96 protein-coding genes and 16 pseudogenes are annotated in these 98,553 nt (G+C 68.9%); 49 read left to right on the forward strand and 63 right to left on the reverse strand.

Annotated features, from left to right (window positions below):
- Nucleotides 1-647: 647 nt before the first annotated feature.
- The gene (locus ACZ4XJ_RS33610; RefSeq protein WP_468498376.1) at nt 648-1,178 is read left to right on the forward strand and encodes an EF-hand domain-containing protein; all 531 of its coding nucleotides are present in this window, start codon (nt 648-650) and stop codon (nt 1,176-1,178) included.
- A gap of 257 nt (nt 1,179-1,435) precedes the next feature.
- On the opposite strand, the gene ACZ4XJ_RS33615 is transcribed toward ACZ4XJ_RS33610, so the two are convergent.
- From ACZ4XJ_RS33615 to ACZ4XJ_RS33630, 4 genes are all read right to left on the reverse strand, one after another.
- The gene (locus tag ACZ4XJ_RS33615) at nt 1,436-2,341 is read right to left on the reverse strand and encodes a class I SAM-dependent methyltransferase (RefSeq protein WP_468498377.1); all 906 of its coding nucleotides are present in this window, start codon (nt 2,339-2,341) and stop codon (nt 1,436-1,438) included.
- A 79-nt stretch (nt 2,342-2,420) separates the two neighbouring features.
- The gene (locus ACZ4XJ_RS33620; RefSeq protein ID WP_468498378.1) at nt 2,421-3,527 is read right to left on the reverse strand and encodes an NAD(P)-dependent alcohol dehydrogenase; all 1,107 of its coding nucleotides are present in this window, start codon (nt 3,525-3,527) and stop codon (nt 2,421-2,423) included.
- A 2-nt stretch (nt 3,528-3,529) separates the two neighbouring features.
- Nucleotides 3,530-4,933: an aldehyde dehydrogenase family protein gene (locus tag ACZ4XJ_RS33625; RefSeq protein WP_468498379.1), complete on the reverse strand. Its 1,404-nt coding sequence runs from the start codon at nt 4,931-4,933 to the stop codon at nt 3,530-3,532.
- 8 nt (nt 4,934-4,941) lie between these two features.
- Nucleotides 4,942-5,697, reverse strand: coding sequence for a (5-formylfuran-3-yl)methyl phosphate synthase (locus tag ACZ4XJ_RS33630; RefSeq protein ID WP_468498380.1), 756 nt, complete (start codon nt 5,695-5,697; stop codon nt 4,942-4,944).
- Between the two features lie 307 nt (nt 5,698-6,004).
- Between ACZ4XJ_RS33630 and ACZ4XJ_RS33635 the strand changes: the two genes are divergently transcribed.
- A complete protein-coding gene (locus tag ACZ4XJ_RS33635; protein WP_468498381.1) occupies nt 6,005-6,934 on the forward strand; it encodes a helicase associated domain-containing protein in 930 nt (309 codons plus the stop codon).
- A gap of 119 nt (nt 6,935-7,053) precedes the next feature.
- Here the strand turns inward: ACZ4XJ_RS33635 and ACZ4XJ_RS33640 are convergent, their stop codons facing one another.
- Entirely contained in the window at nt 7,054-7,791 is a 738-nt protein-coding gene (locus ACZ4XJ_RS33640; protein WP_468498382.1) for a nucleoside/nucleotide kinase family protein, read from the reverse strand.
- A gap of 402 nt (nt 7,792-8,193) precedes the next feature.
- On the opposite strand from ACZ4XJ_RS33640, the gene ACZ4XJ_RS33645 reads away from it, so the two are divergent.
- The 4 genes from ACZ4XJ_RS33645 (at nt 8,194) to ACZ4XJ_RS33660 (ending at nt 10,686) form a co-directional block, all read left to right on the forward strand.
- A complete protein-coding gene (locus tag ACZ4XJ_RS33645; RefSeq protein ID WP_468498383.1) occupies nt 8,194-8,742 on the forward strand; it encodes a transposase in 549 nt (182 codons plus the stop codon).
- Between the two features lie 246 nt (nt 8,743-8,988).
- Nucleotides 8,989-9,219: a hypothetical protein gene (locus ACZ4XJ_RS33650; protein WP_468498384.1), complete on the forward strand. Its 231-nt coding sequence runs from the start codon at nt 8,989-8,991 to the stop codon at nt 9,217-9,219.
- A 10-nt stretch (nt 9,220-9,229) separates the two neighbouring features.
- Nucleotides 9,230-10,117, forward strand: coding sequence for a hypothetical protein (locus ACZ4XJ_RS33655; RefSeq protein WP_468498385.1), 888 nt, complete (start codon nt 9,230-9,232; stop codon nt 10,115-10,117).
- A gap of 224 nt (nt 10,118-10,341) precedes the next feature.
- Nucleotides 10,342-10,686 (forward strand): hypothetical protein, encoded by a 345-nt coding sequence (locus ACZ4XJ_RS33660; protein ID WP_468498386.1) that lies wholly within the window; start codon nt 10,342-10,344, stop codon nt 10,684-10,686.
- Nucleotides 10,687-10,757: 71 nt separating this feature from the next.
- On the opposite strand, the gene ACZ4XJ_RS33665 is transcribed toward ACZ4XJ_RS33660, so the two are convergent.
- On the reverse strand, nt 10,758-12,392 hold the full coding sequence (locus ACZ4XJ_RS33665; RefSeq protein ID WP_468498387.1) for a hypothetical protein: 1,635 nt from the start codon (nt 12,390-12,392) through the stop codon (nt 10,758-10,760).
- Between the two features lie 25 nt (nt 12,393-12,417).
- Entirely contained in the window at nt 12,418-12,807 is a 390-nt protein-coding gene (locus tag ACZ4XJ_RS33670) for a hypothetical protein (protein WP_468498388.1), read from the reverse strand.
- A gap of 129 nt (nt 12,808-12,936) precedes the next feature.
- Here ACZ4XJ_RS33670 and ACZ4XJ_RS33675 point away from each other — a divergent pair.
- The 3 genes and pseudogenes from ACZ4XJ_RS33675 (at nt 12,937) to ACZ4XJ_RS33685 (ending at nt 15,906) form a co-directional block, all read left to right on the forward strand.
- Nucleotides 12,937-14,137, forward strand: a pseudogene (locus tag ACZ4XJ_RS33675) (IS3 family transposase).
- A 248-nt stretch (nt 14,138-14,385) separates the two neighbouring features.
- Nucleotides 14,386-15,540, forward strand: coding sequence for a hypothetical protein (locus tag ACZ4XJ_RS33680; protein WP_468498389.1), 1,155 nt, complete (start codon nt 14,386-14,388; stop codon nt 15,538-15,540).
- Between the two features lie 126 nt (nt 15,541-15,666).
- Nucleotides 15,667-15,906 (forward strand): FAD-dependent oxidoreductase, encoded by a 240-nt coding sequence (locus ACZ4XJ_RS33685; RefSeq protein WP_468498390.1) that lies wholly within the window; start codon nt 15,667-15,669, stop codon nt 15,904-15,906.
- Nucleotides 15,907-16,446: 540 nt separating this feature from the next.
- Here ACZ4XJ_RS33685 and ACZ4XJ_RS33690 read toward each other — a convergent pair.
- Nucleotides 16,447-16,848, reverse strand: coding sequence for a hypothetical protein (locus ACZ4XJ_RS33690; RefSeq protein ID WP_468498391.1), 402 nt, complete (start codon nt 16,846-16,848; stop codon nt 16,447-16,449).
- A gap of 129 nt (nt 16,849-16,977) precedes the next feature.
- On the opposite strand from ACZ4XJ_RS33690, the pseudogene ACZ4XJ_RS33695 reads away from it, so the two are divergent.
- Nucleotides 16,978-17,938: pseudogene (locus ACZ4XJ_RS33695) on the forward strand (IS5 family transposase).
- Here the strand turns inward: ACZ4XJ_RS33695 and ACZ4XJ_RS33700 are convergent.
- Nucleotides 17,910-18,221, reverse strand: a complete 312-nt coding sequence (locus ACZ4XJ_RS33700) for a hypothetical protein (RefSeq protein WP_468498392.1) — start codon at nt 18,219-18,221, stop codon at nt 17,910-17,912. The pseudogene ACZ4XJ_RS33695 and the gene ACZ4XJ_RS33700 sit on opposite strands and share 29 nt — an antisense overlap.
- Nucleotides 18,222-18,285: 64 nt before the next feature.
- Between ACZ4XJ_RS33700 and ACZ4XJ_RS33705 the strand changes: the two genes are divergently transcribed.
- Nucleotides 18,286-18,414: a hypothetical protein gene (locus ACZ4XJ_RS33705; RefSeq protein WP_468498393.1), complete on the forward strand. Its 129-nt coding sequence runs from the start codon at nt 18,286-18,288 to the stop codon at nt 18,412-18,414.
- Between the two features lie 233 nt (nt 18,415-18,647).
- On the opposite strand, the gene ACZ4XJ_RS33710 is transcribed toward ACZ4XJ_RS33705, so the two are convergent.
- Both ACZ4XJ_RS33710 and ACZ4XJ_RS33715 read right to left on the reverse strand, forming a co-directional pair.
- Nucleotides 18,648-19,055, reverse strand: a complete 408-nt coding sequence (locus ACZ4XJ_RS33710) for a hypothetical protein (RefSeq protein ID WP_468498394.1) — start codon at nt 19,053-19,055, stop codon at nt 18,648-18,650.
- Nucleotides 19,056-19,290: 235 nt separating this feature from the next.
- Entirely contained in the window at nt 19,291-19,767 is a 477-nt protein-coding gene (locus ACZ4XJ_RS33715) for a hypothetical protein (protein WP_468498395.1), read from the reverse strand.
- Nucleotides 19,768-19,993: 226 nt separating this feature from the next.
- Between ACZ4XJ_RS33715 and ACZ4XJ_RS33720 the strand changes: the two are divergent.
- The 4 genes and pseudogenes from ACZ4XJ_RS33720 to ACZ4XJ_RS33735 form a co-directional block, all read left to right on the forward strand.
- Nucleotides 19,994-20,101 (forward strand): annotated as a pseudogene (locus ACZ4XJ_RS33720) (IS5/IS1182 family transposase); the annotation flags it as partial.
- Nucleotides 20,102-20,108: 7 nt separating this feature from the next.
- A pseudogene (locus ACZ4XJ_RS33725) lies at nt 20,109-20,336 on the forward strand (IS630 family transposase); the annotation flags it as partial.
- A gap of 212 nt (nt 20,337-20,548) precedes the next feature.
- Nucleotides 20,549-21,730: a HEAT repeat domain-containing protein gene (locus ACZ4XJ_RS33730; protein ID WP_468498396.1), complete on the forward strand. Its 1,182-nt coding sequence runs from the start codon at nt 20,549-20,551 to the stop codon at nt 21,728-21,730.
- A 402-nt stretch (nt 21,731-22,132) separates the two neighbouring features.
- Nucleotides 22,133-22,444, forward strand: coding sequence for a hypothetical protein (locus ACZ4XJ_RS33735; protein WP_468498397.1), 312 nt, complete (start codon nt 22,133-22,135; stop codon nt 22,442-22,444).
- Nucleotides 22,445-22,480: 36 nt separating this feature from the next.
- Here the strand turns inward: ACZ4XJ_RS33735 and ACZ4XJ_RS33740 are convergent.
- A pseudogene (locus ACZ4XJ_RS33740) lies at nt 22,481-22,888 on the reverse strand (transposase); the annotation flags it as partial.
- A gap of 5 nt (nt 22,889-22,893) precedes the next feature.
- On the opposite strand from ACZ4XJ_RS33740, the gene ACZ4XJ_RS33745 reads away from it, so the two are divergent.
- From ACZ4XJ_RS33745 to ACZ4XJ_RS33775, 7 genes are all read left to right on the forward strand, one after another.
- A complete protein-coding gene (locus ACZ4XJ_RS33745) occupies nt 22,894-23,175 on the forward strand; it encodes an HAD hydrolase-like protein (RefSeq protein ID WP_468498456.1) in 282 nt (93 codons plus the stop codon).
- Between the two features lie 64 nt (nt 23,176-23,239).
- Nucleotides 23,240-24,199, forward strand: coding sequence for a PLP-dependent aminotransferase family protein (locus ACZ4XJ_RS33750; protein WP_468498398.1), 960 nt, complete (start codon nt 23,240-23,242; stop codon nt 24,197-24,199).
- A 5-nt stretch (nt 24,200-24,204) separates the two neighbouring features.
- Nucleotides 24,205-24,564 (forward strand): hypothetical protein, encoded by a 360-nt coding sequence (locus ACZ4XJ_RS33755; RefSeq protein WP_468498399.1) that lies wholly within the window; start codon nt 24,205-24,207, stop codon nt 24,562-24,564.
- Nucleotides 24,565-24,891: 327 nt separating this feature from the next.
- The gene (locus ACZ4XJ_RS33760; protein ID WP_468498400.1) at nt 24,892-25,287 is read left to right on the forward strand and encodes a hypothetical protein; all 396 of its coding nucleotides are present in this window, start codon (nt 24,892-24,894) and stop codon (nt 25,285-25,287) included.
- Between the two features lie 113 nt (nt 25,288-25,400).
- Nucleotides 25,401-26,888, forward strand: a complete 1,488-nt coding sequence (locus ACZ4XJ_RS33765; RefSeq protein WP_468498401.1) for an NUDIX domain-containing protein — start codon at nt 25,401-25,403, stop codon at nt 26,886-26,888.
- Nucleotides 26,885-28,141 carry a protein-L-isoaspartate O-methyltransferase family protein gene (locus tag ACZ4XJ_RS33770; protein WP_468498402.1) on the forward strand — a complete coding sequence of 419 codons (1,257 nt, stop codon included), beginning with the start codon at nt 26,885-26,887 and terminating at the stop codon, nt 28,139-28,141. The genes ACZ4XJ_RS33765 and ACZ4XJ_RS33770 overlap by 4 nt, the downstream gene beginning before the upstream one ends.
- Before the next feature lie 226 nt (nt 28,142-28,367).
- Nucleotides 28,368-28,610 carry a class I SAM-dependent methyltransferase gene (locus ACZ4XJ_RS33775; RefSeq protein WP_468498403.1) on the forward strand — a complete coding sequence of 81 codons (243 nt, stop codon included), beginning with the start codon at nt 28,368-28,370 and terminating at the stop codon, nt 28,608-28,610.
- Between the two features lie 1,187 nt (nt 28,611-29,797).
- Here the strand turns inward: ACZ4XJ_RS33775 and ACZ4XJ_RS33780 are convergent.
- From ACZ4XJ_RS33780 to ACZ4XJ_RS33805, 6 genes and pseudogenes are all read right to left on the reverse strand, one after another.
- A complete protein-coding gene (locus ACZ4XJ_RS33780; RefSeq protein ID WP_468498404.1) occupies nt 29,798-31,492 on the reverse strand; it encodes an alpha-amylase family protein in 1,695 nt (564 codons plus the stop codon).
- The gene (locus ACZ4XJ_RS33785; RefSeq protein WP_468498405.1) at nt 31,489-32,487 is read right to left on the reverse strand and encodes a TIGR03885 family FMN-dependent LLM class oxidoreductase; all 999 of its coding nucleotides are present in this window, start codon (nt 32,485-32,487) and stop codon (nt 31,489-31,491) included. The genes ACZ4XJ_RS33780 and ACZ4XJ_RS33785 overlap by 4 nt, the downstream gene beginning before the upstream one ends.
- A 57-nt stretch (nt 32,488-32,544) precedes the next feature.
- Entirely contained in the window at nt 32,545-34,245 is a 1,701-nt protein-coding gene (locus ACZ4XJ_RS33790) for a glycoside hydrolase family 13 protein (RefSeq protein ID WP_468498406.1), read from the reverse strand.
- Between the two features lie 176 nt (nt 34,246-34,421).
- Nucleotides 34,422-35,230, reverse strand: a protein-coding gene (locus tag ACZ4XJ_RS33795) for an IS5 family transposase (RefSeq protein WP_468498407.1) whose coding sequence is annotated in 2 segments (ribosomal slippage) — nt 34,422-34,882 and nt 34,882-35,230 — 810 coding nt in all. Because the reading frame shifts where the segments join, the coding sequence is not laid out codon by codon here.
- 44 nt (nt 35,231-35,274) lie between these two features.
- Nucleotides 35,275-35,546 (reverse strand): annotated as a pseudogene (locus ACZ4XJ_RS33800) (IS5 family transposase); the annotation flags it as partial.
- Between the two features lie 258 nt (nt 35,547-35,804).
- Nucleotides 35,805-35,996, reverse strand: coding sequence for an antitoxin (locus ACZ4XJ_RS33805; RefSeq protein WP_362875996.1), 192 nt, complete (start codon nt 35,994-35,996; stop codon nt 35,805-35,807).
- Between the two features lie 576 nt (nt 35,997-36,572).
- On the opposite strand from ACZ4XJ_RS33805, the gene ACZ4XJ_RS33810 reads away from it, so the two are divergent.
- Together ACZ4XJ_RS33810 and ACZ4XJ_RS33815 are read left to right on the forward strand one after the other, a co-directional pair.
- Complete coding sequence (locus ACZ4XJ_RS33810; RefSeq protein WP_468498408.1) at nt 36,573-37,031, forward strand: LIC_13387 family protein; 459 nt, start codon at nt 36,573-36,575, stop codon at nt 37,029-37,031.
- A gap of 117 nt (nt 37,032-37,148) precedes the next feature.
- Nucleotides 37,149-37,628 (forward strand): annotated as a pseudogene (locus ACZ4XJ_RS33815) (NF041680 family putative transposase); the annotation flags it as partial.
- Between the two features lie 98 nt (nt 37,629-37,726).
- On the opposite strand, the gene ACZ4XJ_RS33820 reads toward ACZ4XJ_RS33815, so the two are convergent.
- The 3 genes from ACZ4XJ_RS33820 to ACZ4XJ_RS33830 form a co-directional block, all read right to left on the reverse strand.
- Nucleotides 37,727-38,071 (reverse strand): hypothetical protein, encoded by a 345-nt coding sequence (locus ACZ4XJ_RS33820; protein WP_468498409.1) that lies wholly within the window; start codon nt 38,069-38,071, stop codon nt 37,727-37,729.
- A gap of 1,825 nt (nt 38,072-39,896) precedes the next feature.
- Nucleotides 39,897-40,859, reverse strand: a complete 963-nt coding sequence (locus ACZ4XJ_RS33825; protein WP_468498410.1) for a helix-turn-helix domain-containing protein — start codon at nt 40,857-40,859, stop codon at nt 39,897-39,899.
- A 10-nt stretch (nt 40,860-40,869) separates the two neighbouring features.
- Nucleotides 40,870-41,145, reverse strand: a complete 276-nt coding sequence (locus ACZ4XJ_RS33830; protein ID WP_468498411.1) for a hypothetical protein — start codon at nt 41,143-41,145, stop codon at nt 40,870-40,872.
- Between the two features lie 346 nt (nt 41,146-41,491).
- On the opposite strand from ACZ4XJ_RS33830, the gene ACZ4XJ_RS33835 reads away from it, so the two are divergent.
- From ACZ4XJ_RS33835 to ACZ4XJ_RS33850, 4 genes and pseudogenes are all read left to right on the forward strand, one after another.
- Nucleotides 41,492-42,106: a hypothetical protein gene (locus ACZ4XJ_RS33835; RefSeq protein ID WP_468498412.1), complete on the forward strand. Its 615-nt coding sequence runs from the start codon at nt 41,492-41,494 to the stop codon at nt 42,104-42,106.
- Entirely contained in the window at nt 42,103-43,098 is a 996-nt protein-coding gene (locus tag ACZ4XJ_RS33840; RefSeq protein WP_468498413.1) for an MvdC/MvdD family ATP grasp protein, read from the forward strand. The genes ACZ4XJ_RS33835 and ACZ4XJ_RS33840 overlap by 4 nt, the downstream gene beginning before the upstream one ends.
- 179 nt (nt 43,099-43,277) lie before the next feature.
- Nucleotides 43,278-43,514: pseudogene (locus ACZ4XJ_RS33845) on the forward strand (inositol monophosphatase family protein); the annotation flags it as partial.
- A gap of 178 nt (nt 43,515-43,692) precedes the next feature.
- The gene (locus ACZ4XJ_RS33850) at nt 43,693-44,055 is read left to right on the forward strand and encodes a hypothetical protein (protein WP_468498414.1); all 363 of its coding nucleotides are present in this window, start codon (nt 43,693-43,695) and stop codon (nt 44,053-44,055) included.
- 136 nt (nt 44,056-44,191) lie between these two features.
- Here the strand turns inward: ACZ4XJ_RS33850 and ACZ4XJ_RS33855 are convergent, their stop codons facing one another.
- The 9 genes and pseudogenes from ACZ4XJ_RS33855 to ACZ4XJ_RS33895 form a co-directional block, all read right to left on the reverse strand.
- On the reverse strand, nt 44,192-44,929 hold the full coding sequence (locus tag ACZ4XJ_RS33855; protein ID WP_468498457.1) for an ATP-grasp domain-containing protein: 738 nt from the start codon (nt 44,927-44,929) through the stop codon (nt 44,192-44,194).
- A gap of 411 nt (nt 44,930-45,340) precedes the next feature.
- Nucleotides 45,341-45,787: a DUF6228 family protein gene (locus ACZ4XJ_RS33860; RefSeq protein ID WP_468498415.1), complete on the reverse strand. Its 447-nt coding sequence runs from the start codon at nt 45,785-45,787 to the stop codon at nt 45,341-45,343.
- A 273-nt stretch (nt 45,788-46,060) separates the two neighbouring features.
- Nucleotides 46,061-46,537, reverse strand: coding sequence for a DUF4265 domain-containing protein (locus ACZ4XJ_RS33865; RefSeq protein WP_468498416.1), 477 nt, complete (start codon nt 46,535-46,537; stop codon nt 46,061-46,063).
- Nucleotides 46,538-46,613: 76 nt separating this feature from the next.
- Nucleotides 46,614-46,820, reverse strand: coding sequence for a recombinase family protein (locus ACZ4XJ_RS33870; RefSeq protein ID WP_468498417.1), 207 nt, complete (start codon nt 46,818-46,820; stop codon nt 46,614-46,616).
- 157 nt (nt 46,821-46,977) lie between these two features.
- Complete coding sequence (locus ACZ4XJ_RS33875; protein WP_468498458.1) at nt 46,978-48,195, reverse strand: CoA transferase; 1,218 nt, start codon at nt 48,193-48,195, stop codon at nt 46,978-46,980.
- Nucleotides 48,196-48,523: 328 nt separating this feature from the next.
- Nucleotides 48,524-48,682: a hypothetical protein gene (locus ACZ4XJ_RS33880; RefSeq protein ID WP_468498418.1), complete on the reverse strand. Its 159-nt coding sequence runs from the start codon at nt 48,680-48,682 to the stop codon at nt 48,524-48,526.
- Entirely contained in the window at nt 48,652-51,018 is a 2,367-nt protein-coding gene (locus ACZ4XJ_RS33885; RefSeq protein WP_468498419.1) for a Tn3 family transposase, read from the reverse strand. The genes ACZ4XJ_RS33880 and ACZ4XJ_RS33885 overlap by 31 nt, the downstream gene beginning before the upstream one ends.
- Nucleotides 51,019-51,353: 335 nt before the next feature.
- Nucleotides 51,354-51,710, reverse strand: coding sequence for a transglycosylase family protein (locus ACZ4XJ_RS33890; RefSeq protein ID WP_468498420.1), 357 nt, complete (start codon nt 51,708-51,710; stop codon nt 51,354-51,356).
- A gap of 555 nt (nt 51,711-52,265) precedes the next feature.
- A pseudogene (locus ACZ4XJ_RS33895) lies at nt 52,266-52,502 on the reverse strand (hypothetical protein); the annotation flags it as partial.
- A gap of 121 nt (nt 52,503-52,623) precedes the next feature.
- Between ACZ4XJ_RS33895 and ACZ4XJ_RS33900 the strand changes: the two are divergent.
- Nucleotides 52,624-53,016: a cold shock domain-containing protein gene (locus tag ACZ4XJ_RS33900; RefSeq protein WP_362877960.1), complete on the forward strand. Its 393-nt coding sequence runs from the start codon at nt 52,624-52,626 to the stop codon at nt 53,014-53,016.
- Nucleotides 53,017-53,477: 461 nt separating this feature from the next.
- Here the strand turns inward: ACZ4XJ_RS33900 and ACZ4XJ_RS33905 are convergent, their stop codons facing one another.
- Nucleotides 53,478-53,783, reverse strand: coding sequence for an STAS domain-containing protein (locus ACZ4XJ_RS33905; protein WP_468498421.1), 306 nt, complete (start codon nt 53,781-53,783; stop codon nt 53,478-53,480).
- Between the two features lie 417 nt (nt 53,784-54,200).
- Nucleotides 54,201-54,635, reverse strand: coding sequence for a hypothetical protein (locus tag ACZ4XJ_RS33910; protein WP_362877911.1), 435 nt, complete (start codon nt 54,633-54,635; stop codon nt 54,201-54,203).
- Between the two features lie 208 nt (nt 54,636-54,843).
- Here ACZ4XJ_RS33910 and ACZ4XJ_RS33915 point away from each other — a divergent pair, with 208 nt between their 5' ends.
- The 4 genes and pseudogenes from ACZ4XJ_RS33915 (at nt 54,844) to ACZ4XJ_RS33930 (ending at nt 57,518) form a co-directional block, all read left to right on the forward strand.
- Nucleotides 54,844-55,071 (forward strand): hypothetical protein, encoded by a 228-nt coding sequence (locus ACZ4XJ_RS33915; RefSeq protein ID WP_468498422.1) that lies wholly within the window; start codon nt 54,844-54,846, stop codon nt 55,069-55,071.
- An 830-nt stretch (nt 55,072-55,901) separates the two neighbouring features.
- Nucleotides 55,902-56,477: pseudogene (locus ACZ4XJ_RS33920) on the forward strand (GNAT family N-acetyltransferase).
- Between the two features lie 377 nt (nt 56,478-56,854).
- A complete protein-coding gene (locus tag ACZ4XJ_RS33925; RefSeq protein ID WP_468498423.1) occupies nt 56,855-57,139 on the forward strand; it encodes a hypothetical protein in 285 nt (94 codons plus the stop codon).
- A 43-nt stretch (nt 57,140-57,182) separates the two neighbouring features.
- The gene (locus ACZ4XJ_RS33930) at nt 57,183-57,518 is read left to right on the forward strand and encodes a TfoX/Sxy family protein (protein ID WP_468498424.1); all 336 of its coding nucleotides are present in this window, start codon (nt 57,183-57,185) and stop codon (nt 57,516-57,518) included.
- 324 nt (nt 57,519-57,842) lie between these two features.
- On the opposite strand, the gene ACZ4XJ_RS33935 is transcribed toward ACZ4XJ_RS33930, so the two are convergent.
- The 4 genes from ACZ4XJ_RS33935 to ACZ4XJ_RS33950 all read right to left on the reverse strand — a co-directional run bounded on the left by ACZ4XJ_RS33935 (nt 57,843) and on the right by ACZ4XJ_RS33950 (nt 59,922).
- A complete protein-coding gene (locus ACZ4XJ_RS33935; protein WP_362877915.1) occupies nt 57,843-58,151 on the reverse strand; it encodes a hypothetical protein in 309 nt (102 codons plus the stop codon).
- A 9-nt stretch (nt 58,152-58,160) separates the two neighbouring features.
- Nucleotides 58,161-58,310, reverse strand: coding sequence for a hypothetical protein (locus ACZ4XJ_RS33940; protein ID WP_468498425.1), 150 nt, complete (start codon nt 58,308-58,310; stop codon nt 58,161-58,163).
- Nucleotides 58,311-58,826: 516 nt separating this feature from the next.
- Nucleotides 58,827-58,961 (reverse strand): hypothetical protein, encoded by a 135-nt coding sequence (locus ACZ4XJ_RS33945; RefSeq protein ID WP_362877917.1) that lies wholly within the window; start codon nt 58,959-58,961, stop codon nt 58,827-58,829.
- Nucleotides 58,962-59,430: 469 nt separating this feature from the next.
- The gene (locus ACZ4XJ_RS33950; RefSeq protein WP_468498426.1) at nt 59,431-59,922 is read right to left on the reverse strand and encodes a lamin tail domain-containing protein; all 492 of its coding nucleotides are present in this window, start codon (nt 59,920-59,922) and stop codon (nt 59,431-59,433) included.
- A gap of 590 nt (nt 59,923-60,512) precedes the next feature.
- On the opposite strand from ACZ4XJ_RS33950, the gene ACZ4XJ_RS33955 reads away from it, so the two are divergent.
- The 3 genes and pseudogenes from ACZ4XJ_RS33955 to ACZ4XJ_RS33965 all read left to right on the forward strand — a co-directional run bounded on the left by ACZ4XJ_RS33955 (nt 60,513) and on the right by ACZ4XJ_RS33965 (nt 61,707).
- On the forward strand, nt 60,513-61,043 hold the full coding sequence (locus ACZ4XJ_RS33955) for a GNAT family N-acetyltransferase (RefSeq protein ID WP_468498427.1): 531 nt from the start codon (nt 60,513-60,515) through the stop codon (nt 61,041-61,043).
- Nucleotides 61,044-61,230: 187 nt separating this feature from the next.
- Nucleotides 61,231-61,287 (forward strand): annotated as a pseudogene (locus ACZ4XJ_RS33960) (hypothetical protein); the annotation flags it as partial.
- Between the two features lie 51 nt (nt 61,288-61,338).
- Complete coding sequence (locus tag ACZ4XJ_RS33965; protein WP_468498428.1) at nt 61,339-61,707, forward strand: transposase family protein; 369 nt, start codon at nt 61,339-61,341, stop codon at nt 61,705-61,707.
- 171 nt (nt 61,708-61,878) lie between these two features.
- On the opposite strand, the pseudogene ACZ4XJ_RS33970 reads toward ACZ4XJ_RS33965, so the two are convergent.
- Nucleotides 61,879-62,601: pseudogene (locus tag ACZ4XJ_RS33970) on the reverse strand (helix-turn-helix domain-containing protein); the annotation flags it as partial.
- 420 nt (nt 62,602-63,021) lie between these two features.
- Nucleotides 63,022-64,089 (reverse strand): ABC-2 transporter permease, encoded by a 1,068-nt coding sequence (locus ACZ4XJ_RS33975; protein ID WP_468498429.1) that lies wholly within the window; start codon nt 64,087-64,089, stop codon nt 63,022-63,024.
- Between the two features lie 79 nt (nt 64,090-64,168).
- Between ACZ4XJ_RS33975 and ACZ4XJ_RS33980 the strand changes: the two genes are divergently transcribed.
- Complete coding sequence (locus ACZ4XJ_RS33980) at nt 64,169-64,639, forward strand: MarR family winged helix-turn-helix transcriptional regulator (protein WP_468498430.1); 471 nt, start codon at nt 64,169-64,171, stop codon at nt 64,637-64,639.
- Nucleotides 64,640-64,882: 243 nt separating this feature from the next.
- Nucleotides 64,883-65,797 (forward strand): transposase, encoded by a 915-nt coding sequence (locus tag ACZ4XJ_RS33985; RefSeq protein ID WP_468498459.1) that lies wholly within the window; start codon nt 64,883-64,885, stop codon nt 65,795-65,797.
- A 147-nt stretch (nt 65,798-65,944) separates the two neighbouring features.
- Here the strand turns inward: ACZ4XJ_RS33985 and ACZ4XJ_RS33990 are convergent, their stop codons facing one another.
- Both ACZ4XJ_RS33990 and ACZ4XJ_RS33995 read right to left on the reverse strand, forming a co-directional pair.
- Nucleotides 65,945-66,589 (reverse strand): zinc-binding dehydrogenase, encoded by a 645-nt coding sequence (locus tag ACZ4XJ_RS33990; protein WP_468498431.1) that lies wholly within the window; start codon nt 66,587-66,589, stop codon nt 65,945-65,947.
- Nucleotides 66,586-66,735: a hypothetical protein gene (locus ACZ4XJ_RS33995; protein WP_468498432.1), complete on the reverse strand. Its 150-nt coding sequence runs from the start codon at nt 66,733-66,735 to the stop codon at nt 66,586-66,588. Before ACZ4XJ_RS33995 ends, ACZ4XJ_RS33990 begins: the two co-directional genes overlap by 4 nt.
- Nucleotides 66,736-67,140: 405 nt before the next feature.
- Between ACZ4XJ_RS33995 and ACZ4XJ_RS34000 the strand changes: the two genes are divergently transcribed.
- Nucleotides 67,141-67,728 (forward strand): hypothetical protein, encoded by a 588-nt coding sequence (locus tag ACZ4XJ_RS34000; protein ID WP_468498433.1) that lies wholly within the window; start codon nt 67,141-67,143, stop codon nt 67,726-67,728.
- A gap of 235 nt (nt 67,729-67,963) precedes the next feature.
- Here ACZ4XJ_RS34000 and ACZ4XJ_RS34005 read toward each other — a convergent pair whose 3' ends face one another.
- The 3 genes from ACZ4XJ_RS34005 to ACZ4XJ_RS34015 are packed head-to-tail and all read right to left on the reverse strand — an operon-like array spanning nt 67,964 to nt 69,623.
- On the reverse strand, nt 67,964-68,689 hold the full coding sequence (locus ACZ4XJ_RS34005) for a restriction endonuclease (protein ID WP_468498434.1): 726 nt from the start codon (nt 68,687-68,689) through the stop codon (nt 67,964-67,966).
- 38 nt (nt 68,690-68,727) lie between these two features.
- Nucleotides 68,728-69,408: a restriction endonuclease gene (locus tag ACZ4XJ_RS34010; protein ID WP_468498435.1), complete on the reverse strand. Its 681-nt coding sequence runs from the start codon at nt 69,406-69,408 to the stop codon at nt 68,728-68,730.
- Nucleotides 69,408-69,623, reverse strand: coding sequence for a hypothetical protein (locus ACZ4XJ_RS34015; RefSeq protein WP_468498436.1), 216 nt, complete (start codon nt 69,621-69,623; stop codon nt 69,408-69,410). Before ACZ4XJ_RS34015 ends, ACZ4XJ_RS34010 begins: the two co-directional genes overlap by 1 nt.
- 526 nt (nt 69,624-70,149) lie before the next feature.
- On the opposite strand from ACZ4XJ_RS34015, the gene ACZ4XJ_RS34020 reads away from it, so the two are divergent.
- Complete coding sequence (locus ACZ4XJ_RS34020) at nt 70,150-70,716, forward strand: zinc metalloprotease (protein ID WP_468498437.1); 567 nt, start codon at nt 70,150-70,152, stop codon at nt 70,714-70,716.
- Nucleotides 70,717-70,733: 17 nt separating this feature from the next.
- On the forward strand, nt 70,734-71,270 hold the full coding sequence (locus ACZ4XJ_RS34025) for a hypothetical protein (protein WP_468498438.1): 537 nt from the start codon (nt 70,734-70,736) through the stop codon (nt 71,268-71,270).
- A gap of 162 nt (nt 71,271-71,432) precedes the next feature.
- On the opposite strand, the gene ACZ4XJ_RS34030 is transcribed toward ACZ4XJ_RS34025, so the two are convergent.
- Complete coding sequence (locus ACZ4XJ_RS34030) at nt 71,433-71,903, reverse strand: hypothetical protein (protein WP_468498439.1); 471 nt, start codon at nt 71,901-71,903, stop codon at nt 71,433-71,435.
- Between ACZ4XJ_RS34030 and ACZ4XJ_RS34035 the strand changes: the two genes are divergently transcribed.
- From ACZ4XJ_RS34035 to ACZ4XJ_RS34045, 3 genes are all read left to right on the forward strand, one after another.
- Entirely contained in the window at nt 71,886-72,407 is a 522-nt protein-coding gene (locus tag ACZ4XJ_RS34035) for a ricin-type beta-trefoil lectin domain protein (protein WP_468498440.1), read from the forward strand. The two genes, ACZ4XJ_RS34030 and ACZ4XJ_RS34035, sit on opposite strands and share 18 nt — an antisense overlap.
- Nucleotides 72,408-72,623: 216 nt before the next feature.
- Nucleotides 72,624-73,697, forward strand: a complete 1,074-nt coding sequence (locus ACZ4XJ_RS34040) for a DUF4034 domain-containing protein (protein WP_468498441.1) — start codon at nt 72,624-72,626, stop codon at nt 73,695-73,697.
- Nucleotides 73,698-73,953: 256 nt separating this feature from the next.
- Nucleotides 73,954-74,559 carry a signal protein gene (locus tag ACZ4XJ_RS34045; RefSeq protein WP_468498442.1) on the forward strand — a complete coding sequence of 202 codons (606 nt, stop codon included), beginning with the start codon at nt 73,954-73,956 and terminating at the stop codon, nt 74,557-74,559.
- Nucleotides 74,560-74,995: 436 nt separating this feature from the next.
- Here ACZ4XJ_RS34045 and ACZ4XJ_RS34050 read toward each other — a convergent pair whose 3' ends face one another.
- The gene (locus ACZ4XJ_RS34050; protein ID WP_281207236.1) at nt 74,996-75,226 is read right to left on the reverse strand and encodes a DUF5133 domain-containing protein; all 231 of its coding nucleotides are present in this window, start codon (nt 75,224-75,226) and stop codon (nt 74,996-74,998) included.
- A gap of 269 nt (nt 75,227-75,495) precedes the next feature.
- Between ACZ4XJ_RS34050 and ACZ4XJ_RS34055 the strand changes: the two are divergent.
- Nucleotides 75,496-75,708, forward strand: a pseudogene (locus tag ACZ4XJ_RS34055) (DUF6193 family natural product biosynthesis protein); the annotation flags it as partial.
- A gap of 270 nt (nt 75,709-75,978) precedes the next feature.
- Here ACZ4XJ_RS34055 and ACZ4XJ_RS34060 read toward each other — a convergent pair.
- Both ACZ4XJ_RS34060 and ACZ4XJ_RS34065 read right to left on the reverse strand, forming a co-directional pair.
- Complete coding sequence (locus ACZ4XJ_RS34060; RefSeq protein ID WP_468498443.1) at nt 75,979-76,419, reverse strand: hypothetical protein; 441 nt, start codon at nt 76,417-76,419, stop codon at nt 75,979-75,981.
- Nucleotides 76,420-76,532: 113 nt separating this feature from the next.
- Entirely contained in the window at nt 76,533-76,694 is a 162-nt protein-coding gene (locus ACZ4XJ_RS34065) for a hypothetical protein (RefSeq protein ID WP_468498444.1), read from the reverse strand.
- A 756-nt stretch (nt 76,695-77,450) separates the two neighbouring features.
- Between ACZ4XJ_RS34065 and ACZ4XJ_RS34070 the strand changes: the two genes are divergently transcribed.
- Nucleotides 77,451-78,146 carry a phosphotransferase gene (locus ACZ4XJ_RS34070; RefSeq protein WP_468498445.1) on the forward strand — a complete coding sequence of 232 codons (696 nt, stop codon included), beginning with the start codon at nt 77,451-77,453 and terminating at the stop codon, nt 78,144-78,146.
- Here ACZ4XJ_RS34070 and ACZ4XJ_RS34075 read toward each other — a convergent pair.
- Nucleotides 78,136-78,444 (reverse strand): annotated as a pseudogene (locus ACZ4XJ_RS34075) (transposase); the annotation flags it as partial. The gene ACZ4XJ_RS34070 and the pseudogene ACZ4XJ_RS34075 overlap by 11 nt on opposite strands.
- Nucleotides 78,445-78,672: 228 nt before the next feature.
- Here ACZ4XJ_RS34075 and ACZ4XJ_RS34080 point away from each other — a divergent pair.
- Nucleotides 78,673-79,878 (forward strand): annotated as a pseudogene (locus ACZ4XJ_RS34080) (IS110 family RNA-guided transposase).
- A 225-nt stretch (nt 79,879-80,103) separates the two neighbouring features.
- On the opposite strand, the gene ACZ4XJ_RS34085 reads toward ACZ4XJ_RS34080, so the two are convergent.
- The 4 genes from ACZ4XJ_RS34085 to ACZ4XJ_RS34100 form a co-directional block, all read right to left on the reverse strand.
- Nucleotides 80,104-80,820: a DUF6585 family protein gene (locus ACZ4XJ_RS34085; protein ID WP_362877933.1), complete on the reverse strand. Its 717-nt coding sequence runs from the start codon at nt 80,818-80,820 to the stop codon at nt 80,104-80,106.
- Nucleotides 80,821-80,862: 42 nt separating this feature from the next.
- A complete protein-coding gene (locus tag ACZ4XJ_RS34090; protein WP_468498446.1) occupies nt 80,863-81,807 on the reverse strand; it encodes a hypothetical protein in 945 nt (314 codons plus the stop codon).
- Nucleotides 81,808-81,972: 165 nt separating this feature from the next.
- Entirely contained in the window at nt 81,973-83,091 is a 1,119-nt protein-coding gene (locus tag ACZ4XJ_RS34095) for an alpha/beta hydrolase (RefSeq protein WP_468498447.1), read from the reverse strand.
- 177 nt (nt 83,092-83,268) lie between these two features.
- Nucleotides 83,269-85,689 (reverse strand): helix-turn-helix transcriptional regulator, encoded by a 2,421-nt coding sequence (locus tag ACZ4XJ_RS34100; RefSeq protein ID WP_468498448.1) that lies wholly within the window; start codon nt 85,687-85,689, stop codon nt 83,269-83,271.
- 155 nt (nt 85,690-85,844) lie between these two features.
- On the opposite strand from ACZ4XJ_RS34100, the gene ACZ4XJ_RS34105 reads away from it, so the two are divergent.
- Nucleotides 85,845-86,072 carry a hypothetical protein gene (locus ACZ4XJ_RS34105; protein ID WP_362877937.1) on the forward strand — a complete coding sequence of 76 codons (228 nt, stop codon included), beginning with the start codon at nt 85,845-85,847 and terminating at the stop codon, nt 86,070-86,072.
- A gap of 439 nt (nt 86,073-86,511) precedes the next feature.
- Complete coding sequence (locus tag ACZ4XJ_RS34110; RefSeq protein WP_362877938.1) at nt 86,512-86,793, forward strand: hypothetical protein; 282 nt, start codon at nt 86,512-86,514, stop codon at nt 86,791-86,793.
- 15 nt (nt 86,794-86,808) lie between these two features.
- Here ACZ4XJ_RS34110 and ACZ4XJ_RS34115 read toward each other — a convergent pair.
- The 11 genes and pseudogenes from ACZ4XJ_RS34115 to ACZ4XJ_RS34165 form a co-directional block, all read right to left on the reverse strand.
- Nucleotides 86,809-86,949: pseudogene (locus tag ACZ4XJ_RS34115) on the reverse strand (IS5-like element ISMt1 family transposase); the annotation flags it as partial.
- Between the two features lie 20 nt (nt 86,950-86,969).
- Nucleotides 86,970-87,923, reverse strand: a complete 954-nt coding sequence (locus tag ACZ4XJ_RS34120; protein ID WP_468498449.1) for a GlxA family transcriptional regulator — start codon at nt 87,921-87,923, stop codon at nt 86,970-86,972.
- Between the two features lie 32 nt (nt 87,924-87,955).
- A complete protein-coding gene (locus ACZ4XJ_RS34125) occupies nt 87,956-88,603 on the reverse strand; it encodes an HD domain-containing protein (RefSeq protein WP_468498460.1) in 648 nt (215 codons plus the stop codon).
- 527 nt (nt 88,604-89,130) lie between these two features.
- The gene (locus tag ACZ4XJ_RS34130; RefSeq protein ID WP_468498450.1) at nt 89,131-89,946 is read right to left on the reverse strand and encodes an ABC transporter ATP-binding protein; all 816 of its coding nucleotides are present in this window, start codon (nt 89,944-89,946) and stop codon (nt 89,131-89,133) included.
- Complete coding sequence (locus ACZ4XJ_RS34135; RefSeq protein WP_362877942.1) at nt 89,946-91,043, reverse strand: FecCD family ABC transporter permease; 1,098 nt, start codon at nt 91,041-91,043, stop codon at nt 89,946-89,948. Before ACZ4XJ_RS34135 ends, ACZ4XJ_RS34130 begins: the two co-directional genes overlap by 1 nt.
- A 13-nt stretch (nt 91,044-91,056) precedes the next feature.
- Nucleotides 91,057-92,061: an ABC transporter substrate-binding protein gene (locus ACZ4XJ_RS34140; RefSeq protein ID WP_362877943.1), complete on the reverse strand. Its 1,005-nt coding sequence runs from the start codon at nt 92,059-92,061 to the stop codon at nt 91,057-91,059.
- A gap of 219 nt (nt 92,062-92,280) precedes the next feature.
- A complete protein-coding gene (locus ACZ4XJ_RS34145; protein WP_468498451.1) occupies nt 92,281-93,264 on the reverse strand; it encodes a PLP-dependent cysteine synthase family protein in 984 nt (327 codons plus the stop codon).
- Entirely contained in the window at nt 93,261-94,403 is a 1,143-nt protein-coding gene (hisC, locus tag ACZ4XJ_RS34150) for a histidinol-phosphate transaminase (protein WP_468498452.1), read from the reverse strand. The genes ACZ4XJ_RS34145 and hisC overlap by 4 nt, the downstream gene beginning before the upstream one ends.
- Entirely contained in the window at nt 94,400-95,842 is a 1,443-nt protein-coding gene (locus ACZ4XJ_RS34155) for an MATE family efflux transporter (RefSeq protein ID WP_468498453.1), read from the reverse strand. Before ACZ4XJ_RS34155 ends, hisC begins: the two co-directional genes overlap by 4 nt.
- Nucleotides 95,839-96,819: an ornithine cyclodeaminase gene (locus ACZ4XJ_RS34160; RefSeq protein ID WP_468498454.1), complete on the reverse strand. Its 981-nt coding sequence runs from the start codon at nt 96,817-96,819 to the stop codon at nt 95,839-95,841. Before ACZ4XJ_RS34160 ends, ACZ4XJ_RS34155 begins: the two co-directional genes overlap by 4 nt.
- 47 nt (nt 96,820-96,866) lie before the next feature.
- Nucleotides 96,867-98,264, reverse strand: coding sequence for an alanine racemase (locus ACZ4XJ_RS34165; RefSeq protein WP_468498455.1), 1,398 nt, complete (start codon nt 98,262-98,264; stop codon nt 96,867-96,869).
- Nucleotides 98,265-98,553 lie beyond the last annotated feature (289 nt).

Below are 98,553 nucleotides of genomic sequence, written 5' to 3' on the forward strand. Positions count from 1 at the left end.
TCCACCTGCGGCAACAAGGGCTCCATCCGCTCCCACGCCGCCTCCGTCAACTCACCTCGACCTGTCACAAGATCAATTATCAGACAGGCTCTAGGGGCCGCGTCGTGTTGGTCACGGTGGACACCGCCGATGGGAAAGGGAGGGGCCCCCGGGGGTTCCACATCGATGCCTGCGTCCCGCAGGGCCTGGGTGGGGGCTGCCGGAGGGTCCGACGACGGTGAGCAGTTGGCCGGGGAGGTTGATGCGCAGGCCGCAGATGATGACCAAGCCCATGTGGCTTGCTCCGATGCCGACGACGCGGGTCATTCAAGAACTCCCCGTCCCCCCTGGGCGGGTGGTGCGACGCGGGGTGCGCGCCGGTGGTGGTAGGGCGGGCAGGAGCAGGGGTGACGGATGTCGCGGTGGCCAGCGCTGCGGTCCGGGCGGGGCGGGCCGCCCGTCGAGCCGGAGAACCGCCGGCTGGAGGTAAGCAGCCTCGCCCGGATCGCACGTGTCCTGCCCGACCCGCCCGAACTGATTAACGGCGGACTCACTCCTTCCGGTAACGGAGACCGTCTCACCGTCACGCCTCTCTCGCGGCACGGTTACGTAGGAGCACTCATTGAGCCAGGCCGGGATCGACAGGCCGCAGAAGACAGGTGACACACATGCGAACCGAGGCCGCCAAGCGAGTTGAACTGGTCTTCTCCCTCTTCGACGCCAATGGCAACGGCGTCATCGACTCCAACGACTTCGACCTCATGACGGGCCGTGTTCTGGAGGCGGCGGCCGCATCGGATGACGGCGCCAAGGCCGCTATCCGGGCCGCGTTCCGCCGCTACTGGACGGTGCTGGCCACGGAACTGGACGCCAACGGCGACGGTGTGATCACCGTCGAGGAGTTCCGTCCGTTCGTGCTGGATCCCAAGCGCTTCGGTCCCACGATCGCCGAGTTCGCCCAGGCGCTCGCCGCACTCGGCGACCCCGACAAGGACGGCCTGATCGAGCGCCCGCTTTTCGAATCGCTGATGACGGCGATCGGCTTCGAGAAGGCGAACATCCACGCGCTGTTCGACGCCTTCGGCCCGGATGCCGAGGACCGCATCACTGTGGCTACGTGGGCCTCCGGCATCGAGGACTACTACGCTCCGGACATGGCCGGGATCCCGGGCGACAAGCTGGTGGCTGCCCGGGTCTGAGACCGCGCGTGAGCGACTGTCCCGGGACGCTGTCGCTCGTGATCATGGAACGCCGCTCGGCGTCCCGGGCGCGGGCGGCGACCGCTACGACGCGCCCCAGCTCGTGCCTGTGCCAGGGTGTGTCCTACTGGGCGGGGCCTGCGGCAGGCCCCGCCCTCGAATCCTGTGCTCGGGCGGTCGTTCCTGTCCCGGTGAAGCCCCCGGCCAGGTACGGGGTGCCCGGCCTTGTTCGGACGTCGTCGTGAGCGCTGGGGACGTCATGGCCGGGGCTTGTGCGCGAGTACCCACCGGTTTCCCTCCAGCGCGTCGTTCGCCTCAGGGACGGGGCCCCGTCCGTGCCGGCGGGTGAAGTCGAAGGGCGTGTGCATCGAGGTGAACCAGCCCTTGGCCGTCAGGTCGCCCACGGAGTCGGGTCGTGGTCCGGTGTCGAAGAGGTGGAGCAGGTCGATGCCGATCTGTTCGCGCGTCGCCGTGTAGATCGGGCTGTCGCGGTACGCCAGCAGGTCCGGCTCCAGCTTGGCTTCGAAGGCCAGAGCGCTGCCTCCGGTGGTCAGCCTGTCCACCGTGTTGATGAGGTATGTCTCGGCGGGGCCCGGCAGGTAGAAGAGGAGTCCTTCGGCCAGCCAGACGCTCGGCACGGTCGGGTCGAAGCCGGCGGTGGTCAGCGCGGTGACCCAGTCCGCGCGCAGGTCGACCGGTACGGGGACGCGCTTCACCTTCGGGGCGGCCGACAGACCGGTGAGCACCTGCTGCTTGAAGGCCAGCACGCCCGCCCGGTCGATCTCGAAGACCACCAGGTCGGACGGCCAGTCCAGCCGGAAGGCACGCGTGTCCAACCCGGCTCCCAGCAAGACTACTTGGCGGGCGTCCGTCCGGGCCCACTGGAGGAGGAAGTCGTCGAGGACCCTGGTCCGCAGGCCGAAGTAGCGGGCGAAGCGCCCCCACAGCGGGTTGTCGTCCCCGTCCGGGACCTGCTCGATGCGTACCGGCCAATGGGTGCATGCCGGGGCGGCGCGTACAAAGTGTTCCGCGTAGGCGTCCTGGGCCAGGCTGTCGTGGCGGTGGGTCTCGATCGCCCGTGCCGCGGCGACCAGGAGGGCGGTCAGGCCCACACCTCCGTCCACGCCGTCCAGGTCTGTTTGCTGCGGCGCCGGGCCGGTCATGTGTCCTCCGTTGGCGGAAGTGGGAGTGCGGGGTGTCTGCTCGTGGGACGGAGTAGGTCTGCGGTGTGGGATGCCGCATTCATCGGCTTGTTCGCTCTGGGAGCAGGACGGGTTTGACCACGCGGCCCGCGTCGCAGTCGCGTTCGGCCTCGTTGATGTCGGCCAGCGGGTAGGTGCGGATCAGCTGGTCGAAGGGAAAGCGACCGGCCTGCCACAGCCCGGTCAGCCGGGGTATCAGCAGCCCGGGGACGGCGTCCCCTTCGCAGATGTGGCGGATGTTGCGGCCTCGGTCGAGCGTGCCCGGTTCGAGCGACAGTGGGGTGTGCAGGCGTGCCACCAGGCCGAGGGTGCCGGTAGGGCGCAGCGCTTGGAGCGCGTTGTTGATGAGCGGGGCCGAGGCCGTGGTGTCCAGGGCGTACTGCGCGCCGCCGTCGGTCAGCCGTCGGATCCGTTGGGGCAGTCCGGCCGTTGCGGCGGGCAGTGGGATCGCTCCGAACCGTTCGGCCAGGGCGAGCCGTTGGGGATGGCGGTCGACGGCCACGGTCAGTGCGCCGGCGGCGGTGGCCGCCATCACCGCGGCCAGGCCCACGGCTCCGGCGCCGAGGACCGTCAGGGTGTCGCCGGGGCCGGCGCCGAAGGTGTTCAGTACGGCTCCGGCACCGGTGAGGAATCCGCAGCCGAGCGGCCCGAGCAGTTCGAGCGGCAGCGCGGGGTCGACCCGGACGGCGTTACGGACCGGGACGAGCGCGTACTGGGCGAACGAGGACTGGCCGAACCAACGAGGGGCCAGCGCCTTCCCGGTCGAGTCGGTGAGCCGCGGCGGTTCCTCCTCGCGTCCTCCAAAGAGGTTGAGGGAGGCGAAGGAGTCGCAGTGGGCGGGGGCCGCGCCAAGGCAGTTCCGACAGTGTCCGCAGGAGTCGAAGCTCAGCACGACGTGGTCACCCACGTTGACCGTGGTGTCAGGGCCGCTGCCCGCCCGCACCACGACCCCGGCGCCCTCGTGGCCGAGGACGGCCGGCAGCGGGCTGCGGCCGGCGGATCGCCGGACCGCGAGATCGGTCCGGCACATCCCGGAGCCTGCGATCTCGACCAGGATCTCGCCGGGGGCGGGTTCCGTCCGCAGGGTCACCTCCTCGACCCTGAAAGGGTCCTCGTACGAGCGCAGTACGGCCGCCTGGAACCTCATCGTCACGCCTCCCGCGGGCGGTGGACGACGAACGGCCGGAGGTTGCCGTAGAGCCCCCACGGTCCGCCCGCGACGCCGACGCCGCTGTCCTTGACGCCTGCGAAGGGCTGGGCGAGGGACAGTTCGGCATGATGGTTGATCCAGGCCGTGCCGCATTCGAGCCGGTCGGCCACCGCCTCGGCCCGGTCGAGATCGGTGCCCCATACGGAGCCGCCCAGTCCGAAGCCGGTGCCGTTGGCCGCGTCGACGGCTTCGTCGAGGCTCCGGTACGGCAGCACCGGCAGGACCGGTCCGAACTGTTCCTCGGTCACCACCGGACTGCCGGGCGGGACGTCGGTGAGGATCGTGGGAGCGAAGAAGTATCCCGGCCCGTCCAGCCGGTGGCCGCCGGACGCCGCCCGGGCGCCGTCCGCCAGGGCCCGCTCCGTGAGCTGTTCGACCCGGGCCAGCTGCTGGGCGTTGTTGACCGGTCCCAACCGGGTTTCGGGGTCGAGTCCGGGCCCGACGGCGACGGTCTTCGCGCGCTGGGCGAGAGCTTCGACGACCTCGGCGTGGAGCCGGGCCGGGACGTAGACGCGTTTGACCGCCATGCAGACCTGCCCGCAGTTGCGGAACGCCGCCCAGAACAGCCGGTCCCCGATCCGGTCCACGTCGACGTCGTCCAGCAGGACGGCGGCATCGTTGCCGCCCAGCTCCAGGGTGACCCGGGCGAGCGAGCCCGCCACCGCCGCGGCGACGGCCCGCCCGGTGGGCACCGAACCGGTGAAGGTGACGTGGCGGATGCCCGGGTGCGACGCGAGGCGGGCACCGAGGGGTTCGCGGCCGGTGACGACGGTCAGTACGTCCTCGGGCAAGGCGGTGGCGAGGACGGAGCCGAGCAGCCGGGTGGCGAGCGGAGTGAACGGCGACGGTTTGAGGACCATCGTGTTGCCCGCCGCGAGCGCGGGCGCGAACTTCGCCGCCGCGAGCTGGAGGGGAAAGTTCCACGGCACGATCGCGGCGACGGGCCCGAGCGGGCGCCAGCGGACCTCGCTACGCACAGGCCGGCCGTCGTCGATCCGGCGGGTCCGGGGAGCCAGATCCGCGAAGTGGCGCAGACGGGCCGCAGTACGAGCGACCTCCGCGTACGACTCGGCCAGGGGCTTGCCCTGTTCCCGGGTGAGCAACCGGGCGAGGTCGTCGCCAGCCGTCTCGACGGCGTCGGCCGCGCCGCGCAACGCCGCGGTGCGGGCCGCGGGGTCGGCGCGCCAGCCGGACCAGGCTTGCTCGGCGCGGGCGACCACGCCGTCCAACGCGCCCGGCTGCTGGTCGGGGGCCTCGTCGAAGGTCTCCCCGGTGGCCGGGTCGACGACGGAGAAACGTACGGCCCGGCCTCCGGGGAGGCTGCCGGCCTCAGGCGTCGGCATGCCGGCGGTCAGTTCCCGGCGGGGACGCTGACGGCGTGCTCCCGGGCCTGCCGGTCCATCTCCGCCCGGAAAGCGGCCACCAGATGCGGCTGAATCCGTCCGGCGTTGCGGTCACCGCCCTCGCAGACCGCTCCCCGCACGCCCACGATGTCCGTGCCCATGCGGGTCAGCGCACCGAGGTCGGCCTGCGTGACACTGCCCGCGAGGGCCGCGAGCAGACCGGCGGTGTGGGCCCGCCGTACGAACTCGGCACAGACGTCCGGAGGAACGTGGTCGAACAGCCGGGTCCCGTCCTTGATGGCGGTGTCGAGCATGGCCGCGTCGGCACCTGAGCGGGCGGCGATGTCGGGCACGGCGAGCGGGTTGACGCAGCCGATGCGGTGGGCGTCGGCGTAGCCGGAGGCGACGACGAGCGCGTCGGAGCGATGGTCCTTCACCGCCCGGACGACCGCGCGCATGACCTCGATGCCTTGATCGGGCGTCGTGCATCCGTAGAGGCCGACCTTGATGTACGTGGCACCGGAGACGACCGCGCCGAGCGCGGCCTGCGCCACCGTGCCGGGCTTGTACGGGACGTCACCCACGGTGGCGGACACCGGCTTGTCCGCCGGTACCGCGTCGCGGATCTCCCTGATGACCCACGGGAAGTTCGCGCCGAGCGATCCCTCGTTGGGCTTCTTCACGTCGACGATGTCGAGGTGCTCCGCCGCTTTCGCACAATCGAGGGCTTCCTCGACACTGTCCGGGGAGATGAGAAGCAACACCACTGAGCTCCTTCCGCCGCATGTCCCCCTGGCCGAGGGACAGGGGTGCGGATCGCCTGGTTCATGTGCGGTGCGCCCATCATGTCCGTCACCCGTGACCACAGGCAGGGCGCACAGGGTTACCTGGGATGCTCACCCACACCCACAGTGCGCCGTGCATACCGGGATGAACCGGTCCCGCCGGCAACGTGGTCACGCGGAGTCGAGGACCAGTACGTGCCCGAGTAGTGCCTCTGTTCTTGTGTCAGAGGAAGGTCCGTCACGGCCGTGCCGTCCGTGTTTCGCGTCGGCATCGAGGCGGTCTCAGGTGGCCCCGAACTCACCGACATGCCAGCAGGACATCGCCACGCGAAAGAGGACACGAGATTCGGGACCCTACACGTGCGGGCTGCCGGAGTGGTTCGGCCGGACCCTGGACGCGTGGTCGGACACGATCGAGACCCGGGGCATCTCCGAGGTGATCGACAGCTACGACAATCTGATCGTGCACGTCGACCAGCAAGGTCTCTTCGGTGGGGACCGGCGGGAGGCCGATGTCCTGGCCGGCATCTTCGACGGCGAACAGAACCGGCTCGTGGGCGCCGCGCGCGCCTACTACGAACTGCACGGGACGCTCGCCGCGCCGCGGCACGCGACCGCCCTGGACGTCGCGGTCGGGCAGTGGCTGACCAACGTCCGCCGGCCCGGGGGACTCGGCAAGGACCCCGAACGCGCCGAACGCCGAGCCGCGGCGCTGGCCGCGATCGACGAGGACTGGAACCCCGCCGAACGCGGCTGGACCGTCGACTCGCAACGCCACCACGCCTACCTCGCCCAACTCCTCGCCGAGGGCGCCCGCCTGTCCGCGATCGTCCCGGGAGTGACCCGACACGGCGAGGACGTCGGCCGCTGGCTCACCACCCAACGCCGCGACTTCGACCGGCTCACCGAAGGACAACGGGCCCGACTCGCCGAGCTCGGCGTGAAGAAGGCCCCACGCGCCCGCGAAGACGGCCGGGGCCCTCCCCAGCCGAGCGCGGCGCGGCAGAGTTCCAGACGGGAATTCGTTGCGCAGTACCGGAAACGCGAGGGCGGGGGCGTTCCGGGGCGTGGTCACGTCGAGGAGCTCCCCGACGGGACCTCGCACCGGGCCGGGGTCTGGGTCGTGAACCAGAAGCAGCGGCGGGAGCGGCTGGCCCCGGAGCAGCTGGCCGCGCTCGCCGAGCTCGGCGTCGACTGGGCGGCGACCGCCCCCTGACGTCGGGGTGGGCAAGCCTGCCGGCGCGGGGGGCTTGCCCAGGCAGGTCTAAGAAGCCGTTGTCTTTCCGATCACGGGGACATCGGTTCGAGGATCAGTTGGCTGGACGCCCGCGCAGGCTACTCGGGCTGTCGGAGGTCGCCGATGCGGCGTAGTTCAGGGTGGTCGACGTCGTCGTTGCCGATGACGATGCTTGCTCGCGTGGCCGGGTCGGCCTCGGCCAGGTACTGCCGACAGGCTGCGTGATAGCGGTTGTCGAAGGCGTTCTCGGCCTGCTCAAGTCCGCCGAAGAGCGCGGCGTCCCGCGTAGTGCCGCGCCGCCGGGCGACGAGGAAGCTGGTGTCCGCGAACACGACCTCATCCCACAGGTGGGCCAGTTCGCTGCGCTGGAGGAAGCTGCCGTCCACGATCAGCACCGCTTCGGCCGGCGCGGTGACTGGCGGTTCGTCGATCTGCTGGTCGCTGGCCAGGTCGATGATGCGACCGCAGTAGCGGCGGTCGCCGCCGGGGCCCATCGGTGTGAGTACTGTCCGTGCGAACGCTGGAAGGTCGTAGGCGTCCTGGTAGTAGCCGACTGCTGAGTCGCGGCCCTGCCGGTGGCGGTGGGCGCGCGGGTGGTGGAACCCGTCCATGGACAGGTGAATCGCGGGTCGGCCGCGACCGGCGACCGCAGATGCCAGCGCGCGGGCCAGGGTCGTCTTCCCTGCGGCGGTGATACCGTCCACCGCGACCCGAAGCGGATGCCCGGGGTCCCGGGCCGTAAGGTGATCAGCGATCCGGCCAATGACCTGGTGGCGGGTGGGCTGGCCCGAGCGATCGTCAGGCTGGGTCGCACGGGTCTTGATCAGTTTTGCCACCCTGTGGATCCTACAATGTGCCGGCGTCAGCAAGCTGATCGGATGGCCCCGCTGCGGTTGAGAGGGATTTCGTCTCCCTCGCACACCGCAGCCCTGGCCGTGATGACCGTGGTTGTCTTTGCTGGCCTGAAGCAGGCACGGTCGTACTGATCTTGGTGATCGTGGGTTCGAGTGTGGCGGCTCGGTCGGGTGATGTTGGGTCCGGGTGCGCATAAAGACAGGGCCTCCGGTACAGCTCGGGTTGTCGAGGACCATCGAGCACGCCAGGAGGCCCTGATGTCGCAGTTGTACGCCCTTGCCGCGGTCGGCTCCAACTCGGTTGCTCTGGAGTGTGATTGCCTCGCTCACCGGTTCGGGAACGCCGGGGACCGGCCGCACAGGAGGCCGAGGTATCCCTCCGACATGAGCGACGGGGAGTGGGCGGTGGTCCGTGACGCGATACCCGTGCCGTCGTGGCTTGAGGGGCGGGGCGGTCAGCCGGAGGGATACTGCCACCGGCAGATGCTCAACGCGGTCCGTTACCTGGTCGCGGGCGGCATCACCTGGCGGGCGATGCCGGTGGACTTCCCCGCCTGGGACCGGGTCTACGCCTTCGCCCGGCGTTGGCGCATCTCGGGACTGCTGTCCGAGTTGCACGACCGGTTGCGCGGCCTGGTCCGCGAGGACGCCGGGCGGGATCCGGACCCCACCGCCGGCATCGTCGACTCGCAGACCGTCCGCGCGTCTGCGGCCGTGCCGCGGGCCACGTCTGGATGGGACGGCGGGAAGCGGACGCCGGGCCGCAAACGGCACGTGGTCGTCGACGCGCTCGGCCTGCCGCTGGCCGTGATGGTCACCGCCGCCAGTGTGCAGGGCCGCGACGCGCCCGGCCGCTACTCGAGCGCCTGCGCTCCCGATTCGCGAGGATCACTCTCGTGTGGGCCGATGGCGGCTACGCGGGCCGACTGGTGACCTGGGCCAGCGAGAAGCTCCAACTGAGCCTGCAGATTGTGAAGCGAAGCGACGAAGGGCGGGCCGGCTCTTCCTGACGTGCCCATGTCAGCTCGCTCTCTATGGCAAAGGTCGGATCGCGCCTCCCGATCGGAGACGCGACTGCCGAGCAGACCGGCGGCCGCGGCCCGCGCCCTTCTCCCACAGTCGGCCGTTCGTCCGTCTCGGCGGCGCACGCGGGCGCTTCGGCTCGACGACCCAGGCCTGATGCTCACCCAGAAGGCTTCGTGCGAGGCCCGGTTGTCGGTCTGGGCCGCCAACGCCGGCGCCGACGCTCTCGCCGGCGCTCTCACCACCCTGACAGACGGTGCGCTCGGCGCGGCACTGTCCCAACTGACCGTGGCGGGCACGGGCCGGTTGGCCGTGCCGGGTGAGGTGCCGGCCGCCGCACTGAGGCGGGCGACCTATCCTGGTCACCTCGCGTTTGAGGTGGGGTAGGGGGAGCCGCATGGCCGACGGGTGGATCCGCACCGACTGGGTGGAGACGGTGTCTGGGGATGGCATGTATCTGATGCAGACGCGTCTGGGGGTGAGGGTTTCTACGTCTGAGGGTCGCAAGTTCGTTACCTGCGCGCTGACCCGGAGGACGTACGTGGTGAGGGACGGTGTTGCCTGTCGGTATTCCGCCTACGCCCTCGGTCGAGACTGGAGCGGCGGTCTGGACGACTACGACGTCGACATTGTTTCCGCTACCGGGGGTCCTCCGATCCGGAACTTCTTCGAGCGGAACGGCGTGCCGACCGAGAATCTCGACGGCGCTGTGTTCCGTGGGAGTCAGGGGCTTGACGATGGCGAGTACACCGTCCGGATCGCTGCCGGAATGACGACCAGCTGGGTGAGTGGGACGGGACAGACCATCAAGCTGCCCGTCCCGGGCCATCAACTGGCTTTCGTCGTGGCGGGTTCCGCGCGGCAGGAGGTGCGCGCAACGACTGTCGGCCCGTCGGCCGCGCGGCCTTTCATGGAGATCCCCGTGGTCGACTGGTGCGACCAGCCCACAGCGGAGGCGGCGTGGGAGGCCTACCTGCACGGGAACGAAATCCGCCGGGATCATTTCGGAATCTTCTCCCCACGGCACCTGATGGGGCATCAACGCGGTACCGCTCTGGGGATTCTCCGGAGCAAGGGCTACCACATCCCCTCAAGCCCGCAACCGGCCAAGACGGGGCAGACCGGGCTGGGCGACTGGGGCGGAACATGGATGCAGGCCGATGTGCTCACCGCCCTGCGCACCGTCCCGGACGACACCGCGCAACGCGCGTGGCATCAGGGAGTAAAGGAAGCCCTTGACATAGCAGAGGAAATGTACGTCCTGTGGACTACCGACGTGTTCTGACCGGGCTCGCTTTCCCTCCACGACCGCCCCTGGCGGGCACCGTATAGAGCCCGGCCGCCACGACGGAGTGGTCGTGCCCGCCCGCCGGCAGCAGGCGGCCTGGTGGGCGCTACCCGGCCGGTACCGGATCGCGGCCCGGGGCCTGCTGCCGGCCGGCGCTTTGCTCGCGGTGGGCGGACCGTCTTGGTCTGGGGCAGACGGACTCCGTCTGCATATGTGGTGGCGTGCCGGTCCACGACGTCGGGCGGTCCATCGACCGGGAGCAGGGCGCCGAAGGGCGGTGCCGGTCTTGCCTCAACGCATGCTGCGTGCTGGACGCGGGCCCAGCTCCCGAAGAGATCGTGCAGGCGCTGCCGGCCGAGCGCGGGCCCGCACGGTTTCGCCTGGCGACCGAGGAGACCAGCCTCGTCCCCGTGCTGCGAGCCTTGCGCGAGATACACCAGCTGTCACTGGCCGATACCCAGCTGGCGGCCGTCGGCCTGGTCGGCACGTCTGCGGAAATGGCGCACCTGGCAGAAGGACTCCGCATGCGGTCGGTCGCCACGACCATCGCTCCGTCGCCCATCTGACCGCCCATGAAGCCGCCAGTGCGGGTGGACAAACGGTGCTTCGGAATTGCTGCCCATCAGCACAGCGCCGGTCATGGACGGTCACGGCCGGCCATCTGTGGGGTCGGGGTGGCGGGTGGCAGCGCGTCGAGGAGTTCCGGCAGGGTGCCCTCGAAGGTGGGCAGCCGTTCGGTCAGGGCCGTCCGCTGCTCGGGGGAGAGGTCGGCGAGGAGTGCCTCCAGCGCGGTCGTGGCGGCCTCTTCCACGTAGGTGGGGAACGGCCACAGGGCCCGTCCGGTCCACCAGTCCGTGAGGGCGTGGGCAGGGTGGGCGAGCTGCACGACGTCCGCGATCGTGATCTCGGGACGCCAGTCCTCGCCGTCGGGTGTGGCGGCCCACAGCGCGATGGGGCCCGAGGCGGTGGTGAGGCGCAGGGAGCGGAGCAGGTCGAGGCCTTCGGCCCGGTTCCGGAAGAGGTGGAGGAAGTTGTACTCGTCGGCGGTCTCCTCATGGGTCAGTCGGCGCACCAGGTCAGGTGGGCAGTCGGCGGACTGCACGAGTTCGCGGAGGTCGTACTCGGGGAGCCCACGGGGGTTCCACTTTGCGGGGTCGGCCGCCCGGCTGCGGGCGACGTCCCAGTCGAGGGGATACCACGGGTCCTCGGCCCGGGCGCGGCCGTGGGCGAGGAGGCGGCTCGGACGGTCGTGCCGGACGGAGCCCCCGTAGCGGTTGCGGCGGGTGCGCCGGTCGAGGGCCACGTCGTAGAATCCGTCGATGTGCTGGGTGAGTGCGACGTCCCGCTCCAGGGTCTCCACCGGGCCCTCCGGGTCGGTCAGGGCCCGGGTGTACGACTCCTTCGCCCCGGGCAGCAGCGGGACGAGGGTCAGCGCCTCGGCGAGCAGGTCGGTGCGGTCGGCGCGGGCCAGCAACAGCCCGGACACACACTGCTCATAGAAGTCGAGCACCGCTGTGCCGTCGTCGTTGACCGCGTGCAGGGCGAGCATGATATGTCCGGGTTCGGAGGCGTCGAAGCGGCGGGCCCGTTCCCGGGGGCTGACGAGTTCCGCGATGCGCCCGGCCATCGCCAGCGTCTCGGGCAGGCGCGGTACGGGCTCCGTCCGGCCGGCCCCGAAGGGACGGCCCGTCAGGACGTCGAAGGTGTCGGGGTGGGTGAGCCTGTCGTCGTGCAGGAGGAACAGGTTTGTTTCCGGGTCGTCCAGTTCCAGGAGCGCTGTGATGATCCTCTGGTCCGGAGCGGAGGGATACGGGCCTCCTTGGTCCATCCGCTCACGGTCCTTCGCGAGCTCCCGGCGTATCGCCAGGTCGCCGTGGCGTATGAGGGCGCGTGCCTGGTCGGAGTACCACGTGATCCGCTCCGCGAGCAGGCGGCGGCCGTCCGGTCCCATCCAGCAGACGATGGGGTCCACGGCCGGCCGGGGTGCGAAACTGATCATCCGTTCCAGCGCCTGGCCGATGGCCGTCCACTCGGGGGGCGGGGGGCACTGTCCGGTGCGCGCGGCCTCCTCGGCGGTGTCGGCCAGTTCCGCCATGGTGCCGGGGAAGTCGGAGGCCATCAGCGCCACGGCGACCAGCCACCGGTCGCAGTCCTCGCCGAGCCGGTCCTCCAGCAGATCGCCGGCGTCCATGGAAGAGTCGATCTTCTCCAAGGCGTTCCGCGCCGGCGCGGCGTTCCACCAGCGGTCTTCCCATTTGGGGGACATGGACATGCGAGTGTCTCCTGGTTCTGCGGGGTTATGCGTGGGTGGCGACGAAGTGGCACAGTTCCTCGCGGGGATCAGGGCCCTCGCCCCCGCGCCGGAGGTTCACGCCCTCCCCCGCGGGGATGCCGCTGAGCAGCATGTCGCGCATGGCTGTCACGGCCGTGGCGCTGGCGCGTGCGATGCTTTCACGGCTCTCCGGGGTGCCGTCGTCGGCGGCCAGGACGGTGGCCAGTTCGCGCTCCCATGCCAGGACGTCGTCCCACACATGCATCTGCATGTGCCCGGAGCCCGGGTGCTGGAGGCCGACCAGTTTCCATCCCTGGCTCTCCGTCAGGGGGGTGTCCGCCGACACCCAACCGCTCACCAGTTCGGCCGCGCGCGTGGCGAGTTGGGCGTCTGCTTCGTTCGGCGAATCGGTCATGTTCGCGACCTTAGCCTATTCTCGTCCGACCGACGATAATGGGTGGGAGGGGCAACAGGTGCTTGAGGCTGATCCTTTGGAGTGGACACCCTGACTATGGATCTTGATGGTCCAGGGAAGGATGTCCAGGTGGGACGCAAGTCTCCGTACCCGGAGAAGTTCCGGAGGGATGCTGTCGCGCTCTACCGCGCCGCAGCTGGCAAGCGGACGTACGCGGCTGTGGCCGCGGATCTCGGCATCACCGCTGAGTCGCTGCGGAGGTGGGTTCGCAAGGACGAGACCCAGGCCTCGCCCAAGGGTCGCGACGGTGGCGTGAGCGTGGCGGAGGAGTCGGACCGGCTGCGAGCTGAGAACGCCCGGCTGCTTCAGGCCGAGCAGGAGTGGCGGCTGGAGCGCGAGATCCTGCGCCGGGCAGCCGCCTATTTTGCCCGGGAGGTGAAGTGGGCCCCCGCCGCTGGGACTTCATCTCCGACAACCGCGCCGACTTCGGCGTGAAGCGGATCTGCCGCGCGCTTGGGACGTCCCGTGCCGGCTACTACCGGCACCTGGTCACCGAGGAGACCCGCGCCGAACGGCGGGCCGAGGAGAAGCGGACCGTGGCCGAGATCCGGGGAATCCACGCCGAACACGGTGGTGCCCATGGTGCTCCGCGCGTCCACGCCGAGGTCCGTGCCCGTGGACGCGGGATCAACCGCAAGCGCGTAATGCGGCTGATGCGGATCAACCACATTGTCGGCCGGCACCTGCGGAAGAGGAAGCGGACGACGACCGCGGACAGGACCGCGCCGCCCGCGCCGGACCTGGTGATGCGCGACTTCACCGCAGACGCGCTGAACACCAGGTGGTGCGGCGACATCACCTACATAGCAGTCGACACGACGTGGCTCTGTCTCGCCACGGTGATCGATATCTGTTCGCGGCGGGTGGTGGGCTGGTCGATCGCCGACCGCATGCGCACCTCGCTGGCCACCGACGCGATTGAGAGGGCCGTGGCCACCCGCGGCGGCCGGCTCCACGGCGTCGTCTTCCATACCGACAGGGGCGCCCAGTACAGTGCGGCCGACTTCGCCGAGGTCTGCCGCCGGCACGGCATCCGCCGCAGCATGGGACGGGTCGGCTCAAGCTACAACATACCCTCGCCGAGTCGTTCTTCCAGGGCCTCAAGCGCGAGTTGCTCCACGGACGCCGCTGGACCTCGAAGACACAGACCCGGCTCGAGGTGTTCCGCTGGCTGGTCTACTACAACCGGCGCCGCCGGCATTCCGCGCTCGGCTACCTCACACCAGCCGAGTTCGAACAGCAACTGATCACGTCATCACTCGTCGCATGAAAACCGGCGTCCACTCCCGGGGATCAACCTCAATCCAAGACGTCTCCGACGCCGTGATCACACCAGCCACACCAAGATCATCTTACCGGTGACCAGCAGTTACGGGACAAGCCTTAGGGCTTGCAGATCATTAACTTGCGCACATCAGCCCTTGACAGCGCAGCTCAGGCAGGGTGTTCGAGGGCAAGTTAATGCTCTGCAAGCCCTTAAGATGATCAACTGATCATCGTTCAACGGGGAGAAGAATCGTGCGATTTGCTTGGCAGGACACACCGGGGCAGGTGCGGGACGCGGCCACCTTCATAGGTCTGTCGAACCCCGCGCTGTGGTCCGGGCCCCCGGTCCGGGAGGGCGACCTCGCCGGATGGATGGACGAGGTCAAGTACTTCACCCGGATCGAGATCGACTCCGTCATCACCCTGCACAGCCGCTCAGGCACCCCCTTCGAGCTGTACGGGCGGGGCAGCGACTTCCTCAACCCGGTGCGGATGGCACGCTACGTGCCCTGCGTGATCGAGGCGGAGAACGCCGAGGAGAACCCGAAGGTCCTCGCCCTCGCGCGTACCGCGTGGCGGGAGCACGTTGACGCCGTCGCGCAGCGCTTCGGCGCTCCCGTCCGCGTCGCGGAGGACGACGACGAGGTCCTGGAGGCGATCTGGCGCCTGGCCGGCGACGAAGGCCCGGACCTGCGCCTGTGGTTGAACGCCACGCAGGTCCTGGTCCCCGACAGCCCGCTGTACACCCGCCTGCCCGGCCGCGCCCTGATCCGCCTCGACGCGCACGCCTCGGAGGACATGGCCGGCGCCACGCCCCACCCGGTCGACGAGGCCAACGACGTGCCGGAATGGATCCCGGACTGGTACCAGAAGCACGCGGTCGATCTGGCGCGGGCCGAGTACGAGGCCTTCGAGGACGAGGACCGCGTCGTCGACCGGGTTCGACACGCCCTCGGCGGCGCCGTCGCCGGCGGCAGATCCGTCCTCGACCTCCTCGGGAGCCTCGTCGACACGCCCTTCGAGGTCCGGCCGGAGGCCGATTCGTACAGCTCGCAGCACATCTTCCGACACCCCGACGCCCCCCAGGGCCGGCTGCCCGCCCTCCACGTGGCGCACGTGATCGGCGTCCTCGCCAACCACGAGCAGGAGGGCTCCGCCCGCACCGCGCAGTCGATGGAGCCGGGCCTGACCCTCCACCACCTCGACCTGTTCAACCCCCGGGTGCAGAACTCCCTCGGCGTCACCGGCCGGGAGGCCTGCGGGGTATGGCGACTGACCCGCGCCGGGTTCGAGAAGTCGATCGCGGGTAAGGCGTACATGATCACCCCTGCGGACGTGATGGAACGCCTGCGCGCCCTAGCGCTCGCCGCCGGGACCCCCGAGGAGGGTGAGTCGCCGTCAGAATGACGGTATGACGAGCCATGACGGTGAGACGGTCCAGACGTGGCAGGCGCTGGGCGGGGCGAGCGAACGGCACCTGAGGGTCGAGGGGGCGGGTGCCGGTGTCGTTCGCGCCGCTGTCGTGGCGTCGAGGTGGAAAGCATCGTCGGCTGGGACTGGACCAACGACCGGCACGCGCTCGGCACCTGGTGCACCCTCAGGCCCGGGCAACTCATGAAGGCACTGCCGGACCTGCGCACCACCGAAGGACGCCTGTTCTTCGCCGGCGCCGACTCCGCCAGTGTGTGGCGCGGCTTCATCGACGGAACCATCGAGAGCGGCTACCGCTCCCCAGCGAAGGCGCGACACTCAGCGGCCACCGCGGCGTCATAATCCATGGCCACAAGTGACGCCTCAGCCCACTCTCCGTACAACTGACAGATCACACGACCCCCTGCCAATCAGAGTCAGGTACGCACCAAAGAGGACACGTCCTTCTCCCATGGTCACCAGGAGTTGTCCGCCCTCCAGCTCGGCCGCCCGTGCCCGGACGCAGATTTCCCTGCTCTGCAGGCATGTCCAGGCTCACGGCTTGTCGCCCGTTCGTGACGGCTTGCCACACCCAGCCGTTGACCACGCACGGCAAGGAAGCAAGATCGGGCGCCGCTGATACAAGGCGCGGGGCTGCCTCGGTGCTGTTGGCAGTAAGAAAACAAGGGTGTGGGACTGCGTGATGTCCATCAGCCGGTCCGACTGCATCGGTACCGGGGTGGCCAGTATCAGGCCAGGCATCAGGCATCTTGCTGCAGCAGGTCGTTCTGCTGGCCCGTCCCGGTTGGGCCCCGGGGCCGTATGCAGGCGTTGAGATCTTTGACGGTGCCCCGGCCCATCTGGCCCTCTTCACTACCCTGGAGAGCGTCACCACCGTCACCACTACGGCTTGGTGGTGGCCGGTCCTCCTGCGGCTGCCGCCGGGCCTCCCCCGAACCGGGGCACATCATCGACGGGCGCGTCCAGGCGCAGACGCATGTACCGGATCGGGTGCCGGTAGACACCGCCGCGGTCGACGGAGGCGTCGGCGCTGATCTCTGCGACGAGGCCGGACTGGACGAGGGTGGTGTCCAGGAGGTCGCGGATGCCCCATGCCGACAAGAACTTCGCGCCGGTCCAGGGGTGGCCGGAGCCGGCGGGGGTCAGGTGCTCAGCATGCTGACGGGCGGCATCGGGGCGCAGCGGGACCGTGCGGCCGATGGAGCGGAGGTGTCCGGTCGGGTCGTGGCGGCCGAGGATGAGGAGTTGGGGCTGGCGAGGGTGCCGGTGATCGGGCCTTCTCACTGACCGTGTGAGTAGTAGGCGGGCCCGGGGAGCCCGGGGATGCCCTGGACTCCCCGGGACTGTGTCAGCCGAGGCGGAAGTGCTGGTTGGCTCCTTCCACGCAGTCCCAACTCGTGAAGGGAGCAGAGGATGGCCCGGCGCCGCTGCTACCCCTCGGACACCTACGACGACGAGTGGGCGTTGATCGAACCCCTGCTGCCGATCCCGGCCTGCGAGACCCCTCGCGGCGGCCGCCCCGAGAAGCACCCGCGGCGCGAGATCGTGGACGCTATCCGCTACGTCGTCGACACGGGCTGCAAGTGGAGGGCCCTGCCCAAGGACTATCCGCCATGGCGGACCTGCTACAACGCCATGGCCCGCTGGGCCGCGGCCGGAGTGATCGGCCAGATCCGCGACCAGCTCCGCAAACGCGTCCGCCGGGACATGGGGCGTTCACCCGGAGCGGTCGCCACCATCATCGACTCGCAGTCCGTCAAGGCCGCCGAGACCGTCGGCAAAGACTCGCGCGGCTACGACGCAGCCAAAAAGATCAACGGCAGGAAGCGGCATCTCGTCGTGGACACGAAAGGCCTGCCGCTGTTCGTCATGGTCACCCCGGCCAACATGACCGACCGCGACGCCGCCAAGGAAGTCCTGTTCCGGCTGCGGCTCATGCACCCCGAGATCACGATCGTCTGGGCCGACTCCGCCTACGCCGGACAGCTCGTCGCCTGGGCGAAAAAGTACCTGAACCTGACGGTCAAGACCGTCAGCCGGCCCAAGCACGCGGTCGGCTTCGTCGTCCTACCCCGCCGCTGGGTAGTCGAGAGGTCGATCGCCTGGGTCATGCACGCCCGCAGACACGCCCGCGACTACGAGCGCCTCATCCAGCGCTCCGAATCGCTGATCACCTGGGCTGCGATCACCCTGATGACCAGGCGAATCACCCGCCGACAGTCCCGCCGGGCCAGCCAGCCGGCCTCCCGCGAACACACCCGGGACTGACACGGTCACCAACGCGACCGCCAACACCAGTACTTCCGCATGCCCACGCTCGGGACCAGGCGCCAAGCGCTTCGCGCTCAGACCCCGTTGCCCCAACCGAAGGTGATGCCATACGCGCGTTGGAGCGCGTGCCGGCCATGGTCCCCGTCGACATAAGCCCATGTTAGGCCTGCGGCGAACCAGAGCAGGAAGATCCCACCGACTATGCCTAGAGCGACCAGCTTGCCGTTCCAGGCAAGGAGGGCCAGGGCGACGGTCACGATGACCGCCCCCATATGGGCTCCCCACAGGTCGAGCGACGCAGCCTTACGCGCCGCTCGGGCTTCGGCCCGTTCGGCAGCGAAGCGCTCCTCTCGAACAGACTGCGGCTCGTCCTCGTCGAAGTTCATCTCATCCCCCAGCCCTGACGCTACATGGACCCGGACCACGTCGGCAGAGGAGCACCGGGGGGATATGGATCAGGTACTCATGGAACTCCTGGCGCGCTGGACGCCCGTCATCCAGGGCGTGGCCATCGGCAAGCCTGCCGGCGATCTCGACGAAACGCATGTGATCGCTTCCCTGGCCCCACGCCTGCGGTGAAGCAGTCCATGTGGCCGGACGCTCGGCCTGCCTGCGGGAGCGGCGCGGGGCTGTTCGCGTGTCCTGGCTGTGTTCTGTGCTGCCCGGCAAGCAGGACGGCAAGGGCGAGCGAGGACACGGGGACGGTTCCCTTCGTCGGGCATGCCGCCGCCCGCCATGCGGCGGGTGTGGATCGTGGACCGGCGGGACGACTTGAAGTCCGGCCGTGGGCCTCCTCACCACTGGGTGCGAGGTCAGCCGGCCTTCCATGCCTGTTCCAGGGCTGCCCCGGCGTGGGCGTTGTCGCGGGCCGTGGCCGCGATCCGGGCGCAGTGGTTTTCCAGGGTCTGGGGGTCCTGGGTGAGGTGGTCCTCGATGACGGCCCAGCCGGGTGTTCCGTCGGGGTTGGGCAGGGGCACGATGGGGTGGTCGGTGCGGCCAGTGATCAGGACGGCGAGCAGGGCCAGGTACTCGCGTTGCAGAAAGGTGTCGAAGGCTTGGCCGTCGGGGCCCGCCAGGACGGCGGGGTGCCCGTCGGCCAGCAGCAGGCAGGTGGCGTCCGCGGCGCGGATCACCGCTTTGAAGCCGGCCGGCCCCAGGCGTGCCAGAGCCGCGCGCAGGTAGTCGTCGAGTAGGTCCGCGTCCTCGGCGTGTGTGTTCATCGCCTGCCCCCGTACCCCGTGGTCGGCTACGACATTACGCCCGACCGGAGGCACTGTCCGGCGCTCGAACACGAACGGGGGCGAACATGGGACCGGGCGTGAACCGGTGCGCCCCGCACGCACGCCGTACCCATCTCCCCCAAGGGCGACCTGGACCGGTCGCCACCAGCCCGTGCCCGAACGTGCCTCAGCCGCGTCCGACACGCGGCGTCCGGTACGTGGAGTTCGGTTCGGCTCAGGCCCGCCCGGCGTCCCGAGGGGTAGCGGACCTTCGTGTCAGGCCGGACGCCGCGGCCCGGACCTGCTTCTCGAACTGTTGGCGGTACTCCGGATCCGCGATCCTGGCCGGATCCGCCGTGAACTGCGCCCTGAGTTCCTTGAGCCCTGCGGCTTCCTTCTTCAGGTTGCCGAAGTGCTGGACCGTGTCCTTGTGCGCGTAGTGAACGCCGTACGCGAACATCCCCACGCCCGCGCCGACCCTGAGGGCCTTGTTCTCGAACTCGCGGTAGCAGGACGGCTTCTCCAGTAACGAGAGCTTGTCGCAGCCGGACACCCTGGCGGTGCCCTGGACGATGTGGACCAGCAGATCGGCATCGATCTTCGCTTCAGCTGCGCGAAGCTTCGCCTCGGTCCCGCTCAACTTGGCACTCTGCGCGGCGAGCGCGCTGTCCTGACCCATGCCCAGCGTCAGGAAAACGCTGAGAACGGTCAAAAGGGTGACTGTTTTTAGTTTGAAACGAAGGTAGATGTATGTCCCGTGCCGGAGGGCGCGGCGTCCGCACGGATGGTCGAATCCGGCCTGTCGCGCCCTGTGTTCCCCCGGATGGAGCCGCCTCAACGGCGCAACTCCCCCCGATTACCGGCCAGTAGCTTATAGCCTCCAATGAAATGATCTTCCGGTTGGCTGGATGGGCCGTAGAGCGTTGCCCCGGGGGTGCATGGCGGCTCGGCGCAAGCCGTGGGACGTCGACGATGAGCTGTGGGCGGTGATCGATCCCTTGTTGCCGAAGGTCGAGCGTCGGTTACGGCTTCCGGGGTGGAAACGGCATCCGCACCGGCTGGCGTTCGGAGCGGCTGTCGGTGGCAGGGCTGATCGCCATGCGGCCGGGCTCCTGGACCCGTCTGTGCCATCGCCTTCGGACACCCCGCGGGCAGGGGCAAGCGCCGAGCATGGGCGAGCGGGACCCCATCGCGCTGGTCGACGGCGTCCATCACCTGGTCCGAACGCCGATCCTGCTGGTCTGGGACCGGCTGAACGCCCACATCTCGCGCAAGATACAGAATCCCTGCGGCAGAGGGCGACGGCGAGCTCCTGGTGACCGAATCCCTTGACTGCGTCGGCTGCGCCCGGTGCCGGTGGGCTGGATGGGGCAAACCTAGACTGAGCTGCGGGGACACGACGAGGGAGTGAGGTCATGGATGTGGGTGGGCGTGTGAGCGGTGTGGTGGAGCCTCCTCTGATCGCCGCTGTTCGGGCGGGGGAAGTTCTTCTGGTGAAGCGGATCCTGGAGGAGGACGGGGATTACGACGAGCGGGCCGCGGCGTTCGGTGTGGCTGTCCGGGCGTGGCGCGGGGACATCGCTCAACTGCTGCTCATATCTGGCGCCGATGCCGGCCAGTGCGCGCCGGACGAGCTGCTGTCCCTGCGTGAGGCGGTTGATTCGGGTTCGCCCGCGCTGGTCGAGGCTCTCCTGGACAACAGCATCCGGGACAGGTATGCCGAGTCCGAGCTGCAGGAGATGCGGGATCTCGCGCGAAACTGGCACGGGGCGGGGGGCGAAGCCGAACTGCGGCGCCGCACGGGCTCCCGGGACGACCTCGTCCGTACCAGGGTCCAGGACGACGAGCACTACACAGTCGGCGAGCTCACTCTCGGCGGAATGACCGTGCGGGACGGTCACGGGGCGATCCTCACATACCTGGAGGAACTACTCGGCATCCGCACCTCGTGTGAGGAGCTGATGGCACGCGCGTTGGACCACGACCAGGACCACACGACGTGGGGACGGGCCGCCATTCTGCTGTCTCACCGACGTGATCAGGCGACCTGGATGGCTGCCGCGGCCTTGCGAGCTCATACGGACCCGGCTCACCGCTTGTTCGGTGCCGAGCTGATGCGGCTGATCAAGCTTTTCGCCGACAGCCACGAGGACGAGTTCGCGGTCCTCGCCGTGGACGCCCTCACCGACTGGTCGGCCGAGGAGACGGACATCGCCGTCCTCACAAGGGTGCTGCACGGCCTTGATTCGTACTCCGGACCGCGCGCCGAAGCGGCCCTCCTGGCCCACATCGGCCACCCCGATGCCGGTGTCCGGCAGGCGGTGGCCAACGGGCTCGGTACGCGGTTGGAGTCCGGGTCCTTGTCCGACGAGGCTCGTGAGGCACTCCTGTCGCTGATGACTGACGTCGACACGGACGTACGGGTCGCGGCCTGCCGCCAGGCCGGTGAGAGCAGGAACGGCGATCCCGTCCTGACCGACGCCATGGCGGCTCTCCTTCACCACCCGGAGCGCCGGGTCCAGCTCGTTGCCGTGTACGGTCTTGCACTCCACGACGACGAGCGGTGCGTGGAAGCGTCACGACGTCTGGGCCCGCCGCGGCCCGGCTTCCGTGACGAGGAGATGGGCTACCTCGACGCGGCGTGGCGGTACGAGTGGCGCAGCGACGGCATCTGACGTCAACCTGTGCCTCTCGGGTGCTCCAGAGCCGGGAATACCGCACAGGTCCAACGACGCTCCCTGCCAGCTGAGCAGGCGCCGCGGCCCGCCGGGAGGCATACGCCAACGACCAGGTCCCCGGACACCCTGATCGCGGTCTCCGCCGCCTCAAACCGGTCCAAGTCCGACAAGGACCCGGCCGAGTGGCTGCCCTCCGACGGCGGATATCACCGCACCTACGCCGCGACCTGGGTCGGCACCAAGCTCCGCTGGGACCTGGCCGTCGACGAGAACGAGCGCCAGGCCCTCCTCGGCCTCACCGAGGACTGCCCCACCACCACAGTCGTCTACGAACCGGCGCCCGCGGGAGGTAGTCGAACAGGCGGACCGCTTGGAGTGTCCGCCAGTAGGCTCCGCCGTATGACGAGAACAGGCACGCGTGATGCTCAACTGAACCGGCTGTGGGGCGCCGCGTGCGCCTTCGCCGGGATCTTCTTTCTCGTATGGGCTCTGTCCTGGATCAAGGCGAGCGTGGTCAATGAGGACCTGCAGAACCACTGCGAGGCTCTGCGTACGACCAGCTTCCCTTTCGAAAAGTCTTGTATGCATGAAGATGGCACGGTTGAGGGCGCGAATGGCTTGGTCTTAGAGGGGATCTTCTTCGGCTCGGTGGCCGCGGTCGCGGCCTGCCTGATAGCCGCCTTCATGGTCGAGGCGAGCCGAAGGAAATAGCACCACGAGTGCGTACCCTGCGTCCGGCTCGATGATTCAGGCTGCAACTGCCTGTGCGGTGGCACCGCCCTCGGGGAAGGCCACGGCCTCGTCATAAGTCATGTTGTGCTGTGGGCAGCAGTAAAGCTGTCCGATCATGCGGTTGAAGAGGTTCCTCTGAGCCGCAGAGTGCCAGTCCCCGTGGTCGCGGCGCCGCTGGTAGTGCACCTTGGGGCCGGGTGAGCGAGTGATGGCGGCAAAGGCCCAGAGGTAGCCGGCGTGGTTAAGCCGGTCGTTCTTCACCCACCGCCGAGAGACGCTCGACTTCTTTCCAGAGGCTCTGGTGATGGGCGAGGAGCCTGCGTATGCCTTCAGGCCGCGGGCGTCGGCAAAGCGATTGTGGTCGTCGCCGATCTCGGCAAACACCCGGGCGCCGAGCTGGACGCCGAGGCCGGGGAAGCTGAGATGATCTGAGCGTCCCCGAGGCGTTCCGTCTCGCGCGGGCGGCCGCGGGCCCCGTACACCGGCTCGTCATGATCGGCGACAACCCCCAGGCCGACGCCGCCGGGGCCCGTCGCGCGGGCATCGACGCCATCTGGGTGCGGCGGGACCAGCACACCGACACACCCGACCTGGATGCCGCCGCCCGCATCCTCCTGGCCCCCGCGCCCGTTCCGAACGGGCGGCGTCCGGCCCTGCACGAAGTCCCCCCGTTGCAGCCAACTACCCCCGAGGCGCTCCCCATCCGGTAACCTCGCCGACGTCCGCACCGCGGAAGCCCGGCAGCGCCCCGGCCCATGGCGCACCGGAGCCACCGTGCACGACACCATCCCGGCCCCCGCGCAGGCCGATTGCCTCACCGCCTTCGGAGCCCTTCGCGACGGCGCCGACCCGGACACCGAGACGACCATCGAGCTCGGGGAGGGCTGCAACCGCTTCCCGCCCTCCCCTGACCTCGCCCGTTACCTCTCCACCCTGCTCGACCGCTTCACCCGCGACGGAACCCTCTCCGCGTACGCCGGCCGGAGCCAGGCGGGCGCCCGGGCGGCGATGGCCGAACTCCTCGGCAGCCACCTGAACATGAGGCTGGACCCGTCCGACATCTTCTTCACCCGCGGCGGCACGGAAGCCATCAGCTTGACCATCGCGCATCTCGCCGAAACCGGCGCGCCATGGTCTCGTCCTGCCGCTGCCGAACTACTACGCCTTCGACCAGTGCGCTGTCCGCTGGGGAGCCCCCGTGACCGGCTACTACCGGCACGACGGGACCCTCCATCCCACCGCCATGCCTCCGGCCGCGCGCACCTGCCTCGTCGAAGTCCTCCCCAACGGAGTCACCGGCGCCCGCCACACCCTGCCCGACCGGGCCGAACCGAACTTCACTCTCCTCGACGTCCCTTCCAGCTCGGGGCCGAAGGCCCGCAGCCCGCCGCGAAACTCCGCGACCGCGTCCACGGCATCGACCTGAGCCAGGCCGCCCTGATCCTCACCGCCTCCAAGGACCTCTCCCTCCCCGGGCTGCGCGCAGCCGTCGTCGTCACCCGGAACGAAGAGCTGCTGCAGCACCTGGCCCGTGACCGGTTCGAGCGGATGGCCATGAGCGGCGACCCCGTCGGCGAGGTCGTCATGCTCTTCTACGCCTCCCTCCTCACCGTGGTGGAAGCACCTGTCGAGCAGACGGCCAAGCTCGTCCGGATCGCCAGGACTGCGTCAGCCGAGCGGGTCTTGCGGCACTCCCCGAGGAGGAGACCTACCGCCGCGTCCGCGACCACCTGACCGTCATGGCCGAACGCTTCCGCCGCAACGCTCACGCACTCGACGGCCCCGGGTCTCCCGTACGGCGCGTCGCGGGCATGGAGCCGGCCGCGGGCTACTCCGCGTTCGCCGAACTCAGCACCCCGCAGGAGGGCTTCCTGCCCTGGGTGGCGCAGTGCGGGCAAGCAGGGTTGCGGCTCAACCCGAGCGTCGTCCACGGCGGGACCTCCGCCGCCTGGGACGCGCTGTATCCGGACGGCCAGCTCCTGCGGCTCAACCTCTCGGAGACCCCGGTCACCTTCCAGCAGGGCCTGGACATGATCTGCCACCACACGCGCTGTCCCACTCCCGCCCCGGGTGTGCGGAAGGACCGCGCAAGCCCCTGATCGGGTGCCGCACGCCGCCGACCACTCGAACGTGTGGATTCAAAAGTGGCCAGGCAGGCGGCCCTTGCCCTGAACGCCAGGATCGCATTCACGTTCGGGACATTCGCCCGTCCGGGGCCGTTACGGCCCCGGATTCGGCGCGTTCTTAGAGCACCAGTACCAACCATCCGCCCAGTCGGAGGACAACATGAACACTGAGCCCGCCTCCACTCATCGCCCCGGATTCGAACAGCGGCGGCGGTCCCCGCTCGGTTCACCGACCCTCGGAACTCGGCCGTCCGACGTCTACGCCCGCCGCTCAGCACGGCTGGATACGAGGTGGGGGGCATGAGCAGCGGCAGTGACGCAGACGGCATCCGCCCGCGTGCGGTACCCGGCCCGCGCGGTGCGGAACTTCCGCTGCCGCCCGCCGCCGTGCCCGGCGGGCCGCACGACGGTGACATCGCCGACGGCCTGGAGGAGGCGTACTGGTCCGTGTACGACGGCGCCGCCACCTCGGGGTTTCCTGCCTGGGCACGCGAGACCGCCGCCCGGCGGCTCGACACGCTGCCCGCCGTGGCCGCCATGGTCAAGGGGCTGCCGACGACGTTGACGGTGCAGACCGTCCACGGCGACCTGGCATCGCCCAATCCCCCGGCGTCGGCGGAGCCGGGGCCGATCGTTCCCAATCCTGCAGTCGCCGTGGATGTGCGGCGCGACCCGTCTGCGGAAGGCGGCTCGTGAGCTCGCACCTGCACACGGTCTCCGGCCCGGAGCCGTCATCGGCGGGCCCGCCTCCGGGCGGGCCTCTCCCTCTCAGCCCCTGCATCCCGTCCCCCACGTCCCGAGGTGATCACGTGCCGCCCTCCCGCTCTCATATCCGCGCGACCGTCGAGGCCTATCTCAGCCGGAATGTTGAGGAACGGGACGCTCTGGAAGGGCTTCTGGCTGTCCTCGACGGCATCGAGGAGCCGTCCAACCGCGCCACGCTGCCCGGTCACGTCACATGCAGCGCGGTGGTCATCGACCGCGACCGTCGGGTGCTCCACATCGGCCATCGGGTGACGGGGCTGCTTCTGGCTCCAGGGGGCCACGTTGAGGCGGGTGACCGTACGCTCCTGGCCGCGGCCGTGCGGGAGGTCTGCGAAGAGGCGGGGCTGCGTCCCGGCGACCTGTGCCTGACTCCGCAGTTCCTCGACGAGCCGATCGACGTGGACGTCCATGGCATCGATGCCAATCTGGTCAAAGGAGAGGCCGCTCACCAGCACTTCGATGTCCGCTTCGCGTTCTACCTCACCGCCGGGCAGCATCCTTTGCTCTCTCTGCAGGACGAGGAAGTTGTCGGGGCCCAATGGCTCCCGTACGCCGACGTGTGCTCGCCCCCACTGCGGGCCAAGCTCCTCGCTGCCGAGTTGCACGGCCTGGATGGGCGCCCGGAGCCAGTCAGCGCCAGCGTCCTGGTCCACGACGGAGCCGGCCGGTATCTCCTTCATCTGCGCGATGACCGTGAGGGCATGTGGGAGCCCTGGGTCCTGGCCCTCGTGGGAGGCAAACGGTCGCGGGAGGACGCCAACCTGGAGGCGACACTGCGGCGCGAGCTCTCCGAGGAGGTACCAGGTCTTCAGCCCAGGGGCCTGATGCCGTTCGCCGTCCAGGAGGCGACGAGCGTCGACGGGCTGGCGGTGCCCATCAGCGTTTACGCCGGGCACTGGAGCGGTGTTGCCGAGGCGGTGGATCTTCGCGAAGGTGTCCTTTTGACGTGGTGCACCGTGGACATGCTCGACCGGCTGCGCTTGAGCCCCGGGCTCGGGGAGTTGATCCGGCGCCACGCGGCCGAACAACCCGCGGCGAAGGTACTTCCGGACGGCACCGGCCCGCTGGTCGGCGAGGCTCCGCCGGGGACCGAACTGCACATCGTCGGCGTTCACCTCCATCTCCAGGACGACCAGGGTCGGATCCTTCTCGGCCTGCGCCACCCGGACTCCACGTATGCGTCGGACACCTGGCACTTCCTGGCCGGCCACTGCGAGCGGGAAGCGGCGATCGACTGCCTGGTTCGGGAAGCCAAGGAGGAAGCGGGCCTCACCATCGCGCCCGAGGACGTCGCCCTCGTCCATACGGTGCACCACGTCGACTCCCCCGACGACCGGCCTAGGATCGCGCTCGTCTTCCAGGCTCGCTCCTGGACGGGCAACCCGGAGGTCCTGGAGCCCGACCGGTGCGTGGAGTGGCGGTGGTGGAAGCCGCAGGACCTGCCGGAAGCGGTCGTGCCGTATACCCGACAGGCGATCGACGGAATCCTTCGGGGGCGCTCGTACTCCGAGCAGGGCTGGGGCGAGCGATGAGCACTCAGGACACCTGTACCACCCCCGGTGACCAGCGGTCGGAGTGCACCGTCGGTTTGCGCGGCCAAGCCACGCCGACGGATGCGGATCCGGCCGCCGCGCGGGCGGCCATGGTCGCCCGTCTCGAAGACGAAGGTGCCCTGCAGCCGGGCCCCGTCCGCGAGGCGTTGCTGGCTATTCCACGCCAGGTGCTGATGCCACAGGCGTTTGTACGGCGCACCGAGGACGACGTCACGCCGCCCGAGTGGACGCTCCTGGACTGGTCACAGGAGGCGGACCGAATCGAGCTCGTCGACATCCTGCACTGTGGGGAGAGCGTGCTGACCCAGCATGATGGCGAGCCCGTCTTGGGCAGGGAGGCGGGGACGTGGCGGAAGGGCGGCGAGATCACCTCGCTGTCCAGCGGCATGACCATGACCGCGGGCCTCTTGGAACAGCTACGTCTGCAGCCGGGCTTGCGGGTTCTGAACCTGGGCACCGGACCCGGCGTGACGTGCGCGGTCGCTGCGATGATCTGCGGCGCACAGCGTGTGGTGTCCCTGGACAGCAGCGTGCACGTCACCGAGGCTGCGCGGGTGCACCTGGCACGGCTCGAACTGTATCCGACGCTGGTCACGGGGCAGGGCGAGGAAGGCTGGCCAGACCTGGCGCCGTACGAGCGGATCTTCGCTTCGTACGCCGTCCCCGCCGTCCCAGTGGCCTGGCTGGAACAGCTCGCCCCCGATGGTCTCGCGCTGGCTCACATCACCTCCGGGTCCCCGTCCTGGCCCGCTCTCGCGGTCATCACCAAGACCGCCGCGGGCAGCGCGACGGGAGAGCTGCGCCCGGCGCGTTACGGGCACCGGGCGGGCCACGGTCTACGGCGCCTGTACCTGTCCAAGCGGTTTCGGGACCGGATCGAGGCGGGTGAGGGCGGCGTCGAGCATCTCGTCATCGGAGCGCCGGCCTGCGGATCCTGGATGACCGCCGAACCCGCATCGGGCGGCGCGTGGACGGTTGCCAGTTGCGGGCCGCGGGACATCTGGGCCGAGATCCATGACACCGCCTTCCGCTGGCGGGCCGCCGGATCCCCCGACTCCTACCGGATCGACTTCACCTCCAACGGCACGCAGTGGGTCAGCTCGCACGCCGGCGACGGGAACGGCGCCGAAGCGCTGTCGTGGCCGCTGGCCCCAGCCCCTGTCCGGATCACGGCCGCGACGGCTGCGGGACAGGACCTCGCTACTGAGGCAGGCCAGGAGACCAGCGCATGACCACGATGCCCATTTCTGCGCCGCGCCAGGGCAGTTGCGTTTGCCAGGCCCTCCTGGACTCCGTACCCGAAAGTGCGTGCGGGGCCTCGAACCATGATCCCGAGCTCGTCGAGCGTGGCCGTCGCAGCCCAGCCCGGCATCGTGCGCGGACCGCCCATGAACAGCAGCTATTCCCCACACCTGATCAGATGAGGAGTAGCACCGTGGCGTACGTCGATCAAGAGGAGTGGACCGGCACTTCGCCGGAGGTCAGGACTTTCGGCCTCTCGGCGATGTCGAGCGCGACCTGCTCGCCGAGCACGTCACCGCGCCGGCCGGCGGCGGGACAGCTCTCGATGTCGGCTGCGGAACGGGTGAACTGGCCGCTCACCTGGTCTCGCTCGGCTACACAGTCGACGCCGTTGACTTTGCGGACAGTGCCATCGACCGGGCCCGTGACCGTTCCATGTCTGCGCATCAGCCGAATTGACGCCCGAGAAGGTCAGCTCGGCGTTGGCAAGCCGAACTGTCCAGCCTTCCACGGCGCCTCTCTGCACGTCGGCGGTGGAAACGATGTTCGTGATCGTCGTCAGGAGCTGGTCGGAGATGAGGCGAAGCGACGCGCGAGCAGCTTCGACGAGGTCTTCGCACCGTTCAGCTTCGGTGGCTTGTGCAGATGCCTGGCGGTCGACTTCGGACCGGCGCGCGGCTTCCGCTCGGTTTGCCTCTGCCAGGGCGGCAAGGCCACCGGTCAGGGTCGTGGTGGGAATGCGGCTCAGGCGTTCCAGAACGTTGCCAGCGGCAGGGCGGCCCTGAGGCGCGCGGAAGAGGCATTCGGTGATCAGCGGGGCGAGGAGCGCAGGCGCGGTGGTCAGGGGCGCCGGGGTGCCCCGCATGTGCTGCTCCTGGTAGTTCGTGCTCCTCCGGGCCGGTGCAGGGTCTGGTGCCCTCCAAGAGTTCGTAGGCCATCACGCCCAGGGCGTAGATGTCGCTCGCGCCGGTGGCCCGCTGGTACTCTTCGTTCAATTTCAGCCTCATGCACGTGCCTCGCCGTCATGGACCGATCCGTTGATTCATCATGCCGGAACAGTCCGACAATTTGGGCGGGTCGCACAGGGGGCAGGCAGCTCAAAGGGCAGCAGGAGCGGCGGTGGCGGCAGCCCTGAACCGGCGGCGCGGGTGCTCTCACTCGGTGGAGAGTGCGCCCCGCGGCGAGCTGCCGTTTCCAGGACGTGGCCAGTGGTGGAACGGCTTGGCAGGGCGGCTGCTGTCAGCACTCCCCTGTCAGCTGTCGTCGGCCAGGATCAGATCGGCCACGTGATGCGGGCGGGCACGGTCGTGCCACGTCGCTGTCAGGGACTCACCTTCAGCGCACAGCGTCCGCACCCCGCCGGTGGCCGCATCGGCCCGGCACCGGCCGCACACGAGGATCTTCAGCGGAAACAGGTCAGCCAGGGGGCGGGTGCGCGTCGTCGGTCGGTTCCATCGTTCTGCTCCCGAGTGCCGACACGGGCGAGACATCACAGGGCTTTAGGAGAGCACTTACCCCGCCAATGATCCCAGCAGCCGCCGCCCCTCAGGCAGAACACTGGAAACCCCGGCAGCAGTCTCGGCGGGACGACCATCGCGCGAGGTGCCCGGCCCATCCGTGCGGCCGGGCACCTCGCGCGCGTCGGATCACACCGCTGTCGCCCGATCCGGGTCGTCAAGGGGGGTGTTGACCCTCAGCCACCGGTAGCCGTACGGGTCCAGCGTGACATCGACGAGGCCGGCGGCCGCCGACTTGAGGGGGTCACCGGTGAAGACATCGGTGAGCAGCCGGCCGCCCCTCAGTCCCGGGACCTCGACGGAGGCGGTGACGGACCGTTCGGAGAAATTGTGCAGCACGAGCACCGCGCCGCCCTCCAGCGAACTGAGGTGGACCAGCACGCCCGGATCGTCCGCGTCGATGACCCGGTAGTCGCCCCAGGCCAGCTCGGGGGTCTCCCGGTAGCGTTCGATCAGCGTCCGCATCCGACCCAGCTGCGAAGCCGGGTCGTGCGCCTGGTCGTGCGCGTTGACCTTCGTCGGGCCGAACGCACCCGTCACGACGGGATTGGGCAGCTCCACTCCCTCCCCCGCGGTGAAACCGCCATGCTTGTCGGGAGTCCACTGCATCGGGGTGCGGACGGCCTGCCGGCCCTCGGCGGTGAGGTTCTCGCCCATGCCTATCTCCTCGCCGTAGAACAGCACCGGTGTGCCGGGCAGGGAGAAGAGCAGGCTGTAGGCCAGTTCCACGCGCCGCCGGTCGCCGTCGACCATCGGCGGCAGGCGGCGGCGCAGGCCCCGGTCGTAGAGCTGCATGTCCTTGTCGGGGCCGAAGGCGGCGAACACCTCGGCGCGCTCGTCGTCGTCGAGTTTGTCGAGCGTGAGCTCGTCGTGGTTGCGGACGAACGTCGCCCAGTGCGCGTCGCGGGGCGCCGCGGGGCGCTCCCGGAGAGCCGCCGCCAGCGGGGCCGCCTCGCCCCGCGCCATCGACAGGTACATCTGCTGCATACCGATGAAGTCGAAGCACATGGTCAGCTCGTCACCGCGGGAGGACTCCGAGTCGCCGAAGAACTTCGCGGTGTCCGGGTAGGGCAGGTTCACCTCGCCCAGCAGCACCGCGTCACCGCTGCGACGTCCGAGGAAGGCCCGCAGGTCGGCGAGGTACTCGTGCGGGTCGGGCAGCTGGTCCGCGTCCTGCTGGCCGTCGGTCTCCAGTAGGAACGGCACCGCGTCGACCCGGAATCCCGACAGTCCGAGCTGCGTCCAGAAGCCCATGATGCGCGCTATCTCGTCACGGACCGCCGGGTTGGCGACGTTGAGGTCGGGCTGCTGCTTGTAGAACCGGTGCAGGTAGTACTGCTCGGTGGTCTCGTCGTGCTCCCACACGCTCTTCTCGACGTCGGGGAAGACCACGCCCTCGGGGCCGTCCTCCGGCGGGCTGTCGCACCAGACGTACCAGTCGCGGTACTTCGACGTGCGGCTGGAGCGGGCGTCCTGGAACCACGGATGGTGGTCGGAGGTGTGGTTGACGACCAGGTCGGCGATGACCCGGATGCCCCGGTCGCGGGCGGTGCGCACGAATTCGGTGAAGTCGCCCAGCGTGCCGAGCCGGGGATCGACGGCGTAGAAGTCGGTGATGTCGTAGCCGTCGTCGCGCTCCCGCGTCGGGTAGAACGGCATCAGCCACACGCAGGTGACGCCGAGGCGCACCAAGTGGTCGATGCGCTGTGTCAGGCCCGCGAAGTCGCCGGTGCCGTCGCCGTCGGAGTCCTGGTACGTCTCCACGTCCAGGCAGTAGACGACCGCGTTCTTCCACCACAGGTCGGAGGTGCGGGTCAGCCTCATCGGACACCCTCCGCGACGGCGGCCGGGGGCCGGGTGACATCCAGCTGCGGCAGCACCTTCGCGCCGAACGCGTCGATGAAGGCGCTCTGCTCCTTGCCGACGTGATGCAGCATGACGGCGTCGAAGCCGAGGTCGGCGTACTCCTGGAGCCAGGCCGCGTGCCGACCGAGATCGTTGGAGATGTTGACGGACTCCGCGACCCTGTCCGGAGAGACGTGCTCGCTGACCTTGTCGAACAGCTCGGCAGAGTCGAGGTCCCAGCTCGCCGGCGGCCCGTGCACGTTGGTGCGCCATTGGTCGTGGGCGAGTTCCCGGGCGGTTTCCAGGTCGGGGGCCCAGCTGAGGTGCACCTGGAGGTGCAGCCGGCCGACGCCGCCCGCCGAACGGTAGGCGTCCACGATCCGGCGCAGTGTCTCGCGCGGCGCGTTCACCGTGATCAGGCCGTCCGCCCACTCCGCGCACCACCGCGCGGTCGCCTCACTGCACGCGGCTCCCACCAACGGTGGCAGCGTCTCCGGACGGGTCCACAACCTGGCCCGGTCCACGGTCACCAGCCCGTCGTGGCTCACCTCCTCGCCGCGCAGCAGCGCCCGGATGATGTCGACGCACTCGCGCAGCCTCGCGTTCCGAACGTCCTTACGCGGCCAACGGTCGCCGGTTATGTGCTCGTTGGACGCCTCACCGCTTCCCAGCGCCGCCCAGAAGCGACCTGGGTACATCGCGGCGAGGCTGCCGATCGCCTGCGCGACGATCGCCGGATGGTAGCGCTGGCCCGGGGCGTTCACCACTCCGAAGGGGATCCTGTCGGTGGCCTGGAGCGCCGCGCCGAGCCAGGACCAGGCGAAGCCGGACTCACCCTGCCGGACGCTCCACGGTGAGAAGTGGTCCGAACACATCGCCGCGGTGAAGCCCGCGCCTTCCGCGCGCACGACGGCTGCCAGCAGGTCGGCGGGAGGTACCTGTTCATGGGAGGCGTGGAATCCATAGACGGTCATGGGATACGCGTACCCGGCACCGGAGGAATCATCGGTCGCCGTCCCCGCCCGCTCGGCTCAGTCATTGCGCCGGTGCACCCGCGCCTCCCACGGGGCAAGCACCAGTCGGCCGGGCCGCGGGGGGACCGACGGACCGTTGCCCATGACGAGTTCGGCGCCGTCCCATCCGGCGGGCATCACGGCGGAGGCCGTGTCGCCGGTGAAGTTCCCGACGACCAAGAGCACCGTGCGGCCGTACCGGCGGGTGAACGCGTAGATCCGCTCGTCGTCCGGCAGCAGCATCGTGAAGTCGCCGTGCACGACGGCCGGTTCCTGGTGCCGGAGGGCGATCAGCCGACGGTAGTGGTGGTAGACGGAGTCGGAATCCGCGAGAGCCGCTTCGGCGTTGACCTCGGTGTGGTCCGGGTTGACGGGGATCCACGGGGTGCCTGTGGTGAACCCCGCATGCGGGGACGCGTCCCACTGCATGGGTGTACGGGCGTTGTCGCGGCCCATCGCCCGTAGTCCCGGGAGGACGTCTTCGGGTTCCGCCCCCGCGCGCAGCGCCTCCGTGTAGTGGTTCAGGGACTCGATGTCCCTGAAGTCCTCGATGGTGCGCAAGGGCGCGTTGGCCATGCCGAGTTCCTCGCCCTGGTAGACGTACGGCGTGCCCCGGTGCAGGTGGAGCACGGTCGCGAGCATCGTCGCGGACCGGGTCCGGTGGCTCGGTCCGTCGTCACCGAACCGAGAGACCACCCGGGGCTGGTCGTGGTTGTTCCAGTACAGGCTGTTCCACCCGACGTCGGCGAGGCCGGACTGCCAGCGGCCGAGCGAGGCCTTGAGGTCGGTGAGCCGTAGCGGGCGGGGATCGAACTTGCCCCGCCCGTGGTCGAGCCCTACGTGCTCGAACTGGAAGACCATGTCGAGCTCGGCACGCGCCGGGTCGGTGAACAGACGGGCCTGCTCGACCGTCACCCCGGGCATCTCCCCGACGGTCAGCAGCCGGCCCGGGTACCGGGCGATCACCTCGCGGTGCATCTCCTGAAGGTAGTCGTGTATGCGGGGTCCGCAGACGAAGTAGGGCGAGCCGTCACCGTACGGCCCCTGGTCGTACACCTCGCCGTCGGGGAGGGCGGGGTCCTTGGAGATGAGGTTGACGACGTCCATCCGGAAGCCGTCCACGCCCCGGTCCAGCCACCAGCGCATCATCGCGTACACGGCCCGACGCATCCGGGGGTTCTCCCAGTTGAGGTCGGGCTGCTTCGGCGAGAAGAGGTGGAGGTAGTACGTGTCGCTCGCCGCGTCCAGCTCCCAGGCGGAACCGGAGAAGAAGGAGCCCCAGTTGTTGGGTTCGCGTCCCTCACGTGGCGGACGCCACCAGTACCAGTCGCGCTTCGGGCTCGCCGGGTCGCGTGACTCCTGGAACCACGGATGCTCGTCGGAGGTGTGGTTGACGACCAGGTCCATGACGAGTTTCATCCCGCGCTCGTGCACGGCGCCCAGCAGCCGGTCGAAGGCCGCCAGGTCACCGAAGACGGGGTCGATGTCCTGGTAATCGCTGATGTCGTACCCGTTGTCGGCCTGCGGGGACGGGTTGACGGGCGACAGCCAAAGCACGTCGACGCCGAGCCCGGACAGATGGTCCAGGCGTCCGGTGAGGCCGTCCAGGTCGCCGACGCCGTCACCGTCGGAGTCGGCAAAGCTGCGCGGATAGACCTGGTAGACCACCGCGGACCGCCACCACGCGTCCTCGGCGTGCCCCATGTCGTCGGCTGCCATCGGTGGACTCCTCTCGCTCGGGGTGGGCAACGTGAGTCTCCTTTCCCCGGAGGCTGAGGTCATGCCCTGTGGGGCCGGCTCCACGAGGAGATCCTGCACCGCTTGGACTACGCCGGCCTCCTCGACCTCTCCCGCGCCGTCCGCGACTGCGCCCACGTCCGGGCTAAGGCGTCATCTCATTTGGCAAGTCGGCGGTAGCAGATGAGGGTGCGGGCGAGGCTGGTGAAAGCGAGGAAGTGCTCGGCTTTGCGGTCGTAGCGGCGGTGGAGTCGGCGGCAGCCGGCGAGCCAGGACATGGTCCTTTCGACGACCCATCTGTGGCGGCCGAGCCGTTGTGAGGTCTCGATGCCTCTGCGGGCGATGCGGTGCTTGATGCCACGTCCGCGTAACCATCGTCGCAGGTGGGCGTAGTCGTAGCCGTTGTCCGCGTGGAGCTTGCCGGGCTTGCGTCGTCGGCGTCCGCGGCGGGATCGGATGGGCGGTATGCCGCGGACGAGGGGCTCGAGGGCCTGGCTGTCGTGCAGGTTGACGCCGGAGATTGCGACGGACAGGGGCAGACCGGTCCGCTCGGTGATCAAGTGGATCTTCGAGCCGAACTCGTCCCGATCGACAGGATTCGGCCCTCTCAGATCCCCCTTTGCAAGGCCCTCATGTTCACCGAGTCGATCGCGCAGCGGGACCAGTCGAGCTCGCTGCGGGCGCCGAGTTCGTCGAGGACCAGGCGGTGGAGCTTGGCCCAGACCCGGGCTTTGCTCCACTCGGAGAACCGTCGATGGGCTGTCGCCCCCGAGGGGCCGAACGACGCCGTGGGCAGCTGCTGCCAGGTACAACCCGACGTGGCCACGAACACGATCGCGGCCAGTACTTCACGGTCACCGTGCCGGCGCCGCCCACCGCCCTGAGGCCGCGACGGCGCCTCCGGCACCACCCGCTGGAACAGCACCCACAACTCGTCCGGCACCAGCCGCTCAATGATCCCCACCATGACCAACAGCCTACCCGCGAACGCCAAATGAGATGACTTCTTAGACCGCGCCATGTGGGGGTGGATTCGGAGGTGAGTGTGCGGGTCATGAGGTTGATCATCGCGAGGGCGATCATGGCTTCGGAGCGGTGTGCGTGGGCTTCGTAGTCGCGGGCCAGGCGGCGGGGATTCATGAGCCGGCCCAGGGTTCGTTCGACGGTTCACCGGCGGGGTAGGACGGTGGATCCTCTGGTGGTGGGGTCGCGGCGCATGATGTGCATGTCGATGTCCAGGGTGGCAGCGTGTTCACGAGGTGCTGGCGGTAGCCGCCGTCGAGACCACGCAGATCAGGGCCAAACACCCTCTGGTCGACAGCGTGGAGATCAAGGCCGCATCGTCTGGCAGACCCCCGTCCCACCCCTGGGCCTGCTCGGGGGTACCCGGTGCCAGCTCGCATGACTGGGTTGCGCGGCCCGGCGTCAGCATGGGCTGGCGACCTGACCTTCGCAGCGGAGCCACGGCTCGTCGGCCACGGCACGGGTACGACGTGACCCCGGCAGGAAAGTGCCGGGGGCCACGGGTGCCGAGGGTGAGGTCAGCGCTCCGGCGTATCGGTGCCATAGGAACTGCGGGCGGCGTCGGCGGCCTTGTCGGTCTGGGCGTCGTACTTGTCACCCGTACGTTCATCGACCAGCCGCTCGGCTTCCGCGACCCCCTTGTCAGCCTGGTCCGGATGGCCCTTGGCCATCTCCTTAGCCTTGTCGGCCATGTCTCCCAGCTTGCCCATGAGTACCTCCCACGAATAGCGCCTGCGTCGTACCCGATCGCAGGTACCCGCCAAAACCGCTCCTACGCCAACTCCGGCCCGTTCCGATGCCTGTCGGGCCGTGACCGACGCTCTGATGAATCGTTTATCCATATCGTCGCGTCAGCGCACGCCCGCTCCCCCCTGCGGTGACCACGACGCCTTGGCCCTGGGACGCCCCCCGTCCCGGGGCCCGCCCTGCTCCCCCACCCACGCCTCAGGCGGGGCACCGGGCGGGGCCGGTAGCCATGTCCATGACGAGGGTCCCGGTGATGCCCGTCGGCAGCAGCTCTCTGAACCCGCGCACCACGCGCGACCTTCTGCGCCTCTGCCTCATCGGTGACTCCGGAACCGGCAGGGAGCGCCGGGACCCGGCCGGTGCACCAACGGCAGAAGTCTCGGCTCAGCGTCGGAAGGAACGTACGGGACGGCTCCACCAGCGGCGCCACACGGGGCTGATGCCATCACCCACACCGGCCCCCTCTACAGATGTAGAGTGCAGCTCAGTCATCCTCTACATGCGTAGAGGATGATCCGACTCGTCCCCAAGGAGCCGCAATGAGCGCGACCGCCCCCTCAGCCCTCAGACAAAAGCCCGAACCACGGCGCCCCTTCAGGGTGGGAGTCGGCGGCCTCTTGACCCTGGGTACGGGCCACCTCGCCCTTGCCGCTGCAGCGGCCTGGGGCAACCCGACCCCTCAGCAAGAAGCCTCATCGGCAGCGATGCGGGCAACGACCATGACGCTGCTAGGCCTGGAACGCACCACCCTCGATGTCGTCCACGGCATGAGTGCCGCCATGGCCCTGTTCGTCATCTCCTGCGCCCTCCTCGCTCTGTTCGCCGCCCAGCACTCCCCGACCTTGATCGAACGACGCACCGCCTTCGGGTGGACACTCCTCGCCACCTCACTCGTTGGCCTGGCGATATCCGCCCTCTTCCTGCCACCGCCACCGATCATCGTCCTCACCGTCACCAGCTGCGCCTTCGCCCTGTCCCTGCGCCGGGCAGCGCCCTGACCTGTTTTTCGGCGGGCGTCGATGGCCCCGGCGGCACGACGGAGGAGTAGGGGAGGTTCGGAGTCCGCAGGCAGCGGCCGGGGTGCGGCCAAGTCGGTCCGCAGGCACGCGACAACCGACCGCATCCACCCCCGTCTGACCACTCGCTCCGCGCTAATCAACCACACCGGCGAGCTCCCGGTCATCGAAGGCACGTTGATCCGCCTCCAGGTCGACCGCCTTCCCGGCGGCGGAGACCCGCTGCCGCTCTGGCTGTGGTCGTCGGCCACCGGCCTGAGCGGCGAGGACGTCGACGTGCGCCGGCAGGCATGCCTGCGGCGCTTCGACCTGGAACACACCTTCCGGCTGATGAAGCAGACCCTGGGCTGGACCCGCCCGAAGCTCCGCACCCCCGATGTCGGAGACCGCTGGACGTGGTTCCTGATCGCCGCCCACACCCAGCTCCGGCTCACCCCGCGAAGCCGCGGCGGATCTCCGCCGCCCCTGGGAGAGGCCGGCCGAGCCCGCACGGTCCACCCCGGCCCGTGTCCACCGGGGGTTTCGGAACCACCGCCGAATCTCACCTATCGGGCCCGTGCACCGAAACCCCCAACGCCCTGACCGGGAAAGCCACTCAGCAGCGCGAACACTTCGACGAAGAGGCGGCCTTCTCAACCACCGTGGAGCAGGCACCGAAGGCAGCGTGAGATGGTGTATCAGATGGCCTGCGCTGTCTCCTCGGCAAGGCCGAGGTACGTACGCCGGGCCGAGGAGCGCCAAACGAACGCGTCTGCGATCTCGGAACGGAGAGGGTGGGTCCACCAGCGGCTGGTGATGTCCTGCCAGTGCTCGATCACGGCGTCGCGGTCGTTCCCTCCCCTCGTCCGGCCGTAGACGAGGTCGAACTCGTAGACGCAACCCCCGTCCGACAGAACGACACCGGACTCCGCCTCCGGGTCGTCAGGGAAGAGATAGACGAGGACAGCGGTGGAGATGGTCACCCCGCGCTCGGCGAGCAGCTCTCGTAGACGTGCCCAGAGGCTGAACTGACTCGCCCGCAACAGCCGAGTGCACTTGACGTACATCAACGATTTTCGGCCGCCAGGCGAGTGCCCGTAGAGCAAAGAGGCCAGGGGCTCCCAAGCCTCATACAGCTCGGCCGGGGTCAGCACGTCACGGTTCGCCTGCCCGCCTGCAGATTCAGGTGCAAAGGCCGGGGAGTCCCGCAAGGCCACAGCCGTTCTCCGGGAGCGGGGCTGTCGGCTGCGATGAGACGACTCGTGTCGGAGTCGCCCAGGGGCCTTACGAGGCATGAGCCTTTCGGATGGTCATGCCTCGTATCTTGCCATGTCCACACCCCCATTTCGGGACAGCCCAACCTGCTGCGCAACGTCAACTTGACGCCTAGCTTCGTGAGGTGTCTGCGGTGAACCGGCTCGCCCGACGGGGTGAGCCGTACCAACCCGGGTCGATCCGGGGGGGGTGAGCCGGTATCACCTGGTTCGTGATCAAGAATTTGCGCAGGGGGCTGCTGGCCGGCGCTCTCGCCTTCGCCGTGTTCGCCCCGGCCTCGCCCGCCCAGGCCGACGAGGTCACGCTCATGGACGGGATCACCGCGCTGTCGGTCGCCGATGAGATTCGCGAGGGCTACAAGCGGGAGCTGTACCCGCACTGGAAGGACGACGACGAGAACGGCTGCACCGACCGGAACGACGTCCTGATCGCCGAAGCCATCGAAGCCCCCACCGTCCGTGCCGGCTGCGCGCTCACCGGCGGGGTGTGTGGCAATCCACAGCGGCCGGGTGGCGTACGTGGTCGGGTACTCCAACAGGGCTCGGAGCACGCATGCCTCCAGCAGTTCCTGCCGGCCTGCGGGACGCGGGATCGGCGGGCTCCCGACGGGAAGCGAGTCCAACCGGGCCTTCGCACCGGCCAACTCTCCGACACTTCGACACGCCGACGGCGGAACCCGTCACGTGCCCTCAACACGGCAGCTACGTCCCTGGGCCCCGCCCGTCTGCTGTCAGCACGGGCACGGTGCCGGCTTCGGCGGCATCCGCCCACCCGACCGGTCTCGGCCCGCCGAGGACTCCATGCCGCTGACCCCGCTGCCGACCCCAACCACAGCACCCGCCACGACCCAGAACGCTTCTGTGCCGGGCCGCTCGCCCGCAGGAGAAGCGGTGGGCGCCTGCGAAGTCCACGCGGCTCCACACCTGCGCCTCCGCGCCGCAAACAAGCCGAAGATCCCCAGGGCGCTTACCGCCCGCCGGCGCCGCCACGCTACTGGCCCGCCTGTCCGGCTGCGGGCCGGGGCAACATGGCCGATTTCTGCCAGGCCTCGCAGCATGTGACGAATCCTTCGATCACGAGGCTGCGCCGCAGCACATACCGATGATCACCACATGCCGCCCATCCACTCCTTCAGGCGGCCGGATTTTGGGCAGGGCATTCCCCGTAGATGTACGGGTCGATTTCGTTGCCTCTCCCGTCATAGAGGTGGAAGCAGTGGCCGTTGGCCCACACCGTGACCGAATCACGCCGATGGTCAACCTGGAACGGCTCGTCCCCAAGTGACGTCCCGGGCCAAGATCCATCTCCAACAGAGGAATGAGTGACAACGACGCACGTGTGCTTCGGCAAGATCCGATGGACGTCACCCCAGGGCTCCAACATTAGGTCCAGCGGCACCTCGTCCTCGTTGCTGACTACCAGCCGCGCCGTTTTCCCTGCGAACATTTCCATCCCCCTCAGTGGCCGCTCGGGCGGCCATGCGCGCAACTGCTTCCTCGGTGCGTACGCGGCACGATCTTCACACGCAGGTCCACCCGAACCAAGCGTCTGCGCCCGAGTACCAAACCCCCCTGCTGGGACGAAACGCTCATTTCAGGGCTGCGCCGGGGTGTCGGCACGTGGGCGCGGGGGCGAGGTGAGGCAGCGTGGGATGCGTAGGTCGAACGCGCCGGCCATGCTGGTGAGGTCGGGAAGCCGGGGTGCGGGTGGGGTGGGGCTGCCGAGGTGGGAGGCCCGGCACACCACGCAGCCGGCCTCGCCGTCGACGATTTGACTGAGGCGAAACCGTCCCCATTTCCCACACTTGGTGCAGCGGGCGCCCCAGGGCGGGCGAGGTCCGGGGAACTTCTCGGTTGGGGCGAGGCCGGCCTTGCGGATGAGCCGTCGCGCCATGTCGTCGCCGCGGGGTCCCTCCAGCGTGGCTTCGAGTTCCTTGTTCCGGGCCTGAGCGATGCGTCTGCGGCGATCGCGTTCGCTCTCGCTGGTCGCGCGGACCCGCTTCCAGGCGTCCATCCAGACCGCGCGTTTATGGGGAGCCAGATCGCAGGCCACGAGGAAGGCCTCCATCCTTTCGCGGGACTGGGGAATGATCCGGCGTCGGACGATGCGGTGCAGGGTGGAGCGGGACATGGGGGTGATGCCCGGGGCCGGCTCGGTGCGGCGCTGCATCACCGTGAGCGAGGGGGCGCCCGCGCGTTCATGGGGTCCGGCCAGAACGGCGCCGAGGTCGGCTTCGTCGCAGGCCATGTTCGCCCGTGGGGCATCCGACGACCGGGCGCCGCCGCGACGCCGGGCCTTCTCCTTCTGGGCCTGGTACCACAGGCCCATGACGAGACCGGGGTTGACGCCGCAGGCGGTGGCGTAGGCGCGGACGACCTCGGGAGGCGGTACCTGTTGGCCGGATCCCGCCCGCTGGAGGGTGGCCCGGCTGTACCCGGCTTTCGCGGCGAGTGCGCTGTAGGTCAGGCCTGCGTTCGCGCGGGTGGTGCGCAGACTTTGCGCGAGACGTCCCAAAGCGGTGTCGGGGGCGGGGATCCTCTTCTCGGGGCGTCCCATCGCCGGGCCGCTATCGGTGGGGTGTGGTGGTGAGGGCGGCGCGGACGGCTTGGCCCCGACGGCCCAGGACGGGGCCGGATTTCAAGCGGATGGTGATGACGGCGGTGATGCCGGCTCCGGCGAGTGGAGCCAGTACATCGGTCATCGGCATTCCCTTGGCCGCGAGAGCGGCGGCGGAGAGAACGAACGCAATGACGATCCAGGCGTCACCGCGGCCCACCGCGGGGGTGACGTCGAGCGCCTCGGGGGCGGGATGGGCGTCACGACGTAATGAGGTCGGGGTCATACGGATGCGTTCCTTTGACGCTTGGAGTGTCCGGTCCACAAAAGTGCCGGGCCACGGTGAAGTTCCCCAGCACGCAGGGGCAGCACGATCGAAGTGCCGTTGTGCCGAGCCGAGGACATCGACGTCCTCCCGGCCGCGTACCCGGAGGGGGACTGGCTGGCTCTGCGGGCCCTTGGGAAGGGCAGTCGCTCCCTGCTCGCCGGGCTAGCGCTATGGCCCACCGTCTGCGGCCGCCGCTGTGGCCAGGCGTTGACAGCGGCTGTGATGCGGCTGTTTCGCTGCGGGACTAAGGTGAATGTGTCCGCTTGCTCCATGCAACGTGAGCGACGCGTGTTGGGAGAGGCGCATGGCAGCCGACGAGATCCCGCAGAGTGTACGCGAACAGCTAGTTGCGGAGGTACAGAGCCTGCGCGATCTTGCCGTCACCTCCAGTGACCCACTCGTGGTGGCCAAGGCGGTGGCTGTCTCACACAAGGGCATCCAGGAAGCGTTACTGACCCGGCTGGCTGCGGGCGAGCAGCTTGCCGAAGTGGTTGCGCTGCGGGGCACCACGTATGCCGAATTGCAGGTGTTCTTCCGGATGGTCCCACGCGGCGATGGAGTGCGACTGACGGACACCGGTCTCCTCGCGTTCGTCGACATGACCAAGGGTGAGGTAAGCGGCACGGTCGAGCCGTACGTGCTGCAGAGGGAGCGGGTCGTCGGCCGGCCCTTCGTCCTGGTTTGTGAGTCACAGGTAGTGTCCCCCGGTCATGGTGAGCAGCCGATGGTCGACAGGGAACGCGCGTTCTTCCGCAGTCTGGGCCTCGGCGGCCTGGGCGGCCTCGGCGTCGTAGGAGACACGGTCTGTGATACAGGCGTCACATCGCAGACCTACAGCGGCACGCCCTACCGTGCGGATGACACTGGCCAGGAGACGACCGGCGACTACTGCGACTCGACGGGTCCGATTCTCGCGTGACCACTTCGGATGCCCGCCAGCCCCAAGTGGTGATCGTCGCACCGGCCGACGACGCGCACGCCTGCGTCGTCGCCAAGCGGCTCGAGGCCCTCGGCGCGGCAGCGCTCGTTGTCGACTCGGCCCTGTTTCCTAGCGCGTGGCGCCTCAGTCTGCACACCGCGAACGGGGAGGCGGCGCGGTTCCTGCTGAGCCGCGACGGCCGGTGCGTCGAGGACGCGGAGCTGTCCGGTGTCTGGTGGCGCCGACCTCAACGCTTTCTCCCGTCGCCCGAGGTGAGGGAGGAACGAGTACGCCGGTTCGTCACCGTCGAGGCACGTGCGGCCTTTGAGGGCTGGCTGCACTGTCTCGGCGAGAGAGTGGTCAACCCCATCGCGGCGGACAACGCCGCCGGGCACAAGCTCCTGCAGTTGCAGTGTGCGGCCCGCGCCGGCCTGAGCATTCCCCGGTCATTGGCCACGAACGATCCCGAGGACGTGCACGACTTTATCGATGCGGTCGGCCCAGACATCATCTACAAGCCGTTCACCGCGGCGAATTGGCGACTCATCACGACCCGCCGGGTGTCAACCGACGCCCTGCAGCACCTCGCCAGCGTTTCGTACGCTCCGGTCATCTTCCAAGAGGAGATCCGCAAGGCCGCCGACATCCGGGCGAACGTGCTCGACGGCGAGGTCTTCGCCGTGAGTATCGAACCGACGGGCCCCGACGGCCCGATCGACTGGCGTGCCGACCCCGCCCGGCGGTACGCGGCCCATGAGCTGCCCGCAGAGGTGGAGTCGTCGCTCGTGGCTCTGGTGGCCGATCTCGGCCTGCGGTTCGCGGCCTGCGATCTGGCGCTCACCGAAGACGGCCGGTACGTCTTCTTCGAGGCGAACACCGGCGGCCAATGGCTCTTCGCCGAAATCATGGTGGGCCAGGAGATCAGCTGGGCATTCGCCCGCGCCCTGCTGCGCGACGTGCCAACGGGCACCGTGCCCCGGACGCCTCCGTAAGCCAGTGATCCCCTGCGCATAGGGCGCACTGTCAAGGGCGTTGCGTGATCGCGTTCTGTCCGGGTTCGTCAGGTGAGCCCCAGGCCCCAGGGCGGATAGGGGCCTGTGGTAGACGCGGCCGGTGTGGCGGAGGGCGGCGGCAATGCTGGTGTCGCCGTCCTGGCGGTGGATACCGATGGCCACGAGTCGTGTCCACGACGCTGGCGTTGGCCTGGGTCGCAGCTGGCAAGCGCGCCGCATACGTCACCGATGGCGGCGACCTCTCCGCGAGCGGGCATTTCGTCACTGGCACCGCTCTGTGCCAGGCCGCTGGCTGTGTAGTCGCCGGGATTGACGGCGCCCCGATCGGGCAGGCAGGCGACGGATTCGTCGTGGCCACCGACGCCGAAACCCATGGGCTGCTGATGTCGATGATCGGCGGCTGGAGCCAAAACCCTTCAACACGAACTCCACCCACACCAAGTGAAGTCAGAACCCACCTTCCGGCTGGAGTCACTTGTCGTCCATAGAGCCATGGACCATGGGCTTGCCCTGCTGTGGGCAGGCCAGGCTCGCCCACAGCACAAAGTAGGCGGACCGCCGCTCTATGGAGTCATGACCGCACAGAAGTCGCCCGGGGCCGGCCGCGTCCTGGATGAGCAGGAGCTGACCTCGCTGTACGGACCGGACACCGCCGGATCGCCCGCCCTGAAGGTGACCGTGGCGACCGACCCCGAACGCGACTTCGAGAGCCTGGTGGTGCCCGCCGCGAAGGTGTTCGCGGGCGGGGAGCAGATCGGCCGCCTCATCGAGTCCGACCGCTCGCTGGGCCTGCCTGTGTTCGTGGCGCTGATCACCGACGGATGGCCCGTCGCGTTCCCGCACGGCTTCATCCCGCCCGACCCCATCCGGGCCCGGGATGACGAGCAGCGTCACTGGCTGACACCCGACCAGCCGGACCACCCGGCAAGCCCCTAGCCACCCCTAATCACTGTCCTCTGACACGCGATCTTGACTGATTGACAAGTGATCTTGACCGAGCTGGAGGGGGTCAGTTCCTGGAGTGCGACCGGGACGGGCCGACCGCTGGGGAGCCCAGTTCGCGTGGTACGGATCAGTGCCGTAGGAACGCCAGATCTTGCGGTCGCATGTGCTCGCGCGGGCCCGCCGCCCGCAGGACCACGTCAAGCACCCGCGCCGGATCGGCGGCGTAGGCGTGCGAGAACCACGCCATGTTGGCCTCCACCACGGCCCAGCGGTGGCCCGGGCGGTACGGGTCGAGCAGTTTCCCGATGTCCACGACGACGGCACTCGGCAGCGTGTGCCCGGCTGCGGCGGCCAGCCGGTCGGCGAACTCCGAGATCTCCGCCGCGGTGGCCCGGTCCGCACGGTCCGTACCGAGCGGGCGGGGATCGAGTCGGCCGAACACCGCGTACCGGCTCGCCGCAGCGATGCGGCCGTCCAGTAGGAACAGCCGGTACTCGGCCGCGAAGGTCACCACGTCGGACAGCAGCACGGGTGTCGTCGGGTCCAGGGCGGAGGACAATCGGGAGCCGTCGCTGTAGACATCGGCAGGGAACGACTTGTCACGCGGCGGCTTGACGAACGTCGGCTGGTCGAGCGCCCATGCGTCCGCGATGGTCCCCGCCCTGACCCGGCGGCCGGTGAACTCCTCCGGCAGCTCGGCGAGCCAGCCGTCCGCCGGCTCCAGCAACGCGAAGCCGAGCCGACCTGCCAGCCGCGCGCCCGCGACCGGCCCGCCGTACCAGTACGCGGGGCCTGCCAGGCCGGACCCTTCCGCGGCCCTGACCGGCATCCCTCGGCCCGCCGCCTCGACAGCCAGCAGTTCCATCGTCGACGTCCGCCGCCCAGGCATGACCAGCACCGCAAATCCCTCCCGCGCTCCGCAAAACCGCCACGCTAGTCCCACCACGCCCACCACCGCAGCCGAGATTCCTCCGCCGCAGACCCCGGGCGGGCCAGGGAGCGGCAGGGCGTAGTTCAAGATCAAGTGGCAGAAGCCCGGACTTGGTCAAGATCACTTGGCAAACGGACAAAATCGCCTGTCAGAGGACAGCAGGCGGCGGAACGTCTTTGGCGAGGCACCTCACAACTCACAGCTCGCCTCGTCCACCTGGGGAAGTGGCCTGTGAGCCTCACAGGCCTCACAGGCTGACGGGACAGGCAGGTGTGGCCTCCGACATTGCGCCTGGACCGTTTGCCAACGAACTTGGACTGCCCTCGCGGCAGCCCGATCGTTGGGCTAATCGGCCTCGGTGGTGAGAAGCGCACGGATCTGGACGGCGAGGTGCTGCATGTCCTCGCCTGCCGCGTGCACCGTCGTGGTCTCGAAGTGCCACACCTCGGCGGGCGCCCGGTCGTGGATACCCCACGTCAGATGTACATGGCCACCGGATCGGTGCTCTGCCGAAAGAGTCAGGTCGTATTCGAGGGAGTGCCAGGTTCTCGCTCCCTCCCAGCCGCGGAAGTCTTCAACCAGGCGGAAGAGGAAGGAGTCAAGGCCGTCGCCGTCCCAGGTGCGCACCGACGTTTCGATGCTCACCCAGGCTCCACGGGCCCGCACGATGAAGTCGAGGGTCGACTCATCTCCGTACGGCCGGGTGGGTTCGCAGAACAGCAGGTGCACTGCTTGCCCCCCGGGGTTCCCCACACGGACGACCAGGCCCTCAGAAGCATCATCTGTGATCACTCAGCCAGGTTAGGAGACGCGCACGACCAACCGTGCGGTGATCCAACTTCGATGGCAATCGGTCCAAGTTCGTTGTCGCGGGAAAAGGTGCGTATCCGCCCCGGGTGTGACCAGGCGGGTGACCGCTCTCATCCAATCGAGGCTTTTACTCAGCGAACCCATTCGCGTGGTTGCTCGCGCTGGGGGTGCTGGGTGGCTGAACCGGCCGTGGCGGGTCTGCCGAGGCCGTACGTCGAGTTGTCGTATGTGGATGCCGCCTGACCCCGCCAGGGGTCAGGCGCTCCACCACTCGTCGGTGCCGCAGCCGACTTCGTAGTGCCACCAACCTTCCTCTTCCCCTTGGACCAAGAGCGCCTTGATCCCGGTGAAGTCCGCGTCGGCCGGTGCGGTGAGGGCCACCATGGGGAACTCCTCGCTGAAGACCTCACCTCCGAGCTCGAACACGGAAAGATGCTGATGCACTGCCTGAGGGCTGCGTCCCACGGGGCCGGCAGGGACGGGCACTACGCGAATCGTGCAGTTGCCGGAGGCACTGACACGGCCCACAGCCCAGTGGATCCCGTCGGAGTCGGTCTGGAACCGCACAACGTCGCCCTCGGCCACCCCGTCCTGGAGGAAGGGGACGTTCTGCACACTGGCCGTATCGACACCGATCTTCCGCGCCCACAGGCCCTCGGTGTCCTGCGGGAACCAGCCCTCGCGAGGGACGAACCGGAACCAGACCTTGATCTTCTCGACGGCGCTCTCCATGACGGCCATCATGCGCCGGCCGTCGACAGAGCCTGGCACTGGGTCTGAGCTGGGCAATCGACCCAGGAACCCAGTCTCACCCGATCCAGTCCACGCAGGTCAGCATGACTCGGCCGCCGGACTTCTTGTCCGCGAAGACGCGGCGGCAACCAGCCGCATTGAGCGCGTCGAGCTGGCGGTCGAGTTTCTGTCCGCCGGTGGAGACCCGGGCATAACCGATCTTGATGTCGGTCCGTACGGCGGATTCGGCGAGAAGGAGTTTGGGTTCCCGGGTCACGTCCACCCCCGGATCTTCTCAAGAAACGGTGATCCGAGGTTGTTGAGGCACTGGGGTTTTTGAAGGAGCTTTTGAAGGCGATCCGGGGTTCGCGCGGGCCGGGTTCATGATCGTCAATAAACGATGGTTATTTGCAGACGCAGACCCAAGGGCCGTCGCGGTTTCAGGCCCAGTTCGGCAGATCGGTGCCCCACTGGGTCGGTGCATGGTCCCAGTTCACGGGTACGCCGTTGTAGTGGACCGGGGGCAGGGCATGACGCAGCAGTCCGTAGGGCGATTCGGTCTCGGTGAGCCAGGCTCCGGAATCGTAGGTGTCGGCTTCGCCCTGTGCGGAGGTGGGGCGGATGTCGTGCAGCAGCCAGGACGCTGTGCCTGCCAGGGAGAGGCGAAGATGACGTCCACCGCCGGTGGCCTGGCGGTCGCTCAGTGCACGGAGGACAGCGGCGGCGAGCAGGTATCCAGTTCCGTGGTCCAGCGCCTGTGCGGGCAGTACACCGGGGCGGCCGTCGGCCGTGGCCTCGATCGCGGCGATACCGGTACCGGCTTGGACCAGGCTGTCGAAGCCGCGACGCTCGGCCCAAGGGCCGGACCAGTCCCAGGCGCACAATTGGGCCACGATGAGGCCGGGGTACCGGTCCAGGAGCACATCAGGGGTCAGTCCGTGCCGGTCCAGGGCACCGGGGCGGTAGCCGGTCACCACGACATCTGCCTGGCTGAGAAGGTCCTCGAAGACGTGCCGGTCACCGGGGCTGCTGAGGTCCAGCAACGTGGAGCGTTTGCCCACGCCGGTGTCGGCGTGAGCATCTGCGTCCTCGGGGAGCTGGGGGGCGTCCACGCGCAGCACGTCGGCGCCCAGCAGCGCCAGTGTGCGTGTGGCAACGGGGCCGGCGATGACGCGGGTCAGGTCCAGGACCCGCACGTCTTGGGCCGGTACGGATGCGGGCACCAGCAGCCGAGGGCTGCTCTGACCCACGTGCCGCGTCTCGACCAGGGCGTGCCCGGCCGCAGCGGGTGCGGAAACCACGGCCACGGCCAGGCCGCCTGCCGCGTAGACGGTCTCCTGGACCTCCCCGGCCGGACGCGATACCAACTCCTTCGAGAGCACATCCACCAGCGCCTGGTCCCCTCCCGTGTCCGCGATACCCAGGGAGCTGAGCAGCCGGGCTCGGTGGTGCGGGTAGTTGGCGTGGGTGCGAACCCAGCCGTCGGCCGCCGGCCAGAACCCGGACAGCGGAGCGAAGGACGTCGGGGCCCGGCCGTCGATTCGCAAATGGCGTTCACTGACGAACGCGGTGGCCACCGCCGCCTCGTTCACCCGCACGGTGGGCACCGGCACGCGGTTGCGCAGCGCCAGCAGTTCCGCTGCCGCCAGCGAGGACACTCCGACGCTGGCCCGCGCCAGTTCCCTCACCGGCAGACGCGACGGCAGTACAGCGCCCGCCCTCTCGAAGGACACGCTCTGAACCAGTTGGCTCCGGCCCCCCAGGGCCGCCCAGGCGTGTGCGGTGGCCGCATCCTCGGTATACGTCATCCGCTCATTGTGCGACACCACCAGGATGAGGCCTCGCTCGGCTCTGACCCGCGCAGTCATTTCTTCGCTGAGACCAACTGGCCTAGGGGTTACTGGTGCAGAGCAGCGGGTTGGACAGCATGCGGGCCGCAGTGGAAGGGCTGGGCGGGATCCTGGCGAACGGCCGAGGGCACCCGCTTCAGGCCGCCTCGGCCACATCCTCGACGTCGAGCCGGGTGAAGTCGACGTCGAGGTGAGCCTCATACGCGTCCGGCGCGATGCCGAGCTCGTGGGTGAAGTACTCGCCGAACCGCATGATGTGCTCCGTCAGGTACGGGGAGATCTCCGCTTGGTCCACCGGCTCGATCCTCCACCCCTCGGCTTGGAGCTCGCGGACGATGTCGGCGATGTCCAGGGGTGTTGTGGCAGGGAGTTGAACTGCATCGCCTTCTCCTGCTCGATGGGGTCGTTATCAGCGATCACCCCGCGGTTGCCGAAATGCAGCCACTCGGAGAACCCGTTGTACGCCTCGACCTTGTTCGTCGCTGCCGTCACCCGCCGGCGCATCGACGCGTCCGATAGATACGTCAGCAGCTGGACGGTGCGGATCACCCGCCCGACCTCGCGGAACAGATGCGCGAGGCTGAACACCGGGATGCTCTGGCCCTGCGTATCCGCGTGGATCGTGGTCGGCTTGACCTCGGAGGCGTTCTTCAGCAGGCCCTCGATGATGTAGACGGCCTCCCCCACCCCGTACGGGATGAAGTGCGTGAACAGCGCGATGTAGGTGTCGGCCTTCGGCGATGTGGCGGTAGGCGATGCCGCCGGACTTCCCCAGCCGGACCGAGGTCTCGGAGAGCAGGTTGTTGAGTAGGTGTCCATGTGGGTGCCGTCCGCGTCCACGGTCGTCCCGTCTCCCCACGCGCGGGCCATGTCCAGGCGAGCGTGCGCGTTGACGACGTCGGTGATCGCCTCGTTCAGCTTGGCGATGTTGAAGTGCCGCCTCGCCGCCATCGACAGCTCGTGGTCACTCACCCCGGGGGTGTGCCGGGCCGCCTCGTAGGGGCCCATGTTCGTGCCGTTCACGAAGGTAGTGATGACGTACCGGCCGAACGGGTCCTTCAGCTTCGGGTCGTTGCCCGATTCCGGGCCGAAGCGGCGCCACCACTCGATCCAGTACGCGGTCCGGGCCAGAATCCCGATCAGGGAGCGTTCCGGCATCCTCGCCTTGATCTCCTGCTCCAGCCGCTTCGCGCTCGGCCGCTGGTCGTCCGCCCGACGCTTCTTCAGCGTCGGGACGCCGCTGGCCGCATCGATGGACAGGTCCTCCTTGTCCGGGTAGCCAGCGTCCGCCGCCGCGGCGGCCGCAGTGAGCTTGTCCTGCAACTGGGCTTTGAACGCGGCCGCGTCGAAACGGCCGTCGTCGCCGCCCTCGCGCAGGTCGAACTCGACCAGGTAGGCGGGCAGCTTGGCCTCCACCGTGGGCCAAGGCAGCAACTGCTCGCTCCAGTCGGCGTACTCCTCCGAGCCGATCACCGCGACGTCGCCAGTCCGCAGCTCCTCGGCGAGATAGCAGAAACCCATCGCCTCGAAGTGCTTGCGGACGAACGATCCGGGGCGGTTCCTGTCCCGGATGGCCTTCTGCCAGTTCTGCGTGGCGAAGGGGACGTCGACCCTCCGGCCGTCCTCGCCGATCTCCGGGATCGTCTCGCGGGAGGTCTTGTACCGCTTGGCGTGCGCGAGTGCGTCCAGTACCCGCCCGTCCTCGCTGGTGGCCTTGAGCTCCAGCAGCCCGGTGAGGTCGAATATCACCGCCCGGTCCCGGCCGATCTGCCCGTACAGCAGCACCTCCCAGTTGGCGCCGTGGTGCGCGGAGACCTTCTCGATCTGTTCGTACTGCTGGGCGAACCCGCCGAAGCCGTCCACCGCGGCCGTCACCGCGCCGAGGCCGCCGGCCTGCACCCGCAGGGCCTTCGCCAGAGCCAGCAGAGCGGGCGAGACCTTCCCGTCCAGGCGGCGGGCGGCCTCGGCCGCGTCCGCCTCCTGATCGAGGTCCGCGACAGCTCCCAGCGCCGCGCCCGTCATGGCCGCGGCCTCGGCATGGGCGCTCTGCGCGGGCCCGCCGTCGTCGACCTGCTGGAGCAGCGTGCGGTAGTTCCCGACCAGAGCCTCCACCCTGGCCTGCTGGTTCTTGCGGATTTCCTCCAGTTCCTCTTTGGCCTTCTTCACCTTCGTGGCGATGCGCTTGGTGAACATCGTGGCGAGGTCGTCCCTCGCCCGCATCCGTGCCTCATGGACCAGGCACGCGATCAGCGCGGCCCGCTTCACGGGGGTGTAATCGCGCAGTACGCCCGCGTCCGCAGCGGCCGCCTCCCCGGCGAAGTCGGTGACCTTGCCCGAGGCCACACCCTGAAGCCACAGGGCGGAATCACCCAGACCGTCCACCCATTCCAGGTGTGTGGCGAGGTTCTTGACATGTGACCAGGTCGCCCGCTGGGCGGTCTGCTTGAGCCGGTTGAACGGTGTCTTGCCGTCCAGCCCCAGCACGTCCAGCAGCCCCAACAACCGGGCCCTATGGGCCTCGCTGAGCCGGTCGTGGGTACCAACGCGGATCGCGGCGTTCACCTCGCCGCGCAGAGACGAGGTCAACGCTTCCAGGGTGGTGAACGCCGGCAGCTCCAGCCCGGCCTCCACCAGCTTCTCCAGTGCGATGCGGTCGAACGGAGACCGGACGTCCCGCGCGTGCGATGCCGGGCGCGCCGATGGTTTCGGCTGCGTCGAGCAGGAGCCTGGTCAGCCCCCTGAGGTGGTCATCGTGCAGGGCCAGGTACTGGCGCCTGCCAAGCATGACGTCCAGGGCGATGTCCGGGCCGAGGGTTCGGGGGTCCCAGCTGATGCTGCGGGTGGCAGTGGCGAGCATGTCGTGCAGTTCGCTCGCGGTCTGCGCCCCGGTCAGCTGTAACCGCGACGCCAGGATGACGTCCGATGCCTGGGTGAAGGACATCGCTGACGGGACCGCCGCCCGGCTGCTACCGACGGGCGCAGCTCCACGCCCCCATGCCCTGCACCGCGGCCAGCCTCCTGGCCGTCGCGATCTGCTCCGACTTCGTGGCCAGGTCGGCTCGGGCGGCGTACCGGCGGCCCCCCGCCGTCCTCCAGCTCGACTGGGTGAACTGCAGACCGCCGTAGTGTCCATTGCCCGTGTTGGCCCGCCAGTTGCCGCCCGACTCGCATCGGGCGATCGCATCCCAGTCGACAGGGGGCTTCATGGTGCGCGCGGCCGCATGCGCGCCGGAGCCGGTCAGTGCGGCCTGACTCAGGAGCACCGCGCAGAGCAGTGCCACGATGGTGCTTCCGGTTCGCTGGCTGTCCTGGAAACGAGACATCAGTCCTCCTTCGCTGTCCGGCAGAGCGGCCCCGGTGCCCGGCCGCTCCCGCCTGCGGCCGACGGGCCGTCAAGGCAGCACAACACGCGTGCGGGCCGACCCCGGCTCCATACGGCAGGCGAACGGGTGACACCACCCATACGGCGCCCGTCCCAGCCGCCGCAGGCCGGGATACAGCCCGTCCCAAGGCGTGCTGGTCGTGTCAGCGTCGGCTGAAAAGTGCTTGTGGATCACTTTCCGGGTTCTGTCACCAATTTGGGGGCTGTTGGGCATCAATTGGGTGTGACGGGTGGGATGCCGGTCGCGGACGTTCTGCTGTCGGATGTCGGGGTGCAGGTCGAGCATGTGGTGCTCACGGATGGGGAGGTCCGGTTCGCGGTGCGGTCCGCGAGCTGGGCATCCGTTTCGATACGAGGGCCGGGGACGCCTCCGGGAACCTGCCGCCTTTTCTGGAGCCACTGCCCCTCATGGGAGACGTAGGTCGGCGAATCCAAAACCCGCCTGCCGGTCGCCCCCACATCAGCGAAACCTCTCTGCGCCGGAAGGTTTCCTCGATCAATTGTCGTGGTGGATCACTTGAGGGCAAAGTGCCGTCGGATCGGCGCCCGCGGACCTGCAGCTGAGCGGCTGACTCCTACGAACGTGATTTCCACTCGGCCGGGTGAGTTCGTATTCGACTTCGCCTTGCTCGGATCCTTCGATCGCCTGCGGCCAGTCACCGGTGAAGTTGCGGAGGAACGACAGGCCGGCCTTCTCCATCAAGCTAGTACGGCGCCTGCCGGCTGCAACCGCGCTGGATCCCACTGCTTCACGCCCCTGCACACGCCCTCCCGACTGGCCGAGATGGGGCGGACAGTGTCGGCTTCCGACTCCAAGCCAAGCGGAGGGGTGATGTGTGTTGCCGAGCGGTGTGGTGAAGTGGTTCGACTGTGACCGGGGGGTCGGTCTCATCAGTCAGCAAGGCGCTGGGCCTGACGTTCAGGCAGAAGCCTCAGCGGTCCATGGAAGCGATAACCGTCTGCGCCAGGGGGAGAAAGTGCTGTTCGACATCACCCTGGACAGTGCGGGGCTGCGGGCCGACAACATTCACCGTCTCAGGGCAGGGAGGGACGGCGCGGTCCCAGCCGGCTCAGCGGAGCCGTCTGACGGCCAAGCCCTCGGTGTGGCCCCTCCCGACCAAGCGCAGCGCGCCGCACTCGCCCAACCTCGACATCGAGTGGGCCCGGTAGGGGCTGACGGCGTGCGAGCCCGGCCGGTTGCGGCCCGGCCGACTTACCGAGCGTTAGACCACACCCCACACGAATAGCGCTGACCGAGGGACGGGGGGCAGGTCGGCGGCAGGGTGGAGGGGCGATCCCCGCTCTGCGGGTGATCGTCTGTCCGCCGGACTCGCCGAGCGCGGCGCCGGGTGCGCTGCGACAGTGAGATTCTCGGCCGCGTCCTCGGCCCGGACGACCTTCGGTCGGCCCAGCGCACCGCTACCCACCACCTCGCCGGGGCCCGGGCCCGACTGGGCCGCCCCCTGCTGGCCCGGCAACCAAGAAACGTGCGGTGTGATCCGGGCCCCTCACTCACCATCAGCAACCGGGGTGGCCGGTGGCCCTCAAGCAGGTCCTCCCGTCCGGACGGTCGGTCGCACGTCCAGCCCTCAGCTTTCGACGGTACGGACGGGCACTGACGAGCGGGCCCCGGCGGCTGGTCCCGCGCCCGTCGCCCCTGGCCGCGCGATGGGCGATGGCCGTGGCCTCGGCCGGCGTTTGACCCTGGCTAGAGGACGCGGGCGGCCTCGATGCCCTCGGCCGTCAGGAACAGGGTGCGGGCCGAGGTGACGTCCAGGAGCCTGGCGAGCTGGGCGGGCAGGGGGCCGGCCAGGACCAGGCGGTCGGTAGCCCGCAGGCGCAGCATCGAGGAGTCGGCAAAAGCGACCTGGGTGACGTCCAGGACGATCCGTCGTACGCCGGGGTCGTCCGTGGCCGCCGTGCAGGCCGCCTTCAGGGGGCCGAGGGTGTCCTGATCGAACTCGCCCGTGCACGCGATGACGCGCACGCCGTCCTCGTCAGGCAGTACGTCCACCTGCTGCTCCATCAACGTCCCCGGTCGGGCTGTCCCCGGCCGGCCAAGGTCGTGACCATGTCGGGGCCGCGCACGTTGTCGTCGTGTCGCGGGTCTCCCCTCCCCGCACCCCGCGGACTCCCGGCGGTGGCCGGACACCCACCGCCGGGACCTGTCCGCGAGGCCCAGCACACGGCAGCAATCCCCAGGCCCGGAGAGCATGCAGGACCTGGACCGGCTGCTCACCGACAGCTCCGCCGCCTACCTCGCCCTTCGGCGTCACTGGACGGGCACTGACACACAGACCACTGCAGGGAGGTGCCGGGCCGTCGGCGGCGGGCTTCGACACACACGGAGGTTGGCTGCTCTCTCGGCGCCTGAGCAGTTCGGGTTTCGCCGCGGCGGCGTGCCTCGAAACCGGTTATCGGATCGGTGGTCTCATGCGTCCCAGAGGTTTTCCAGTGCGATCGCGGTCTGCGCGCCGGCCCGGGCCCGGGCCTCGATCTGCTGACACAGGGCATCCAGGGCAGCCGGATCCTCGGCGACATCGGCCTCCACGACCGCCCAGCCGGGCAGGCCGTCCAGGCCCGGCAGGCGGACCACCCGGTGATCGGTACGGCCGGTGATCAGGACCGCCAGCAAAGTCAGATACTCGCGCTGCAGGTCCGCATCGAAGCCCGCGTCCTGCCTGCCGTCCTGGCCGTCGGGGCCTGCCAAGAGGGCAGAATGCCCCTCCGCCAGCAGGACGCACGTGGCATCGGCAGCCCGGACCACTGCCTCGAACCCTCTCGCACCGATCCGGTCCCGTAACCCTGCCAGATAGGTGTCGAGCAGATCCGGGCCCTCACGGCCGCGCTCTTCGCCTGCGTCCATGACTACCTCCGTGCCCCACCCCCCATGACCCTACGCGTCACTACAACGACCAGACCGGGTTTCGGCCAGCGGCGGCAGATACCAGTGGCTGCCTGACGAGCGCGAGCTGTGCGACCGGGCGCGCACCTCGGTGCCGGCCGTTGATGCGACGGCTGTTCTGCGCGGGGCCGCGGTGGTAACCGTGGCCGCGGCACGGCATTGTCCCGGCGTGGATATGGACGACGAAGATTTCCTCGGCGTACTCCTGGACGCCGTGACCGAGACCCGCCTGAGGCTGCTGACCGGCGACGAAGCCAGAGCGGTCACGATGCTGCTCGGCGCCCTCGAGGAGGAGGCGCGCTCCGAAGAGGTCCGCGTCGCCGCAGGCGAGATGCGTTTCCGCCTCAGCTCACGCCTCGGCCTGCCCGCCGACACCGCCGGGACCTCACCCGTCTGACCGCAGACGCCACGACCGTGCGCGCCGGCGGCCCCGGCCAGAGGGCGCGGGCGGCCTCGATGCCGTCGGCAGCCAGGAACAGGGTGCGGGCCGAGGTGACGGCCAAGAGCCGGGCAAGCTGCGTGCTGGTGGGCCCGCACGATCGTCGAGTCGACGCAGACGGCGGATACCGAACCGAATGAGCAAGTACGACGCACCGTTCGAGCAGCAGCTTCTACCGGCGGCGCAGAGACCCGGGCCCGCAACGAGTGGACCAGTCGCCGGCCGGTGACAGTCGCTCTCCACTGGCCCGCACGACGACAAGCCCGTCACCTTCGAAAGCGATTCGATCACCAACGGCCAGGAAGAGCGGGCTCGTCAACTCGAAGGCATATCCGTCGTCAGTCCCGAGGTCCTTCACCAGTACCGACCGCGAGGTGGGCGTGGCTCGGCCAGCTACCAGGTACATGCCGAGAGGGTCCCATGCAGTCTGAGTCACCTCGACTCCATTCAGCAGCTGATCAATGGCCCAGGCGTTGAAGGTTAAGTTGGGGCCGCCTGCGCGATGTCCGGATCGGACGGGGGCACAGGACCAGCGAGAGTGCCGTCGGCGATGCCGGCCTGGCCGGTGAAGTGGACGGCGTACTTCATCCGTCCGGGTCCGGTACGGGACGAGACTGGTCGGCGTCCCGAGGGTGCGCCACTACGGCCGCCGTTTGCTCGTCATGCCGGGACGGTACTGCGGACTCACGGCCCATGCGGCGCGTCCCGCGTCACCGGGGACGTACGCGCCCCCGACTGTCCGGATAAACGGATGGTCGGGGGCGAGCGTGCCCGGCAGGATGCTCCGCATGGCATTGCCCACCCCCGAGCTTCACACCGCCCGCCTGCGCCTGAGGGCGTTCACCGACACCGACGCGGCGCCGCTCTACGCGCTGCACAGCAGCGCCAACGTGCTGCGGTACTGGGACTCCCCGCCGTGGACCGAACCGGCCCGCGCCCAGCGCTTCATCGCGACCTGCCGGACGATCGAAGAGGAAGGCACGGGAGCGCGGCTGGCCGTCGACCGCATCTCCGACGGCGCGTTCATCGGTTAGTGCGGCCTGACCAGCTGGAACCCGGACTTCCGCAGTGCGTCCCTGGGCTACGTTTTCGACGCCGCCGCCTGGGGCCACGGCTACGCCACGGAGACCGCCCATGCCGTCCTGCGGTGGGCGTTTGACTCCCTGGAGCTGAACCGCGTCCAGGCCGAGACCGACACCCGCAACGTGACGTCCGCCCGGGTCCTGGAGAAGCTCGGCTTCGTACGCGAAGGCACCCTACGCGAGGACTGCGTCGTCAACGGCGACGTCTCCGACTCCTGGGTCTTCGGCCTCCTCCGCCGCGAGTGGCACCCAACGGCCACGCCGACGACCGGCGGCCGTTAGGACCGAGACCTGCCCTTCTTTCCGCCCACAACCCCCACCGAGGTCACAGGGCCGGCACCGGGCCATCGGCAACGTGCAACGGACCGGGCAGCCATCCCAAGTGAAGCCGACGGCACCCGAACCTGGACGCAGCGACTGCATCGGTGAACCCCTGCCACCGGCGCCCGATCCGACCCTTCTGCCGACGCGGGCCCGCAAGCCCGACTGCCCGCGGGAACACCGCAGCTGAGTAGACGCCGCCGGCCTCCCGCCGCAACGCGCCTCAGTCCCCGCGAGCCGGGCAACCTCCGCGAGCGGCACAGCGCCGCGGAGTCGGTGGCCCGCCCGTATACGACAGCGATCCGTGGTGGGTGCGTCAGAAGTATCAGCCTGTATCCGTGGCCGGACAGCTGCGAGTGCTGGGCAAGGAGAAGAGGGCGCCCGGTGCGGGGACGATGTGGCGGACTGTGGTGCCGCCCGAGCAGCGGGCATTGATCGGCAGCCTCATCGACAGTGCCGAGGAGCAGCTCGTCCAACTGCGCGGCATGTGGAGCGGGCCGACGGCCGAGGTCGCCCGGCAGTTGCTGCGCGGCCTCGGTCACAGTGCCGGCCTGGTCGAGTCTGCCTGCAAAGCGGACCGCGGTAGGGGTCTGTACGGTGAACGAAACGGCTCCGCCCAGTGACCCCGATGCCCCCTCCCCAGACACCGGTAGGAGCAGTCCGACCATGGCATACGACCCGAATCTGGCCGACCGCATCCGGCAGGCGCTGTCCGGCAGTGCTGACTCCCGGGAGGTGAAAATGTTCGGCGGCCTCTCCTTCATGATCAATGGGAAGCTGGCAGCCACTGCCAATGCTCACGGCCAGTTGATGGTCCGCTGCGCCCCGGACCGAGCTACAGAACTGCTGGCACGGCAAGGCGCCCACTGGCCCGAGATGCGGGGCAAACCGATGAGTCGAGGATGGGTCGTTGTTGATGCCTCTGCCCTCGCATCCGAGAGAGCCTTCCGCTCCTGGATCCAGGAAGCACTCAACTACAACAAGAACGCGCCTTCAAAATGACCGGCCCCCCGCCCCGCGCGGGGGCCCGCACTCCGCCTACCACCAGGCATGGACCAGCCACGACCGACAACTCAGGTGTCCCATGAAGGGGTTGGCTGCGGGGCTCCTCTGCGGATTCCATGCCGCTGTTCGGCCAAAGATCCCTTGCCGCGTGCAGCAGGTCATCCTGCGGTCGCGGCCGGGTCACCACCGAACCGGGGCGCATCCTCCACGGCCGCGTCCGGGCGCAGGCGCACCTACCGGACGAGATGCCGGTAAACGTCGCCCCGGTCGACAGACACCGCATGCAGCCAGCGGGTCAAGTGGACCTTGCCCTGAGTGTGGTCAATAAGTCGCGAAGGCGGACAGCAGTGTGTCTGCCCGGACCTCCAGTTCGGTCGTCATGGGTCCGTTCACGCTCACGGAGACCTCCTCGCCGCCTACCGAGCGGGCAAGCCGAACCTCGACCCCGTGCGTGTCGCCGATCAAGGGGTACACGTACCAACCGCCGGCCTGCTCCTCGTCGGTCTTCACAATCGCCCGTGCCACGGTCTCCCAGTCGGTGGCCTCGAAGTCATAGCCCACGTAGTGCGACAGCAACTCCAGGAACGGCCGCAAGCTGCGTTCCAAGATCCATCCATCAACTTCGGCCATAACTTCTCCTCAGCGCTCGGCACAGGGCAGGGCCAGTAGCTCGATGCCGTCGATCTGCAAGGCGTCGAAGGCGATGAAAAACGCCGGGCTCGTCGCGGCGAGCGCGGTGGCGGTGCGGCCACGGGCGGCGGCCCGGCGCTGACGGACTTCGAAGGACAACCGGTCGACTGCGGTGTCCCAACGGCGAGCTCGCCATCGAGGACAAAGCCGTCCGGCAACTGGGCAGCAGCCGTCGCCAGTTCGGGGAATCGGTCCTGGCCAGGGAGCTGCGCCAGGTCTGCAGCAGCAGCCGGCCGCCGGGGCTGACCTGCACGAACCGTCCGCTCGGGCGCGGCAGCCATGGGGGCGATGGGGCGGCCCGAGGAGGGGTCCTGCGAGACCTGGTCCAGGTCTTCGACGGGCTCGTGGTCGTCGGCGGCGTGCGTTCGTAGGCGGGAGTGGGCATGTGGTCGGCCGCGCACGTGTCCTCGGATCCTCCGACCTGCGGGCCGGGTCGGCGGTCGTCCGTCCGTCCGTCCGTACGTACGTACGTACGTACGTACGCGAATCTGCGCACGGACCGGAGCCACCGTGAAGGGAAACCCCTTTGACCGCGGTCTGACGATCGCCGTCGACGACCGGTGTCCGTTTTCGCCTTGGTGGCTGGGCCCACTTGTAGTGGGGGGCAGTGCAGGTTCAGCGGTTGGTGGTGATCCACCGTACGAGGGCTGCGTTGGTGGTGTCGTCGAGTGCGGACAGGGTGTGGATGGCTTCCAGGTCTCCGGGGAGTGGTGGGATGCCGGCGGTGGTCAGTGCCGCTTGGAGGTCCAAGCGGCGCCGGTCCAAGGGCGGCAGGCGCCAGGCGAGGCGGGGATCGGACGCAGGCCAGTGGGCGCGAGGATGCTCTTCGCCACGGTGAGGCAGTTGCCAGTCCGTGTCACCTGGGCGGCTGTGCGGCGGGGCGTCGCAGGCCGTGGGCGCGACGGTGTCTGCGCCGGGGAAGCGGTAAGCGTCGAGGTCCAGCTGAGGGACCGTGACTCCGGACGGGGAATACTGCCAGAACTCCACAAAGAACCTCCCGGGGGGCGGATGCGCCGCTGCTGCTTCCAATGAGCTCGGGGCGCCGCCTGTAGTTGGCCGCCCACACGTGCCGCAGACGTGGAGTGCAGGCTGACAGGTTCGGCAGGTCAGGCGCCCGGGGCGATCGGGGCTGGGGCGCGTCGCGGCGGGTTGCCGCGGCACGCCGTTCCTGTGCCGGCTGGCAGGTCACTGTCCCCGACGGTGTGGCTGCCGGCCTGGGTCAGCCGCGGTGGTTGTCGTGGTGTCCGTGGTGGCTGCTGCGACCCCAGGTCTCGGTGTCGATGACGCGGCCGCGGTCGTCGCGGAGGGTGGCGGTGTCGCGCTCGTCCCAGATCTGGTGTCGGCGGTCCTGGTAAACGTCACGGTCGGTGTCGCGGCCCTGGCCGGTGTGGACCTTGACGCTGGAGCGGCCGTCCAGACGGAGGTGGTCGAAGCGGTAGCGGTTGCCCTCGCGGTCGGAGAGGGTGAAGCCGCGCAGGTTGACGGCGTGGCGGCCGGTGTTCTTCACCTCGACCCATTCGCGGTTGAGGGCGCGGTTGTCGTGGCCGCGGCTGTCGTCCTGGATGTCGCCGATGACGATCGAGGAGTGCTGGCCGCGGTGGCCGCGCCTGTCGTCGTCGTGGGCGGCGGCCGGGATGGCGGCCGCGCCGATCAGTCCGCCGGCGGCCAGGACCGAGGCGAGGAGACGGCGAGTGGCGGGAGAAGCAGACATGCAGATGACTCCTTACAACAGGTAGCCCCGCCCGGCCTCGTGCAAACCGGGCGGGGGTTCCCGGCGTCCTTGCCGAGGAGCCACACTCTGGCCCGCGGCCGCCATCAACCGCCACAACTCAGGACTCACGTTGCCCAATGCGGACATGTCCGTAACTCTCCCTTGCGGGATGCAAGCGTCAAGATCCGGTTGACGCGGACGAGGCGGGGGCGGGGGCCACCCGTCCAATGTCGGAGCAAGGATGTTTAGGCCACATAAGCAGTTCATTCGCGCCAGGCCGTGTGCTGTGCGCCGAATGAGTGCAGGGCTCTGTAACAGGCGCTCCTTCCGCTTCTTCGCACTCAGTCACGCACCGCCGCTCTGATTCGTCCACCGAGTGATTCTGACGCCCATCTGGTGGTGCACGAAGGGGACCGGGCCGTCAGGGGCTTGCGGCTCGGTCCGCGATTGATGGTGGGTGTAGCTCCGTCTCGGGGGCAGCTGATCTGGGGTGTTGCGACGAACGTTGACCAGCCCGGGTGTTGTGGTGGCGGTGCTCGCCTCGGGATATTCGCTGGTCGCCGCTCGTTGATGGTGGTCATACTGCCGCGATGGATCCAGTGACTCTCGAGACCGACCGTCTGCTGCTGCGGGCCTTCACACCTGCCGACGTGGATGCGGTGTACGAAGCCTGCCAGGACGAAGACATCCAGCTCTACACCCCGGTGCCGGTGCCGTACCGTCGTGCGGACGCGGAGAAGCTCGTCGGCGAGGAGCTGCCCGCCCAGTGGTCCGAGGACAAGGACTACACCCTCGGCGCGTTCCGCAAGGACACCGGCGCCCTGGTCGGCTCGTACTGCCTGACCCTCATCAGCCGCGGCGTCTGGGAGCTCGGTTACTGGGCGGTCAAAGATCAGCGCGGACGCGGATACTCGGTTGAGGCCGCTGGGGCCCTGTGCGACTGGGGCTGGGCCACGCTCGACGTGCACCGCATCGAGTGGTGGGCCATGGCCGGGAACACCCGTTCGCGTGCCGTCGCCGAGAAGCTCGGCTTCACCGTCGAAGGGACACTGCGCAATCGCAGCATCGCCAACGATGGCAAGCCACACGACTGGTGGGTGGGCGGACTTCTGAGGCCCTGATGCTCGGGCCGATGCTTCGCCGGCTGCGTTTGCCCTTCTGCAGGGAAGTTCCCAGCCCGGACAATTCCAGCTGAAGAGCCACACCCATTGATCATGGACGGGCAGCCGTGACGGTGCCGAGCGGCAGCGGGAGGCCGGTGCCGGCCCGAAGCACGACCTGGTCTTCACCGACCGCCCGCTCGTCACACTGGTCCACCTACGCACCGGACTCCCGCACGCCGCGCTCGCCGAGCTGTACGGCAGCGCCCGCTCCACGATCTCCCGCGCCGTCGGGGAGATCCGCCCGCTGCTGGCCATGCGTGGCTTCGCAGTGCCCGACCCCTCCGGCGTGCGACTTCGGACCCTGGCGGACGTGTTCGCCTACGCCGAGGCCGCGGGGGTCCGGTTGCGGATCGACGGCGCCGAGACCCAGGTTCGCCGCCCGAAGGCAGGCAGGCCCGGACGGCGGGCCTTCGTCTCCGGCAAGAAGAAGCCGAACACCATCAAGACCACCACCATCAGCGACGACCAGGGCCGTCTGCTGTGGTCGGACGCGGACCGCCCAGGCCGCATGCACGACCAGACCGCGATGCGCACCGAGGGTATCGCCGAGCAGTCCCGGCTCCACGAAGGTGACGGCCGAAGTCGACGAGGGGTACCGGGGGCTGGCCAACGAGTTCCCTGACCAGATCAGCGCCCCTCCGAAGAAGTCGAAGGGCGACGCGCCGCTCGGCGAGCAGTATGCCTGGCGGGAGATGCGCCGACGGCAGTCCTCGCAGCGGATCTGCGTCGAGCACGCCAACGCCGAATTGCGGCAGTGGTGCCCGCTCCAGCTCTACACCGGCCCCTCCGCCGGGAAGTGGAGGATGGAGAACTGTCCCGAGATGCCCGGGTGGGCTCCCACGTCGTGCGGGAGGACCTGCACGGTGATGTGCGGCTGGGCGTCGAGGTGGTTCAGGTGCTCAAGCTGTTCGCGCGTGATCTCGGGGTTGCCGACAATGCGGCGCAGTGCCGATTCGTCCAGCACGATCCATAAGCGCAAAGGGCGTGCCGGGTGGTGGGCGCGGTGCTGTCGGCGCAGCCGTACTTCAAGGCGCGTGGCGATCTGTTCAGGGGTGGCCAGCGGGATCGTTTCCTCGATGACGGCTCGGGCGTAGGCGGGGGTTTGCAGCAGGCCGGGGATGACCAGGGGCTCGTAGGAGCGGATCGAGGAGGCTTCCGTCTCCAGGCCGACGTAGACGACATACGGGATGTCGCCGCAGGCGACCCACCAGCCCTGCCGGTTCGATTCCGTGGCCATCCGCATCAACGAGTCGACGACCTGCGGGTCGGTGACGCCGTATAGGCCGCACAGGTCCCGCACATCACGGGGCTTGATGACGCGGCGGTCGTTCTCCAGGTGACTGATCTTGGGCTGCGAAATCAACAGTTGCTCGGCCACCTGCGTATTCGTCAGGCCACGGGCCAGGCACAGCCGGCGCAGCTCCGCGCCCAGCCGACGTCTTCTGACAGTGGGGTTTGCGTTCGCCGCCGCGGGCGGTCTACCTCCGGCTCGGGACCATCTACCAGCCGTGGACAAACCACGGCCGGGCCCGGGCGAACGCACCCTGCGGTACCGAACCCTGCTGGCGAGTGTCACGTGGCGCAAACCGGTCTGCGTGCACAGCGTGAGCAGAATTCACCCAGACGCCGCGCCCTGCCGCCTACCTGCCACAACAGAGCAGCAGTTCAACGCTAGCCGGACAGAGAAACTGCAGGTACTTCCGGTGGCATCCGCCTCATCACGCGCGGCCTGCGGCCTCCGCCCGCGGAATCCGGCCATGCGCTGCGCACGGTGAGGCCGAAGTGGGTGACGCGCGCCCGGCGCGCCCCACCGATCGGCATGAAGGATGGGAGGATCCTTGGCGGCGCGCATCCCGGAACACTTCGAGGCCGACCCAGCAAGCCCCGCGAACTTCGGCAGATCGCGGGGCCGGCGAGGTCAGGCGGCGGGCACCCCTCAGGCGGTGCGCAGCCGGGGCTTGGGAGCGCTGCTGCGGGTATCGTGCAGGTAGAGCAGGGCCACGCAGGCGATGATCCACGCGGCCAGCACGGCGAGGCCGGACCATAGGCCATCATCGTGGAAGTAGGACATCCCCTGGAGAGCGCGCACCCCCGCGCCGACGGGCAGCACGCCGGACAGCGGATGCAGCCAGTCGGGCAGGTAGAAGGGGGGCATGACGCCGCCGCTGGTGGCGTTGCCGAAGATCAGCAGGATCACCGAGGCGATGGCGGCGCCCGCGGATCCGGTCCATTTCACGATCGCCATGGTCGCGCCTCCCGCTGCCATGGCCATCAGGGCGGTGACCGCGGCCGTGCCGGCGAAGGAGCCGGGGAGGGCGCCGAAACCGGTGTCGCCGGCGAGGAGGGCGACGATGATGCCGCCGAGGGCGCCGAAGAGGGTCAGGCTGGCGATGCGCTGGCGAAAGCGCAGAACGGGCGCGGCCTGGTAGGTCATCATGCCGAAGAGGTAGCCGGCCAGGACCAGGCCGAAGGCGGCGTAGAAGACCGACAGGCCGCGGGTGTCGCCGGCGGACACCGGCAGGATGTCCTCGCCGGCCGGGGGCGGGCCGTCCTGCGCTGCGGCTTGGGTGAAGGCGGCGGTCAGGGTGCCGGTCACGGAGGGGCCGTTGGCGCCGGCGTAGAGCAGCTTGCCGCTGCCCTGGCCGCGGTCGGGGAGGTGGGCGGCGTAGACCTCGCGGTGCTCGACCGCCTCGCGGGCCGCAGCTTCGTCGCCGTAGGGCCGGACCTCGAAACCGCCGGGCAGGGCCCGCTCCAGGGCGGCTTCCAGGCGGTGCGCCTCGGTGGCGGTGCCGACGGCCGCGACGGGGAGGTCGTGCGGGCGGGGAGCGTGGAAGGCGGCGAGGTAGACGCTCACGAAGATCGTCCCGATGGCGAGCACCACGGCGACGGGCAGCAGGACGCCCTTCGGGTCGGAGCGAGGATGCGGTTCGGGGGCGGGGTCGGGTATGTCCCTGGGGTTGGCCGGTAGGGCGTCAGCGAGGTGGAGGGAGGTGGGGGGTGGCATGAAGGGAACCGTCCACGAGTTGTAAGGTGCCTGATAACCGAAGCAGTAAAACATAAGTTGCCTTACAAGTGGGGTCCATGTGAGCGAGCAGCCCGTCCACACCGGCTATCTGGCCTGGCACTTCGCCCAGGCCATGGCCAGCCGCCTGGAGAGAGAACTGCGCACTCTCGACCTGAACCTCGCGCAGTACAACGCCCTCCAGCGGGCCGAGCGCCAGCCGGGGATCTCCAGCGCCGACGCCGCCCGTCACGCCGGCGTCACCGCCCAGTCCATGGGCTCTGCCGTGGCCAGCCTCACCGACCGCGGGCTGCTCACCCGCTCGCCCCACCCCACCAACCGCCGCATCCTGTGCCTGCACAGCACTCCCGACGGCTCCCGCCTCCTGGGGCGGGCACGAGATGTGGTCCGCCGGGTCAATGAGGAGGCACTGGCGGTTTTGGAGCCCCAGGAGCGGGCCTCGGTGCATCACCTCCTCCACCGTCTGGTCGCCCATCTCAACCCTGGCGCCCTGCCCCCCACCGCCGGTCCCACGGCAACGCCCGACCCGTGAGACCAGCCGCCGTACCCACCGGCGGCATCCGCGCGGGGGGACCGAGGGCCGCCCCGGGCGCACGCGCGGGGGCGGCCCGGTCGGCGAGATCGGTGGTCATCGGGCAGAGCGTCCACGGGGCGGTCAACGCCCGGGACGCGAACAGAACCTCAAGGCGCCGGCGGCGTTCCTCGTAACGAGCTGGTGGGTGATAGCGGGTGAGGTCTCTGCGCTGGCGGATGGCATGATCGGTTTGTGGCGATCATGGTCAATCGAGCGGTCCTCGCGCATCGGCTGTTCACAGGTGTCTCTCAGCGCCATCTGGCTCTGCTCGTAGCGGAATTGGCGGATCCGGGGCAGGCCGCCGTGGAGGGGCGTAGTCACGATGCCCGAGGTGGAGTGAGGAAGCGGGCCAAGGGAGCTGGCGCACGGCATCAGCTGTGGTTCGTCGACCGGCTGGCGGCCACGCTCATTCACCTGCGGCACGACCTTCAGCATGCCGCTCTCGGGCTGCTGTTCGGCGTCGACCGCTCCACCGTCACCCGGGCCGTCGGCGAGATACGTGGGCTGCTGGCCGACTGCGGATGCTCGGTGCCCGACCGTCCTGGCCTGCGGCTTCGGACCTTTGCGGATGTGTTCGCCTATGCCCAGGCCGAAGGCATCAAGTTGCGACTGGACGCCACCGAGATCCAGGTCCGCAGACGCCCAGCCGGCAGCGGCGGCAGGCGTGCGTTCGTCTCGGGCAAGAAGAAGCAGAACACAATGAAGGCCACCGTCATCGCCGATCACCAGGGCCGTACGTTATGGGTCGATGCCCTGCGGCCTGGGCGAATGCATGATGCGACCGCCGCACGCAACGCAGGCATCGGGATCTGCTTCCAGCACTATCCCGACGTCGAGGTCCTCCTCGACGACGATTGTCTCGGGCTTCGGCGTGATCACGCCGGGCAGGCGGTCACCCCGCCCGGGAAAGGCAACAAGATCAGCCCACCCGAAGTCCTTGAAGCCCGTCGAAGGGCCCGTCACCGGCACTCCTCGAAGCGCATAACTGTCGAACACGCCCTCGCCGACCACAAACGCTGGAAGCAACTGACCCGCTGGACCCACCGACGCGACCGCCTGCCCGTCACTTGTCAAGCCATCGCAAGTCTCGTCTCCGACCGCACTATGGGGACCTGAAAATCGGCCACGACCAGGAGAAACACGCCTCTCCCACTATCACGCACCAGCTCGTAAGTCAGTGACGCCGTCGGAGATCTTGGTGATGACGGTCGGCCATGCCCGCGACATCTCAGTCTCCAAGATCCCCGACTTCGTCACCCGCGATCAGCTCTGCGTCTCCTCGTGGCGTCCAATAGCGGCCGCATCGGGTACGACGAGCAGCTTGCCGGTGGTGCGCCGAGCTTCCAGATCGCTGTGGGCCTGGGCGGCCTCGTACAATGCGTAGCGGCCCGTTACGGTGACCTCAAGCGCCTTGGAGCGCACCCACTCGAACACATCGGCAGCCCGTCGGAGCAGTTCGGACCGATCGGCGATGAAGTCCCCGAGGCTGGGCCGGATCAGGGTCAGCGAACCGCCGTGGGCGAGCCGAATCGGATCAAACGGCGGCACGGCACCACTTGCCGCGCCGAAGAGCACGAGATGGCCGCGGGTTCGCAGGCTGGCGAGGCTCGCATCGAAGGTGTGCGCGCCGACGCCGTCGAAGACAACCGGCAGTCCCTGACCGCCGTTGAGCCGCCTCACCTCGGCTGCGAGATCGTCGACTGCGGAGGAAAGGATCACCTCAGCGGCCCCGGCACGCTTCGCCAGATCGACCTTCGCCGTGGTCGACGTCGTGCCGATCACCCTGCCGCCGAGATGGGTGAGGAGCTGGGTCAAGAGCAGCCCCATGCCACCAGCAGCCGCATGCACGAGCACCGTGTCGCCCCCCTGAACCGGGTAGGCGTCCTTGACGAGATAGTGCGCGGTCATGCCTGGAGGAGCACGGCGGCGGTCTCGAAGCCGATATCGTCGGGCAGCGGCACCAGCCGGGAGGAGTCCACGACGGCCCGCTCGGCATACGTGCCGGGAATATCCACCCAACCCGGAAGCGGGGTGATGCCAGGGAATAGGTGCACGGGTCTCCAGACTAAAGCGGTGGAAGACAGCCGCCGCGAGCTCGTGAACAGCCCAGGGACACCGGGTGTCGCCTTCTCAACCCGCCGGGAATGGGGGCCGCGCGGACTTCGAGCCAGGGCATGCCGTCGTGAAGGCGGCATCGGCGACGTGGACGGGCGCGCTGCCCGCAGAGGCACACCCAGCACAACGCCAACGCCCCTACGGCGCAACGGTTACCGGCAACACGCGGTGCCGCCTCGAAGGCGTCGAAGTAGGCCGGCAGCCGACGCCAAGGCACTGCGCCAATTGTCGATGGGTTTGGGAGTCACTCATGGCGGTCGGAAGGGTCCCGCGGTTTGTCTCAGGGCTGTCGCACCGCCGAAGTCGAGCGACAGTTGGCAGCGTCCGGGCACCTGCCGCACCTCGTGATCGTTGCGAAGGTTGTGATCCAACTCAAGCGCGTCATAGTGACCCTCGCAGTTGCCCTTGTCGGCGCCGCGACCCTCACCTCACCCACCGCAGCCGCCGGTATCTCCCCGTACGAGCCCACCCACGCAGGGCCGCGCGTGGTGAGCCGCCTGGCGGCGCCCGCCGGCGCGACGGTCACGGAAGGGCAGACCAACGAGGTCGCACCCGGGGGCGTGATCACCTATCCGAGCGTCACCAGCTGCCTCACCGTGACCGTGCGGTTGAGGAGCGGCGGCCTCGTAGGTGCTCACGCCAGCCTGTTTCAGGTACCAGGTGAACTGCGATCGGATGAGATTCTGGGCGCGCTCAAGCAACTCGTCGGCGGGCGCCCAGTGGCCGCGATCGAGGTCAGGGGGGCCGTTGGTGCCTGGCATCCGAGCTACTTCGAGAAGGCGCTGGAGAGCTACGGCGAGGGGGAGCAAGTGCCGATCCCGGAAGACCCGGACTTCAACGGGATTGCCCAGACAGTGTCGCAGGGCCTTGGAATGCCCCGCGGCCTTGTCACGGTCGAGGACGTGCCTGACGGGGACCAGATCATCAGGTGACGAAGTCGAACATCACGCCAAGGGGCGATGCCCCTCGGGATGGCGTGGGACACCGCCGACGCCGCGTTCGCCGAGAACTTGTCCACAGGGCGGGGCCTGGCCGCACTGATGGGGGGGCGACGCCGAGCGGATCGCCGGCCATGCGCAGGCGCTCTCCGACAGGGACGTACCCCCGCTCCTTCCTGATGAGCTTGGGGGATGCGGCCCTCCGGGGAGCGGTGCGGGGGCCTGTGGGTCACTGGGTCGTGCTCGGGATGCCCAAAACGTCGTACAGGTGCCGGCCGTGAGCCCACTGCTTCAGTTCTGGACGGCCCATGAGGATGAGGTCGTGGTGCGCGGCGAAGTCGATCGCGGGCTGGGTGAAGCCGTTGAGTCCGATCATGATTGGGACATCGGCTCCATGGTGGAGGCGGGCCGTTCCGTTGAACTTCTGCAGGTGGCCCGAGCCGACCGGCGCCTTGTGCTGCTTGCATTGCAAGATCAGGAGCCGGTCGTCGTGGTCGCGGGCGCTGACGTCCACACCGAGGTCGCCGCCGCCTCCCACCCGCCGTGAGCCGCAAAACCCGTCACGGGCCAGAAGGTCGGCGCACGCCTGCTCGAAGCCCGTCGCGCTCATCGCGGCGAGCTGCTTCATCTTGAAGGTCAGCACCTCAGGGTCCACCGCATCGTCGGGCGCCGCGGAGACGTACTCCTCGTCCTCGTGGCCGATGTAGGCGTAGGTGCCGGCGCCGAACAGGAAGGCCAGCAGTTTGGCGAGGAGGATGAGCGTAGTCAGTGCACCGGCGGTGATGAATCCGGTCCACCAGGGGTGATCGGCGATCAGGCCCCACAAGTCCACGGTGATCCACCGGCTGACGTCTTGCGTGAGCCACTCCCACAGCATTTTGCCGGTGGCCAGCGCGAGAACGGCGTACAACAGGAACTTCAGCAGCGGGTCGAGGGAGCCGTCTTCGTCGAACACCGCACCTCCGGATGCGTTGGCGATGGCAGGTGCGTCGGTCAGGCAGCCCGCCTGAAACGGCCGCGGCGGGCGCGTGCGGACAGTCCGAGGAGCTCGTGCAGCGCGGTGCCGGTCTCCGCCCAACGCCGGAGGTCGTCCCGGTCGACCCAGTGGACGCCGTGCTGGTCACCCCAGGCCATGGCGTCACGGGTGAAGGTGCCGTTGGTGACGACGACGGCGTAGTCGGCTCGATGCGCCGGGCCGGCCGTCCCCTTCACGGCGTACATCACCGACGACGTCACCTTGGCGCCCACGCGTGTGTGCTTGGCCTGCAGGACGATACGGCCGCGGTGGACGTGGTCACCGATCACGTCAGCGGACTGATCACCGCCACCACCTACCCGGCGCGCCGGCCAGCTGTCACGCACCAACAGATCCCGCAGCGCATACTCGAACTGGCGGTCGTCCATGGCATCGAACTCCGCCAGAGTGATCCGCAGCGCAGCCAGCCGCTCAGCGTCCCGCCGTCGACCGGCCGCGGCCCGTGCGACCCTCCATGCGCCGGCGGTTCCCGCCAGCAGGACGAGAGCCAAAAGGAACGGCCAAGTCTCTTTGAGTGCCCCGACCGTCGCGGCGGCAGTCCGCACGGCCAGAACCAGGACGGCCAGTGCCACGACAGCGGCCGAGAGGGCCTCGGCCGGACCGCGCGGGCGACGAAGGCGCAGCCGCTTGCGTCCCATCAGCGGTCGGCCGGAGCGGAGAGGGCCGGCTGCGGCTGCGCGGGCGGCGTCGTATTGCTGGTCGCCTCTCCGAACCCGACCACCTGCCCCCATAACCACACGCCGGCCGCAAGGCCGGCGATCATCCAGCCGCTCATCCGTTTCGCGCTTCCCGGCCTCGGATTACGGCGGATGTGTCCGCGTACCCGGTGGAACCCGTCCGGCACCTTAGACATGGCGTCCCCTCCCCTCGGCGAGCCGCGAACACAGCCCGTCCCTCACATGGTGTAGCAGCGCGCACTGACAGAAACTGATGGATCATCACGAAATCGGGTCGAGCCGGGACACCATCCAGCCAGACCCGGCACACCGTCCAGCGGCCCCATCGCGCTGGACGTCTTGGCCGCCGACCTGGGCAGACATGATTGCGGGCGCCTGCGCGAACTCCGTTGCCCAACCGACCCAAGATCCTGCGTGCCTCACCCCGCGGGCGCCCTCACCTGCTGAGAACGCTCGCGACCGACTCAGGCAGTGCCGCGACGGTGAATGGCGAAAAGCAGCAGAGCGCACGCCGTGCTGTTGTGCGCCGGTGGCGCCCCCCTGGGCTGCTGTTCCTCACGGGCGATCGCCCGTGGCGCCCATACCGTGTCCGATACCGCGGGGAGCCGGTGACGTGCGACATCTCTCCCCCGAAAGACAGCCTGTCCTCGGCGACCTGGCGAAACGATCGTTCACTCCGACCGGTGCCCTAACGTGAATCGGATGAAGCGTCTCATCGCGGCGTTAACCTCCGCGACCGCCCTGCTCCTGGCGACTCCACCCCCAGCGGCGGCCGCCGTGAACCCGGCGCCCTGCATCGCGAAGTCCGGCTCGGAGGCGACGGAGACTCGGGAGGACTCGTCCGTCGACAACGGGGAGATTCGGTACACGGCGTCCTCGAAGTACGGCGACGCGATCCAGTACGCCGTCAAGGCCTGGCAGTACTCGCGCTCGAAGATCAAGGTCCTGCCGGACTCGGCGACGACCGTGAACGATCTTCACTTCTCGGACTACAGCGAGAACCGGAACACATCGGCGAACTGGACGCGAAACGCGGCGATCGGCGCGACGGACCACATCAGATTCAACACGGCCCGGATGGGCCAGTGGAGCAGGACGACACAGCGGTGGATCGCCGTGCACGAGCTGGGGCACGCCCTCGGCTTATGTCACAAGAGCAACGGTGGAGCCAGCTACGTGAAGTCGGTCATGTGGACCGATCCGATCGAAGCCGGCTTCGCTGATCCTCAGGACGTCGACAAGGCCAACTACCGAAAGTTGTGGGGCTGATGCGCACAAGGGTATGGGTGATCGGCGGGCTCGCCGCTGCCGTGACGATCGGCGCGGGAAGCTGGTACGTGGTCTCGGCGCAGGGCGACGGTGAGGTACACGCGGTGTGTGACCTCGACACGTCGACCGATGCGAAGCTGGCGGCGGCCGCGTACGGCATCGCGATCGTGGAGCCGTTGGCGGCCGGGGAGTTCAGGGCCGGGGATGGGGGCAGTGCCACCCTTGTCTCGCACGTGAAGGTAGTCGAGGCGGTGAAGGGCTCGTACCCGGCGGCGCTGCGCCTCACGCAGGCCTTGGAGGACGGTGCCAAGCCCGGGGCTCACAAGGTTCGTGACGGGGCCCGGAACGTGCTGCTGGAGCCCGGCAGGCAGTACGTGAGCGTGATCCTGGCGGGGGACACGATGGCGAACCCCGGCACCGAGGCCTGGTCGTCGTACACGCAGCCGGTGAAGCGCGGAAGGGACGGCGAGGTTTCGTACTGGAAGCAGGCCACGGCGGCCAGCCCGGACAGTGCCCAGCGGTCCCCGTGCGTGGACACCTACGTGTCGCAATAGCCGCCAGCCCCTCCTCCCTGTCAGGAGGATCGCCACGGTGTCCGGCCCCGGGCCGCCGCGCCACTCGCCTGCCCCGCCGCGATCTTCCAACACGGGGATTGGGCCGGGGTGCGCACTCGGCAGTTCCCACCGAGGGCCCTTTCCAGGCCACGGCAGATGCGCTCAACACGCCGGCCTGCGCCAGGCGTAGGCCAGCTCGAACAGCGACCGGTACGGTTCGCGCACCGCCGGCCCGAGGGGCCCCCGCCGGACCAGACCCCACGCCGCCAGCGCGGAGAACACCTCCGGCCCCGCGGTGAGCAGTCGCTCGTCGCCAGCGCCCACGGTGGCCAGTAGCCGCAGCGCGTGCCGGTCCCGGCCCCCGGACCGCGGCCGCTCGCGGTCGAGGCGCCCGAGCACCTCCTCGGGCACCGCGTCGGCAACGGCTCCGGGCGCATCGGCGGGGGTGCCGGCGAGGAGCTCGCGGGCGGCAAGGGCGGCCGGCAACGGGTACCCGCCCGCGAGGCGCACCGCCAACGCCACCGCTTCCTCGACCTCCAGACCGGCCGCCCTGACGAGGTCCTCGATGCCCTCGGCCGGCCACGGCTTCAGCGGTACGACGGAGGGCGAGTGACGGTGAACGAGGGCTACCATACCGCCCGTTGCGCCCGCTCGGCCGGTCCGGCCGCCAACCCGATCGGCGGCAACGGCTACTACCAGGTGTTCGTAGAGATCTACTGCAGCGTTCCGCCTCCGCCGGGCTCCGGCCAGATCACCGGGGTCCACTCCGGCAGGTGCGTCGACGTGAAGGGCGGCAGCCTCAAGGACGGCGCCCCCATCCAGCTGTACCAGTGCAACGGCACCGATGCCCAGGCCTGGCGGCTGGAGAGCGACGGCACCGTGCGCGCCCTCGGCCGCTGCATGGACGTCCAGTACGCCAAGACGGAGAACGGGTCCCACATCGGGCTCAACACCTGCCACCAGGGCCTGAACCAGAAGTGGGAACTCCTGCCGGACGGCCTGCTGCGCAGCGTCCACTCCGGCAAGTGCCTGGACGCGCTGGGCTGGGCCACCGGCAACGGCACCCGCCTCGGCATCTGGGACTGCGCCCCGCAGCACATCAACCAGCAGTGGCGCGGCGCCCCCCTGGGCACCTGATCCCCACGCACCACCACCCGTCCCGCCTCCGTACGGCCCCCGGTACCCGGCCCCGTACCGAGGCGGGACGCGACAACGGCCTATCGAGCCCCGCGCGCTGCCCCCCATGGCCCGCGGACGTCGGAGAGGAGCGGGTGGCTCCGGGACCGAAAACGAGTCCGGTACTTTGCCGCAGCGTGCGCTTACCGTGACCCTGACCAGGGATGATGACCCGTTGTGCTCACCAACATCATCTCTGCCGTCGGTCTGGCCACCCTTCTCTGGGCGCTCGTCCACACCACCCGCCTCGTCGTCCGCAACCGTAGGGCTCGGCACTTCGACGCCTCCGCCTACGGCCTCGTCCCCCGCGAGCAGCTCGACGGCCGGCGCTCCGGCCCGCCCCGGGACGAGCCCGCGCTGCGCCTCGCCGTCGACGCCGCCCTCAACGGCGAGTGGGAACCCGCGGCCGGACTCCTCGCGGACACCGCTGAACACCAGGACTGGGCGGAGCGCTGGCGGCTCGTCGAGGTGTTCGCGGATGTGGCCGTGGAGGATGAGCGCTGGCTGCGCGTCTGGCGTGCCGAGCGGCCGCAGGACGCCGACGCCGTCGTCGTACACGCCCACGCCCTGCTGCTCCGTGCTTGGGCGGCGCGCGGCGAGAAGGACATCAAGCAGACCTCCGCTGCGCAGGTCGCCATGTTCGGCGAGCTGCTGCCGACCGCCATGTACGCCGCCCACGAGGCGGCCAGGCTGGCACCCGGCGACCCCTCACCGTGGGTCACGATGATCGCCGCCGCGCGCGGCCTGGGCCTCTCCCACGACGAGTTCCGTCAGCTGTGGAGCGAGCTCACGAGCCGTGCGCCGCAGCACTACGACGCGCATTGGCAGGCCCTCCAGTACTGGTGCGCGAAGTGGTACGGCTCCCACCAGCTGATGTTCAAGTTCGCCAAGCAGGCGGCGACGTCGGCTCCGGCCGGGAGCCTGATGTCGGGCATCTACCTGCATGCCGTGCACGAGGCAGCCCTCCAGGACGGCGAGGCGGCCTACCGCACCTGGGCCACCAAGCCCATGCTCGCCCGTATTCGGGCCGACCTGGCGCAGGCCGACCCGGAGGACCGGCGGCTTCCCGCGATACGACACCTGTACGCCGCCGTGCTCGTGAAGACGGGCCGGTACGCGGAGGCTCTGCCGCAGTTCCGGCTCATCGGCGGGTGGTGCGGAGCGGCACCCTGGACCGACGCACAGGATGCCGTGGCAGCGTTCGACCACGCCCGCGGCCTGGCGGCCCTCCACTCGGGCCGCCCCCAGTAGTGCCTCGGCGGCAGCGGTACCACGGTGTGGTGCTCATGCGTCCGGCAGACAGAGCCGGACCTCGGGGAAGGTGAGGCCTTGCTCGTTGGTCACCGTGCCACCGCTGCTGCGGGCGACGGGTTCGGGGCGGCGTGCCAGGGCAGGAGGGCGCGAGCGACGGCGGCGAGAACGGCAGCGGCCGGTGGGTTGACGGCGGAGGTGCCGGAAGCACTGTCCTGCGTGCCGCACTCCGGGAGACGGCACGTATTCTCCCGGGATGCGCATAGGAAGATCGTTCGCTCTACTCGGGGCAACAGCCCTGCTGGTCGGTGCCTGTACAGCGCCCGACGCCGCGGAAGTCGCACGTCAGCCGCAACCCGGCATCGCCGAGCTCAGCACCGGCGAGCTCCAGAGCCGGTGGTGGAGCTGGGCGGCCTCCAGCCCGGAGGACTCCAATCCGGTGACCGACCCCGACGGCAGCTTCTGCGCACAGAACCAGCCCACCGACGCCTGGTTCCTCGCGGGCACCTTCGGCGGCAGGGCCGAGCGGCGCTGCTCGATCCCGGCGGAACGCCCGGTGGTCTTCCCGTTGCTCAACTTCACCGGGACGAAGGCCGAGTGCTCGGCACGGCTGGCCGAGGCGAAGGGCACCGTCAGACTCGGCACGGCCGAGGTCGCCGTGGAACGGATCGAGCCCACCCCCATCCGGATCACCGGGGTCGAGGGCAACCCCGTGACCGGGCAGGCGGGTTCGCTGGCCACTCACGGCTGCGGACTGTGGGTCCGGCTGGGGCCGGTCCCCGCGGGGACGGCCTCCCTGACCATCGAGGGCTCTGCGGGATCGTTCTCCCTCTCCGTGATCTACAACCTCCAGGTCGCGTAAGCGGCGGGGGCCCGCGAACACCACTCCCGGCGATCGGCTCCGGCCGGCGGGCGGCCCTCGCGGAAGAATGGCCCGTGAGCGGCCCGTGAGCGGCCCCGCCGCGACGGCTACGGGCACGGAGTCACCCCGGAGTTCGGCGAGCAGCAAGAAGGCCCCGGTCTCCATGAAGGAGGCCGGGGCCTTGATCGAGCGCTGGGCAGGCCTTGCACCTGCATTTCCCCACGGGAAGTGGGATGTCTTTCCTTGGACCACCAACGCCGGACCCGACAACCCTTGTTCAGGGTAGCGAGCTCAAGATCCAGTCTACCGCAGGGCGGACCGGGGCCGGCACCCGCTCCGCCGGCGAAGTGGCCCCTCCCAACACCGAACCCGACCGGGAATCCCACAACGGCCCGCTCTCATGAGGGCAGGCGTGGGAGCCGGGGACTCCAACGGGTCAGTGAGGAGCGAGCACGGAGTCGTCGAGGATGCCCGCCCCCGGCAGCTGATGACGCGCGGCGATCAGAGCCGCGTGGATGTCCCCGGTGCCGGTGGCCACGCACAGGGCCCGTTCGACGGCCTCGATCTCCCGGCGCACGGGCGAGCCCTCCTCCGCGGCATCGAGCACGGCCAGCGCCCAGTAGCGGTCGACGAGTCCGGGAAGTACGGCCGGGTGAGCCATCAACATGAGCAGTAACCTTTCGCTGGCGGTTCATCAGGTCGCCACCGCCTACCCGGCCGATCACCGTTGAACCCCCAGCGCCCGGACGCCCGGTCACCCGACAACGTCCCCACCCGGTTTCCATCACCGGCGGCGCTCCCGGCAGCACCGATGACCTCACGGTGCTTGCCGCGATCTTGCATGCCTGGCGTGACGGCGCGTCCATCGCCGAACCGCGAAGCGAGTGGACGTTGCTCGCGGATACCCCGTTGGACGCGGCACCTCCTGGAAGGGTGGTGTCGACCACTTGGCGGCTGACCCTGGAACGCTCGCCGTTGATCAGGCCGGGCGACGCCGAACCGGCCGAGGCCCTGTACGCGCAGCCGGCCCTGCGCGCGTTCTTCCCCTGGCCGTCGCACGGCCGGTTCAGCCTGCTCAGTGGTACCGCGGACCCGTTCCGTACGGAAGTTGCCCACGTGTCCCCGCTGGACGCGTTGTGGCGCGTGCACACGCAGTCGTCACCGCAGTCACCGTCGCGGGTTCTCGGCACCGACCTCCTCCTGCGGCTACCCCCCCCCCGGGAAGAGGAGTCATCCTCCGGAATGCCCGCACACGGTGCCCGGCCTCTGCCAAGGGGCCGGTCGACGGTTCTCACGTCCCCGGTCGCACCTGAGGTACCCGCTGAGGGCGAGCGTCACGGCAGCGGTTCGGCCGGGCTTCGCAGCGTCGGGTGGTCCGGTGGGCGGCGTCTCGACCGAGTGTGTGCGGGTGGTCCCCGGTCAGCGGCGGCCGGCTGCCAGGGTGACGAGGAACTGGCCGCCGCCCGGCTCGATGGCGGCGGTCACCGGCATGCCCGGTACCAGTCGGGAGAACCGGTCCACCAGCCAATCCGCCGTCTCCTGGGCGTCCTTCCTGGTCGGGCAACGGCCCACCATCTCACGACCCCCCTTTCGCTCCAGCCTGTCGGCAACGGCGATCAGCGGCGCGGGTTCGACCACGTACAGGCGCTCCGGCCAGGCGATGACCGCCTTGACCGCGCCCTTGCGGGTATTGCACCCGCGGTGCGCGAGCCGCTCGGCGACCTTGGCCTTCCGGTCGGTGGTCCGGCTGTCGACACTGGGCCCCCGCGGGTCGTTCACCGACTCGTCGGGATCGACCGGTTCGTCGCACACCCAGCACCGCCAGCCGTCGCGCTCGGCCACATCATCAAGGAGACTCATCCGAGCAACCTAGCCTGCCCCGGCCGCCATCCACGCACCAGGGCACCCATCAAAGCGGACCAAGCCCAACAAAAAGCCCGGCTCATCGGGCAGTTTCTGTGTGCGCCCTCAGGTCAGCGCAGGCCGTCCGTGTCGTCGGTCTCTTCGCCGATTGGGAGTGGCTGATGGTCGTCCTCCGGGGGCTCGCCATAGATGACCGCGGAGACCGCCGTGTCGTATGCCTCGTTGAGGCCGTTCCCGCTTGTGCCGAGTATGTTTTCCCAGTCAATTCCCATACCTACGATCCTATCTGCACCGCCCGACAGTCTCCACGATGCGGGACACTGCGGCTGCACGGCCTGGAGCTACATCTGATCGACGGATCCATGGGCCCGTGGCCAGCCGAAGGCCAACCAGGACAATGTGCTTCTCGACGCCGCTGTCACGCCGTCCGCGCCGGCACCATCGACCTGCGCGCCGTGCACGGTTCACCGGTGGGGCGCATTTATGGCGTCCATCCCGTACGTGCGGGAATCAGCGGTCCATCACCGCCTTCCGAAACCGCCGGACCCCGTCTGTCCCGTACGTGCGGGAATCAGCGGGAGACGTGGCCGTAGGAGCCGGGGTTGCGGGCGTCCGTCCCGTACGTGCGGGAATCAGTGGGTTTTGTGGATGGCGGGGCTGGGTGCGGTGAAGTCCATTCCGTATGTGCGGGAATCAGCGGAACATCCTGGCGGACGAGCGTCGCCTCAAGACGTCCGGCCCGTCCGCGCGGGAATCAGCGGTACCGGGGCCTGCGCATCGCAGGCAACATCACTTTCGGCCCGTAGTTTGGGGGGAATCAGCGGCAGTCGGCATCGTGCAGCGTGTACCTCGGGGTGCCCGGCCCGTGCGCGCGGGAATCAACGGCAGACGGCGACCGCTAGATAATCGATTCCAAGGGATGGCTGTTCGTGGCAGGCCCTCGGCACCAGCAGAGCAAGGGTCTGGGGTGCCACTCGACAGCAAGTTGATCTAGCGCCGTCCGGCTTGCTCCAACTAGGTTCTTCGGCATGAAGATCGGCGAGTTGGTGGGGGCCGGACGGACGGCGGATGTGTTCGCGCTGGATGACGGGCGGGTGCTGCGCCGCTATCGGGGCGGTGACGACACCACAGGTGAGGTCGCCGTGATGGCATACCTGGCGGAGCACGGGTTTCCGGTTCCCGCGGTTTGGCCGGGGCCGGCCGCAGGTGAGCTGGTGATCCAGCGGCTGTCCGGAACGACGATGGTGGACGCATTGATCAACGGCGCGATCACGCCCGAGCAGGCGGGCGAGATACTGGCAGAGCTGCTGCAGCGTCTGCATAAGATCCCGGCACGCCTCTCCGCCGACCCAGGGCATCGGGTCCTGCACCTGGACTTCCATCCTGAGAACGTGATGTTGACACCCCAGGGGCCGATGGTGATCGACTGGGCCACGGCAGCGGAGGGCCCACCCGGCCTGGACTCGGCGATGGCCGCACTGATCCTGGCACAGGCCGCCCTCACCATGCCTGCCGTCACCGTCGCGGCCCGCGCCGTGCTCTCCTCGCTGCTACGGCAGCTCGGCGGCATCGAAGAGGGACACCTTGCGGAGGTCAGGACGCGGCGGGCCGCCAACCCGACGCTCAGCCCGCAGGAGGCCGGCAAGCTTGACGAGGCGGTGGCCCTGATCACCGAGACAGCTGGTCCCAGGCGCACCCCGCTTAGACCGTGTCCTATGTGGTGAGGCGGGCGAGCTGCTTAAAGCAGCAGATGGCGGCGGCAAGTCCGAGAAAGGCCAGGTAGTTGCGGGGATCGCGTTCGTAGCGGTGGTTGAGCCGGCGGTAGCCGGTCAGCCAGGACATCGTCCGCTCGATCACCCATCTGCGGCGGCCAAGCCGTTCCGATGACTCGATGCCCTTGCGTGCGATACGGACTCCGATCCGTTTGCCGCGTAACCATTCTCGCAGGTGGGGGACGTCGTATGTCTTGTCGGCGTGGAGGCGTTGGGGTTTGAAGTGGCGGCCGCGGTAGGGGTCGTGTCTCCTTACGTTGTTCCTGGGCTGATTCCGGTCACTCGTAGGATCGGAAGGCCCAGGGATGCTGGGTGTGGCTGCGTGTCTCCAGCCGGTGGTGGCTTCAAACGATTGGCCGCCTGGCATCCCGCGACGGGTCGACCACTCATTGGGATGCGCGCGACAAGATCGCGTGTAAGGACACGGTGGCGAAGTCGACTGCTGGGACAAACGCACGCAACGACTTCGGAGGTAGCCGTGCTCGCGCTGTGGGCCGGTACAGACGCAGGCAAGGCCGAGCATCACTGACGTGGTGATCGGCGTCGACGGCAAGCGGAAGCTGTCCAGGCAAGTGGCCAATGACGAGGCCGCACTGCTCAACCTCATCAGCGACGTCCTCGCGCTGAGCGAAGGCGGGCCGGTGACCTGGGCGATCGACCTCAACGCCGGCGGCGCCGCGCTGATGATCGCGCTGCTGGCCGACCACAGGCAGCAGGTCTTATACATACCGGGCCGCACCGTCCACCACGCCGCCGACTCCTACCGGGGCGAAGGAAAGACGGACGCGAAGGACGCATTCGTCATCGCTGACCAAGCCCGCATGCGCCGTGACCTGCAGTTGATGCATCGCGGCGATGAGATTGCTGTGGATCTGCGCATTCTCACCTCGCGCCGCCTGGACCTGGCAGCTGACCGAACCAGAACGATCAACCGGCTGCGAGCCCGAATGCTGGAGTACTTCCCAGCCCTGGAACGGGCCTTCGACTACAAGACCTCCAAGGCCGCGTTGATACTCCTCACCAGCTATCAGAGCCCGGCCGCACTTCGTCGAATCGGCAACAACAGGCTCACGACGTGGCTGAAGAACCGCAAGGTCCGCAATTACAAAGCCGTCGCGGCCACCGCGCTCGAGGCCGCAGAGTCCCAGCACACCGCCGTTGCCGGGGAGAAGGTCGCCGCCGCGGTGGTGGCGAAACTGGCGAAGGCGGTGATGGCCATCGATGAGGAGATCGCCGAAACCGATGCCCTGATCGAGGGCCGGTTTTACGACCACCCACACGCGAGGTCATCCTGAGCATGCCCGGAGTCGGCCCCGTCCTGGGCGCGGAGTTCATCGCGCACACCGGTAGCGACATGAGCATTCTCGGCACACCCGACCGTCTCGCCGGTGTCGCCGGCCTGGCCCCCGTCCCCAAGGATTCCGGCCGCATCAGCGGCAACATGCGCCGACCACGACGCTACTGTCGACGCCTCATGCGCGTCATCTACATGTCCGCTATGGTCGCCGCCCGATGCTGTCCCGTCCCGAAGACGTTCTACGAGCGCAAACGAACCGAAGGAAAGAGCCACAAGCAGGGGGTCATCGCTCTCGCGCGCCGTCGCTTGAACGTCCTATGGGCCCTCATACGCGACGGCCGCACCTTCGAGACCGCCGCACCATCAAGCTCTCTCTCGCTGGGCTGAAACGCTCACTGCAAGTCACCAGCCGGGCTTGACAACTCCATTGGGAATCGTTTGGTGGCGCATGACCATGGGCTCAGGGCGAGGCTGTCGTGGAAGAACGGTGCACGAACCGCTCGTGCAAAGCCTTCGGTTCACCAGCCCACAATCGGGCATCCCCACGTTCTCCACCCATGGCCTGACCAACGACCGACCTGCCCAACCGTCACGGCAAGCACCTTTGCAGTACTAGCCCTTGACGGGGCTCAGGGTGCGGCAGAGTCGCAGGAAGAGTTCGACGTTGGGGATCTGACACAGCTGCGCGTAGTCCGGGCCCTTGCGATGGGGGTCTGCACGGATTCCGCGCTCGGGGTTGAAGAACACCGCGCCGTCTCGGACCTTGATCACGGTGATGTCCGACCAGGGCGTCTCCGCCCGCCCGCGGCGGGTCTGACCGGTGATCCCGGCCCGGCCGGCCTCGTACGGTCCGAAGTTCACGCTCTCGCCGCGTTCGAGGCGGGCAAGGACTTCCGGCAGTTGTGTCTGCGCCACGGCATTCTGGATGTGGGGCCCCCAGTCGAGGGGATAAGGAAACGGGGCGCCGTGCGTCAATTCGGTGATACCCGCCGTCTCCCTTTCCTTCCGCAGCAGGGGAAAGCCGCCAATACCTATGGCCAGAGCAGCTCCCGCGGGATCAATGAGCACGTACTTGGCGTCGGCCTGACCGCCATTGATGGTCCGGAGGTACTGCACGACCCGCATGCTCTTCCAGTCATAGGCAACCTGTATACCGGTCGGCGCGGTCACGACCACCCCGCCCGCGTAGATGTACAGACGCCACTCCCGCCACCTGCGCGCCGTCCACCCCTGCTTCGTAGCGAACGTCTGCCGCCACTGACCCAGACCATGATTCGTCGCGAGCTCGGCTGCGACAGCGGACGGCTGCTCCGTGAAGAACTCTTCCACTCCCATACTTCTCTCCCTCATCTCCCATCCACCAACGGCGTGTCAGACCCTGTGGCGGGCCGTGTTGTAGAGCTTGGCGGTCAGCGCGGCGACCTCGTCCTGCGAGGCGCCCTGGCCACCGGTCATCGGCTGCGCCAACTGGAGCACGTTGGCCCCGGCGACGGTGGAGTAATCGGACCAGGCGCAGACCGGGATCTGGTAGTCCCGGTCAACGCTCTTCGCGCTTCCGTCGCCCTTGGCCCGGGTGACCTTCACATCCTGGCATTTCATCAGCGCGCCTTCGAAGCCGGCGGGCTTCACCACTCTGGCCTTTCCGACGAGCCGCATCTCGACCCCCTGCCTCTTCCCGTCGCCCTTTGGGCCCTTCTTGTCGACGTTGGCGAAGTAGTGGTCGAGCGCCATGGCGGGGTCGGCGATTTCGCCGTAGAGGCCATCGAAGATGAGCCGCCTGCCGCCCACGGTCGCCGGGTCCTCGGGGTCGGTGCTGGGTGCGTTGTAGATGCCGGACATGGCTCGGGCGTTGTTCACTCCGAGAACCTGGGCCCCCTTCTTCTGCTCGGCATTCAGCTCGCCGGGGGCGCTGCCCGGACTCGACTTCTCGTAGGCGTCCACCGACTCCGGGGCGATGAGCTTGTAGCCCTTGGTACTGCCCGAGATTCCACTGGTGCCCACGCCCGCCCCGGGACCGTGACCGGCGCCCTCGCCCTCGCCGCCGAGCGCGAAGTACGCGCCGCCCGCGATCACGGCCAGGGCGACGACCATTCCGATGATGATCAGGCCCGTCTTCTTCTCTGGAGTCGGCGGCGGGGGCCCGAACCCACCCGGGGCGCCGTCGTACGGAGGCTGCCGGCCGTAGGGGTCGGGTTGCTGGGGCAGGCCCCAGCTCTGCCCGCCGTACTGCTGCCCGGAGGGGCCGGGTTGGCCGTACGGTCCGGGCTGGGGCTGCGGCGACTGCTGACCGTACGGTCCGGGCTGGTCGTGGCTCATACGTGCTGTCCCCTGTCCTCACTCGCCCACAGTCGACCTGCGACTTCCGGAGCTGCTGCGTTCGTCGAAATGGTGTGAAAGCTGTCCCAGGAACCTTCGGCGCGCGTCATGCTGATCAAGGTGTCCCCCTCCGCTCGCCAGTACGGTGTTCTTCGACCCGGACGGTCAGCCCGCCGCGGCGAAGGCGGCTTCGAGGCGCGGGACGTAGTCGGCGAAAGCTGGGGCCCAGCAGCCGTAGTTGTGGCCGCCGTTGCAGCTCGGGGCAAGGGACGCGCCGTTGCCGTAGTTGACGAGGCGGCTGGGAATACCCAGCTGGTCCAGGCGGGCCTTGACGGTGTTGGAGGCCGCAGCGGTGTGGACGTCGATGAGGTCGTTGTTGCCGGTGTAGAGCGTGATGCCGGTGTTGGAGAGTTTGGCGAGGTTGACCGGCGCGGCCGGATCGACCGCCTTCCAGACTCGGTCGGCGTCGAAGACCGGGTACGGGGAGCCGAAGATCGCGTCGCTGTCCACATAGGGTCCGTGGCCGGGGCAGTCGCCAGAGTTGGATCCGGAGCCGGACGAGGTGCTCGCCGCGCACCAAGCGCCCGCGAGGTTGAGCTCGGTTGCCAGGACGGCCCCGCGGACCTCCCACATGCCGAAGTCGATGCCCCCCGACAGGGCGGCCGTGTGGCCGAACAGGTCGGGTCGGGCCTGGGCGTAGTGCAGGGAGCCGTAGCCGCCCATGGACAGTCCGAAGACGGCGCGGTGGGCGCGGTCGGCGCGCGTACGGAGATTGGCGTCGATGAACGGGACGACCTGGGTGAGGTGGAAGGTCTCCCAGTTCGCCTTCCCCTCGGCGGTGTTCTGCATCAGCCAGTCGGCGTACCAGCCCTTCATTCCCCCGTCCGGCACCACGGTGATCATCGACTCCGAGTGCAGCGCCGGCGCGGCGGCGACATCGTTCACGTTGCCGCCGCCGCCGTGCAGGAAGTACGTGACCGGCCACTGGCGGCCGGGGTCGGCCTCGTATGCGGTGGGCAGCAGGATGCGGATCCTGTGCTTCCCGGAGAGCTGCGGGGTGGTGACGGTGAGGGTGAAGTCAGTGGGGCTGTTCACCTGCGTGTCCTCGGGGACCAGCGTCAGACCGTAGCCGTTGTTGAAGGCGGGGACTTCGGCGGGAACCGAGGGGCTGGAGACGGTGACCGCCGGCGTGGTGCTCGGTGCCGCGGCGTGGGCGGCGCCGATGCCTGTCAGGGCGGTGAGCACGAGGGCCGCGCTCAGTGGGGTGAGGCGCCGGGATGTCATGGGAAGACCCTTCGTCGAGGAGGCTCGCGGCGCGGTGAGCCGCCGCGAGCCGGACATCCCGATGTTGCTCTCCCGAACCGCCCGGTCAACAGGCCAAGCCACCGGCCATTGGTGACCGGCGTCCGGGAAGCCCCGGTCCGTGCCGGTCCCGAGGCTCCCGCATCCACGTTCCCGTCGTCACGAAGTGCTGGTCGAAGGGGGTGGGAACGTGGCCGGTGCGAAGTCCCGGTGCCGGCGGCGGAACGTGCGTCCGAGGTGGTGCTGCAGCCGGACGTGGCGGAACTGGTACACGGCTCCGGTCTGGCGCAGCGCCCCCCGGTGGTAGGCATCGTCCAGGAACGCGGCGGGGTCCCAGGGGAGTCGGCCGACCAGGGGCAGCCAGACACGTGCCAGCACGATCCATTGCCCCCAAGCCGTGAAGGCGAGTACATAGGAGGCCGCGCCGCCCAGGCCACCGACCGCGCCGATGAACAGGCTGTCCTGGACTCCCCAGTTGAGTGGTCCCACGGTGCCCTGAAGCAGATGGACGATCAGGTACCCGCCGAAGGCGATGGCCAGGGTGAACGCCGGAGCCAGGATGAGGAACTGCCGGCCTGCCGTCGTCCGGTTCGAGGACAGCAAACTGAGCGGCGTGGCCGCCGCGGTGACGTCCACGGGTACTTCGAGTGCCGCCATGAGTCCGAAGACGAGGCCGGCGGCCGAGCCGAAGGTCAGCCCGAGGACCAGCATGTTGATCAGGGTGCCTTCGACGATGCGCGGGTCGGTGATGGATGTCCCCGCGGCCAGCGCGCGTCCGAGGGTAAGAGCGCAGGCGCATCCGATGCCCATGAAGGTTCCGCCGATCAGACCCTGTGCGAACCGAGCGGTGAAGGTGCGCAGGGGCCGGCGGCCCAGGCTCCCGTGCGCGGTGCGCAATGTCAGCCGGATGCGGGTCGGTTCGAACGCCGCTCCGCCGCCGGACCTGTCCGCCATCGCGTAGACGACTCCGAAGGCGAGGCCTGCGGCGGGTCCCATGAGACTTCCTTGCAGAAGGAGTTCGCCGATGGATAGCGGGGTGAGCAGTAGTCCGACCAGCCATTGGGCCAGGGTGATGTTCACGGCGGTGGCCAGGACGAAGACCATGGTGCGCGTCGAACGGGACAGCGAATCGCCGAGTTGCCACCACGCGAGGTCTTGGCGCTCGCGGTCGAGGCGGACCAGGTGGTGGGCGAGGTAGCCGAGCCAGCGTTCGGCCCGAGCCGGGTCCGCGTACGGCGCCCTGGGCTGTCGGCCGACAGCGTCCCGTTCCGGGGCGCGGCGTCGGTAGACCGCAGGCACGAAACCCGCCAGCAGGTGTTCGTCCAGGCTCTTTACGGACGGGAACCGGGTGGCGTCCAGGAGTTCGGCGGGGTCCCGGTCGGGCGCCTCGCTGTACAGCGTGCGGGCGAGGATGACCATGAGTGGGGTGGTCAGCACCGCGGCGAGGTTCGTGTGTGCCGGGCTCTGGCGCGTGCGCAGTTCCGTGAGGACCGCGTCCCATGTCGAGCGGGGCACATCAGTGCGGTTGGCGGCGCTCGCGTCGGACGGGACGGTGCGGGAGGTGCGGGGCAGGTAATCGGCGAGGTCCTCGAGGGTGAGGTCGGTGAGCTCGATGCCCCCCGCCCAGACGAGCGGCGCGTGCGCCGCCCGGACCGCTTCGGCGTACTCGTCGCGCCGACTGGTGAGGACGAGGGGTGAGGACGTCGCGTTGAGCGCGTCCAGGGCCTCGCGCCGCAAGCCTTCGGCTATCTCGTCGAATCCGTCCAGGACCGGCAGGATGAGGTCGGCGTCGACCAGCGCGGCGGCCAGAGTCGCCCCGCCGGAGCTGCGGCGGTCCAGGTGCGGGTGGTCGCGCAACAGTCGGCCGATCAGCCAGTCCCGCAGTGCGGTCGTCGACGGGTCCCAGGAGCCGATGCTGAAGAGGACCGGCACACGGCGGTGCGGGGCCGGGGTTTCCAGGAGGTCCAGGACGAGCCTGATCGTGAGGATGGACTTGCCCGAGCCGGCCCGGCCGAGGATCACCAGTCGGCCGGAAGGGATCCGGAGGTAGACCTCGGCCATGCTCCGCAGGTCGCCGTCCAGATCCACCTCTCGCGCAGTCTCACCCGGCCCGAGGCGCTGGATGTTCTCCGCCAGGTCTGTCAGAACGGCGGGCGCCGGCTCCCACCGGACGGGCAGGGGGAACGGGTCGTGGACGCGGCGTTGCGCCTCCTCGCGGCGCCAGCGGCGCCGGACCTCCGTCGCCAATTCTTGCGCGGCGTCGGCGAGCGCGTCATGGACGGGCGGCCACGCGGGTGGGACGGGCGCGGGTGCCGGAAGTCCGGGGCCGTGGGCACCGGCGTCGTGGCTTGCCGTGGAGGAGCCGGTGAGAGAAGCCGCCAGGCGCAGGCGGTTTCCTTCTTCCAGGCCGAGCGCGTCCGCCAGCAGATTCACCGTTCCCATCCGGTGGTTCGTGGATCCGCCGCTCTCCAGGCGGCGAATGGTGCGCACGCTGACTCCGGACCGTTCGGCCACCTCCTCCTGCGTCAGGTTCGCTTCATCGCGCAGCTTGCGTAACAGCGTGCCGAGCTCCTCTGCCATCCAGCATCTCCCCTGATCCACCAGTACGAACGGCGGCGAGCCTACCCGTGGCCGCCGGTCACGGATGGCCGGGTGCCTGACCTGTACGGACACCACGGCCGGGGTCACTGTCGGAGTCGGTGCCGCCCCCTGCTGGCGGAAGGTGAGGAGCCGACGTGGCCAACCGCTTCTGGTGCGGAGAGTGCAACTACAAGACGCCCTGGGCCGCCAGGCCCGAGGGGCTGCGCCGTCAGATCGAGCACTACGCCCGCAAGCACCCGGGCACTTCCCCGGCCGGCCACATCGAGACCCGAAGGCGCGCCCCGGGCAGGCGCAATGGATGCCTGTTACTGGCGGCCGGCGCCCTCGTCCTGCTCACCCTGGTGGCGGCGTGGCGCCATTGACCGCCTGTGCGAACCGGCAAAGGAGCTGTAGCACGCCGACTTGCACCGGACGTTGCGAGGCGGCGGACCTGACAGTGCCCGGGCGTCGGCCCAAAGTCTCTGTCCCCGTCGTCGGCCGCGAGCGTTTCGAAGGCCGCCGTGGACTTCGGCGGCTGCCGCCGGGTGCCGTTGCGCGAGGGCGCGGCCGACGTCTCCGCTTCCGGGAGGCCGCGCGGAGAGCGTGATGAGCATCAGATACCCGTCATTGCAGAAAGGTTCGCTCATGTCACACCCGCCCGCCACCCCCCGCCGCGACGGCCCTTCCGGTCCTGCTGCACGGCGACGTCCCGGCACCGCTACGGCAGCCGGCGGACTCGGTATCGCGTACGGGCTGGTGGTGGGGTGTGCTGGAGTGGCCGGAATGGTCTGGGGACTGAGTTCATTCGGGGAGGTGGGGTGGTTGGTCTTCCTCAGCGCGTTCGTCATACCTTTCGGCGTGGCCCTGGTGCGCAACGGGGCCAAGCTGCTGTCGGGTGACCCCGAGGCAGGTCCTCGGCTGAGCCAGTTGCTCGTGGTGCCGGCGGGCCTGTCCGGTGTGGCCATCGGGAGCATCGTGGCTCAAGCCGACTTGGCCACCGGCGGGGCGCAGAACCAGCTGGCGGGCTTCATCACGGCTTTCCTGGTCTCGGCCGCAGCGATCGCGCTGACCGAGGCGCGTTCCACGAAGGCATACCTCGGCTAGGCCGTTTCCTTCGGATCATCTCGCTGACCGGATGAAGATGGCTGCGAGGCGGAGTCCGGCGAGGTAGATGGTGGCGGTCTTGTCGTAGCGGGTGGCCAGGCCGCGCCATTGCTTCAGCTTGTTGGTGCAGCGCTCGAGTTGGCGGGGTTTGCCACCTCAAGCGCTCAGTGCCCTGCTCACGTTCGGTTGGTGGTTGCGGTGGTGCGAAAGCGTGCCCGATAGGCGGTCGGGGTGATGCCCAGGGTGTAGTGGAAGATGCGGCGCATGGTTTCCGAGGAGCCGAGGCCAGACTCCTGAGCAACCGTCTCGACGGAGTCATTGCCCGCTTCGAGGAGGGCTTGGGCGGCCTCCAGCCGTATGGATTCCAGATACTGTCCGGGCGTCATCCCGATCTCGCCGCGGAAGAGTCTGCCGAGATGACGGACGCTGACGCCAACGTCACCGGCCAGGGACTTCAGGCTGTGCGGGGCAGCCGGGTCAGCTCCGACTCTGTCCATCACCCGCCGGACCACCGGGTGCTTCGCCTCACGCGGGGCCTGACGGGCACTGAACTGGGACTGCCCTCCGGGACGGGCCATGAAGACGACCAGCTCACGTGCGGTGTCCCGTGCGACGTCTGCACCGTGATCGTCCTCGACCAAGGACAAGGCGAGGTCGATGCCCGCAGTGACACCAGCGGAGGTGATGACGTTGCCGTCCTTGACGAAGATCGGGTCCGTCTCGACGCTCACTTGGGGATATGCGGAGGCGAGCTCTGCGGCGAGCTGCCAGTGTGTGGCGGCGCGCCGCCCGTTGAGTGTGCCCGTCTGCGCCAGGACGAAGGCTCCGGCACACACTGAGGTAATCCGCCGTGCGCGGCAGGCGAGTTCCGCGACCAGGGCGAGCAGCCCCTGTTCGGTGACAGCCTGTCGCCAGTCCCGTCGACCGGGGACGACGAGCGTATCCAACCGCGCGGGCAGACTCAGCAACGCACCGTCGACGCCGACCCGCACGCCCGACGAGGTGCGCACGTCGGTGCCGGTCGGGGAGACGATTCGTACGTCGTAGCGGGCACCAAAGGCGTTGGCCGTGGTGAAGACTTCGACGGGGCCGGTGACGTCCAGCAGCTGCACGCCGTCGAACGCGACCACTACGACCACCTGGTCCATCGGCTTGCGGGTGGCTACTCGGCCCACGGGGAGTCCAGGATCGTGCGTACGAAGTCCCCGCGCTCGAAGCCGGGCACGTAGTGCGCGAGCACGTCGGCCTTGACGTTGCCGAACGTGGTCTCCGGCTTGGGCCGGATGCCGTCGGTGAAGGACTGCAGGATCCGCTCCTTGAAGTTTGGGCGGGGATGCAGAGTGACGACCGCGGCGCGGTCCGCCTCATCCACGTCGTGGTAGCCGATGCCGAGGACGTCGTACTCAACGCCCGCCGTCAGCAGCGCCACCTCCGGTTCCATGAACTCGGGGATGCCCGGGGTGGTGTGCAGAGCGATGGCGGTCCACACCCGGCGGATGCTGTCCTGCGGCACCTGGTGCGTCTGCAGGAATCGGCGGGCGGCGTCGGCGCTGTCCACTTCGAAGCGCCGCCCGCTGCGGCGGAACGGCTCGCCGAGGCCGAGGTCGTGGAACATTGCCGCGATGTAGAGGAGTTCGGGGTCGAAGCTGCGTTCCCGGTTGCGTCCCTGGAGGCTGCCGAAGAAGTAGGAACGGCGTGAGTGGTCGTAGATCAAATCACTCGTGCTGTCCCGTACGAGCTCAGTCGCCTCGCGCGCGAGCTTCGAGTCCGGCACGCTCACCCCGGCCGGCGCGGAGAAGTCGCCAGTCACTGCAATCACCTGGTCCTTTCGGCGTACCGGTCCCTCCGGCAGCACCTCCAGTCTCCGAGCCACCAGATCGCCGCGCCATGGCTGTGAGGCCATACAACCCACAGATACAGACACGTCAAGGGTGAGGCGCGTCAGATGTGATGCGACGTCACGCCCAGGCCGCCACCCCGAGAAGTCACCTTGTGCAGAGCGCGATTCGGCGACAACGGCGTCAAGTGGCGGGCTGCCCGCCGACTACCCGCCCTGGACCTTGGAGACGGTGTCCGCACCTTTGAGGGACTGTGAGTCCACGATCAAGGTGACGGGCCAGGGGCATCGCCCCTGGCCGGTGCGGATCTGTCGGCGAAGCTGGTCACGGATGAAGCCGACGACTCCTGCCCGATTCCAGCGCCAGAAGTGGTAGTGGACGGTCTCAGGCTGCCCCGGGAGCAAAGCCGCATTGTGGCACGGCGTCCTGCTGTGCAAGACGTCAGCCCGCGCTTCACATGCGGTACGGTCGGCCCCGTCGCCGACTCAGCCGATGAGCCCTATTGGGGCCTGAGGTGCATCGCAAGCGTGGCAGGCGTTCGCGTGGCGGTGGCAGCCAGGTAGGTGATGCGGAGGGCGCCGGTGGTTTGTTCGCGGTCGACGAGGGCGTTGACACCGTAGACCGACTTGATGAGGTCCGAGGTCAACACGGCCTCCGGGGGGCCTGCGGCGGCCACCTGTCCGTGATCGAGTACGACGATGTGGTCGCAGTAGCGGGCGGCGAGGTTGAGGTCGTGCAGGGCGACCACGCAGGTGACGTCCAGTGATGTCATCAGGTCGAGGAGTTCGAGCTGGTGACGGATGTCGAGGTGGTTGGTGGGTTCGTCGAGGAGGATCTCCTGGGGCTCCTGGGCAAGGGCGCGGGCGAGTTGGGTGCGCTGCTTCTCTCCTCCGGAGAGGGTGTGCCAGCTCTGGTCCTGTTTGCCGGTGATGTCGGCCCGTTCCAACGCCGCATCGACGATTCGGCGATCATGCTCGGTCAGGGCGTCGAAGCGACCGCGGAAGGGTGTGCGGCCGAGTTCCACGACTTGTCGGACGTTGACGTGGTGGTGAGCGGATACGTCCTGCTCGACGACGGCGAGCCGTCGCGCCAGTACCCGGCGGCCGAGGTCGCGCAGGCTGGTGTCGTCGTAGCGGATGGTTCCGGTGTCGGGGTGGCGCAGTCCGGCGAGCAGGCGTAGCAGTGTCGATTTGCCCGAGCCGTTGGGGCCGAGGAGGCCGACGGTCTTTCCGTCGTGTGCCGCCATCTCGATGTCGTCCAGCAGACGGTGGCCGTTGACGGACCAGGAAAGTTGGGTCGTGGTGATGCGGCCCATCAGGACTCCAGACGCTTCAGAACCAGTGCGAAGGCGGGCGCGCCAAGCAGTGCGGTGATGACGCCGGCGGGCAGCTCGTGGGGCGAGAACGCCGTCCGGGCGAACACGTCCACCCAGATCAGGAAGACGGCACCGACGATCGCGGACAAGGGAAGCAGGGTGCGGTGCGTCGGACCTGCCAGGACGCGGACGGCATGCGGGATGAGCAGCCCGATGAAGCCGATCGCGCCGGAGGCCGCCACGGCGGCCGCCGTGATGACGGAGGTCAGCACCATCAGCCAGACGCGGGCTGCGGTGACGTTGATCCCCAGGGCGGCGGCGGAGTCCCATCCGAACGTGAAGGCGTCGAGGGCGGGTGCGAAGAACTGCACGGCGATCACCCCGATCAGGATGACTACGACGGTGACGGTCACCCCCTCCCATCGGGCGCCCCCGAGGGTGCCGAGCAGCCAGTACGTGAAGCCGCGGGTGGAGTTGGCGTCCCCGCCGACCATGAGAATGACCGACGTGATCGCCGCGAAGAACTGGGACACGAGCACGCCGGTCAGGACCACGCGGGAAGGGCTGGCGATGCGCCCCCCGCCGAGCAGGAGCAGGAGCAGGCCGAAGGAGACCAGGCCTCCGACGAAGGCGCCGGTCGAAAGGGAGACGCTTCCGCCGATGCCCAGCAGGAGCACGGCGACCGCGCCGGTGGAGGCGCCCGAGGAGACTCCCAGCAGGTAGGGGTCGGCCAGGGGATTGCGGGTGACCGCTTGGAGGACCGCGCCCGAGACCGCCAGGGCCATGCCGACGGCGGCGGCCAGCAGCACCCGCGGGAAGCGGGACTCCCAGATGAGAGCGTCCAGCAGCCCCGGGAGGGGCGGCGTGGGGGCGATGGCGCCCAGTCCGATGTGCCGCAGGATGGTGGAGACCACGTCCAGGGGCCGGATGTCGGCGCTCCCGAACAGCGACGCGGCGACGACCGATGCCAGGAGGCCGGCCACGGCCAGGAGGAAGAGCGCTGTCGTCGCGGTGCGCCGCCGGCGCTCGGGAATCCCTTCGCGGCTGATGGTCGGAGCTCCGGTGCGCGCGGTGGCCTTGTGTGAATTCGTCGTCATGGTGTTCGACCGGTCACCGAAGCTTGTTCAGGCCGTCGACCAGCGGGGGTACGGCGGACGCGCTGCCGTAGCTGGGGTCCATGTGGCTGCCGGGGATGGTGATGAACCGGTCGCCCTGGACGGCGGCGAGCTTGTTGGTGAGGGGGTCCTTCTTGAGGAGGTCGATCTTCTCCTTGGCGGTGTCGTTGGGTTCGCCACGGGTCATGTCGGCCAGGATGATGATGTCGGGATTGCGGGCGGCGACCTCGTCCCAGCTGACCTCGGCCCACTTGGTCTTCGCGTCGGCGAAGATGTTCTCGACACCGACGAGTTCCGAGATGTGCTGCGGAAGGCCGCCGGGGCCCGCTGCCCATGGAGTGCCTTCGTAGGTGGAGTAGAACCACATCACCTTCAGCGGGGTGTCCCGCTTCTTGACGGCGCCCACCGCCTTGTCGACCACGGCCTGCTGCTCGGCCGCGAGCTTGTCTCCGGCGGCGGGCACTCCCATGATCTTGCCCAGTCGGCGGTACTCCTCGTACAGCATCTCGAAGTTCGCGTCGGCCACGCTCTCGTGGAACGCGCAGTCGAACTCGGTCAGGTAGGTCGGCACGCCCAGATCGTGGAGCTGCTTGCGTTCGCCGGACTGCTCCTTGGTGAACATGCTCGCGAAGGAGCCGTAGACGAAGTCCGGCTGCGCTTCCAACAGCTTCTCGTGTTTGATCTCCTGTCCGGGTGCGGACAGGATCGGGATCTTCTCGTACTGGGCGGCGATCGCGTCCGGTGTCTTCTCGATCTCGTAGCCCGATCCGGCGATCCGGTCGGCCACACCCAGGTGGATGAGGATTTCGGCGGCGGTCTGGTTCAGGGTGACGACCTTCTTCGGAGGGGTCTTGAAGGTCACGTCGGTGCCGCAGTTCTGGAGGGTGAGCGGGTAGGTCGTCCTCGCGTGCGTCCCTGTCGCCGCTGCCTGGTCGCCGGCTTGGGAAGCCGGGTCCGCCGTGCATCCGGTAACCGCGAGCATCGCCAAGACTTTAGTCATTATGATTATCGTTTTCATCTTCATTGCAGAAAGGTACCAGTTCATTGATGGGGGCGGGAGGGTCCGTGCGGCTCAGGCGGACTGCCTGGGCGGGATCGGGTCGAAGAACACTTTGCAGGGGGACGCGTTTCATGGCGGCGGCCTCGAAACCCTGCGTACGGAACGTCAGTAAACCGAGCGGCCTCGTTTGGCGTTCCGGGCCGTCGGTTCGGGCGGGCGTTACCGAAGCATCGCGGCCAGCCGGCGGACGACCTGCTCGTCGAACAGGCCGTTGTCCGCCATCCAGTCGTCGTTGAACACGGTGTCCAGGTATTTGTCGCCGCCGTCGCAGACCAGCACCACGATGATGGTCCCCGGCACAGAGCCTTGCGCCCGCTCCAGGGCCCTGTACACCACGCCGCCCGCCGAACCGCCGATCAGGATGCCGTAGTTCCTGGCCAGATAGCGGCAGGTCTCGAAGGCCTGCGAGTCACTGACCTTGATTCCCTGGTCGAACAGCTCGTAGTCGACGACGCCGCCGATCTCAGAGCCCTGCGGTGTGCCGGTGCCGGACTGGTGGTAGGGCTCGCCCTTGCCGCCGAAGACGACGGACCCTACCGGTTCGACTCCGATGATCTTCAGGTCCGGGATGCGCTCCCGAAGGAAGCGGCCGGTGCCGCAGAGGGAACCACCGGTGCCGACGGCCCCGTACAGGTAGTGGATGTCGTCGCCCAGGTCGTCGTGCAGCTCCCGGGCGAGGGGCCGGTAGCCATTGGGGTTCCCCTGATTGCGGTGCTGGGCCGTCCAGTACGCGCCGTGCTCGGCCGCGAGGCGCTCGGCCACGGTGTCGCGTTCGGCGGTGGCGAGGCCTTCGGCGTCGCCGGCAACGTTGAGGATGTCGGCGCCGTAGGCGAGCATGCCGCGCAACTTGTCCGTGCTGGAGTGATTGTCCACCACTGCAGTGAACTTGTATCCGCGTTCGGCCGCGATGAGTGCCAGCCCGAGTCCGGTGTTGCCGGAGGTGGATTCGACCAACCATCCGCCGGGGGTCAGCAGCCCCGCTTCCTCCGCCTCGTCGACCATGTTCCTGGCCATCCGGATCTTGGCGGTGCCGGTGGGGTTGTATTGCTCCATCTTCAGCAGGACGGTTGCCCCGCCGTTCGTGATGGGCAGCTTGATCAGGGGTGTTCGCCCTATCAAATCGGAGATCTTGCTCTTGATCATGGCTTCTCCTTCACGCAGATCTCCGTCAGAGCCCGTACGAAGACGTCGTTGTCCCCGGGGGTCGACAGTGAGGCGCGGATGTAGGTCTCGTATCCCGGCTCGCGCCACGCCTTGACGATGATTCCGACACGTTGCAGTTCGTGGGCGACCTCGTCGGAACGGCGGCCGGTGTCGATGAACAGGAAGTTGGTCCAGGACGGCACAACGCCCAGTCCCGCGTCGCGCAACCGTTCCGTGACCCTGGCGATCTCCAGAGCGGTGCGGCGGACCGTGTCCGCCAGGTGCGCGTGGTCGCCCAGCGCGGCGATGGCGGTCTCCTGGGCCGGGTGATTGACGTTGTACGGAGTGCGGACCCGGTCCAGTGCCCGGATCAGGGCGGAGTCGGAGGCGATGCCGTACCCCACCCGGACGCCCGCCAGACCATAGGCCTTGGAGAAGGTGCGGAGTACGATCCACGGCCTGTCAAGAGCGCGCAGAGCCTCCAGCCCGTCGGGGTACTCCGGGTCGGGCCGGGCGAACTCGCCGTACGCCTCGTCGAGCACCAGCAGGGCCGAGTCCGGGATGTCGGCAACAACGCGTTCCAGTTGGCCGGCGTTGAGCATCGCGCCGGTGGGGTTGCAGGGGTTGGCGAGAAAGACCAGCTTCGGGCCCGCGGCCAGCGCCTCACGCCAGGCGGCCACGTCGAACCCGAACTCGGCGGTGACCGGGACCTTCTGGACGCGGGCGCCCATCACTCGGGGGAAGGTCTCGTGCAGGCTGAATCCGGGCGCCTGGGTGACCACCAGCTCGCCGGGATCGAGTACGGCCCGGCACAGCAGCTCCAGGATGTTCTCCGAGCCGTTGCCGAGCACGACGCGCTCGGCCGGCACGTCCAGGCTCCTACCGATGGCCTCGGCCAGTCGCCTCCCGGTGGGGTCGGGGTAGCGGGACACGCCATCGGCCAGGGCCTTGCGCACGGCTTCGGCGACCACTGGAGAGGCTCCGAACGGACTTTCGTTATTGGAAAGTTTGATGACGCGGTCCGAGCCGCTGAGGACGGCCACCTCGGCCGGGTCGGCGCCGGGATCGTAGCTGGGCAGGCCCGCTACCTCCTTGCGTATCAGGGAGGCCGACGCAGCGGCTGCGAGGACTGGGTTCATGAGGACTCCGATTGCGGGACGGGCGAGCCTGATGTCGCCCGGTGAAGCCGGTCCGCGCGACGCAGGAAGGCGGCCAGCAGGATGGCGGCGGTGACCGCGAGGCCGACGGTCTGTCCGATCCAGACACCCTCGACGCCCCAGTCGGCGGCGACTCCCAGCAGGTAGCCCGCGGGCAGGCCGATCAGCCAATACCCGACGAGGGAGATCCGGAAGGGGCCGGCGGTGTCACCGATGCCCCGCAGGATGCCGTTGCCGATGTTCTGGATCGCGTCGAAGACCTGCATGAGAGCGGCGATCAACAGTCCAGTAGCGGTCAGCGCGATGATGTCCGCGTTTCCGTCGTGCTCCGCCGAGAGGAACAGGGACACGATCGGGTTCGGGATCGCCAGGTACACGCCGGCGATCACCAGCGTCGCGATCACGCCCCAGGCGGTGCCGAGCAGCCCCATTCGGCGTGCTGTGACGTAGTCGTTGCCGCCGCCGGCCTCGCTGATGTGGATCGAGGCCGCGTGGGACAGTCCGGCCGAGATCATGAAGACGATGTAGACGATCTGGTTGAGCACCGTCTGCGCGGCGAGGGCCTCGACGCCCAGGGAGCCGATGATCAGGGTGAGCACGCTGAAGAATCCGGCCTCCGAGGCGTAGGTGCCTGAGATCGGCAGGCCCAGGCGCCACACGGACCGGACCGCGTCCCCGTTCCAGCGCCGTGCGTCGGGCGAGGTGAGGTACGGGCGCAGGACGCTGTCGCGCATGATCAGAGCGACGAAAGCCACGAAGGACAGCAGGAACACCGTCACGGTGGCGATCGCGACACCGACGAAACCGAAGGCGGGCAGGCCGAACGTGCCGTGGATCAGCATGTAGTTCAGGGCGATGGTCGCTCCGACCGACGCCAGCGTGATGGCCAGCAGCGGGCCGGGCCGCTTGAGGCCGGTGGTGAAGTGCCGCAGGTTCTGGAACCACAGGCAGGGCAGCATGCCCGGCGCCAAGACCATCAGGAACTCCTCCGCCTTGTCGACCACCGCCGGGTCCTGGCCCAGGAGGACGAGCAGCGGGCCGATGAGTAGGAGTGCCGCGCAGAATGCCACGCCGCAGAGGGTCGCCCAGAAGAAGCCTGCGAACAGCAGAGCGCCGATCCGTTCCTTGTCGTGCCGCGCTCTTGCCTCGGCCACCAGATTGCTGACCCCGGTCACCAGGCCCGTCCCGGTGGTGCGCAACTGGTTGAAAAGCGCGATGGCCAGGCCTGCGGCGGCAATCTCGACCGCGCCGAGCCTGCCCAGCATGATGATGTCCACCGTGGTCAACGCGACGTAGGCGAAATTGGTCAAGATCAACGGGAACGCGAGTTTGAGCAGGACCCGCGAGTTCTTGAGCCACCATCCAGCGCCGGTCTCGGTCGAACCGGTGCCGGCGGTCGCGGCGTTCATGTCGGTGCTCACCAGAAGTCGACCTTTTCCCCGCGCCCGTCCGCCAGCGCGAGGTCGGCTATGTAGCGGCCCAGCGCGGCGTCGGTGACCGCCATGCCGCTGTTGTAGGCGAAGACCACGTCGTCCGGACGGCGTCGGGCGGGCGCCCGGCCGACCAGGATGTCGGGCAGCTGGGCGTCCACCGCCGGCAGGCTGCCGTCCGCACTCCGCAGGTCGTCGCAGGTGGCATGCATCTGGGCGGTGTCGGTGGCGATCCGGTAGTCCGCGCCGTGGCACACGTCGGCGTGCACGCCGTATCCGAGCAGTACGGCGACCGAGCCCGGCTTCATCCAGTCGCGCCGAACCTCCTCCGTGGCAGTCAGGCCGGCGGCGCCGACCACAATGTCCGCCTCTCGGGCGGCCTCCCGCAGATCCTCGACGATCTCGACCTCGCGGCCGTCGACGCTGTCCTGGACGGCGCGCAGACCTTCGGGGTAGGTGCCGAACACCTGCAACCGCTCCAGTTTCGGAAGCGCCGCGACCAACATCGGCAGGGTCGCCTGCCCCTGCACGCCGGTGCCGACGACCAGCGCGGTTCGTGCCTCGGGGCAGGCGGCGCGGGCGAACAGCGCAGTGGTGGCCGAGGACCGCAGCGGTCCGAGCTTCACCACGTCCATCAGCGCGATGGGCGCACCGGTGGTGTCGTCGACAAGGAAGACGAACGAGTGGAACCGGTAACCGTCCCGGTTGCGGCGCGGGTCGAACTCATAGACGGCCTTGAAGCAGACCGTGCCGCTACCGGCGTCCCTGGCCACCATGGAATAGCTCAGCGAGTGGTGGTCGGGATCGTCGATGATCGTCTTGACCGGATTGTTCGAGCCACCTTCGCGCAAGGCGCGGTAGGCCCGCTCGACGACCGCGATCACCTGCCGGCGGTCGAGGTTCAGCCCTTCCTGCTGCGCTTGGGGCAGCAGCCACAACCGCCCGGGTGGGGCATAGCTCGGTGACATGCGGGTCTTCTCCCTTGTAGATGGTCGTATCGGATTCGTTCGAGGTCTCATTGGATGCCGTCGAGTTGCCAGCGCGGCGGGGCCCCGTCGTCGCCAAGCCGAATCACGGCCTTCAGCGGCAGGGCGGCGTCATGGAACGGTGATTCGTTGGAGTCCATCTGGTAGCCGGCGGTGTTGAGATAGACCAGGTGGTCACCGCGCCGTACCTGCCGTGGGAAGCCGATCTTCCGCCAGGTCACGATGTCGTTCTCCAGGCAGGTCGAGCCCCCGACGCAGGCCGGGAACGTCTCGTCGGCGGCGGGCCGGGCCGACATGAGCAGCGGGTCAGGGAGGTAGTCACTGTTGAACCACTGCTCGGAGAGACTGAAACTGCTCCCTGTGACGGTGACGATCGCGTACCCGTCGCTGTCCCGCCGGTCGTCGACCTGCTGCACCCGGTACATGGTGAATCCAGCCTGGTCCAACAGGGCCCGTCCGGGCTCGACCATGAACCGGATACCGTTGCGTTCCGCCTTCGCCGACAGGCTCTCACCACCGTCGACCGGGTGCGCCATGATCGCGCGCAGCGCCTGGGCAGCGGGCTGCCCGCCATACGGATAGAAGTCCTTGAAGTCCTTGGTCGCGTGGTAGTGAGCGGGCTCGTTCTGCGCAAGAAACTCGTTCCAAAGCCGCGGCTCGACATAGCGGATCGGCAACCCTCCCCCGATATTGACCAGGTCGGTGGAGAGCGAACCGCGTCGCCTGGCGTTGAGACAGTGCCCGATCATCTCGTTCGCCGCCGTCGCGCGTTCCGCGCTTGAGTAACCATTGAGATGGAAGGAGAATCCCCGGAGGCTGATGTGATCCTCGAGTTCCGCGCACAGACCGACGGCGTTCTCACGCTCGGCGGCGGACAGCCCGAAGCGGCTTGCGGGTTGGCCGGCTGTCCGGGACCTGAGCAGCACACTCGCATGCCGCCGCGCGAGCCGCGCGGTTGCCGCAAGGCGACGGAGTTCGCTGATCGAGTCGACGGCGACCAGGCAGCCATGCTGCACGGCGAGAGCGTGCAGCGTGTCGTCCTTCTCCGGGCCGGAGACCCCGATCCGGTGCCCGGGCACTCCGCCGGCCAGAGCCTTGACCAGTTCAGGGGTACTGGCGACATCGACTCCGACACCGAGGGCAGCTGCCGACCTGACGTAACAGTCGGCCTTGTTCGCCTTCTTGGCGAACAGGATGTCGGCAGTGACACCCGCCTCGGTGAACGCCTGCCGAAGTTTGACGACGTTCTCCTCGAAGATCTCGGGCAGCACGACGTGCAGTGGTGACCCCAGGCCGTCCAGGAGGTCGGCCAGCAGGACGCGGTGGTTCGCGAGGAGAGTGGAGACAGTGGGATGCCGTAGTGCGGTGAGCGCGAAGGGTCTGACGTCGACCGTCGAGCGCTCCAGCACTTGTCGTGAGATGAGCACTCCGTACTTCTATAAGACTATGACACTCGTTTTCAATAGGAGGCCGAGGAAAACCTCCGCTGCGAGGTGATGAATGGGGCATTACCGCAACAATTGGGCAGGCTTCAGCGTCGTGTGCGACCGTGCCTTGCGCGACGAAGGTTGCTGCTGCCTGTCGTCCCTACTGACACGTTGCGGCATGGGGGTAGCCACGCCTCCGAGACAGTGCGGACCAGGCTGCCGAGAGGCGGTCGACCAGTGCTGCCGCGGTCTCCGGGGCGAAGGAGTAGGGGATGCGGATGTAGTCGTC

The organism is Streptomyces sp. NPDC029836, from assembly GCF_055574495.1.

Bases quoted from the DNA above. Each gene is read 5' to 3' on its own strand.
- ACZ4XJ_RS33610 (WP_468498376.1), top strand. From the start codon at position 648: ATGCGAACCGAGGCCGCCAAGCGAGTTGAACTGGTCTTCTCCCTCTTC.
- ACZ4XJ_RS33615 (WP_468498377.1), bottom strand. From the start codon at position 2,341: ATGACCGGCCCGGCGCCGCAGCAAACAGACCTGGACGGCGTGGACGGA.
- ACZ4XJ_RS33620 (WP_468498378.1), bottom strand. From the start codon at position 3,527: ATGAGGTTCCAGGCGGCCGTACTGCGCTCGTACGAGGACCCTTTCAGG.
- ACZ4XJ_RS33625 (WP_468498379.1), bottom strand. From the start codon at position 4,933: ATGCCGACGCCTGAGGCCGGCAGCCTCCCCGGAGGCCGGGCCGTACGT.
- ACZ4XJ_RS33645 (WP_468498383.1), top strand. From the start codon at position 8,194: ATGAGCGACGGGGAGTGGGCGGTGGTCCGTGACGCGATACCCGTGCCG.
- ACZ4XJ_RS33650 (WP_468498384.1), top strand. From the start codon at position 8,989: ATGCTCACCCAGAAGGCTTCGTGCGAGGCCCGGTTGTCGGTCTGGGCC.
- ACZ4XJ_RS33655 (WP_468498385.1), top strand. From the start codon at position 9,230: ATGGCCGACGGGTGGATCCGCACCGACTGGGTGGAGACGGTGTCTGGG.
- ACZ4XJ_RS33665 (WP_468498387.1), bottom strand. From the start codon at position 12,392: ATGTCCATGTCCCCCAAATGGGAAGACCGCTGGTGGAACGCCGCGCCG.
- ACZ4XJ_RS33670 (WP_468498388.1), bottom strand. From the start codon at position 12,807: ATGACCGATTCGCCGAACGAAGCAGACGCCCAACTCGCCACGCGCGCG.
- ACZ4XJ_RS33700 (WP_468498392.1), bottom strand. From the start codon at position 18,221: ATGAACTTCGACGAGGACGAGCCGCAGTCTGTTCGAGAGGAGCGCTTC.
- ACZ4XJ_RS33705 (WP_468498393.1), top strand. From the start codon at position 18,286: ATGGATCAGGTACTCATGGAACTCCTGGCGCGCTGGACGCCCGTCATC.
- ACZ4XJ_RS33710 (WP_468498394.1), bottom strand. From the start codon at position 19,055: ATGAACACACACGCCGAGGACGCGGACCTACTCGACGACTACCTGCGC.
- ACZ4XJ_RS33735 (WP_468498397.1), top strand. From the start codon at position 22,133: ATGACGAGAACAGGCACGCGTGATGCTCAACTGAACCGGCTGTGGGGC.
- ACZ4XJ_RS33755 (WP_468498399.1), top strand. From the start codon at position 24,205: ATGGCCGAACGCTTCCGCCGCAACGCTCACGCACTCGACGGCCCCGGG.
- ACZ4XJ_RS33760 (WP_468498400.1), top strand. From the start codon at position 24,892: ATGAGCAGCGGCAGTGACGCAGACGGCATCCGCCCGCGTGCGGTACCC.
- ACZ4XJ_RS33770 (WP_468498402.1), top strand. From the start codon at position 26,885: ATGAGCACTCAGGACACCTGTACCACCCCCGGTGACCAGCGGTCGGAG.
- ACZ4XJ_RS33780 (WP_468498404.1), bottom strand. From the start codon at position 31,492: ATGAGGCTGACCCGCACCTCCGACCTGTGGTGGAAGAACGCGGTCGTC.
- ACZ4XJ_RS33785 (WP_468498405.1), bottom strand. From the start codon at position 32,487: ATGACCGTCTATGGATTCCACGCCTCCCATGAACAGGTACCTCCCGCC.
- ACZ4XJ_RS33790 (WP_468498406.1), bottom strand. From the start codon at position 34,245: ATGGCAGCCGACGACATGGGGCACGCCGAGGACGCGTGGTGGCGGTCC.
- ACZ4XJ_RS33805 (WP_362875996.1), bottom strand. From the start codon at position 35,996: ATGGGCAAGCTGGGAGACATGGCCGACAAGGCTAAGGAGATGGCCAAG.
- ACZ4XJ_RS33810 (WP_468498408.1), top strand. From the start codon at position 36,573: ATGAGCGCGACCGCCCCCTCAGCCCTCAGACAAAAGCCCGAACCACGG.
- ACZ4XJ_RS33825 (WP_468498410.1), bottom strand. From the start codon at position 40,859: ATGGGACGCCCCGAGAAGAGGATCCCCGCCCCCGACACCGCTTTGGGA.
- ACZ4XJ_RS33830 (WP_468498411.1), bottom strand. From the start codon at position 41,145: ATGACCCCGACCTCATTACGTCGTGACGCCCATCCCGCCCCCGAGGCG.
- ACZ4XJ_RS33835 (WP_468498412.1), top strand. From the start codon at position 41,492: ATGGCAGCCGACGAGATCCCGCAGAGTGTACGCGAACAGCTAGTTGCG.
- ACZ4XJ_RS33850 (WP_468498414.1), top strand. From the start codon at position 43,693: ATGACCGCACAGAAGTCGCCCGGGGCCGGCCGCGTCCTGGATGAGCAG.
- ACZ4XJ_RS33855 (WP_468498457.1), bottom strand. From the start codon at position 44,929: ATGGAACTGCTGGCTGTCGAGGCGGCGGGCCGAGGGATGCCGGTCAGG.
- ACZ4XJ_RS33865 (WP_468498416.1), bottom strand. From the start codon at position 46,537: ATGGAGAGCGCCGTCGAGAAGATCAAGGTCTGGTTCCGGTTCGTCCCT.
- ACZ4XJ_RS33890 (WP_468498420.1), bottom strand. From the start codon at position 51,710: ATGTCTCGTTTCCAGGACAGCCAGCGAACCGGAAGCACCATCGTGGCA.
- ACZ4XJ_RS33910 (WP_362877911.1), bottom strand. From the start codon at position 54,635: ATGGACGCAGGCGAAGAGCGCGGCCGTGAGGGCCCGGATCTGCTCGAC.
- ACZ4XJ_RS33930 (WP_468498424.1), top strand. From the start codon at position 57,183: ATGGCATACGACCCGAATCTGGCCGACCGCATCCGGCAGGCGCTGTCC.
- ACZ4XJ_RS33935 (WP_362877915.1), bottom strand. From the start codon at position 58,151: ATGGCCGAAGTTGATGGATGGATCTTGGAACGCAGCTTGCGGCCGTTC.
- ACZ4XJ_RS33950 (WP_468498426.1), bottom strand. From the start codon at position 59,922: ATGTCTGCTTCTCCCGCCACTCGCCGTCTCCTCGCCTCGGTCCTGGCC.
- ACZ4XJ_RS33955 (WP_468498427.1), top strand. From the start codon at position 60,513: ATGGATCCAGTGACTCTCGAGACCGACCGTCTGCTGCTGCGGGCCTTC.
- ACZ4XJ_RS33965 (WP_468498428.1), top strand. From the start codon at position 61,339: ATGCGTGGCTTCGCAGTGCCCGACCCCTCCGGCGTGCGACTTCGGACC.
- ACZ4XJ_RS33975 (WP_468498429.1), bottom strand. From the start codon at position 64,089: ATGCCACCCCCCACCTCCCTCCACCTCGCTGACGCCCTACCGGCCAAC.
- ACZ4XJ_RS33985 (WP_468498459.1), top strand. From the start codon at position 64,883: ATGGTCAATCGAGCGGTCCTCGCGCATCGGCTGTTCACAGGTGTCTCT.
- ACZ4XJ_RS33990 (WP_468498431.1), bottom strand. From the start codon at position 66,589: ATGACCGCGCACTATCTCGTCAAGGACGCCTACCCGGTTCAGGGGGGC.
- ACZ4XJ_RS34010 (WP_468498435.1), bottom strand. From the start codon at position 69,408: ATGGGACGCAAGCGGCTGCGCCTTCGTCGCCCGCGCGGTCCGGCCGAG.
- ACZ4XJ_RS34015 (WP_468498436.1), bottom strand. From the start codon at position 69,623: ATGTCTAAGGTGCCGGACGGGTTCCACCGGGTACGCGGACACATCCGC.
- ACZ4XJ_RS34020 (WP_468498437.1), top strand. From the start codon at position 70,150: ATGAAGCGTCTCATCGCGGCGTTAACCTCCGCGACCGCCCTGCTCCTG.
- ACZ4XJ_RS34030 (WP_468498439.1), bottom strand. From the start codon at position 71,903: ATGGTAGCCCTCGTTCACCGTCACTCGCCCTCCGTCGTACCGCTGAAG.
- ACZ4XJ_RS34045 (WP_468498442.1), top strand. From the start codon at position 73,954: ATGCGCATAGGAAGATCGTTCGCTCTACTCGGGGCAACAGCCCTGCTG.
- ACZ4XJ_RS34050 (WP_281207236.1), bottom strand. From the start codon at position 75,226: ATGTTGATGGCTCACCCGGCCGTACTTCCCGGACTCGTCGACCGCTAC.
- ACZ4XJ_RS34060 (WP_468498443.1), bottom strand. From the start codon at position 76,419: ATGAGTCTCCTTGATGATGTGGCCGAGCGCGACGGCTGGCGGTGCTGG.
- ACZ4XJ_RS34065 (WP_468498444.1), bottom strand. From the start codon at position 76,694: ATGGGAATTGACTGGGAAAACATACTCGGCACAAGCGGGAACGGCCTC.
- ACZ4XJ_RS34070 (WP_468498445.1), top strand. From the start codon at position 77,451: ATGAAGATCGGCGAGTTGGTGGGGGCCGGACGGACGGCGGATGTGTTC.
- ACZ4XJ_RS34090 (WP_468498446.1), bottom strand. From the start codon at position 81,807: ATGAGCCACGACCAGCCCGGACCGTACGGTCAGCAGTCGCCGCAGCCC.
- ACZ4XJ_RS34095 (WP_468498447.1), bottom strand. From the start codon at position 83,091: ATGACATCCCGGCGCCTCACCCCACTGAGCGCGGCCCTCGTGCTCACC.
- ACZ4XJ_RS34100 (WP_468498448.1), bottom strand. From the start codon at position 85,689: ATGGCAGAGGAGCTCGGCACGCTGTTACGCAAGCTGCGCGATGAAGCG.
- ACZ4XJ_RS34130 (WP_468498450.1), bottom strand. From the start codon at position 89,946: ATGGGCCGCATCACCACGACCCAACTTTCCTGGTCCGTCAACGGCCAC.
- ACZ4XJ_RS34135 (WP_362877942.1), bottom strand. From the start codon at position 91,043: ATGACGACGAATTCACACAAGGCCACCGCGCGCACCGGAGCTCCGACC.
- ACZ4XJ_RS34140 (WP_362877943.1), bottom strand. From the start codon at position 92,061: ATGACTAAAGTCTTGGCGATGCTCGCGGTTACCGGATGCACGGCGGAC.
- ACZ4XJ_RS34145 (WP_468498451.1), bottom strand. From the start codon at position 93,264: ATGATCAAGAGCAAGATCTCCGATTTGATAGGGCGAACACCCCTGATC.
- hisC (WP_468498452.1), bottom strand. From the start codon at position 94,403: ATGAACCCAGTCCTCGCAGCCGCTGCGTCGGCCTCCCTGATACGCAAG.
- ACZ4XJ_RS34160 (WP_468498454.1), bottom strand. From the start codon at position 96,819: ATGTCACCGAGCTATGCCCCACCCGGGCGGTTGTGGCTGCTGCCCCAA.